The following is a 93390-nucleotide window of genomic DNA, read 5'->3' as shown; positions in this document are numbered from 1 at the left end:
GGTCAGTTGCTGGTACTGCGCGGTACCTACAACCTGTCCAAGCGCACTGCGGCCTATGCCTCGCTGGGCTATATGAAGAACAGCGGCAATGCGGCTTTTGGAGCGAGCAGCGCTCAAGCTGGTGGAACACCAATGCCGGGTGTGAACCAGACTGGCTTTGGCATGGGCCTGCGCCACATGTTCTGAGGTCGGTGCACAAATAGAGCGAGTGCGGGTAGCCTGGTGGCCTGCACCCGCTTTTCAAAAGAGGCGGCAGTCCCCCTGGCGGGGCTCGTTCACCAAGATAGACCGGACATGTCTATCTGCCTAAGGGCCGTCCAGGTCGGCATGAGAAGAAGCTGACAACAATGTCACCGCGCTGTCCCGCTTTTGTTGGGGTCGGATTCCTAAGATCCACACATCTCCTCCTTACCTTTCTCAAGGCCTGGGAGATTGTGTTTCACCGACTTTCTTAGGAGCTACCAAAATGTCTCAACGTCGTCTCTCCCTCGCATCCGTATTTGCAAGCGCAGCAGCAGTAGCTGTACTGGCCATGCCGGGGATGGCTTCGGCAGCCTACGAACACCCAGCCAATAACGAGCAAGGCGTGACTATTCATCCGGAACATTTCGTGAGCCAAAAGACACGTGATCAAGTCAGGGCCGAAACTGCAGATGCGATGAAAAGCGGCCGCCTGTCGTACGGAGAAAGCAACTACCCCAACTTTGCCCCCCCTGCAGGTCCCGGTAAAACACGCGAAGAAGTGATTAATGAATTGCTGCGCGAATCTCCAGCAGCGCGGGAAGCTCGTTTGCAGTCCATCGCTCGCTGAGGCCTATGGAGGCCTTATTGGGGCGCCGGTCTTCCTTGACCAGCATTGCGCTATGCGATGACCGGCATGCGTGATCTGACCACCGGCAGCAACTGCCCCATTGCTGCTAGCCGAGTTGCGATGATCAATGCTTGGATTGCCGGCATCACCCAGTCCAAGCCTCTATTCGCTTCCTTCAATTGCTCATCACCCCACCGGCGACGCCCCTGAGCCACTCTTGAAGACCAAGTTCCAAGCGGCCATACATGGAACTTCTCACGTCACACGCGTGCGGCACCTTCTCTCAGGAAGAGTCCTTGCTAGTCAACTGCGGCAAGACTGACTTTATAGCGACGACACTGCCCATCTTCAGGCACCCATACTCGATCAGCGACACCCCGATCTTGAGCGAGAGTTCGCACTTCCTCTCGCGTAACTGGGCAATGATCCAGAGCTTCAAGATGATTCACCACTAGCTCGCCAGGCCAGCAACTTGCAGCTTCCATTACATCTTTGGCATCCATAAGGATTTCTCCTCCCAGATCGAAGCGTGCTCCGCCTGCAGGCAGGATGGCGATATCGGGTCTCAGCCTATGCAGGCAGTCACGTACTGCTGGAGTAAGCAAAGTGTCGCCGGCCACATAGACACTAGGTTCGCCAGGCAATTCCAGCAGGTAGCCGTGACCATGCTCCATGAATCGCCCGACCCACCCTTTCCCATGTACACAGAGGATTGGGGTAATGTGGCCACCGAGACTCCACAACTGGCGCTCCTGAGCGCTCAACAACTCTGCATTGAGTCCCCGCTGGCAAAGGTACTCCGCATCACGCGGCATGCAGAACACAGGGATCTGTCTCTCACGTAGAAAGCGCTTACCGATGCGATCCAGGTGATCGAAGTGTCCGCGCTGGCAATGGGTAATAAGCGCATGTGTAACTCGTTCAAGCACGGCCTCTGAATTCGCAGGAAGTTCGACGATTGGATTGCGCTGCCGTCCACGTCCCAGATAACGCAATCCGGGCAGACTTCCAAGAGGGGCGAGCATTGGGTCGACAAGCAGACCAATGGCCCTGCCTTGGGCCTCAAACTCTAGAACGATAGTGGCATTGCGTAACTGGGTGATCTGCATGAAAAACTCGGAGCTGGAGGAAATGCCTCATTCTTCCGATATGCCTCTGCATGGAAAATGGCAAGACTAGTCAGTTAATTACCAATTCATGCCAGATTCCACATCTCAAATGGAACCATTCCGCCTTGCATTGCTGCTGTATCCCGAATGCATGCCGGCTGGCCTATTTTCTGTAGCGGATATGGTGCGAGCCGCCAACCTGCGCGCAAGGCGTATGGTGTGCGACGTGATCTGGGCAGGAGTAGATACAACGCCAGTCACAACTTGGCAAGGACCGTCGATAGCCCCTAAGACCTGCCTACACGCTGTGCGCGTGGACGCAGTGGTGGTACCAGGCCTGTGGCTATCGTCTGCAAATGACCTGCGAGCCCCATTGCAGAAACTGGCTCCGGTGATCCGAGCATTGCGGGAATTGCCCAAGGAAACCCAGGTGTGGAGCTATTGCGCAGGAGTTCTGCCAGTTGCTGCAAGCGGGAGGTTGCGTGGGCAACGTGCAACGGCAACGTGGTGGCTGCGGGAATCATTGCAAGCCAGCTTTCCACGCGTTGAATGGAGCTTTGATGAGCCAATGATCATCAGCGAAGGCTCGTTGACGGCTGCCGGCGCTCACGGATATCTGCCGCTCGTGCAGCACATGTTGACCAAGAGGCTAGACCCCACTGAGCTTCGAGATCTACAAAATCTACTAATGCTGCCACGCCCTGCAGTGTTGCATGCCGCATTTGCCAATCTGGAACTCATTGCTCTGACTGATGAGTCTCTACGTCATGCACAGATGATTGTGCAGCGCAGCCCCGCAGGCGAGTTGCGCTTGCCTGCGCTTGCTGCCCAATTGCATATCTCTGCACGAACATTGGCTCGGCGAGTGCATGAGCATACGGGTCTGGCTGCAGCTCAGTGGATGCGACGCATCAAACTGCGCCAAGTGGCCGAAGCGCTATGTGAAACCCAACAGCCGCTCAAACGCATTGTCGACGACCTTGGCTTCGCCAGCGAGGCGAGCCTCATCCGGGCATTCAGACAAGCTACCGGCATGACGCCTGTGGCGTATCGTACGGTCCATGCCTGAATCTCCACTCCGATTGAACTGGCCACGGCCGACCAGTCCGCTGGCTGTGACCGACTGAGTTCGACCACTGACGCGCAACTTGAATTGCGACTCAGCGATCCACATGCGTTTGTGTCACGCATGTGGATCGCTTAGGAAACCTTTGCATAACTCCCCGCATGCGTGCCAATTGCGGCAGCATCCCGGCCCATGCAGCAATCTGATCTGGGCCAGAACCTTTTCACCAAGAGCCGCTCACGCTCCTCATCCACGAAGCATGGACAGATGATTGCAGCAGCCGGTTTCAGCAACACTTCGGGTATCCAGTCGCCTTTCAATGCCAATTTGCCGAGTTGCAGATCTCGACTCCTCGCCTAGCAAACCTGCAAGTGATACCGCGCAACCTCAAACAGGCACGGCAGCGCCTTTTGTCGTAACCTTTGTCGTCATGAAGCTTTACCGTTCGTTTGCGTGACCGCCCCGGCAGTTATGCAACGGCTGCATTGCATCCAGATACTTCTCGAACGTCATGAAGTCGGCCTATTGGCACTCCTGACGAAGATCACCAGCACTGGTGCCTCTGGCATCTCCTACGATGTGTTGTTTGCAGCCGATGGATTTATGCCCGTCTCCTGCCCACCAGGAACTTGATGCAGAGGATTCATCGATGCTGGCTCGACCCCAGTCAACCTGGTCATGTTCGCTCAGCCGCACCAGCATCGCCAGATGCAGCTTCTGCCAGACACCGCTCGCAAGTCATACTCCCACCGTAGCCCAAAACTTGGGGGATATCCTCCAAAGAAACGCCTGTTTGCTGCACAAACAGGATGCCGTCGAGAACGGCTTCATTGCACACAGAGAGCTTACATATACCGCTTTTGGCACAGGTGCGAAGGCTGGTATTAGGGCTGCAGCCATCGCCACAGTTCTTTGTTAACGGATTGTCTTGCCATGAAGGCATGAAGGCATGAAGCATCAGCGCTTCAAGTTGGCATCGAAGAGGATGGCGTTATCGTCTCTACCCTGTCCCCTGAGAGACGATTTTTCCCACCCCCTAGGGTTTGCTGTCTTTGCGTGGCAGCATTCGGCTTCTAGGCTTCTAGATTGCCAAGACTCCTCTTTCTACTGAGCAAGCAGAACATGGCCTTCATCAATTACGTGACACAGATCCAGTTTGACTTTGGCGCCGTGCAAATGCTGCGCCAGGAATGCGAGCGTGTGGGTATCAGCAAGCCGCTGATCGTGACCGACCCCGGCGTCAAGGCTGCAGGGATTTTGCAAAAATCCATAGATGCACTGGGTGGCCTGCCCCATGCCGTATTTGACCAGACTCCTTCCAACCCCACTGAAGCGGCAGTACGCGCTGCGGCTGAAATCTACAAAACCCAGAACTGCGATGGATTGATCGCCGTGGGCGGTGGCAGTGCCATTGACTGTGCCAAAGGCGTGGCAATTGCGGCTACGCATGAAGGCCCGCTCTCGTACTACGCGACGATTGAAGGCGGCTCGCCTCGTATTACGGAGCGAGTTGCTCCGCTGATTGCCGTACCCACCACCAGCGGCACGGGCAGCGAGGTAGCGCGTGGTGCGATCATCATCGTGGACGACCATCGCAAACTGGGTTTTCACAACTGGCATCTGGTGCCCAAGGCTGCCATCTGCGACCCCGAGCTCACCTTCGGCCTCCCCCCCATTCTGACGGCAGCAACCGGCATGGATGCCATAGCCCATTGCATGGAAACCTTTATGGCCTCGGCCTTCAATCCACCAGCCGACGGCATCGGCCTGGACGGGCTGACCCGGGGCTGGGCACATATCGAGCGGGCCATGCTCAATGGCAACGATGCAGAAGCCCGCCGCCAATTGATGAGCGCAAGCATGCAAGGGGCCATGGCTTTTCAAAAAGGGCTGGGCTGCGTGCATAGCCTCAGTCACAGCCTGGGCGGCATCAACCCACGCCTGCACCACGGCACGCTCAACGCCATGTTTTTGCCCGCAGTCGTGCGTTTCAATGCCGAAGCCGAAAGCGTTCAGCGCGAGGACCGTCTCAACCGCATGGCGCATGCCATGGGTCTCAGCAGCGGAAGCGATATCCCCGACGCGATCCGAGATATGAATGCCCGCCTGAATCTGCCATCGGGTCTGGCTGCCATGGGCGTGGAGCGTGCACAGTTTGATGCAATCATCAGCGGTGCGCTCAAGGACCACTGCCACGCCACCAATCCACGACTGGCTTCCGCACAGGACTATGAGCAGATGCTCAGCACCTCGCTCTGACAGACTGCACACAAGCGCTCAAGCCTCAACGACAGGGCCCTGCTTGAGCGCTTCACGCACATCGTCCATCAATTGCCTCGCCATGCCGCTGAGCACCTCGAGCTCATCGTCGGACATGTTGCGAGGCTCGTCATCAAGTATGGCTAGGCAGCCCAGCACATTGCCTTTTTTGTCCACCAGAGGCACACCCGCGTAAAAGCGCAGCTTGAGGCTATGCACCACCGAGTCGCTTGCAAATCGGGGGTCTCGCGCCAAGTCCCCGACCACAATGGCCTCTTCTTCATACACGACATACGAGCACACCGTGCCATCACGAGGGAAGCCTTGTTGAGCTCCCTCTTGCGCTGACAGCGGCAGCAGACTTCCCGGCGCAAAGACACGTTCAGCATCCACCCAGGAAACTTGAGCCCACTTGGTGTTGAAAGCGTTCACGGCCTTCTTGGCCGTGTCGCGATACAGCGCTGTCAATGCTGGTGCCAGCACTCCGCTTTCATGCAGCATCTTGACGCGCTGCTCATCGTCATCGGGAATCGGAGCTGCAATCACACACTCGCCGGGATCTCCAACCTGCATGGCCTCTACCCACAGATGCAACTCCCGCAGACTGGTCACGCAGGCCTGCGCTCCTGTCTGTCGGGCAAACTCGGGGTCAGCTGCCACGGCTGGAGCATTCCACAGGCACAGCACCACTCGTGCGCCCGGCCAATGGCGGCGAATGCGCCGCACAATGCGTCTCGCCATGCTTTGTGGCTGGTGGTTGAAAATCGACAGCACCAATAGATCCGATTGCTTCACGGCCTGAACCCACTCGCGATCCGCCAACAAGCCATTGGCATCAAACTGCAAGGACTTCGAGTCCGGGGCAAGTGCCCATCCGGAGCAGCTAACCTCATGACCATGCAAGCTCTCTGCGTGGGCCACCATGGCTGCGCCCAGGGCATCCACCTCCCAACGCACACCCGCGCAATGAATGCGCAGACATCGACGCTGATCACCTTCACCGGGAGCCGCCCGGGCATGCTCGCCACGGCTTCTGAATGCATATTGGTCCTGCAACTCCTCAAGCAAGGCTGCCATGCCATTGGACAGTCGCAAGCGATGTTCGGCCGTCGCCGACTCCAGATGCTGCTGGGTTGCAATACGCAGAGCAGGAATTGCAACCTCATCATAAAACCCGCTGACAGCATTGGCTCTGTCATCCTGGTTGGGCTTCGAGAGCAGGCGCTCCTCCACGGACTGTACGGCCATGCTGATGGCATCATCAGCGTCATCGGCCAGCAGACGCTGGTACAGCCGTTGCTGCGGCCCGAGAACAGGCTCGCTGCCCAGCAATACCTCCATGAATTTGAGCGAGGGAATGTAGCGCCCCAGCACCAGCAGGCACACAGTCAAAGGTGTGGAAAGAATCAGGCCGATCGGCCCCCAAAGCGCTGTCCAGAAGGTTGCGGCAACAATGATTGACAAGGTCGACAAACCTGTACTTGCGCCATATAGCCATGGCTCGATCACATTGTTGCTGATCAGCTCCAGCAGCAGAATCAGGCCCAGAGTCATCAAAAACATATCCCAGCTGGGATCGACTGCAAAGGCCAGCGCCAGCGGAAATACCGCAGACATCATCGGACCCACATAGGGCACAAAACGCATGATGGCACCCAGAACGCCCCAGAGAATCGCCCCTGGCACACCAATGAGCAACAAGCCCATGGCGAGTGGCACGCCATAGCTGACATTGACGATGAACTGCATGCGCAGATACTTGCCAATGCGCTGCGAGGCCTCATCCAGCGCATCGGTGGCCACATTGAGGTTGCCTCCCACCAGCCTAAGCAACCGATCCCTCAGCTCGTCCCTGTCAAGCAGAATCAAAATGACAAACAGCAAGACGATTCCTGCGGTCGTCACCGGCTCGGCAATACGCCCCAGCCACTGCAGCATCCGCGTGGTGGGTTTGGACTCGGGAGGTTGAACCTCCACTTTCTGCACCCGCGCCCTGGCGTTATCCACGCTGGCAATCTCTTTCTCAACGGTGTTGTAGGTTTTGAAAACGCCATCCCAGGCGCTGGGCATGTTTGCGCTCTTGCGCAAACTGCGCAATTTGTCACGGATTGTCGATTGATAGGTCGGCAAGTCAGCGCTGATTTGCTGCACCTGACTACCCAGATACATGCCCAGCCCTCCGAGCGCTGCCAGGGCAAAGGCCACCACCACGATAGCCGAAGCCATTCGCGGCAGTCCCCAGCGCTTGAGCCGGCTGACAGCCGGGTCGAGCAAGAAGCCGAACAGCATTGCCAGGGCCAGAGGAATCAGCATGTCTCGCCCGAAGTACAGAGCAAGGATCACGATGGAAGCAATCATCAATCCGATGAGCAGGCGCAATGCCGGCAGCATTTCTGCCAAATGCACAAGCCCGGGAGCCACATTGCCCCTGGCACGTCTGTCCATGCCCTCCCACAAACCAGGCGCAGGCTGCCGGCCCTCTTCGGCCGAACCCGTCTCTCGCGAGAGAGTCTCGATTTCGACCGGCGCCCCCGCATAGGGCTTGGTGGGCGCAACCGCTCCAAAGTTGACCTCGGGGGAGGGAGACGACTCATCGGACGGAGACTTCTCGTTTCGGTTCTCGGACATGGACATCGTTGGTGGACTACGGTCTGTGATTTTCGGAGTCAAAGTGTGCTCATCTGGAATTGCAGCTGGCTCTGCCTCCTTCTGCTGTCAGGCTTTGTCTCAATTTGCAAGAAAGCTACAGCGCCTCGACCCGGCTCGGATCGGGTGCATGCAGCCACTGCGCAAACTCCTCGGCCAGTTGCTGACTGGCCGACGTCGCCACATTCCAGGCCTTGGCACGCGCATCATGGTCGATGCCGTAACTCAGAAAGTCATGCCGGTCCGGCAACTTGCCATTGGGCAGGCGGGCCACCCATGCAGGGTCGGGTGCCAGTACCACCATCGAGTCCAGGTACGAGCTGGAGCCATGGCGCCATTTCAGCCCCTTGTCCAACCAGCCTGGAATCACCGCTTTCTGGAAATGAGGATATAGCACCACCCCATCGCCGTGACGAGAGGCCAAATAATCCAGATGCATGTGATAGTCGGTAATGCCACCATCCCAATAGGCGCCCTTGGGAGCATCTGAAATGTCTTGCACGGCATCCAGCACGAAAGGGATGGAGCAACTGGCTCGCAAGGCATCCATGAAATTACTCTCCGTCAGCCGGGCCTGCGCAGACCGAATGTCCGCAACACCAAAGGGAAGAGCATGCACGGCATCGTTTGCAGAAGAGGAAAAGATCACACGCTCCAGCAGGCAGCCCAATGCCGACCGATGCAATGCATTGCCGGCAAACGCGGCCGCATAGCCCAGTGGAGTGCGCCAGGACGATGCACGTGACAGCAGACCACGCCCGCGGGCGGCGATCACATGCAGCCTATAGCGAGGATTCGCCAGAACTTCACTCACACGCCCGCCGTAAAAGTCCTGTAGTGACTGAGCAAACCGCTCACTGACCAGCGAAGACGGCGTGCGCTTCTGCCCTTCGGGGGGATCAAAGCGCTGTGCAATATAGTCACGCTCCAGTCGCTCAAATGCGTCCACTGGTGCGTCCAGGCAAGCCGTCGCCATGCGCCAGGCACCGATGGAAGCGCCAATCAGATCTACCGGCTGTGCGCTGGCCTGCAACCACTGCCCAAAGATGAAGCGATCCAGAGGTCCGAGAATCAAGCCCTTGGGACCACCTGCCGCCGCCGGTATGACTCTGACCATATCCGGCTGCAAGCCCCGCCGCTCTATAGACTGCCGCGCCTTTGGTCCGGCATAGATTCGCAATGCTCTTGTGGATGACGTCATGTGGGCATTGTGCTTTCAAGCCCCGTTGCTCGCGATCAGCTCGGCGACTTCACCAGTTGAGCGAGACCGAGGTACCGCCACCGGGTCGGGCTGAGATGCTCAGTTTCGCCCCCATGACAAGCGCTCTGCGGCGCATATTGACCCACCCCATGCCAGCAGATGCTACGCCCGGGATTTGCCTGCCATCAGCCGGTCTGACGGGCCCCGCATCCTCAATGCTCAGGCGAGCATGCACAAAGGAGGCATCTGAAAAACTTGAAGCACTTTTCCACCGTTCGTCGGCAGCCAGCGTGATCCAGAGTTCAAGCGCGTCAGTGTGCTGCAGCACATTGCTCACAGCCTCCTTCACCACTGCCATGATTTCCTCGGCCATGGCGCCGCATGGCAGGCTGCCGGTATCGCCAGACATCTCCGGGTCCCAAACATCCCAGTGCAGACTCATGCCTCGATGATCCAGCACGGGTTGCAGCCTGTGCCTGAAACGTGCCAGAAGGACACCCAATGGTTCATTTCGGCTATCCATGGAATCAACAATCAGCCGTAGATCGAGCAGGCATTGTTCTGCGTTGCTGCGAATCGCCGGGTTCGTGCCGAGATCGGTCAGGCTGATCAGCTGCACCAGCTGGCTGCCGACATCATCATGCAATGCCTCCGCTATGCGCCTACGCTCCAGCTGTACCTCTCTCGATGGACGTACGCTTTTACGTCTGCGCCACAGCACGCTGCGATATGCAAGAGGCAACAACCAGGCGACAGCCGCCATGCAGCCCCCCGCACCTAGCGCCGCAGTCCACCAGGCAGCTGAATTGAACACCGCTCCAGTCTGCAAAAGCAAGGGCAGCCACAGCAGCAGCTGAACACTCCACAGTAGCAGCTGCCAGACGTAGGACATGGTGAATGCGTTCACAGACGCTGGCGCCTAGAACCAGCCACGCAAGTAGGCGAAACGCACGGCTTGTGCTCGGGTGCGCACCTGGAGTTTGCGATAGATGTTCTTGATGTGCGTGTTGACCGTCATGGTGCTGATCTCCAACTGCGTGCCGATCTCTGCACTGGTATTGCCGCTGGCAACCATACGCAAGACCTCGCATTCGCGGCTGGAGAGCCTGTCGGACATATCAGAGCCCGGAATGGCTCCGGTGGCCGGCCGCTTGTCATACCGCTGCAACAGCCGCCTGGCGAGACTGGGGGTAATGGATGCACCGCCATTGACGACCTGCAGCACCGCTTGAGGATAGTTGCCAAACCAGGAGTTCTTGACCAGATAGCCGGTTGCACCCAACTCAAAAGCGTGCAGCACCTGCTCTTCCGTCTCCACCACCGAAACCACAATGACCTCGGCCTGCGGGCGCTGGCTTTTCATCACCTCAATCAACTCAAGGCCATCGTCAGCCCCCAGCTTCAGATCCAGCAACATGACATCAAACTCATGTTGACGAATGGCTTTTCTTGCATCCTTGAGGTTGTCCGCCTGCGCGACCACCATGGTGCGCCGATCATTCATGATTTCCTGCGCGATCACCATGCGTAGATGCGCATCATCGTCCACCAACAGCACTCTGACGGGCTTGTCGGGCTGCCCCACCATGTGATCGGGCCACATGGAAGGACTCCCCAGCTCCACAGCCATGGGTCGAAGCATCAAGGCATCACCAGAGTTGTTTGCACTGTTCGGGTCCATTTCTCTCTCCTGGCCAGAGTTGCTTGCCGGGGACTCAGGATGGTGCTCAAGACACCATATAGAAAAAAACTCCCCAGCGCGTCATTAGATAGTTTTTAGCAATTAAAACTGCAACTCAGCGTAAGAAAAAATGCAATTTGAGTAATCACGGTTTTCTGACGACCCTGTTCAAAACCGCCAATTCCTCATCACAATCGCCCAGGCGACCTAAAACTGAACATCCAGAGAGCCTGCCGCGTGCCAGTCGATAGATGCCTGACGCAGCACCATGTCGATGTCCATGCCCAGCGCCAGTCCAGTTTCAGCAGGGAATGTCACTGCCAGCTGGCGCTCACCCCAGTTAAGCGCGCGAGTCGATGCTCGCCAGACGGCCAGATGCAGCACCCCCGTCAAAGGCTCGAATACAGGCTGCTCCATCGGCGCATGCATGAACTGAAAGGCATCGCTGATCAGCTCTGGAAAATTCCACTGCCGCGCCAGATGGGCCGTAATCTGCCCTGAGCAATAGCCCATCAGCTGCATCTCCACCTGGGGGCGCTTGGGATGCATGGGCTCCAACAGCTCGGAAAGTCTGAAGAAAGTGTCTGGGTCGGCAGCCTGCAGCAACAGCTCTCCCAGGCCATGCAGCAGTCCCAACGTATATGCCTGCGAGGCGTTGGCCTGAACCGACATTGCAAGCGCGCGCGCCATACGTGCCGTGTCCAGGCTGTAGCGCCAGAAATTCGCCAGACTCCAGCCTGCCGAGACATGAGATGCACTGACTGGGGCCGCCTTTTGCACCAATTGTCGCAACTGAACCGGCGCCAGCAGCACCAGTGCTTCGGGAATGCTGTGAACGCGTTGCCCCAGCAGATGCGCTGGCCCATTGGCCGCTGCCAGCAGACGAGCGGTCAAGACCGGATCGGTGGAAAACAATTGCACCAGACTGCGCATGCCGGGCTCTGGCTTGCGCAGTTCACTCGACAGCAGCGCAACGACGCGCGGCTGGCTTGGCAGCAATACATGCTGCTCCAGCAGAGTTGCCAGACTCAATGGTTTGACGCGGCTCATCTGGGTCAAAGGCGATAGCAAGGCTGTCGCCACCACGAAACGAACAGGAGTGGGCTCATAGGAATGTCAGAGCTTTTCATCTCTATTCAATTGCACAGGCTGGCCCATGACCAACTGGCTGGCAAGCTTGCGTGTCAGGGGTTGTAACACGGAAAAGTGATCAGCCCCCTGAACCGAGACGCAATGCAGCTGATTCGATTTTCGTGCGGCGCACATATTGTCAAGGCTGTTGATATTGCCGGGGCTCTTGCTGCCCTCGATGATCCACGTCGGACTCTTTATGGCATGCAGCCAGTAGACAGGCGAACGCAAGCGCTTTTCATCCGCCGAGATCAAACCCCATTTCACAGGCCAGCCATAGCCGCTGACCTCGTCCACAGGGCCAAACGCGAACACCCCCTGAACTGGCAACCCTGCCGTCGCCGTCAGCAAAGCCAGCGTGGCTCCGGTGCTGTGCCCACCGAGATAGATGCGTGCCGGGTCGACATAAGGCAGCTGTGCGGCCTGCAGGATGGCTGCAGCCACATCCTGCACTTCCCCCCAGAAATACTCACGCTGGCCGGGATTGTCATTGCCGCCGCGCAATGTTGGAAACAGCATTGCCATGCCAGCCTTGCGAAAAGCACTGGCGCTTTGGTCATTGGCGGCTGGCCCTTCGCTCCAGAAATCGTCCAGGCTATTGGTGTCTCCTCCCGTCAGCCAGACCATCAAAGGCAGCTTCTTCCCATCCCTGGGGTCCGGAGTGACAAAGGCATTGAGTTTCAGGTCCCCGCTCTGATAGCTCATGGAAACAAACAGCTGGGAAGGCGGTGTAGGCATCGGCTGGATGGGCTTATGTGCCCCCGGCAACAAGGCTGTCGCAATCTGTGTTGTCTTGCCCAAGCGAGCCTGCATCAGGTTCTGCAGAGCGATTTCACCAGAAGCGATCTGTTGCTCAACCACCTGCTCGATCTGCGCCTGCTCCGCGCGCTGGCTCTCGTGCAGCTTGCGAGCGGCAGCGTGACGCACTTTGGCCGTCTCATGCTCTGCCATAGCAGCACGCGTGATGCAGCGCCGTTGTTGATCTATGTTGATGCCCTCTTCCTGGGCCTTGTCGACCTGGGCAAGATTGAGCTTGACAGTATGACAAAAGTCATTGCTCTCTGGCGCCAGGGCTGGTGGCCAGACCAAGGCTGCAGGCTGCTGGGCATGGGCCTTGTTTTTGATTTTGTCCAACGATATCCAGCCGCGCGATGCCATCTTGGCGCCGATAAAGACCACCAAAATTGCCACCCCTATGGCCGGCAGTATCACCCGCCCCCTCGCTTTGCGCATTGATGTGCTCCCACAAAAAGGCCGCCTGTAATATGAATTAAGTGGCGGCCTGATAGGAGATTATTTCTTTAATCCCTGCAACTTCGCAAAGGCTGATGCCATGGCGTTTTGCTCTGTGGGCTGATTGCCACGCTGGGGTTGTGCATAGCCACCACGGTTGCCGCCGCCATAGCTGTTGCCGCGGCCTGCGCCTTCAAAGCGGTTGTCGCGCGGGCCGTCTCGGCGCGCAGGCGCCGCATCGAGCTTCATGGTCAGACTGATGCGCTTGCGGTCCACATCGACTTCCAGCACCTTGACCTTGACGATCTGCCCAGTCTTGACCACCTCACGGGCATCTTCGATGAACTTGTGACTCATCTGACTCACGTGTACAAGCCCGTCCTGATGCACGCCCAGATCCACGAACGCGCCGAACTGGGCCACGTTGCTGACCGTGCCTTCCAGCGTCATTCCTTCCTTCAGGTCCTTGATGTCTTCCACACCATCATTGAAGCGGGCGACGACAAAGTCGGGACGCGGGTCGCGGCCGGGCTTCTCCAGCTCGCCAAGAATGTCCTTGATGGTCACAGCACCAAATTTTTCATTGGCAAACTGTTCAGGCTTCAAAGACTTGAGCACCTCGCCACGACCCATGATCTGGTCCACGGGCTTGCCGGTAGAGACAATGATCTGCTCCACCACAGGATAGGTTTCGGGGTGAACGCCTGTCATATCGAGCGGATTGTCCCCACCACGAATGCGCAGAAAGCCTGCGGCCTGCTCGAAAGTCTTAGCCCCCAGACCGGCCACCTCCATCAGTTGCTTGCGGTTCTTGAACGAGCCATTGGCATCGCGCCAGCGCACCACCGACTTGGCGACCGAACCCGACAGGCCTGATACGCGCGTCAGCAGCGGAGCCGAAGCGGTGTTCAAGTCCACTCCCACGGAGTTCACGCAATCCTCGACCACGGCATCCAGCTGGCGCGCCAGCTCGCTCTGGTTCACATCGTGCTGGTACTGGCCCACACCAATGCTCTTGGGGTCGATCTTGACCAGCTCGGCCAGCGGATCCTGCAGGCGGCGGGCAATCGATGCCGCACCACGCAGGCTCACGTCGATATCGGGCATTTCCTGCGCCGCAAACTCACTGGCCGAATAGACCGAAGCCCCGGCCTCGCTCACCACCACCTTCTCGATCTTCTTGTCGGCCTTGGTGGCTATCTTGATGAGATCCGCCGCCAGCTTGTCGGTTTCGCGGCTGGCTGTGCCGTTGCCGATGGCAATCAGATTGATATCGTGCTTTTCCACCAGACGGGCGAGCGCGGCCAGCGAGCCATCCCAGTCGCGGCGCGGCTCATGCGGGTAGATGGTTGTGGTGTCCACCAGCTTGCCCGTGCTGTCCACCACGGCCACCTTGACGCCGGTGCGAATGCCGGGATCCAGGCCGATCACGGCCCGCTGGCCGGCGGGTGCCGCCAGCAGCAGGTCACGCAGATTGTCGCCAAACACCTTGATCGCCACCTTCTCGGCGTCTTCGCGCAGGCGGCTGAACAGGTCGCGCTCGGTGGACAGGCTCAGCTTCACGCGCCATGTCCAGGCAACGCATTTACGAATCAGATCGTCAGCGGCGCGCTTGGCATGGCTCCAACCCAGGTGCAGCGCAATCTTGCCCTCAGCAAGGCTGGGTTGGCCCGGTTCAGGCTCGACTGGTTGCACCAGCTTGGCTTCGAGAACCTCCAGTGCACGGCCGCGGAACACGGCCAGCGCACGGTGCGAGGGCACGCGGCCAATGGGCTCGTCGTATTCGAAATAGTCGCGAAACTTGGCGACCTCGGGGTCGCTTTCGTTCTTGCTCTCGACCTTCTTGGACTTGAGCAGGCCTTCATCCCACAGCCATTCGCGCAGCTTCTGCACCAGCGCCGGGTCCTCGGCCCAGCGCTCGGACAGGATGTCGCGTACGCCGTCCAGCACTGCAAAAGTGGTGCTGAAGTCGGGGCCGGGCTTGCCGTCGTCCAGCGTCGTCGCAGGCTTGCAGAAAGCCTCGGCTTCCTTGTGCGGGTCCAGCGTGGGGTCGGCAAACAGCTTGTCGGCCAGCGGCTCGATGCCGAACTCCTTGGCAATCTGACCCTTGGTGCGGCGCTTTTGCTTGAAGGGCAGGTAAATGTCCTCCAGCTCCTGCTTGGTCGGTGCACTGGCAATCGCCAGGCGCAGCGCATCGGTCAGCTTGCCCTGCTCGTCAATGGCCTTGAGCACCGTTTCGCGGCGGTCGTCCAGCTCACGCAAATAGGTCAGGCGCTCGTCCAGCGTGCGCAGCTGCGTATCGTCCAGACCGCCCGTGGCCTCCTTGCGGTAGCGGGCCACAAACGGAACCGTGGCGCCACCATCGAGCAACTCCACTGCCGCGCTCACCTGCTGCGGCTTGACATTCAGTTCTTGAGCAATCTGACCAATGATTTTTTGCATTCGATATTCGCCCCACGGCGTTCAACACAGGAAGCCGATGAGTTTGCCATAGGCATGCCGCCAGACCGCCCTAGATATCTGGCAGAAGTGCAAGCAAACCTTAAAAACTATGCTTTCCATAGCTGCTTTCCATTGATGAGAAAGCGTGGAAGGCCAATTTCATTAGAATTATTGCGACATGACCGATACCTTCCAGGACGATTTTTTTGCCGATGAGCTGCCTCCCTCCGGAGACGGCGCCGGCAAAGCACCGCCTGAAGAAGCGCCGCAGGCCGATGGCCCAGGTGAACGCAAACCCAGACGCGGCGCGATTGCCCTGGCCCCGGCAGCCGCGCAGTACCAGGAGCTGGCCGCACAACTGCCACCCCTGCTGCGCATGGGCGTCTCGACCTGGTCCTATCCGGGCTGGGAGGGCTTGGTCTGGGACGGAGCCTATGACAGCAGCGTGCTGGCCAAAAAAGGCCTGACGGCCTATCACCGGCACCCGTTGCTGCGCACCGTCTGCGTCGACCGCACCTTCTGGAGGCCGCTGACGGCCAGCCAATATGCCGCCTTTGCCGCTCAGGTCGATGCCGACTTCCGCTTTGTCGTCAAATGCCCGGCTGGCATTACCGATGCCCAGGTACGCAGCGAGGAAGGTAAGCCGCGCGAAGCCAACCCCGCGTTTCTGGACCCTGGCCTGGCCATAGAGCATTTCGTGGAACCCACTCTCGAAGGTCTGGGCAGCAAACTGGGCGTTCTGGTCTTTCAGCTCAGCCCCCTACCCTGGAATCTGCTCAGCCGCCCTGCCCTGTTGATGGACAAGCTGGGCCTGCTGCTGGCCACCGTGAAACAGGCGCTGCAAGCACATCCGCAGGTCGTCGTTGCCGTCGAGGTGAGAGACCCTGAACTGCTGACCTCGGCACTGGCCCAGACACTCAAGCTCCATGACGCGACCTACTGCTTAGGGCTGCACGGCAAGATGCCTCCCATCGAAGAGCAGTTGCCCACGTTGCGTGCCTTGTGGCCCGGGCCGCTGGTGTGCCGCTGGAATCTGAATCGCCTCTTTGGCGCTTATGGCTATGCCGATGCCCAGAAGAAGCACCAGCCGTTCAACGAGATCCTCAGCGAAGACCTGCATACCAGGGAGCGGCTGGCCCGCACGATTGCCGGCATCACCGGTGCCGGTCAACCCGCTTTTGTGACCATCAGCAACGATGCCGAGGGATGTGCCCCACGCTCGATAGCGCTGCTGGCGCAGGCACTTGCGAGTCTTGCAGACCCTAGCCCGGACAAGCATCCGCGCTCGCCGTCCTGAATTGATACTAAAAATACCATCAAACGTTTACCAGAAAAGCGCTGATAGCTATCAAAATAAACAAAGCCCGACAGCATCGAGTCTGTCGGGCTTTGTTTTGATAAGGAGCCGAATCAGCCTTGCAGCGCCGCCAGCGGGTGAGAATGCGCAGGCCAGGGGCTGTCAAAGAACGCCTGCCACTCGGCATCGCTCACCTCTTCGATGCTGGCAGGATTCCAGCGCGGGCTGTGGTCCTTGTCCACCGCCAATGCGCGGATGCCCTCCACGGTTTCGCTCCGACCCGGGCGCAGATAAAAGCAGTGGCGCACCATATCGCGCTCCATGCGCAGATCTTCAGCCAGAGTCATCTGGCGTGCGCGACGGATTTGCTCCAGCACCACATGCAGCATCAGCGGAGAGCGCTTGCGCAGCGTAGCAGCTTCGGCCTGGGCCCAGTCGCTGCCGGCCTGCAAGGCCTTGACAATGGCCGCCACCGTGGGCTGGGAGAAGCAGGTGTCGATTTCAGCACGGTGCGTCACCACCTTGGGTTCGGCGCTCACAAAGCGGGAGCGCACCACGGCATTGAGCGCCTCCACATTGGCAAAATCCGTGGTCGCCAGGGTCTCCCACAGCTCTGCCTGCTGTTCGGCGGGAATGCAGCCATCGGCCAAACCAAAAGCCAGGGCATCGCCCGCACCGATGGTATCGCCGGTCAAGGCCAGCCATTCGCCCACGGCACCGGGGCAGCGCGAGAGGAAGTAGCCTCCCCCCACATCGGGGAACAGGCCAATGGCCGTCTCGGGCATGGCCATCTTGGTGCGTTCGGTCACGATGCGCAGCGAGCCGCCCTGGCTGATACCCATGCCGCCGCCCATGACGATGCCATCCATGAAAGCGATATAGGGTTTGCCAAAGCTGTGGATCAGATGGTTGAGCGCATATTCCTCGGTGAAGAAATCTTCGAGTTGAGGATTGCCACTGCTGCCGGCCGAATGCAGAAAGCGGATGTCACCACCCGCGCAAAACGCCCCGAACACCCCTTCCTTGTTGCTGCCACGAATGGCCACGCCCAGAATCGAGTCGTCTTTTTGCCAGGCCAGCAAAGTGCCCAGCAGATCGCGCACCATGCCCAGAGACAGCGCGTTGAGCGCCTTGGGACGGTTGAGCGTAATCATGCCCAGCTTGCCACGGACTTCGGCAATCACATCGGACATATCGGCGCTCGGGGTGGGGGTCATTGTCTTGCTCCTTGAATCAATTCCATGCTGGTCGCCAATCGGTCGCCAGGCCATGCGCACCGATTATGCGGGTGCACTCCGCGCAAGCAGGGACAAGGACGTGACAAATACCGCCAGCATCTGCAGCCACAAAGCCCGAACGGTCTGCAATGCTGACTAATATGGGAGCCGTGCCAGGCTGCAGCTTCACCAGTTTCTGCGGCCCATCTTCTGCCTCATGAACGATCTGCCACCACCGCCCGAAACCCCTCGCGAAGAACCGCATCTGGAGCCCAAACAGCTTTCCGCGCCGCTGCGCTATCTGCTCATTGCTTTTGCGCTGGTTTGCGTGATATTGGGGCTGATAGGCGCCGTGGTTCCCGGCATGCCCACCACGGTATTCATACTGATGGCCGCCTGGGCGGCGGTGCGCAGCTCGCCCAGGCTGCACCGCTGGCTCTATGCGCACCGTGTGTTCGGCCCACTGCTGCACAACTGGGACACCGGTGGCAAGGTCAGCCGCCGCGCCAAATGGACGGCAACCGTCAGCATGGGCGCCAGCAGCCTGCTGATTCTGTATTTTTCGTACAAGCCATGGCTCACTGCGATGACGTTGAGCATCATGGCCTGCGTGCTGCTCTGGTTGTGGCTCAGGCCCGAGCCGTAGAGGCAGGGCCGGCTCCAAGCAACGATGCCGGCAGCCCCGGGGCTTTCTTTGAAGCAGAGAGCAGAAATAGAAAAAGGCCCGTGATTTTCATCACAGGCCTTTTCAATTTGGTCGGAATGGCGGGATTCGAACTCGCGACCCCTTGCACCCCATGCAAGTGCGCTACCAGGCTGCGCTACATTCCGTGTCGATGACGCTATTGTAACCGATTTTTGACCATCTTTTGGGAAGGCCGCAACTCGAGCAGTTGCTCGGTTATCAACCACGACGGTCATCTAACGCTGCAGGTTTCATAGCGAACCTCGCAGCGGCATTGAAAAAGGCCTGTGATTTGCATCACAGGCCTTTTCAATTTGGTCGGAATGGCGGGATTCGAACTCGCGACCCCTTGCACCCCATGCAAGTGCGCTACCAGGCTGCGCTACATTCCGTGTCGATAGGATGAATTATATGGAGGAAAAACACCCTCCCCTGGGAAAACGCGCACTTTTTTCAAAAAAGTACCAAACAGGTGCTGAAAGCCGCAGGCCTGAGATCAACGCACGCCCGGCCACATAAGCGCTGCGCGCGCGCAGCACACTCCGGCAAATCGCAAGCCCTGCTCAGGGCTTGACCAAGACTGCCCAAGAGAACGACAAGAGTGGGCGCTTCAGCGATTCCAAGCAGGCATCCATCGCCGAGCCACACCTGTTCCATACGCTGACACTGTCATCGCCGGACCTCCTGATCAAACCAGGCTCACCAGGAATGACTGTTATTCCTTGATCACGGAACCATCAGCACTCACTCTCATTCGACGGGCCTCCCCCAGCCGCTTTGCACGGCAATATCGATAGCACCAATACAGTGCATACAAGAGATTTCCCTGAGTCCTTGAGGTAAAAAAACCACTGTCATATCGCTGAAAAGATGATTTCATCGGCATCCGCGGAACTGCAGAGCAAGCTGTATACAAACCCCCGCTATATTTCAAAACGTAAATCCAATATCTAACTCGAGAGGACACTCATGAAGACCGCTTTTATCGCCATGGCTGCAGCCCTGGCCTGCTCCGGCGCCGCTTTTGCCCAGAGCAATGTGCAACTGACGGGCCTGGCCGATATGTATGCCGGCTCCGTCAAGATGGCCGGCCAGGACCGCAAGGGCGTTGTCGGCTCCGGCGGCATGACCACTTCCTGGTGGGGCCTGAAGGGTACGGAAGACCTGGGCGGCGGCCTGAAGGTCGATTTCAACCTCACCGCTTTCATGCGCATGGACACGGGTGAACCCGGCCGCTTCCCTGGCGACACCTTTTTCTCGCGCGATGCCAATATCGGCCTGAACGGCAACTTCGGCCGCATCGGCCTGGGCCGCGACAAGGCGCCTAACTTCCTGCCCACCATTCTGACCAACCCCTTCGGCGACTCGTTCACCATCTCGCCTCTGGTGCTGCATGCGAACACGCCCACCTTCGGAGTCTGGGACAGCTCCCGTCTGACCACGCCCGCCGACACCGGCTGGAGCAATATGCTGGTCTACACGACACCTAACTTCGGCGGTCTGACTGCCAATGTCTACTACCAGTTCGGCGAGCAAACAACTCCTGGCAACAAGAGCAAGAAGAACGTCGGCGTGAACGCTCTGTATTTCAGCGGTCCTCTGAGCCTGACGGCCTTCTACGAGCGCGACCAGATCACCAACCCCGGCAGCGGCACAGTCATGCCCACCAAGAGCGACTGGATGGTCGGCGGCAGCTACAACTTCAACGTTGTGAAGCTCTACGCCACCTACGGCCAGGCCAAGGTCAAGGATCTGGATACTAAGAGCAAGACCTACTCGCTGGGTCTGGACATTCCGGTCTCCGGCACCCCCGGCACTGTGAAGGCAGCCGTAGCCCGCACCAAGTACGAAGCAGCCACCGACGCCACACGCACCACCGCAACCCTGGGTTACGACCACTTCCTGTCCAAGCGCACCGATGTCTACACCGCTCTGATGTACGACCGCGTGACTGATGCCAACCCCAAGACCGGCACCAGCCTGATCGCCGGTATCCGTCACCGTTTCTAAGCACTGGACTCGAGCGGGCCTCTGGCTCGCCATCCATAAAAAAGCGAGGCCTGAGCCTCGCTTTTTTATTTCCGAGCCTATGACCGGCGGCCTGTTCACTTGGGCGCGGATGTCTCCAACAGCTTCAGCCGACGCTGCAACTGCGCCTGCTGTTCCGCATCGCCGCTCTGCTGCGCTGCCTTGAGCTGCAGCAGCAACCAGGCCATCAAAGGCCTGCGCCAGCCTTGCTCGGAAGCGGTATCGACGCCTTGCTGGAGCAGGGCTGGGCCGGCAGCTCCACCACGCAGCAGCACGCCCGCCGCTACCAGTCTCGATAGCGGATCCTTGATCTCGGCCACAGCTACCGCACCTGAGGCGCCGCCGAGCAGTTGCCGCGCCACGGCACGCTGTGCCTCTGGCAATAGCTCTGTATCACCCGCTTGCGGCCGGGCCTGCAGGTAACGGGCATAGGCTTGTTCTTGCTGGCCCGCATCCTGCGCCAGCGCCTCATAGGCCGGACAGGCATTCCAGTCCAAGCTGGCCACTTGCGCTGCGCAGCGCATCAACTCCAGTTTGGCGGCCTGTGCGGGTTGGCCGGTGCTGGCCACGGCATCACGTGCCTTCTGCCACTGCAGCGCCTCCACACGCTGCTGTCCCTGCAAATAGGCCTGGGTGGCTTTCTGCGCCGCAGCTTCGGCGCTCAACGCCCAATCCGGTGCCGGAGGGTGGCTGCCGCAGGCTGAAATCGCTATGACAAATATAGCAGCCATCGCCTTCCCATAATGGCCTAGAGTTTGTTTTTGCTTGATTTTTTGCTTCATGGCAGCTTCAACTCCGGCTTGTGGGAAAACGGCCATTTGCGCTGCAGATCGTTGAGCACGGACTCCAGTCGGAGCAGATTGCTTTCCACCTCGGCGCGCAGCGCGCCCAGATCGGTCGAGGCCTCGCGGGCATTGCCGCCCACCACCTGCATATCGGCCAGCACGGCGTCAACCTTGGCCATGCTTTTGCGCGTATCGGCCAGCAAACCATTGAGCTGCTCCATGGTGGCCTTGACCTGGGGCATGACGCCATTCGCATCAAAGACCTGGCTGTCGGCGCGCGCCACCATCCGATCCATGCGTCCGAGCAGGGAATTGGCATGCTCCAGCATCTGGCCCACCTTCTTCGCTTCCTCATCGCTGCCCAGCACCGCGCCCAGAACTCCGCCCTGGCCCTGCATGCGCTCGGCCAGCTTGCGCACTTCGGCCAACGATCCGCCCAATGCCGAATCTGTGGCGGTCAGAGCTGCCACATTGGCCAGCACCTCCTTGGCGGAACTGATGATCTGAGGCAGCTCTGCCGTAGCATCACCGCTGAGCACGGGCCGCACAGAGTCCGGCGGTAGCGGTGCATCGCCCAGCATGCCGGTATAAGCCTTGATGGTAGTGCCGCCCACCAGTCCCTTGACCAAGGTGAACACGCTGGACTGGCGCAGCCAGTGGGCATCCTTTTCGGTCACATCGACCAGAATGCGGACCGAGCCGTCCTCGGCCAGCTCTATCTTGCGCACGCGGCCTATGGGAAAGCCCGAGAACGTCATATCCATACCCACGACCACGCCTTCGGAGTCATCGGCCGTCAGCACCAGACGCTGCGTGGGCTCGAACACTCCACGCGCGTAGAGCAGATAAGCGGCAGCACTCAGAATCAAGATCAGGGTCAGCGCCAGCAGCGCGGCTGCCTTGGCGCGCAGGTGCGCGACGGGTTTGAGGCTGAGCAACTCCTCGTCAATCAGTTGCTCCTCAGCCATACGCGTTTCGCTCATGGCTCCATCCTTTTCAGTAATAGTTGCCCATGAGCGAGATCACCTCGATCAGGAGCAACACGGCAAACATGCGTGCAAAGCCACCCAGCTCCGCCCCGCCCTGCCTGTGTCGCGCAACAGGCGTGTACATGGCAGAGGCCAGCGGCATGACGGCCACCGTGAGACTGAAAAACCAGGTCTTGAGCACGAACACCAGCGTCAGCGACGGTGTGAAGATCTGGCCAAAGATGCGTGTGTACGCACCAAACCCGGCCAGGCTGAAGCCATAGACGCTCAGATACACGGTGACCAAGGCAACGATGCAGCTGAGTGCGGCCAGCGTGATTGCGGCAAACACGCCCGCCGCCGCACGCGGCACCAGCGCCGCACGGACGGGGTCAATGCCTTGCGTCTTCCACTTCGCGAGCTGGCCCTGCATACGCATCTGCACCACCTGCACGCCGGCTGGAATGGTGCAGCGCATGGCCACAAACAGTGCAGCCGTCAGCGGTATCAGCTCGATCACCATCACCCGCACCACCAGATCCAGCGCATAGCGCGACAGGCCGTAACTTTGTGCGGTGACAATGACGATGCGCGCAATTACCGCACACAGCAGGGCCGCCAGCGCGGTAAAGCCTGTGAGTATGGGGGCGGTCTGCGCAAACATCTGCTGGGCCAGCATGGCCCGCCCGCGCTTCTGGTAGCTCGACGGCGAGCTGACCAGCACCAGCAGCACGGCTGTCAGATAAATGCTGCGCCACCACGCCAGGGCCTGCGCGCCCAGCGCGGCCCAGATCCGCCCCGGCAGCTTGATGGTGGTTTCACTCCAACTCATGCAGGAATGATAGCGTCCACTTCAGGGTGCAGGCGCAGCCACCACTGTTGCAGTCTGTCAGACATGGCGCTTTGCTGCAGCGCTGCCCTGCAGGCCTTCAGGCAAGGGCTCATCGGCCTGGGCATGCAAGGCCTCGATGATGTGGCAGAAGCTGTCCGAGCCGTCGCACTGGCTGCGCAGCTGCATCAACTCGTGCTCCAGCGCCTGCAGCTCGGCCAGCCGCTCGCGCACATGACCTAGATGGGCGTCCAGGGTCTTGTTGGCAGCCACGCAATCGGCCTTGCGTGCACCATCAAGCGCCAATAGGGTTCGGACCTCGTCGAGCGACATATCCATGGCCCGGCACAGCCGGATAAAACGCAGACGGTGCACATCGACATCGGTATAGAGCCGGTACTGGTTGTCCTCGCGCACGCCGGGCGAGAGCAGTTGCTCCTTCTCGTAGTAGCGGATATTGGCTGCAGCAATACCGGAACGCTTCGCTGCCTCGCCAATGCGCCAGCGCGGAATATCGTGCGAATTGAGTGACATGCTTGACCTTGAAGTGACTTTATTGTTTTCAATACTGCCATGAAGCAAGAAAGCCTGTCTACCCACGCCCATGGCGGCGGCCGCAATGGTCATTCACATGATCACGATCATGAGCATGCCCATGCGCCCGCCACGTCCAAACCCGTCGCCGCCACCGCTGCATCGAGCTGCGGCACGGGCTGCTGCGCACCGTTTTCCATCAGCGAGCCGGCCAAGAGCCAGGGTCATGATGAAGGCGACGGTCATGACCATGCTCACGACCATGGCGTGCTGCCGGGCTGGCCGCGCATCTACGCTGCTCTGGCGGCGGCTCTGGCGGCCGAGGCCTGCCACTGGTTTGGCGGCGACGGCGCCAACTCCACGCTCCAATACCTGGGCATGGCGCTGGCCGTGCTGGGGATAGCGTTGTCAGGTCTGGGCGTCTACAAGGCCGGTCTCAAGGATCTGCTGCGGTTCAAGCTCGGCATTCATGCTCTGATGGCAGTGGCAGTCACGGGCGCCTTCATCATTGGCCAATGGCCCGAAGCCGCCATGGTTATGGCGCTCTATGCCGCTGCCGAGCGCATCGAAGACCAGGCCATGGACAAGGCCCGTCTGGCCATCCGCAATCTGCTGCAACTCGCGCCCGAAACTGCCGATGTACTGCAGTCCGACGGCAGCACTGTGCGCATGGCCGCCAGCGAGGTGCCCCTGGGCGCCGTGCTGCGCGTGACGCCCGGCGCTCGCGTGCCGCTGGACGGACTGGTCACCGAGGGCGAAAGCTCGGTCAACCAGGCCCCCATCACGGGCGAGAGCGCGCTGGCGCACAAAGGCCCGGGCGACGAGCTGTATGCAGGCTCCATCAACCAGGACGGCGAGCTGCACCTGCGCGTGACCGCGCCGGCCAGCGACAGCCTGATTGCTCGCATCGTCCATGCCGTGGAGCAGGCGCAATCTTCCAAGGCCCCCACCCAGCGCTTTGTCGACCGCTTCGCCGAGATCTACACCCCCATCGTGCTGGTGCTGGCGATTGCCCTGGGCCTGCTCGCCCCCTGGCTGCTGGACTGGAGCTGGCATCAGGCCGCTTACCAGGCCTTGGCCCTGCTGGTCATCGCCTGCCCCTGCGCCCTGGTACTGTCCACCCCCGTCACTGTGGTCAGCGCGCTCACGGCTGCGGCCAAGCGCGGCATTCTCATCAAAGGCGGCAGCGCGCTGGAGTCGGCCCGCCAGCTCAAGGCCATTGCACTTGACAAAACCGGCACACTGACTACAGGCTCGCCCAGGCTGGTGGACTGGCAGAGCTGGAATGCGGCGAGCAGCGATGACGCCGCTGCCCGTGCCTATGCGCTGGCATCGCGCTCCGACCACCCGGTATCGCGCGCGATTGCCCAGGGACTGGAGACCCAGGTCGGCAAGGACTTTGCCGAAGCACAGCAATTGCAGGCCCTGCCCGGCCGCGGTGTGCAGGCCCAGATCGGTGCTGAACACTGGACGCTGGCCAATCTGCGCTGGGTGGGCGAGCAAGGCTGGGACAGCGCCGAACTCAAGGCTGCGCTAATGCTGCAGGAGCAACAGGGCCGCACCGTCACCCTGCTGGCCAACGAGCAGGGCGTGCAGGCGCTGTTTGCCGTGGCCGACCCGCTGCGTCCCCAAGCCAAGGCAGCCGTGGCCCAGCTGCAGGCGCTAGGTGTCAAGCCCATTGTGCTCAGCGGCGACAACAGCGCCACCGTGCGCACGGTGGCCGCTGAAGCGGGCATCAGCGATGCGCGCGGCAATATGCTGCCCGAGGACAAGCTCAAGACCCTGAGCGAGTTGCAGCGCGACATCGGCCCCACGGCCATGACAGGCGACGGTATCAACGACGCGCCGGCACTGGCCCAGGCCGATATAGGCTTTGCCATGGGCGGCATGCATGCCACCGACATGGCCATGGAGACCGCCGATGTGGTGCTCATGAACGACGACCTGCGCCGCATCCCCGAGGTGGTTGATCTCTCGCAGCGCGCACACAGCGTGCTCTGGCAGAACATCAGCCTGGCCCTGGGCATCAAGCTGGCCTTCTTCGTTCTGGCCGTCAGCGGCAATGCCAGCATGTGGCTGGCCGTGCTGGCCGATATGGGTGTGAGCCTGCTGGTGGTCGCCAATGGCCTGCGCCTGCGCCATTGGGGTAACAGGCCTGAGAATGCATGAAATTCGACTTTAGCCCTTGATGGGCAAGCGCAAGCAGCTATCTAATTTACGATTTACTGCACCGGGCGGGGAACTAAACCCCGCCCTTCGCTATCATTCAGCCCATGCGTCGCTTTTTCTCCTTATTCCTGGTTTTGCTGCTGGCCCTGCGCGGCCTGGCAGGCGATGCCATGGCCATGGAGCAGAACACCGACCAGGCCCATCACATGGGACATGCACTGGTGCAGACGCAAAGCCTGGATGAAGTGGCCGCCATGGCAGCCGCTGTGCACCACGCGCATGCAAACCTCGCGACCGACGCACAGCCGCATCACGATATGGCCGCGTCCCACAAGGCAGGCCCTGCAGGGGCCGTCAGCTGTAGCGCCAAGGTCGCCGACAGCGACTGCCACCAGCATGAAGGCCATTGCACGGCCTGCGGCATCTGCCACTCGACGCTGGCCAACCCCGAATTGCTGACGCTTCACTCCAGCCTCCCACTGGCCGCCCAGCCGGCCCATGGTGCAGCGCGCTTTGCCAGCGCCGCACCTGCCGAACTCGTCAAACCACCGATTTCTGCGCTCTGACGCCCTAGGTGCGTCCGCATTTTGATGGCAGCCACCGTGCTAGCTGTCTAGTTTCGAGCCGTCAAACGCTCATAACTGCGGACCTTCTCCCGGTTTTAGACGACAGGAATCCCCTATGCGCCAAGCGCATCCTCTTTCTTTGACAGCCATGGCTTTGCTCATTGCCGGCGTCAGCCCGCCAGTCCTGGCCCAGACGCCCGAGCCGGCTCCCCCGGCCGCCCGATCCCCAGCCAACGGCAACAGCGTTTTCGATCCCGACGCTCCCACGCTGGCGCTGCAGCACCAGCCGCTTGCCGCCAGCGCGGCCATCGTCGCCCAGCCCGGTGACTGGAAGGCCGCCAATGCCGCGGTAAGCGAGTTCCCGCGCGGCCATGGCGATGTGCTCAGGTGGGAAAAACCCCAGGGCAATGCCTCCGGCCCAGCCCCGGACAGTGGTACTTCCGCACATCAGCACCATCACGGAGGCCAGCCATGAAGCGCCTTGCATTCAAAGCCGCGCCCTTGCTCGCCGCACTGGCGCTGGCCGGCTGCGCCAGCATCTCGCCTGACGGACTTCGCGGCGACGTGGCCAGACATACCGAAGGCAGGCTGCCCGCGGGCGCACAACTGCCGTCGCCGGACGCGCAAGCCCTGCAGGATGCGCAGACCCAGATTGCCGACTGGCTCAAAACCCCTGTCGATGCCGACACCGCCGTGCGCATCGCCCTGCTCAACAACCCCGGTCTGCAGGCCCAGCTGGCGCAGCTCGGCATTGCCGACGCGCAGCGCGTGCAGGTCCTGACCCTGCCCAACCCCAGCTTTACCTTCGGCCGCTTTCGCAACGGCCACGAGCGCGAGATCGAGCGCCAGCTCAGCTTTGGCCTGGTGCAGCTCATCACCCTGCCCTGGCGCAGCCGCTGGCAGGGCTGGCAGATGGAGCAGGCCACTCTGACGGCCGCCCAGCAGGTGCTGCTGATGGCCTCCGACACACGGCGCGCGTGGCTGCGCGCCGTGGCCGCCGAGCAGGCTCTGGCCGCCAACGAGCGCATGCATGAGGCCGCAGCCCTGGGCGGCGAGCTGGCCCGCCGCATGGCCCAGGTCGGCAACTTCAGCAAGATGGACCAGGCCAGAGAGCTGGCCCAACAGCAGCAGGCCGCCGCCCAACTGGCACGCGCGCGCCTGAACGCCCAGCTGGAACGCGAGCAGCTGGCCCGCCGCATGGGCCTGTGGGGGCAGCAACTGGCCTACAAGCTGCCCGCCCAGCTGCCCGCCCTGCCAAAAGCAGCCGAATTGCGCAGCGGCGATGACGCAGAGGCCACGGCACTGCGCCAGCGGCTGGATCTGGGCGCGCTGCGCCGCGACCTGGATGTAACCGCCGGCCGCCAAGGCTGGGCCACGGTGGGCACCATCTTTGGCGATATCGGCGCCAGCTACAGCAACAACACCAGCACCGAACGAGCCACCGGTCACAGCGACAAGACCCAGGGCTGGGAGTTCGACGTGCCCCTGCCGCTGTTTGACTGGGGCTTTGCCGCACGCGGCATGGCGCGCAACCAGGTGCTGCGCAGCGCATCGCTGCTGCGCGACAACGCCATACGCGCGCGCAGCGAGGCCCGCAGCAACTGGCTGGCCTACCGCACGGCTTATGACCTGGCTCAGCAGCAGCAGGCAGAGGTGCTGCCCTTGGCCAAGCTGATGCAGGAAGAAACCATCTACCGCTACAACGGCATGTTCATGAGTGTGTGGCAGCTATTGGCCCAGGCCCGCAGCACCACGCAAGCGGTGGTGACCGCCACCGAGGCCCAGCGCGACTTCTGGCTGGCCGAGACCGATCTACGCCTGACCCTGACCGGCACATCGCCAGGAACCTCCCCCACCGTCAACACTACCGCAGCGCCCGCTGCACAAGCCGAAGCAGGTCACTGATATGCAACGCCGATCCTTTTTCACTGGCGCGGCCACTGCAGTGGCCGCCGCCACAACTTCAATGGCCGTAAGCCGGGTTGCCATGGCGGCCCTGCCCGAACCCGTCATGCAAGGCAGCGCCGACACGGCTGCGCCTCTGACGCCGCCCAACGGTCGCCCCTACCAACCCGTGGTCACGCTCAACGGCTGGACCACGCCCTGGCGCATGAATGCGGGCGTCAAAGAGTTCCACCTCGTGGCTGAGCCCGTGGTGCGCGAGGTGGCGCCCGGATTTTTCGTCAATATGTGGGGCTACAACGGCCAGTCGCCGGGCCCCACGATCGAAGTAGTGGAAGGCGACAAGGTGCGCATCTTCGTCACCAACCGCCTGCCCGAGAGCACCACCATCCACTGGCATGGCCAGCGTCTGCCCAATGGCATGGACGGTGTGGGCGGTCTGAACCAGCCCCACATCCCGCCGGGCAAGACCTTCGTCTATGAGTTCGAGGCGCGCCGCCCCGGCACCTTCATGTACCACCCGCATTCGGACGAGATGGTGCAGATGGCCATGGGCATGATGGGCTTGTGGATCACCCACCCCAAGACAGCCCACCCGCTGATCGACAAGGTGCAGCGCGACTATGCCTTCCTGCTCAGCGCCTATGCGGTCGAGCCCGGCACCATGACGCCGCGCATCAACGAGATGACGGACTTCAATATCTGGACCTTCAACAGCCGCGCCTTCCCCGCCATCAGCCCGCTGGTGGCTCGTCAGGGCGACAAGGTGCGCATCCGCGTGGGCAATCTGACCATGACCAACCACCCTATCCATATCCACGGCCATGAGTTCGAGGTTACGGGCACCGATGGCGGCCCCGTGCCAAAGTCCGCCCGCTGGCCCGAAGTGACGACGGATGTGGCCGTGGGCCAGATGCGCCAGGTGGAATTCATTGCAGACGAACCCGGCGACTGGGCTTTCCACTGCCACAAGAGCCACCACACCATGGGCGCCATGGGTCACGACGTACCCACCATGATCGGCGTGGACCACCGCGGCCTGGTGGGCAAGATCCAGAAGATCGTGCCCGACTACATGCTGATGGGCGAGCGCGGCATGGGCGATATGGGCGCCATGGAAATGCCTCTGCCCGACAACACCTTCCCCATGATGACCGGCCAAGGCCCTTACGGCCCCATCGAGATGGGCGGCATGTTCACCAGCTTCAAGGTTCGCAAAAACCTGGGTGCCAGCGACTATGGCGATCCTGGCTGGTACCAGCAGCCCAAGGGCACACGGGCCTATGAATGGCAGGGCGCGCCTTTCGATGCCAAGGCCCCCCGCCAGACCACGCCCGGCACCGCTCCCGGTGCCGCCACCGTACGCAAACCCGAAACCGGCCCCGTCACGGGTACTCACACCCAGCACTGATGCCAGGAGACTCCCATGAAGACTATTCATTTCATAGCTGCCTGCGCCTTGGCAGCATGCACCAGCGCTAGTTTTGCGCATGGAAACAACGCCCATGCCAGCGGTCCCGTGATCAAGGAGCAAAAGCCCTGGGGCATTGCAGCCGAGGCCAGGGAGGCCCAGCGCACCATCACCATCCAGATGACGGACGACATGCGCTTCAGCCCCAGCCATTTCAGCGTGAAAAAGGGCGAAACCCTGCGCCTGCGCGTGGTCAACAAAGGCCTTCTCATGCACGAGATGGTGCTGGGCACCCGGGCATCGCTTGATGAGCACGCGCAGATGATGCTCAAGTACCCTGGCATGGAGCATGCCGAACCCTATATGGCCCATGTCGCCGCAGGCCAGACCGAAGACATGGTCTGGAGCTTCAACCGCGCAGGCGATTTCGACTTCGCCTGCCTGATCGCCGGCCACTACCAGGCAGGCATGACGGGGCGCTTCACCGTCACCGAATAACGCAAGAAAGGAATTCCCGATGACAAGCACCAACCGCCGCCACGTCCTGCATATGCTGGCCACCGCTGTCGGCATGGCTGCGCTGCCAGCAATGGCGGCTGCTCCCGCCAAGATTGCCATGGAGGTCTGGAAAGACCCGAACTGCGGCTGTTGCAAGGACTGGATTGCCCTGATGGAGCAGGCTGGCTTCGCCGTCAAGGTGCACGACGTGGGCAACAGCGCCGTACGCGCCAAACTGGGCCTGCCTACTCGCCTGGGTTCCTGCCATACCGCCCTGGTGGGCGGTTATCTGGTCGAAGGACATGTGCCTGCCTCCGATGTGCACAAGCTGCTGAAGCAGAAACCCAAGGCGCTGGGCATCACCGTACCAGGCATGCCCATTGGTAGTCCCGGCATGGATGGCCCCGAGTACGGTGGCCGCAAAGACCCCTACGACGTGCTGCTGGTCACCCAAAGCCTGATGCGCAGCGATGTGTCCACCTCGGTCTTCACCAGCTATCGCGGCTGACCCCCTCAACTCAGGAGAACATGATGAGAAACCTCTTTCACACCACTTTGGCAGCCCTGAGCCTCGGCATTGCACTGGCCGCTCCGGCTTCCGCACAGGATCACTCGGCGCACGCAGGCCATGGGGCGATGGCCGGTGCTTCGACAGCCGCATCGACCGGCCAGAGCAATGTGATGACCGCCGGTGAAATCACCCGTGTGGATGCTCGCACAGGCAAGTTGACGATTCGCCATGAAGAAATCAAGAACCTGGACATGCCTCCCATGACCATGGTGTTTGCGCTGTCTGACTCCGCTCAGTCGACCTCTTTCAAGGCCGGTGACAAGGTTCTGTTCCATGCCGAGGACAAGGATGGCTCGCTGATCATCACCCGCATCCAGCCAGCGTCCTGATGCAGTCTCGCCGTTGAGACGATGACGATGCCATGCAAGCATGGCATCGTCATCCCGTCACAGCCCCGTGGGCGGTACTGCTGCATGAGCTGCCGTGCGCTCCAGCAAATCCCCAGGCACATCGCGACCGCTCTGCACCAGCAGATCATGGGCATTGCGACCCTGTGCATCTCTGCGCCGAAGATCGACCCCTGTCGACCAGAACCAGCGCACAGCCTCCCAGGCGCCATGGTCCACGGCAATCAGATACGGGGTTCGGCCTTTGTCATCCCCTGTCTTGTCGAGATCGGCCCCCGCTTGCCGCAGCGCTTGCAGCATCTCTGTGCGCCCGTTGAAGGCCGCCCAGGCGGTGGCGGTCATGCCCGTTGTCAGGCTCACCTGATCCAGCGGACTGCCTTGCTCCACCAACCATTGGGCCGCAGCATCGTTGCCGCAATTGAGGGCAGTGATCAGCGCATTGAGGCCAGTGCTCTTTTGCACATAGGCGATATCATCACCGTCCTTCAGGCGCAGCTCCAGCGCAGCGATATCGCCCTGTTCAGCGGCCTTGAGCAGTTTCATGCTCATCTCAGTACATCCATTTCCTGATTAGCGCCCGCCCAAAGCGCTTTGCCAGCAGCACTTCGGCCTGCTCATCGCCATCATCCCGCCCCTGGGCCACGACGTGACTGTGGCATAGCGACATCAAGGCCAGCGCGTCCAGATAGTCGCCCGCATCGTCAAACATACGGGTTAGCAAGGGACTGCTGTCATGGTCCAGATACCAGACAGAGCCATCGCGACGGTCAAAGCACCAGAGGTTGCCATTGCCCAGATAGTCCCCGAACACCACCAGCTCATTCAACTGCGCCATCAAGGCCTGTGCCTGTTGCGGCGCACTCATTTCCACAATGTCGACTATGCCCGGGAACACGACCTGCACCGGACCGATGGCGTCCATGTCTGCATCCGGCGCCATGAGAACAAAGCGCGGACTCAGCAAGCGCTCGGCCCAGTCCAGTACACCGAGTTGCAAAAGATAGTCACGCAAGGACTGGGGAAGACTGCAACCCAGGCGCCATTCGCACAGGCGCAGCTCGGCCCGGCTGAATGGCTTGGCTTGAGCGGGCTCTTCATCCATCCAGAAATGGGCTTGCAAGCCTTGATGCCAATAGGCCAGCCGCTGATCGGACGACGCATCGGCGGGCGGCCAATACGGCTCAGGCACGTCGGCCTCATCCCACACATCATGGTTTTCTACAAAGCGCTGGCTGCGCCCAAACTCGGCCTGCAAAAAACGAGACCATGCCACCGCGTCCGCAGAGGAAGGCCAGTGCATCCGGGCGAGTACCGCCGCCGGCATCCAGGGCTTATGGCCCATGCGCGGCACTTCATTCGCATCACGCACCACAAAGCGCAAGGCAGGCTGTTTCAGCAGATCTGCTGGCGGAGACTGATTTGGCGCCTCAAGCTGGGCAGCGGTATCGGCAGGCAGATCCACCCAGTCGCTCAGCGTCAGTTCTGGCAATGCCTGCACCAGCGCAGGCAGGTCTTTGAAGATTTTCATGCAGGCATTCCGTGCATTTCGTGTTTTCTGTGCATTTCGTGCGCAAGGCTTAGACTGCGCGTCCTATGTTGACGCTAGAACAGTTTCACTCCGGGCTGGCCAATGGCTCACTGGCCCGCGCACACCATATCAGGCTTAGCGATGGCCTGACCGAGTTCCCCGCCGCGCTTTATCAGCTGGCCGAGACGCTGGAGATCCTCGATCTGTCCGGCAACCAGCTCACCACCCTGCCCGATGATCTGACGCGCTTTGCGCGGTTGCGCATTCTGTTTGCCTCGAGCAACCTGTTCAGCGAACTGCCCCGTGTGCTGGGCCGCATGCCGCAACTCGAAATGGTGGGCTTCAAGGCCTGCCGTATCGCGCATGTGCCCGAGGACAGCCTGCCGGCGCGCCTGCGCTGGCTGATTCTCACGGACAACCACGTGCACCAGTTGCCCGAATCCATGGGCCGGTGCACGCGCCTGCAAAAGCTCATGCTGTCATGCAACCAGCTGAGGCAGCTGCCCCAGAGCCTGGAGCATTGCCAGGCGCTGGAGTTGCTGCGCATTGCAAGCAACCGTTTCGGAGATGCTCCTGAAGTCATCTTCCGGCTTCCCCAACTGGCATGGCTGGCGCTGGCAGGTAATCCAATGACTCAAAAACAGGAGCTGGATACGCTTTCAGAGCATGGGATTGAGCCCATTTTCTATCAAAATTTGCAGATTGCCAGCAAGCTGGGTGAAGGCGCCAGCGGCCATATCTACCGCGCCAGCCTCAATGGACAGGAGCTGGCACTCAAGGTTTTCAAGGCCGCCCGGACCAGCGACGGTACGCCGCAATCCGAACTGGCAGCAGGCATTGCGGCAGGACAGCACCCTCATCTGCTGACGCCGCTGGCGCAGGTTCTGGGCGCTCCTGACGGGCAAATGGCCACGGCCCTGCCCCTGCTGGATTCAGCCATGCAGCCGCTAGCCGGGCCGCCAAGCTTCGACAGCTGCACACGTGATGTCTATGACCCCGAACTTCGCCTGCAAGCCGACCAGGCCCAGCAGTTGCTGCAAGGCATACGCTCCGCCATCACCCATCTGCACGGCCGTGGCCTGCTGCATGGAGATCTGTACGCCCACAATATCCTGTGCGATCTGCAGACCGGGCAGGCCGTGCTCAGCGACTTTGGCGCCGCTGCGCTTTTGCAGAGCCTGCCCGAAACGCAGCAAGCGCAGCTGCAGCAGATCGAGCTGCGTGCGCTGCGCCATCTGGAGCATGAAGTTCAGGCCCTTGTCGGTTGAGCCTTATTGCAAGAATGCGGGCTTGGCATAGCCCGCAAACTTGCTGTCCACCACGCCCTTGAATTCGGCGGATTTGTAGGCAGCAGCCAAGTCCTTGGCCCATTGCGCATCCTTGTCCTTGGTCTTGACAGCCACGATGTTCAGATAATGCTCAGGGGTCTTTTCCAACAGCACCGAATCCGACAGTTTCAGGCCCGAGGAAATCGCGAAGTTGCCGTTGATGATGGCGTACTGCGCATCATCCAACGCACGCGGCAGATGAGCTGCATCCAGGGGCACGAGCTTGATCTTCTTGGGATTGGAGGCCAGATCCAGCTCGGACACGCGCAGCGGGTTCACGCCCTCCTTGAGCTTGACCAGTCCCGCCTGCTGCAGCAGCAGAATGCCCCGAGCCAGATTGCTGGCGTCATTGGGCAGGGCGATGCGATCTCCCTCCTTCAGCTCGGCCAGGCTCTTGCGCTGCTTGCTGTAGACGCCCATGGGCGCGATCGGCCCCTGCACCAGGGCTGTCAGATCCAGCTTGCGATCGCCCTTGAACTGATTGAAATACACCTCGTGCTGGAAGAAATTGGCATCCAGCGAACCGTCGGCCAGGGCCAGATTGGGCTGGACATAGTCGTTGAACTCCACCAGGCGAACCTTGTAGCCCTTCTTCTGCAGGATGGGAACAATGCCGTACTGCAGTTGGTCGATGTTGGAGCCGGCCGTGCCGCCGATGACCAGTTGCTTTTTGCCGGCGTCCTGGGCCGCCGCCGGCAGGGCGCCCATGGCCAGAGCGGCTCCCGCCAGCAAGCTTGTGGTCAGAAGACGGCGGCGGTGGTGCGCTACGGAAAAAAGAGTGGTCATGCTTTGCTCCTCGTTGATGTACTGTGTTTTGATACCAAAGGTCTGACTCTGCATCCATGCAGAGGCCTTTGCAGTATCCAGACCGGGAGAGCAAATTCCAACCAATAAAAACCCATGCTCTTATTTGCTTTTCATCTATAACCAACCAATCCACGAGCATGAAAAAAGGGCCGCATCGCGGCCCTTGGCGTCTTCAGTCAAGCCTGATCACTTCAGGAAAGCAGGCTTGGAGTAGCCGGGGAACTGACTGTCCACCACGGCCTTGAACTCGGGCGAGCGGTAGGCTGCGGATAGATCCTTGGCCCACTGGCTGTTTTCATTGCCGGTCTTCACGGCCACCACGTTCAGGTACACATCGGGAGTCTTTTCCAGCACCACGGCTTCACTCAGCTTCAGACCCGAGGAGACGGCAAAGTTGCCATTGACAACCACATAGTCAGCGTCTTCCAGCACGCGGGGCAGCTGGGCTGCCTCCAGCGCCACAAACTTGAGCTTGTGAGGGTTGGCAGCCAGGTCCAACTCGGAGATACGGGCCGGGTTCACCCCTTCCTTGACCTTGACTAGACCGGCCTGCTGCAACACCAGCAATGCACGGGCCAGGTTGCTGGGGTCATTGGGCAGAGCCACCTTGGCGCCGCTCTTGATATCGGCCAGAGACTTGTGCTTTTTGCTGTACACGCCCATGGGGGCCACCGGGCCCTGAGCAATCGCGCTCAGCGCCAGCTTGCGATCGGTGGTGAACTGATCGAAATAGGCACGGTGCTGGAAGAAGTTGGCATCCAGCGAGCCGTCGGACAGCGCCAAGTTTGGCTGAACATAGTCGTTGAACTCGACCAGTTTGATCAGGTAACCCTTTTTCTGCAGCTGAGGCACTATGCCTTTTTGCAGCAGGTCATAGTTGGAGCCGGCGGTGGCACCGATCAGCAGGTTCTTCTTGGCTGGATCCTGGGCCAGAGCAGGCACACCGGCAGTCGCCAGCAATGCGACTGCGGCAGTAGCCAGAACGGCACGGCGGCTGGCGGCAAAGGAAAAATGGGCGGGCATGGATCACTCCTTGAATTTGATGCGCGTGAGCAGCACGGTTCTCATTTGTTTACCGGACTGCAACAATGTGAGTAAGTATGAACCTTACACGGGCAAACCCTAAAGAATAAAAAACCATCTGTTTATTTACAAAAACACATAAGAGATGCAAGGAGTACTGGCATGAGCGCTTTTTCAACCGTTGATGATCTGCTCGCACACGAAGGCCATATCGGCCGTGTGCAGGGCATTTCCGTCGGCCATTTCAGCGACTCGCGTCGTCCCACGGGCTGCACCGCCGTGCTGTGCCCTCAGGGTGCCGTGGGCGGTGTGGATGTGCGCGGCGCTGCCCCTGGCACGCGCGAGACCGATTTGCTGCACCCCAGCAATCTGGTGCAGGAGGTCCACGGCATCATGCTGGCAGGGGGCAGCGCCTGGGGGCTGGACGCAGCCACAGGGGCCGTGCGCTGGCTGGAAGAACAAGGCGCGGGCCTGAATATCGGCGTGGGCCGCATTCCGCTGGTGCCCGCCGCCGTGCTGTTTGACGTGATGATGGGCGATATGCGCATACGCCCCGATGCCGCAGCCGGCTATGCAGCCAGCCGCAATGCGGGGCCGGACTCCGGCACCAAGCGACCCGCAGAGGGCAGCGTGGGCGCAGGCAGCGGCGCCGTGGTGGGCAAAGTCTTCGGCCATGAACGTGCCATGAAGGGCGGCATAGGCACGGCCAGCTTTACCGTCGATGGAGTCACCGTGGGAGCCATCATTGCCTGCAATGCGCTGGGCGATGTATTCAATCCCTTCAACGGCGAGTTGCTGGCCGGGGCACGCACGGCAGACGGCCTGCAATTGCGCGGCACCCGCGATGCCTTGCTGGCGGGCGAGGAGCCCAGGCCGGTTCTGGCCGGCAGCAACACCACGATTGGCGTCGTGGCGACCGACGCCATCATCAGCAAGGCCCAGGCCCACCGTCTGGCCGTGGTAGCCCATGACGGCCTGGCACGTGCCATCAACCCCGTGCATACCATGAGCGACGGCGACAGCCTGTTCGCCCTGGGCACGGCGTGCAGCGGCAAGTCGCTGGGAATGATGACGCTGAGCACATTGGCCGCCGAAGCTGTGGCTGTAGCCACCGCGCGCGCTGTCTTGCTCGCCCAATCGGTGTGGATCGAAGGCCAGACAACACTGCCTAGCTATCAGGATCTAAGTGCAAGAAGCTAGGCAATAGCCTCAAGTCGCCGCAACTGTCCCTGCGTCAGCAACTTGTCGCGCATGCGCCGCGTCATGGACTGGGTGCTCCCGTCTTCGGCCGTAAACAGAAACAGGCTTTGCTGCGGACTGACCCAGGTCAACTTGGTACGCAGTTGCTGGCGCTCGTTGCACAACTCCACCCAAGTGCCCAAAGGCCATTCGGCAACATCCGCAGGTCTGCCCTGGCCCATGGCGGCTTGCACGGGCATCGGGCTGGAAGCCACGGCTTCAGCCTCGAGCACGGCGGCACCGACCGTCTTCTGCTGCTTTGTCTTGAAGGCAGGTCCGGAAGAATAGTGTGCCGCCTGGGTTTGCGTTTCTCGCGCTACCGTCACCACAGGCACATCTTCGACTCTGTCGGTCAGTACTGGCAAGGTGATATCCAGCCCTGCGCGCACGGTTTCTAAGGCACCATCCAGACCCGTCAGCACACTGGGCAACTCAGCGAGCACATCCGCCCTGGCAAACTCGTCGGAGCCAGACTGTCCCGCGGCCTCGGCCGCATCCAGTACCCGCTGCTGAAGGCTTCCCAACCGGGCCGCCAGTGCGGCGATTTCGACATCCGTGCGGCCCACGCTGCGCAAGCCTCGCGCCAGACGGCGCTGCAACTTGGGCGCCATGGCCACCAGCCGCGTCACATCCTGAGCGGCTTGAGGCGACACGCTCCAAAGCAGGCTGGGCACCAGTGCCAGATAACCGCCCGGGTCACGCTCCTGCCCTGGTTCGGCCCGCTGCTGTGCCTGGGCAATCACACCAGCCCAAGGGCCGGTCACAAAATCCAGAATATCCTCAGGCACACCCTTGGCACTGGGCAAGCTGCGAATCATCTGCGCCAGTTGCAGGGCATCGGGCTTGATCTGCTCGATGGCGCCCGCAATCTGATGATCGACCAACCCCAGCGCCGAACTCATCAGCCCTTGCCGCGTGGAATGCTCGACTTCGGTATGCGGGTTCAGAGCCGCAATGCGGCTCATACGACCTTCCGGTGGCCACTGCTCGCGCACAAATTGCAGCACTTGGGCAAACACATGCGCATTTGCCTGCCCTGCACCTGCCAACTGGTTCGCCGCAGCTTCTGCCACGGTGATGAAGTGAGCAAATCCCAGTGCAGATTCGCTAGCAAACCAGAGGCTACGAGCCGTCAGCTCGTCCAGCAACTGCCGTGCGGGGTGCAAGCGATCTTCAAAGAAAACACCGTCTTGCACCACCAACTGGCTCAACATGGGTTCAAGCCGCAACAAGACCCGCTGCACCGGCGGCAGCAGGCGGCCGTCGCTGGTCATATGGCTCATCATGCGCTGCAGCGTGCGGATCTGAATCAGAGCACTGGGAGCCTGGCTGGGCTGTGGTGCGTGCAATCCCCTCAGAGCACTGTGTCCCCAGGGTTGCTGCGAAGTCTGCAGCGCATTGGCCGAATACGAAGTCCAGCCCGGCTCCAGCCCAGAATCTTGCACAGGCGCGATAGAGGCCGGCTCTGTCGCCGGCCAACCCGCCAGCATGGAGTCCGTCAGCGACTGGGGCACGGTGCAGCGCGAATCATCAATCCAGCGCAGATCTGAGGCCAACTCCTGCAATAGCCGCAAGGTCAGCAGGCATTGGGGCCGGGTGTCGCCGTCCGCGCCATAGCGGGCAGGCTGCACGCCATGCTGGCGCAGCAAATTGGCAGCACGGGAATATTCAGAAGCCAGAATCGAGCCCAGCTGCTGCGACATGAATTCATGCCAGCAATCGGCCACTTCCGTGGCGGGCTGAACAGCCGTCAACGACTGGCTCAAAGCGCGTACATAGTTCTCCAGCCGCAGCGGATTGCACTCTGGCCGAGCGGATTCAAGTCCCTGAGCGCCGCTCATCAACGCATCCAGATCGGCCAGCGCAAGCTCGACCTGGGGCTCGACCATCTGCACCAGCTTGTGCTCGGCCTTTAGTTGACGGCTGGCCGACTCGGCCATGGCCGCCAATGGCAAAAGCCGGCCAGTGACGGTATCCAGCGTCTGTGCAGAAAAGGAAAAAGGTTGGCGCGCTGACAGTACCAGCGCCTCCAGCAAGTTCTGCGGGAAGCTGCTGATCACCGAAGCCCGGTGCTGCTGCAGGTTATGCAGCGCAGCGCCGAGCACATCGCGCCTTGCAGAGTGGAAACCCGTCGAGAGCGATTGCTCCAACGCATATTCGGTGCGCTGCAACAATCGCAGCGCGAATGCATCAGCGCCACGCACCACCTGGACAAGGCAGGTGCGCAGCACGGAAACGGATGCATGTGCGAGGCTCATAGCCCCTAAGAATACCCGCTCCAGCTGATGCCGGAGACATTTTGATGCTTACTTCAACGCCTTGTAACGCATACGCTTGGGCGCAGCACCTTCTTCACCCAGTCGTTTCTTCTTATCGGCTTCGTACTCCTGGTAGTTGCCGTCAAAGAATACCCACTGGGAATCGCCTTCGGCGGCCAGGATATGGGTGGCAATACGGTCCAGGAACCAGCGGTCATGCGAGATGACCATCACGGTACCGGCATATTCCAGCAGCGCGTCTTCCAGCGCACGCAGGGTTTCCACGTCCAAGTCATTGGAGGGCTCGTCCAACAGCAGCACGTTGCCGCCTTGAATCAGCGTCTTGGCCAGGTGCAGGCGACCGCGCTCACCACCGGAGAGGTTGCCGACCTTCTTTTGCTGGTCTTGGCCGTTGAAGTTGAAGCGGCCCGCGTAAGCGCGCGACGCCATCGTGAACTTGCCCACGGTGATCATGTCCAAACCGCCGGAGATGTCTTCCCACACGGTCTTTTCATTGGCCAGTTCATCACGGTGCTGGTCCACAAAGGCCATCTTCACAGTCTGGCCGATGTCCACCGTACCTGAATCAGGCTGCTCCTTACCCGCGATCAGCTTGAACAGAGTCGACTTACCGGCACCATTCGGTCCGATGATGCCGACGATGGCACCAGCGGGAATGTTCATCGAAAGGTTGTCGATCAGCATGCGGTCGCCAAAGGACTTGGAGACATTGGTGAACTCGATGACCTTGGAGCCCAGTCGCTCGGCCACAGGAATGAAAATTTCCTGTGTTTCATTGCGCTGCTGGTATTCGTAATCGCTCAGCTCTTCAAAGCGCGCAATACGGGCCTTGGACTTGGCCTGACGGCCCTTGGCATTCTGGCGCACCCACTCCAGTTCCTTCTTCAAGGCCTTGGCACGGGCTTCTTCGCCCTTTTGCTCGGCTTCCAGGCGGTTACCCTTCTGGATCAGCCAATCGGAGTAGTTACCCTTGTAAGGGATACCGTGGCCACGGTCCAGTTCCAGAATCCATTCCGCAGCATTGTCCAGGAAGTAGCGATCGTGGGTAATGGCCACCACGGTGCCGCTGAAGCGGTGGAGGAACTGCTCCAGCCAGTCCACGGACTCGGCGTCCAAGTGGTTGGTCGGCTCGTCCAGCAGCAGCATGTCAGGCTTGGACAGCAGCAGCTTGCACAGGGCAACGCGGCGCTTCTCACCACCGGAGAGCTGACCCACGATAGCGTCCCATGCCGGCAGACGCAGTGCATCCGCGGCGATTTCCAGCTGATGCTCGGAGTCCGTGCCCGCAGCAGCGATGATGGCTTCCAGCTCACCTTGCTCGGCAGCCAGGGCGTCAAAGTCCGCATCCTCTTCTGCGTAAGCTGCGTAAACCTCTTCCAGGCGGGCCTTGGCATTGTTCACCTCGGCCATAGCTTCTTCCACAGCCTGGCGCACGGTGTGCTCGGGATTGAGCTGAGGCTCCTGGGGCAGGTAGCCGATGGACAGACCCTGCATGGGGATGGCTTCGCCCTCATACTCCTTGTCCACACCGGCCATGATCTTCAACAGCGAAGACTTACCCGAGCCGTTCAGACCCAGCACGCCGATCTTGGCGCCGGGGAAGAAACTCAGGGAAATGCCTTTCAAGATCTGGCGCTTGGGCGGCACCGTCTTGGTCAGCTGATTCATCGAAAAAACGTATTGAGCCATGTCCGAATTGCTTTGAGTTACTTGGATTTATGCAAAAAAGTGTGCCGCTTTACACGGCAATCAAACCATGATTATCGGTGCATGCGACAATACCCCTCGCAACAGGCGTCCAGTTGCCTGCTGCAGCAGCACTTCAGCTGGGGACAAAGGAAGCGTTTCCAAGCTCCCAACACGCAAACTATATCTGCCTACAACTGGCCAGGCACCCCACGGGTGCCATGACAGGCTGATACCCCGCGCCCAGGATTGGCGCAATTGATCACAATGACATTTGAAGAACTGAATCTGGCACCCGCCATTCTGAAGGCCGTACAAGAACAGGGTTATGAAAACCCGACTCCCATTCAGGCACAGGCAATTCCTCTGGTTCTTGCCGGGCACGACCTGCTGGCTGGCGCTCAGACCGGAACCGGCAAGACAGCCGCCTTCACGCTGCCCATGCTGCAGCGCCTGGCAAGCGGCACAGCGCCCAAGAACAAGTTTGGCGGCAAGGGCATCCGCACGCTGGTGCTGACCCCTACCCGCGAACTGGCGGCCCAGGTGGAAGAAAACCTGCGCAGCTACGCCAAATATCTGGACATTACCTCCACCGTGATTTTTGGCGGTGTCGGTATGAAGCCACAGATCGCCCGCATCGAAAAAGGCGTTGACGTTCTGGTAGCCACACCTGGCCGTCTGCTGGACCTGGCCGGTCAGGGCTTCATGGACCTGTCCACCGTCGAGATGCTGATCCTGGACGAGGCCGACCGCATGCTGGACATGGGCTTCATCCATGACGTCAAGAAGGTTCTGGCCTTGGTGCCCAAGGATAAGCAAAGCCTGCTGTTCTCTGCCACCTTCAGCGATGAAATTCGCGAGCTGGCCAATGGTCTGCTGCGCAACCCCCAATCCATCCAGGTCACGCCGCGCAACACCACCGTGCAGCGTATCAAGCAGGTCATCCACCCCGTGGGGCGCGGCAAGAAAAAGCAGGTGCTGCTGCACATCATCCAGGAAAACAACTGGAGTCAGGTGCTGGTGTTCACACGCACCAAGTTTGGCGCCAACAATGTGGCCGAGTATCTGACCAAGAACGGCGTTTCCGCCATGGCTTTGCACGGCAACAAGAGCCAGAGCGCCCGCACCCAGGCCCTGGAAGGCTTCAAGACAGGCGAGCTGCGCGCGCTGGTGGCAACAGATATCGCGGCACGCGGCATCGACATTGACGAACTGCCCAACGTGGTGAACTACGAGATACCCAATATCTCGGAAGACTATGTACACCGTATCGGCCGTACCGGCCGCGCCGGCCGCGAAGGCAACGCAGTCAGCCTGGTCTGCATGGACGAAGAAGGCTTCATGATGGATATCGAACGCTTTACCAAGCAGGAGATTCCGGTTCAGCCCATCGAAGGCTTTGGCCCTGAAGAAGGCGAAATCGCCGAGCCCATCGCCATGGGCCGACAGACCCTGTGGGGTGGCGCAGGCAAGCCTCCCAGCCGCGATGTGATGCAGGCAGCTGCCAAGGCGGCCCGCCAGGAAATGATGGAGCGCATCCGCTCCAACAAGACGCCCACCGGCGGCCGCGGTGGCCGTCGCCCTGCTTCAGCAGATGCCCAGCAAGGCGAAGCAGAGGGTGAAGCACAGCAACGCCCCGCACGACAGCACAAGCCCCGCAGCAACAACCGCGTCAACAATCAGCGCGGCCAAGGCCAGCAGGCTGTGGAACGCGGCGAACGCAACTCAGATCGCGGCACCGAACGCAGCAATTCCTTCGGCCAGAGCGACCGTACTCCACGCCCCCAGGGCAACAGCGATCAACAGCGGGCCCCAAAACGCGGCGGCGCCCGCCAGTTCGGTGATCGTGAGCGCGGCAACCGCTACGACGACCAGCCCCCCCGTGCCGATGCGCACCTGGGTACGCAGCAAGGCCACGCCCGCCACAACGGCGCGCGCGGCAGCAACGGTGGTGGCCAACCTGATCCAATGCGCACCAGCGTGGACAGCATGGCTGACCGTGGTCGCCGTGGCGGCTTTGGCGGCGGTCGTGGTGGCTTTGGCGGAGGCAATCGCGGTGGTAACCGCGGAGGCTTTGGTGGCGGTTACGGCCGCTAATCCACAGCGTCTATGGTTGAAGGTGTGAGTCACCTTCAACCCAACCTCCTGAAGGGCTGCAATTTCCAATATTGCAGCCCTTCTGTTTTTTCCAGCTGCAGCATCGCTGCGCGCTGACAGCCGACAGCAAGCCAGCCGACCTAATATGGGTTCCAGATGTGCGAAGCTTGAGCTTTCGCTCTTGGCATGTTGTTTTTATCTGCGTTGAACTTATGACATTTCTTACCAAGCCTGTTTTCTCTCATGCCAAGCGCACGCGGTCCGTCTGGACCCAAAGCATGCTCAAGCTGACGACAGTGGGCTCGGCAGTGCTGTTGACGGCCTGTGCCAATGTGCAACTGCCACCCTGGGCTGGCATGTCAGGCCCTGCAGCAGCCCCAGCACCCTCCGCAACAAGTTCTCCGGCCGCTCCTTCGGTGATCAGCCAGGCGGTGGCTCCTACGCCACAGCTGACAGCCCTGCCCTATAACCCGGCCATCGAGTCTCTCTTTGCCGATCCCACCACTCTTTATGACACACCGGGTCTGAGTAGCGGGCGACAGCAGTTCAGCACGCAGACAGAAATTTCTGCATGGCTGCAATCAGTGAGCAGCAAGGCCGGCAACGGCTTGCAACTGTCCGCCGTCACTATCGGCACCTCTCAAAGAGGACTTCCGATTCAAGCGCTTATTGCGATTCAGGGCCAAAGCACCCAGGCAACAGCCATCAACAGCAGCGGCAAACCCACCGTGCTCTTGGTCGGCGGCCAGCGTGGCGACGAACCAGCCAGCACTGAGGCCCTGCTGGTCGTTGCACGCGAACTGAGCCAAGGCGGCCTGCTGGCGCCCTTGCTGCAGCAGACCAACATCATCATCGTACCCCGAGCCAATCCTGATGCGGCAGGCTCGGCCAGCCACGTCACAGCAGACGGCACAGACCTCGTTCACGATCATCTGCTGTTGAGCACTCCGGAAGCACAGGCCCTCGCCCGCCTGACCCGCAACTACCGTCCGGCTGCGGTGATTGATCTACGTGAATTTGCAGCAGCTGGCATGTTGCTGCAGAAATTTCAGGCCGTGCAACGCTACGACGTACTGCTGCAACCCGCTGCCACGGCCAATGCACACGAATTTGTCAACAAGGCTGCGCGAGAGTGGTTCAGCCAACCCATACGCAACGCTCTCAAGCAGGCAGAGCTCAGCAATGAATGGTTTTTTCAGCCCAGTGCTCAGCCTGAGGACAAATCAATGTCCATGGCCGGTTTGACTGCCGACACTCTTGCCAACACCAGCAGTCTCAAAAACTCTGTCGCTGTGCTGATAGCCAGCCGCGGCTCCGATCTGGGGCGCCTGCACATTCAGCGCCGAGTGCACAGCCTGGTCACTGCGGCAACTGCAGCACTGCGAGCCACGGCCGAGAAATCAAAAAACCTCAAGCAAGTCGAATCCTTTGTGTCCCGCGATATTTCCGCTCTCGCTTGCCGCAACACCCTGACCATCCAGTCCAAACAAACACCTGAGCAGCGCACCATCCGGATGCTGCAGGCCGAATCTGGACAGGAAATCGAAGCCCGTGTGGACTGGAATTCATCACTGAACATAAAGCCCGAACAAAGCCGTCCGCGCCCATGCGGTTACTGGCTGTCGGCTGACTCAGGACGAGCCGTCGACCGTTTGCGCCTGCAGGGAGTGCAAGTCATGCAGATTGCAGAATCTGGCCAGATGCTGGCAGAAAACTACACCCCATCGCGTACCGGCAGCAACACCCCTGTCCTGACGCGTGGAGCCATTGAAGCCCCCATGGGCAGCTACTACATCACTCTCAATCAGGCAAAAGCGCATTTGGCAACTGCAGCCCTCGAGCCTGATACCCCCTTCAGCTATGTAAGCAAAAGTCTGATTACGGCACCCACGGACATTGCACGCGTCGTCGCTGCACCATCGGTCGTTTTCGAAGAAGAGATGGAATGAAAATATAGGGGGCAAGATCGCAGAGTCTTAGAAACACTCTGCGGCACACTGCTGATGCAGAAACAAAAAGCCCATTCATGCAATTGCATGAATGGGCTTTTTTTCACTTGGCCTGCCCGACAGGGATCGAACCTGTGACCCACAGCTTAGAAGGCTGTTGCTCTATCCAACTGAGCTACGGGCAGATGCTTGATTCCACTAGGTTTTCTGGATCTAGCCTCAACCTAGATTTGCGGAGCGCTCCGCATCGGTCATTTCTCGTTTGATATGACCGGTCGTTATTATGCACTGGATAACAACCCTCTCCGCCTTTGCCCCATGCTCGCCTCAGTCCTCATCTGCCTTGTTGTCGGGGCCTCAGACGGCGCCCCCTAACAGCCCGATGTGGCGAACTGGGGGCAATACGAGTTGGCTGAGCAAGAGGCAGCGGCGCGCAAGATAGGACTTTGGCACGATTCACAGGCAGTCGCACCATAGGATTGGCGCAAACCTCACGAGGTGCTCGGCTTACCCTAGATCCGTAGTTGATCCAGCGCCGTCACGTCAGGAAGCGCGTACGTCCGCACCCAGGGCTTCTGCCAGGGCAACTGCTTGATCAATAGTAATGATCGCCCCCTTCAGCTGTACGTTCTCAGGCTCTACTGCGCTCAGATCGCTGCCGCGCAGGTCACAGCCACTCAAATCGGCACTATGGAGCCAAGCACCAGACAAGTCTATGTCGCGCAGAGACCCCCCCTGACAGCGAGCACCGGTCAGGTCCGCTTCTCGGAGGCGTGTTCCTGTAAAGGCAGCGCTGCGCAGATCGGCACCTGGCAGGCCCACAAATGCCCAGTCACCACCCTGCACCTGCATATGGCCAAACTTGCAGCTATCGAACATGCTGCCGACCAGCTTGCAGTCTTTGAAGCTACTGTCGAAGAAATCGCAGCCAATGAAAGTGCAGTTCACAAAGGCGCAATCCTGGTGTTTTGAGGCGTTGAAGCGCGCGCGCCGAAAGGTGCAATCCTCGAACACCATGCCCTGGCTGTGCGACTCGCTGATATCGAGATCAAGGAATAGCGTGCGTTCATGGCGCTGATCACGAAGCTCCTTTTCGTACCAGTCCACGCCGGCAAGTGTGGTATCGGTTGCGGGTGCAGACTCCCCATATTTGCGTTCAGCCAATCGTTTTGCTCCTTTGCTATTTAGCAAATTGTCTCTTCTGTGGCGAAATGGGCTACAAAAATGTTGATCTGACGGGGGCTCAAAATCCCCCGCCGCAAGGCGTGCCGGCTCGACTCCGGTTCGGAGCACCAAAGATGCAATGCTATAACTTTTGAAGACATTCCGGGAACTGTTCCGGCATGTGTTCCGGTTTTAGCAAGTGAAGAGACTGCACAATGATTTCGTTGCGTCGGCTTTTAGATTTGGAGGTCTATGCTTTCAGCCACTCTCCTCTGCCTTGTCGTGGGCATCGCAGCCGGTCAACACCAGCAAGGCGCCGATGCTGGTGCGCAGCTGCGATGGGATCTTGCTCATGGCGTGCCCCCTACGGCAGCCTTGGCCTTATCACGCAGTTCCTGGCGAGCCTGCTCATGCATGTAATCACGGTGCCATCTCCAAATCAGATAGGCCGCCTGCAGCGCCACATCGGCGATGGTTGCCACCACTGCCCAATCACTGAGAGGAAGTCCGCCCAGTCGCGCTGCGCCCGCTGATGCGGCTCCTGGCGTGGTTTGCACGGCCGCGATGGCAATGTCCTGTTTTTGCTCGGCACTCAGATGCTGGTGAATGCCCTGCAGCGCCAGCATTGATGCGAGAGCTTTTTTCATGCCCCGGAGTGTTCCGGGGGCTAGCTCGGCGGTCGAACCCTAGAGGGGTGCTGGAAATAGCCGCTAACGGCCAATTGCGGTCGCTGGATTTGCGCTGCTAAGCGTCGCCTCTCACACAGGAAGAAGACCGGATCGTCCTATCTGCTGACGTATGGTGCAGTCTACAAAGCGGAGGTCGCAGTGCTCCACATCTTTCGAGGCCCCCACTTTAGAGTTAAGGAAAGCTCAACGATGCTAGGTAGCTAGCCACAATATTCCGTCTCTCTTTCAGATCGCGAAGCTTTTTCTCCAACTGCGCCAGTTCTTCGGTGAGAACGGAACGGATTTCGTCGCAAGGCTCAAAGGTGGCAGGGCCATCAACCATGCAGGGCAACAAAATGCGGATTGCATTCAATTTCAACCCAGATTCATTGAGCTGGCGAATACGCATCACGGCCAAAAGCTCTACGTCTCCATACTCTCGATAGTGCGCATCGGTGCGGGCAGGTCGCAGGAGTCCTTGCTGCTCGTAGTAGCGCAACATGCGCTCACTGACACCGCTTCGTCGAGCCAGCTCTCCAATCCGCATTCGATCCTCTTTTCAAAAACACCTTGACCTTGACAGCACTGTCAAAGTTTAACCTCCGAGCTTCACCAGCAACGGAGTTCAAGATGGCAGATATTAGCAACCCACCCTCCAATGACGCGACCGTGCAGCGCAATGGGCGTCCTGCAACTGCGGAGGCATTGGGTCCATTGGCTTTCGCAGGCTATGCCCACTTCACCGCCCTGCAAGTAAGAGGCGGTAAAGTGCGGGGCTTGGATGTTCATCTTCAGCGCTTGCATGCAGCTTCACTGGCCATGTTCGGCTGTGCCTTGAGCGATGAGGCGGTCAAAAGCTATCTGGCGTCTGCACTGAAGACGAGAAACGACGGCGACTTTTCCTTGACTGCAACCGTCTATTCGTCTGCGGGGGAGTTCACGCCTCCCGGCAATGATGCGCCGCTGCACATGCTGGTGCGAACGTCGCCACCATCCGATGGCCCTCAGGGGCCGTTGGTGCTGGATATCGTGAACTACGAGAGAGTCGTGCCCGAAATCAAGCATGTTGGGGAAATTGCAAAAACATGGTTTCAGCGCAAGGCCGTTGAACATGGGTTTGATGACACTGTGTTCATCGACAACCAAGGGCGGCTGAGTGAGGCGAGCATCTGGAATCTGGTCTTCTGGGATGGCAAGAGCGTTGTGTGGCCGAAGGCAAAAATGCTGCGTGGAACGACGATGGCCATCGTGATGCGCCAACTGGAGCGGTTGGGTGTACCGCAGCGTTTTCAGCACATCACTATTGACTCGTTGACTACGCTTCAGGGAGCAGCGGTCATGAATTCGTGGACGCCAGCTGTCGAAGTGCGCCACATTGGCTCTGTCAATCTGCCGTCAGCACCTGATTTCCTGACATTGTTGCATCGCGCTTTTGAATCAGAACCGTTGACAGCGGTTTGATTCTGGAAGCTGTCATTGCCAAGCAGTAAGCGAACGACTGCAACGGGTCGGTCAGCGGCAGTCGCAGGTCGGCCGAAAGCAGCCATCTAGATTTGACCCGAAGTCCAAGTGCTATTCAAATGTGAGGAGACGTAGCAGCCAACGAGTACCGTCGCACGGGACGAGCGCAAATTTCAGGACTATTTCTCCCCCTTCTGCTGAATCATGCATACGACAAGTCGCGGTCCACGCCCGCCTCGCTACTGGTTTCGACGCGCATCCGGTGTATTCATATTGGTAGTCGCAATATTTGGAATGAATCTGTTCGAATTGGTCTTTGAAGGTCGAAGTCTCGATGAGACGGCAGTAAGTCACATTGCATTCCAACAATGGCCAGTGTTTGTAATCGGGGGGGCATTGGCCGCTTTGCTTGCCGCGATTGGGTTGCGCAGCATGATCCTCCATCGGGGAAGGATGCCTGCGTTAAACGCGAATGAATCGCCAGGTTTGTCCAAGCTTCCGATCGCATGGTCCCTGACGCGATGGCTGCTTGTACTGATCTACGGCTGCGGACTTCTTGCGTTCTCGATGGTTGGCGCCATGGGCATCGGGCTAGTCCCTGCTGCCTTTTGTTTGTGCATGGCGGGATATGCGGCGATTGCGAATACTCGGACATCAGTAGTGATTGCACTCATTATCCTTGCCACGCTAGTTGGACTAACGTGGGGCGTTCTGGTGCTCACAAACGCGGCTGCATATGCCCGATGATCAATGAGTTGACTGGGCTATGTACGTCTGTCTCATCAGAAATAGTATGGCCGCAAAGGGCGGCAGCGAACTACGGCATTGGGTCGTTCCCAGCCCTCCTCACTGATCCAGCGATCCGCTATAGCCCCAGCTGACGCCGCCAGAGATACCGACCGACGCCGATACCCTGCTCCAGGCGCTGGCCACGCGCTGCGCCGAAGTCGTGATGCCAATCTTGGCCGCCTCCAGGCGCACGGCATTGCTCTGGATTGCCACATCGGCATTGAGCTTGGCCGTCTGAAGGCTGATGTTGGAGCCCGCCTCGTATTGCTTGATGTCCGCTTCCCAACGGCGCATGAAGCTCGCGGCCTTGGCCTCGATGGCACTGGCGCTCACCTTGTAGCCGTCCACCAGGATGGCCGACTGCTTGGCCGCTGCATCCATCTTGGCCACCTCGGCCGACAGGCGCGCCTTCCAGCCATCCCACTCCAGGCCCTTGGCGGCAATCTTGGCCTGGGTCTGGGCAATCGCCACCCAGGCGCGCTAGGCCTGGGCGCTGACAAAGGCGCTATCGGCCTGCACCTGGGATTTATAGGCATCCTGCTTGATGGCCTCGCCCTGGGTGCGCGCCTTGTAGAGCTCCACCTTGGAAGTCTCGGCGTTGAGGGTCGCCACAAAGGCGCGGATCGCTTCGCCGCCGGCCTGAATGCGGGTCTGCTCCAGACTGACCGTCTGAGTCCATGGAAAGTTTGGGCATTGTCATGCCCGGTACGGCCCCACTTTTATGGTCCGCAACCATGTCGCGCGAAGGCCCGACACAAGCCCACCCACATTCCAGTACCTTCTCTTCACGGGCTGGGTGAGGCTGAAGGCTCTGCATCTTCGACTTCGAGGAGGAAGAATGCCAGTCCGCGGCTAGGCTCCCCCGACACGAGGCGAGAAATGCTGACAGTGGCTTTTATCCGGCTGGGTCGAGTTGAGGAAGGAAACCCGTCCAACAGATGGTAGCGACGCTCGAACGATTGCAACGGCCAGAGCCACCTCTTTGTCATCGACGGAAACATGCGCTCCACCTCCTTCATGTCGATTCCGCCCTGACCGGCCTCCCTGCGCATCTGCGCGATCAGCCCCGGCGCGAGGAGATCGGCTAGCGCGTCGGCGGAGATAGAGACGAATGTCACCGGCACCCAGCTCCGATTGAAGACCCGGACGAGCCGTGCCATCGCATCACCCTCCACCGGCTCGACGCGAACTGTCAGGGCTGTCAGTGGTGGAGACTCCTGTAGGCGACCTAAGATACGGAAGATCTCCAAGGGGTCGCGGAACTTCTTTCGACCGATCATCCAGTCTCCAAGGCGCCAATGCGCCTCGTACTGCGACAATCGCAAAACCAGCCACACACCGACCAAGACCATGGGCCAGCGGTTGCCCGCCCAGTCCAATGCTGTGAGCGATAGCGCCGCAACCAGCGGGCTGCTGATGAAAGTCCAGATCTGCGGCCACAGGCGCGCCCGGAACCCGCCCCACCTCTTGGCGAACTTGCTGCGCCAATACAGCAGCGAATATTTCCTAGGTCGGACCACCCACCGGGTGGCGCTCCAGTCGAAAGTCACCCCTCCGGGGTCTTCCCATGTGTATCGGTTCATGACGGAGTGGGCCTCGAAGTAGTCACCAAGTGCATCGGTGAACAGGCCCTCGATCGCCCCACGACTCATCGGCGTGGATTCCGGAAAGCTGACCTCCTGAACGTGGCCCACAGAAGGGCTTCCAACCCACAGCGCATTGCCCCAGCGAACATAAGCCACATAGATAGCATCGCCGCGCACGAGAGCGAAGAGTTTGCCATCACCCATGCCGAAGCCCTCGATGTAGTAAAGCGCCGCGAGCAGGACTGGATCAATCATCCGGTGGCGGAGGTACTCGACGACCCCGACCCGAGACGCCTTGACCCACTCGACGAGCATCCAATGCTCCTTCGCCAGAGAGGTGGGCCCCGATTCGGGGACATCTTCCATCATGAATGCCATGTATGCGAGACTCAAAAATTGAAGAAAGACCGAGAGACAGGCAGCACGCTGGTCGCCGCCCCACCAGGCATCCCGCCTTGAGATCCAAGCCCACCACAGGGTGGTTTACCGACCGAAAACCTTAAGGTGCGGTTCTTCTGCGGACGCCAATTCAGCTTGAGACAACAAATCAAACGCTGTTGTCGCTCGGATAATCAAGAATTAACCGTAGCCATGATAGTGACCATTTGATGCTCCGGGATGCGCGCCGAGCGCTACGACCGCAAAGGCTGGTAAACCGCCCTACAGCAGACTCGCCTGCAAATCGTTCTGAGCTGCAGGTTGCTCTGCATTCGCCGCCTGCCTTCGCAAAGCCGCACACTCATCCTCAAGCTGCTTAATCCGCGCCGCCTGCTCCCGGCGCACCGCCACCTGCTGCAGCGCCTGGTCTTGTGCCAGCATCCCCACATCGTGCTGTAACTGCAGCGAGCCAAACTGCTGGGCATTCCCGCTGGTGCGCAGGCCGATGATGCGCAGCTCACGGGGCCACGCGCGCAGTTGCTGGTCACCCACCTCAATAACGTCTGCCCATCATCAAGGTCAGAGAAATAGACAGGTCTCGGGGCAAGGTACCCCTTCACCATCTCAAACACCCCACTGACCACGCGGCGCAAAGTGCCCTCAACCTCAATCATTCGGCTCACATGGTCGTCGACCACATGAAACGAGATCCTCATGCTGAAGACGATTGTTGATTCCCTACTTGTCATCGTTGGCGCCCTGCTTCTCGCAGCATGGTTGTCTGCGCCTGATGCCCAAGCCGATGAACCCCAAACCGTTACTCAAAGCCTGCGCGATGAGTTCGCCTGCCCGGGCATGCATGCGGAGTGGCTGGATGAGAAAACCGTGCAGTGCCTCAAAGAAAGGCCCTGACGAATCTCAAGGTCGGTCGTCAACCATCTTGTCCCGCTGTATTACCAATGCGCGGACCATCATTTGATCGACAGTTTGCAAGTACTGATCATTGGCCACGGCGTTGTTGCATAAATCGCTGTGCCGCAGGCCGTAGGCTTGCGTCATGAGCCAGTTCAGCAAACCTCGTTATCGCACCACCAACTGGCCCAGCTACAACGCAGCCTTGAAGTCACGAGGCTCGTTGACCATCTGGCTCGACAAGCGCATGCAATGGTTTGCCGCGGCCAGCGGCAAACGCGGGCGAAGCCCGAAGTTCTCGCATGCAGCCATTCAGTTTTGCCTGACTATGAAGAATCTGTTCGGCTTGGCACTGCGCCAAGCCATGGGCATGGTGGAGTCCCTTTTGCATTTGTCAGGACTGCATTGGCCCACGCCGGACTTCAGCACAGTTTGCCGCCGCCAGCGTAGCTTGCAGGTCCAAGTTCCATATCACTCCAACCAAGCAGGGCTGCATTTGCTCGTGGACTCGACGGGTATCAAGTTCTTGGGTGAAGGCGAGTGGAAATGCAAAAAGCACGGCGCTGAACGCCGTCGTCAATGGCGCAAGCTGCACATCGGCATTGATGCGCAGACATTGCAAATACGGGCAATTTGCGTAACGAGCAATGAAGTAAGTGATGCGGTTGTCGTCGCGGACCTACTGGAGCAAGTCCCTCTCAACGAAGCCGTGCTCAGTTTGACCGGTGGTGGGGCCTATGACACACAGCCCGTGCATGAGGCGTGATTCAACGGGGCGCAGTCCCCATCATTCCTCCGAGAAAGAACGCCCGGATACGCAAAGGCGATGCCTTCGCGTATCGCAATGCGGCGCTCGCCGTATGCAAACGTTTGGGTCGAAGGATATGGAAAGTGTGGAGTGGCTATCACCGGCGAAACCTGGTGCAGAGCAAGATGAACTGCATCAAACGACTGGGCGAGCGGGTCATGTCCAGAACCTTTGAGCGCCAGATCAATGAGCTGCATATCCGTGCTGCCATTCTCAATCGATTCACAGAGCTGGGCCGCCCTCAGACGGTCACCGTGGCATAGCTGCGTCTGGGGTCAGGGGCAACTCAGCTTCAATCAGATTTATGCAACAGCGCCAATGCAGGGCCTCAGCAGCATGTAGCAGGGAGCTATTTGTGTCGAACCGAACGTGAATTTCAGAATTCCGAGCCCAATTTCAAGCTACATTAGCAGCCTTCGGAGCGTAGCGCAGCCTGGTAGCGCATCTGCTTTGGGAGCAGAGGGTCGCGAGTTCGAATCCCGCCGCTCCGACCAAATGACAAGGGGTTAGATCAAAAGGTCTAACCCCTTTTGTCTGTCTGCACTTCACGGCCTCACGAGGCTTGAACGCGCCCACATCCATTTGTGGCTTGGATTGACTGAATCCATACCCGCCCTCCTCTGCCTAGTCGTGGGCATCTCAGACGGCAACACCCGAACAGCCTCCGCAATCAAGGCATGACGATTCATGGTTCATGCCACGGAGGAACCCGCGACAGCCGCTAAGAGTACGAAGCCTGCGATGTTCACAATTGAATCTCTCTTACTGTTTTCCCGATATATCAGACCCTGGTCTGCAGCGAGGGCACTCACCTTCCTTCCAGCACGGGCAGCTAAAGCTTGAAGGTCTTAGAGTCGATATGTTTTCCGCCATTGCTGAAACGGAATTTCTACAGAAATCCAAGGGATAACACCTACCAACCTTTTACGCGAGAAGATCAGAATTGACTCGCTCACCAGAAGCTCCATCCAGAGAGAGATCACGACTGAAGTTCATTTACACCCTCTTCTATCGGAAAGTTTCAGTGAGTGAAGGGCCTACCTAGTAGGCCCTTTCTGTTTTGTCACAGACATAGGTGCCGCCACCGAGTGATATGCCCCTTCAGCAATCTGCATGATCGTCGAACATGCTCGGTGGCCGCGAACTGGGAATAAAAAAGCTGTCGAGGCAGAACCAGCGTTCGACTGGCAGGAGGCAAACGAAAAGCCCTGGCTGTTTAGGCCAGGGCTTAAGAATTGGCGCCAGGGGTTAAGCCATCTTTCGGTGCTACAACCAGAACCCAGCGATGTGCATCTTGCCTTTGAAATATGACAGCCAGATGGCAAAAATTCGAGCGCTTCAGATCACCTTTGACTAGAACAAGGTACTGCACATCTCAGCTTCATATTCGATATTGACGTTCTACCAACCCATGGAGCGTCAGATGAAAACAAGTATCCGACCTGCACCAACCATCCTTGCCTGGTTAAGCGTGTTGAACTGCATCTCACCAGCGATTGCCCAAAGTGAGAATCCATTCTTGGGCAGATGGATCGTGACATGGGAGAACAAGGAAGGTCGACCACTACAAGCAGACGTGGTCATCACCGAAACTGGTGGAACGTGGCAAACGCTGATTCGGCGCAAGTTGGACCCTTGCGTAGGGACAGCAGCCCCTATTGAAGTCAAAAGCGTGTCACACAAAGAAATGCGTTTTACAGCTCGTCATTCTGAAGTTCTCACTGGCTGCAAAGACACGAATGTCAAATTGCAGCTGCAGCCCGACGGCACTATTACCGGGACTCGCGGACAAGATGAAATGAAATTTAGCAAGAACTAACCCGGTCAACTTAGAACAAAGCCCGCAGGCAAGCCTAGCGGGCTTTTTGTTTGGTCACGCCTCCGACTGGCAACTGGCAACTGGCAACTGGCAACTGGCAACTGGCAACTGGCAACTGGCAACTGGCAACCAAGGCTAACTCCTCAGTTTCGCGAAGCAATACCACTTAGTCAGTCAGAGCTGCCTGACGTCCTAGATACGGCTGTACTCCCAAGCGGCACTTAAGCCGAAGGAGCATTCCTGCTGCCAAAGGGTGGTTCTTTGTAGTACATGGATATCAAACAACACGCGACGAAACTGCATGAGCACATGCTTACAGCGCCAGTTGGACCTGTCTCGCGCTCCCGTCCGGAATAAATTGCTCTTCATCACGACCTCTCTGCGATAACGGCTGATACCTCCCTTCGGCGTTGGCGCATCGCTGCTTCTTCCAGCGGTCCTGAGCCCAGCGGGCCGTACTTCTCCAGCGACTCCTCAACCCGCTGTAGCTCTTGGGGCACATTCAAATTCACGTCTCTGCGCATCAGCCCCTCTCCTTCTTAAGTCTTGCGTTACTCTCAGTTACTTGCAAACGATTCTCAATTGCGTTTATCATTCATCTCATGGTGCAGTGAATCGCTGTACCGTCTCTTCATCGTGGGGCGCTGACAAGCAGGGGCTTGCAGCGTTTTAGCTAGCCAGCGGCCCTCTCCTATTAGCCAAGCCTTTTTCCACGATCGTGCCATTTAACGCCCCAGCAACCGCTGGATGGTTGCGTTTGGCGCATCCAGCTCTCCCATCTTTTTGATTGCACACATGCGGCGTTCAAGCGGTTCAGCGTCAGTGCACTCCTTATCCTTAAAGTCCTGCACCACCAGGTCGAGATACCGCGCCAGCTCATGCTCGATACGAGCGCCGCGCGAGCTGCGCCAGCCAGACAGTATTTAGAGGTAGTCGCAAACCGTTATCTGGCGAAGAGACTACGCATAAGGCCCTGCCATGTGCCACAGCCTGCTGTGGGTTCTCAGCAAGGTTCTCAACGTGATGGCCTTGAGCACGCAACACCGCAGCTGCGGCATGAAATGCCGGGTAGTTGAACTCAGGCAAGCCGATGTAGATGCGCTTCAGCGCCATGCGCCCCCCTGTTCTCTACAACCACCAGGTTGCCGTAGCTGTCGACCATGCAGACGGTGCTGCGGCCCAACTGCACCGGATTGCAGCAACGGTTTTCCATCCAGCGCTTGATCAGGTAGCGTCCGCCCATCTCTCGGTCATAGGTTGCCCACTCCAGCCTTGCGATGCCTGATGTGGTGGGCGGCTTGCGCTGGCCAGCCAGGGGGACGACCTTGCCAAAGAATGCGGGGCTCGACGCCTGGATCACTTGACGACCCTCACTTCCAGGCCCAGCAGCGCCTTCATCAGATGGCGCTTGAGCGTGAATTCAGTGGTCAGCACGCCCTTCATGTCCTCGATGACCTCCACGTCTTTCTCCACGTAGAAGAAATCTTCGTCATAGCGAATGACAGGCTTCGTGCAATTGAAGTCTTGGAGCTTGACCGACTTCACCAGCACGTAGGCCCCTTGGCAGTGCAGGTCAGCGATCAGACCCAAGGCCTTCAGCTGGCACAGTTGGACCCAGCGGCGAAGGCTCACGGAAAGAAGTGCAACGCGTGAGAGCAGAGCACGGCTGATTCGATGTCCGCGAAAGCATCCTAACCAGGCAGCCGCGCACTGCGCAGAAGAACACATGCGAGATGAATAAGCCGGATGCCCCGGTCCAGCAACTGCCACGCACAGACAAGCATGGAACCCGTACGAAAGTCAGCACTGGCCGATGGCTTGAGAAGTCCCCCGCCCTCTTACACCAGATGACGCATGCCACATGCACGCATCTACGCAAACAGCGCCAGCCCCAGAGCAACGTCAGGGCACAAATCAGAGCGCCTTGATTCAGGGCGTTGCGGTTTGCCTGCTCATGGCACTTGCTAAGGCTTGATAAGTCTGGAGACCGCAGCTGCGCCAGGTCCTCGATCCTGAGCCAAGTGCTGAATCAGACTGTCCCGATCAGCGGCTGTGCGCTGTTGTGACAAAAATCTCTTGCCAGATAGGTTTTCTATGTCCACCTCAAAGCCGATGAGCCGCGCCGCCACAGCCCCCAAGAACTCGGGATCCGCTTGAGTTGGTGACCAAGCTTCTTCCCTCAACGCCTCTTGGGAATGAGTTAAGGCATCCAGGTGCTCACGCATCCACAACACATCATCGATAAATCGAATGCGGCCCTGCGCTTGAACAGCCATGTAGTTCCAGCTCGGGGCATTTCGCCCGCTTCGCTGCCCGTTGATATACCACCTGGGCGAGATATAGGCATTCGGGCTTTGGAAGATCGCAGTCACTGTCTTGATGCTGTGACCCTTTGAAAACAAGTGATGACTCTTGCTCACATGCCCTTTGAGCCGTCCCAACGAACCCGCCTTCATCAACAGCAGTGGCAGCAGATTGATCTCCACCTCGCCAGCACCTTCCGCAATCAATGTCGCGAGCGGGTAGTCATGCATGACCTGCTGCAACTCACTGATTTCAGAAATGGCAAAAAGCGGCTGTATGTACATACGATGTGGCTTTCATCAAGTGCAGCGATCAGTGTCAAGCATTCACAGGCATCCGAAAGTCGCCTCTGCGCCAGTCTGAGTGGCAGCAGTTGTTAAAACCAAAGCCTTGCTTGCAGGGCTTCAGTTTGAGTAAAGTGAGTCCATGACACGCATCAACACCACCGAGATATGGGAGCGGCACGGCTACAAAGTCGAACGCATAGAGCAAGCCATAGGCGCGCCCCAGCGCAATGTGTATGGGCCTGACGGTGTGCTGCTGATCGAGGATGCCGAGTACACCCAGGAGACGGAAGCGCTGCGCGACCTCGGCTTCATCGATTAACCCATGCCCGACCTGAGCGGTTTTTCTTTTACCAGCCACCCTTGAGGTGGCTTTTTTGTGCCCGGAGATTTTGAAATTCGAGCTTTTAGTCTGCATGCGGCATGCGCATGCCTTTCCCCGCAGGGCCAAGCGGGCCATTCGGACACATCCGGGGTTTCAAAATAGAACCTTGCATACAGCGCTGCAGTTTGTTTCAATCTCACCTTTATAGCTGCGAAGGAGGCGGCTCGATTTGAAGTCACTGAAGAAGCACAAGACCAGTTTGGCAGCGGTAGCTGCTGCCTTTGTATTAGGAGCATGCGGTCAAAAAGTGGAGGTTCCGCCTGCACATGTTGGCAAGATCATGACCAAAGATGGCTATCAGGAAAGCTTGATCCCCACCTCCAAATTTCGCCTGGGTCAGTGCTGGGCATACTGTGATCGCTTGGTTTTGCTGGATGTATCAGACAAGGCCTATCAGGAGAGCATGAACATCTTCATACCTGAAGATAAGCTGAATCTGGAAGTGACCATCCGTGCAACTTTAAGCATTAATCCAAAGAAAACGGCTGAGCTGTTCAATGCTGTAGCGCCAACAGAGGTGACGGGAGATATTTCCACCATTGCAAACGAGCAGGTGTATCGCACATATGCCAGCCAAATCATTCAAGCCGAGGTACGCGAATACCTGAGCAAGCTCTCCATCAGTGAAATTGCTTCGAGTAATGAAAAGATCAACTCAGATTTGCGGGTACAACTTGGCAAGGCCATTGAGTCGTTGACCCCATTCTCTGTTCGCTTTGTGGGCATTACCAATCTGAAGTACCCAAAAATCATCACCGATGCTCAGGAGTCAGCCGCAGAGCGCCGCGAAGCGATCCAAAAAGAAGAAGCTCAGTTGGCGATTTCCAAGGCGCAGTTAGAGCGTGAACTGCAAGAAGCCCGCCTGCAGCGAGCGATTGACAAGGAAAAGGCGGAAACGGAAGCCATGTCTCAATCGGTGCTGGCCCAATCCGTAGACAGTCGCGTTCTTCAATTGCGCAAGCTGGAAAATGATCGTGCCTGGATCGAAAAATGGAATGGTCAATTACCCACTACAACATTGGGTGATGCGGTTCCCATGGTGAGCATTGGCAAATGACCCTGCTCTTTAACCTTCTGCCTTTCGTGATCGCGGCAATAGGTCTTGGCTTGAGCTGGAGACTGAAGAAGGTTTGGATCCTTCTGGCAACGGTAGTGACCTTGTTTGTGTACTTCCAGGCACAGCCTGCATACCTGCCCAAAGGTACTGCAACTCGCTCGGAGCTTCCTTCATTCCCTGAGTCCGAGGCAAAAATTGAAGACCGCCTCAGCAAGCCTGTTTCTGGCGACGATCGGGACCAGCGCATGCGAGATGCGGTAAAGAAGGGCTTGGATTTCAAGCAGCACCACTGATCCTATTGCTGGCTCAGCAAAAGCGCCTCGCATGAGGCGCTTTTTTTTTCCGCCGATCGAGGATAGGTTCCCAACTTGGAAATGAAAAATATAAGCAGCTAACCAGCATGCTGTATGCATGCGCCCTCCCCCGCAAGGCTAAACGGGGACTACTCAATCAGGATCTTGCCTGGGCTGCCGTCGATTAGGAGCACGGCGCGGCTTCCGCACCGTGGTGACAGTGGTCGCACCAGATGGAGCTCCCCCTTTGGTGTAGGCGAAACGCGACTTGATGGCCCAAGCTCCACCATGCAGAATTCGACGCCATCTACCTGTTACGCCGGGCCCGGGATCCCCTCCCCCTCCCTTTCTGACCATTCCCAGGCATGCCCGAAAGGGCACCGGCTCTTTGTTCAAGCCCGCAGCAAGTGCTCGCGGGCTTTTTCTTTACCCACAGATTCCATGCATTCATCACCCAACACACCCTGGCGACAAAACTGCTGATCGCTGCGCAATGGGCCCTCACCGGCTTCGGCCTCTTCTGCCTAGTCGACGGCCCTCACGCCCGATGCATGACCCATGTGAGTGCGCTCACCTCAATTCTGAAAACTGCTCGCGCCTTCTATCTAGTTAGGCGCCTCGAAGGAAAGCATGAAAACGATTGTCGAACGCCTGACCCTGATCGTTGGCATCTGCACGGTACTGGCCTGGCTGGCAGGCACTCCAGCACAGGCTGATGAGCCATCTTCCCGTAAAGACACTGCGCGATGGGCTCGCCTGCACGGACATGTAAGCATGGGTGCTTGGATGACAAGCCCTTACATTGCCTCAAGGAAAGGCTTTGACAGGCAGCAAGGGATCAGGGACTGCCTTTGAACATCTTGTCCCGATGCGCGACCAATGTGCGGTTCATCACTTGATCGACTGCATACAAATACTGGTCATTCGCCAGTTGTCCACGACCGTTTGGAGCGAGCCAAGTGCGCCCTCGCTGAGAAACGGAAGAAGTGTAGAAATATTCGTCCAGCGTAATTCCTGTGTACGTTGCGTTGACCGCAAGGCGATGTGACGCGAAGTCCAGATAGAGACAGAAGTCACGAGGCTCTCTCCAGCAGTCGGAGACGGCCCCGGTCAAGCTATCGGCAGCAGCCTTCTGCACATCTTTGGCAATTGAGCTGGTGTCTTTCGCACTCGCTTTGTCAGACAGGGTGGCAAAACAGATGGACGCCAGTAGGAACGCAATGGCTTTTGTTTTCATGACATGACACACAAACAGCATTTCCGATAACCAAATTTGCTATCCGAAGTCAATTTTGTGCCTGCCTGCATCCCGAAATATTGCAGTGCAGCAAGAAAACCACCGAACCCGCACTCAGCGGGTTCTTCACTTATGGAGTCCCGATGTTCAAGAGCATGATCATTTACCGTATGACCGAAAGCTAGCAACGCGATCTGCGGGTGCTGGGCCACATACGCCGGCTATGACGCTAGCTGTGACTGGCTACGCTGTATTACACGCGGTCCCTGGATCCTTCAGGATCATGTTCCTGCGCTCATTCACGGTGTCAACAATGGCACTCGGTGGTTCAAGCGATCTGCAAGATACAGCACTCCTTCGTTACCCACGCGCAGACGCGCCTGCCGCAGATGCAAGCGCATAGGCGCTTGCTCAGGCTGCCTAACCCAGGTCTCGGGTGGTAACACGGTCACAAAGCGGCCCGTACCGGCGTCAAGCCTGGCCAAGTGCCTCTCAACAGCGGCCTCGTACACATAGACTTGGCTTTCCGGGCCCAACGCCAAGCTGGTGATATATCCGAGCGAGCTGTTTGTGGATGGGCGGTCAGTTTGCAGAACGCCCAATGTGCCATTGCCGGCCAGCACAGCTGCCGCAGGCGTGCGTGGATTGGCAGGCGGGCCATTCCACGCATCCAGACGAAGCAGGCGCATATTCGCGTTGTCAGCAACGTAGATACGCCCTTGTTCATCTGCGGCCAGGTCTGCCATGTAGCCGCCCCCTTCATTGCCACCCCATTGAGAGCTTGCCTCCTTGGGTCGTAAGCCACATCAAGCTGCCCGGTTCCGGGTTCCAGACGATAGACCTTGCGTGAGCGGTGCAAGCCAGCAATGAACCATAAGGCACCATCTGGCGTACGTAGCAACGACTCCGGCTTGGCCAGCGACTGGGCATTGCCTTCTCTACCATCACCAGCTACGCGGCGAGTGCGTCCGGCCGCCAAGTCCACTGCACGGATAACGTGATTGCCTGTGTCAGCCACATACAGAGTGTCGTCAGGTGCAAAGGCGATGCCGTCGGGCGATTGAACATTCGCATCGAGATGCTTGGCCTCCATCACTCTCACGCACACCCGCGCCGACTACAGTAACCCAGCTGCCGTCCAGCTCGCGCCGCGATACCCGATCGCCGCCGTACTGCTGCAGCACCCACAGCCACCCTTGGGCATATGGCAAAGCCTGAGATGGGCTGACTTTGTCGTTTAACACCTCCAAGGCACGAATCTGTATGGTTGAGTGAGCTGCCTGCGCATCGAACTCGCCGCGCGCGTCGCCGCCGCCAGTCCGCCATAGAGCCCAGCCTACAGCGACCAGCCCAAACACCAAGCTCAACATCACTGACCACTTGCGCATCGCGATTCTTCCTCCACCCGCCCCTGCGCTGCGTATTCTCTGGCATGCGTTGCAGGTAGCCCATGAGTCGGTCGATGTCAGCCAGCAGCTCACAACCCAGGAGCGCGCAGCGGATCGGGCAAAGTGGCCACGAAATACCTTTAAAAGAAGCCTCAGAGGGATTGACAGAAAGCCATCGCAGACTCCCCAGTGACTGGTCTAACCACCGCAGAGCACCTCACCATTTCAACCGAGGCCCACCGCTGAGCGGGCTTCTCTCACTCAGGGAGAGAACATGCACGTACAGATTGATTCCGAAGGTTAAGCAACATCGTGCACAACGCCCCAGACGACGGCCTGCGGTTTCAACGATGCACAGACCGGACCGCCATCTCCCATCGTCCCCTGAACGCAGGCCTGAATGACACCTCCAGAGGAGAGAGCAGTGTCAAGGACTGTCGGGGGAATAGACGCAAGCTTCAGCTTGGCACGACGTGTCCAGGGCGAGCCAGGCTGGCCCGCAAGGGTGCCGGAATTGAGATAGACGAAGCGGTCAGAAGACGGGCCCTGCGCGAACTCCCCCAAGAAGTTGACTGCGCCCGTCGAGAGGGGCAAACCCAGACGAAACGAAAACTCGAACCGAAGAGGCTCGTGCCGACCATCCATTGGATCGAGCAAGTCCGATCTACCGCATTGCACTGCAAACCGAACATCAGGCGGAGTATTCACCACCAGTATTCGCATACGAACGGACTGTGCAGAGTTTGCTTTGCTCATGAGAGTACCCTGTTGCTAACACTGGATTTCAGCGGTCACCGAAAGCTATCCGCTGGAAAGAATAGGAAGCCTGTTCCCCCCTTCGGACAACGGCGTCAAAGCGATCTACAGGTGCTGGAGCACGGTTCCCACGGCAAACGCCAAGGAAATCCACTCCGTCTTAGACATGCAGATCGGCCACCAGTCGATCCAAAGAAATCAGTATTCAGGAGCGGCAGTAGCTGCCGACATGGCCCCTGCTATCGTTGAAGCAGGCATTCTGTCCAATCACCACAAACTGAGCAATCACTCAGCACCAGCCCGCCGCTGCGGGCTTTTCTCATTCTGGAAGCCACCAATATGCAAGACAAAGCAGAACAAGCGGCATGGCATCCCGGCCCGGACAAAGGCCGCGCACAACATGCAGAGAAGTTGGAAAATAATTCGACAGAAGCGACGAATAGCCGAATCGAATCAAAAACCTGCACAGATACCAATGTTGGTAATGTCAGCTGCAAAAAACACAGCCTTTGCAAGTTGATGTTCTTGGCTCTGGCGCTGGTGCACTCAGCGAATACCTGAAAGACTGCGATAAGTATTCGATCATTTCAGGCATTGACGGATGGTCAAGGAGCCGCGTTCCGTGAATGCAGCGAACTATTACGCCCAGTTGATGCTGCTTTAGAGGGGCTTGGATGACGAACAATGACTCATCGCCCGAGGCGATCCGAATCAGGGGCCTATTTATGCAACAAAGCCCAATAAATCAGAGCTCACTTTCCAATGCCGGTTTATGTAAAAAATCTCTTAATGATAGAGCCAACAATCCCAATCCATCACCCACAATTAAGTTGTCTACATAGTATCGCCAATGAAATAAATTTCTGTAGGTAGGAGATTTAGGCCTCACATCATAAACAATATATGCATCACCATCATCATCATATTCTGAACCAATTGCAATTAATCCATTAGGTAGCAATGAGCGATGATCATAAACTGACTCCTGCAATAATTTGGTTGCAGTCACAACTCTATCTGTAGAAGACAAGGTAGCCATAACAGCCACCCTAGTTATTTTATTATATATTGCTATAAAATTATCTAATTCATCCAGTGGGCTACATGCTTGATCGCCGACCAGATGAATAAAATCCAAATACTCATCTGGCAAGCGAATCAACAACGCCTTTTCTACATCAGCAATTCTCTTCTTTATAAAGAGTGGATCAACAATTAAACCCGGCTCATCTGTTTCCCATTTTACCAAGTCTTCTTTTTGTATCTTCATACTAAAAATCCTCACCACGCCACATTGAGCCACCGCCTACATGGCGGTTCCCCATTATTAGCAACACCCGTCTCACTATTCTTGATTCGCATGACATGTGCTCACATGAACTTCGCGACATCAGTTGGTGTTGCGCGCCTGGAGGATAAGCTAGGCGGCGCGATCACTAGCTTCAACCTCGAGATCCGCATCCATTGCGCTGACTGCGGCCAGAAGCTCCAATTTCCAAGACTTGAGCCAGACATGGACAGGGAAGGGGCACACTGCTCACTGGATGGCCTGGAGGCAGGGATTGCCACCAGCCCGAAGGATTGCGCCCCAATCCGTCAAGACGGCTGCGACAAAGCCTCCGGAGTCAAATACACGCCTTGTCTGCTCATGCCGAAGAAGGCGGCGCGCATTAAGCTGGAAATCACTGGAGTACCCGTGGAACGCCTGCAGGGCATCAGCTAGCAAGACGCCATTGCTGAGGGCATCGAGCGCACGGAAGACTTTTTCGGATGCCTGTGCTGACTAGTTCAGGCCGCTTGAGCCTGGGAACCCATCAATGAAGACGGTGTATCGAAGGTGACTCGTTGGTTTACCCGGTGATGGGGCCAATAATCCGCGACAGCGTAGTGCTGCGTGCTCCGGTTATCCCATATCGCAATGCCGCCAGCTTCCCACTGGTGATGCACCATGAACTCTGGTCTCTGTAGCCAGCCAAGCAGAAAGTGAAGGACTCCACGAGCTTCATGGCGGTCGACTCCAATGATGTTTCGGGTGAAGTCGGCATTCACGAATATGCATTTACGGCCAGAGTCAGGATTCACTCGAACCACAGGATGTGTGACAGGCTTGCCCGCCTGGATTGCAGCGATGAGCGCTTCATCTCCCTTTTTTCCAAGGTATTCACGAAAGCCTGATTGCTCCCAGGTGTGCACGGCACTCAACCGCTCCAAGTACTGTTGCATGCCGGGCGATAGCCATTCATAGGCTTTGCTGGTGCTGCTCCAGCAAGTGTTTCCTCCTGCTGGAGGAGTCACTGTGATCTGTATCGCTGTTCCCAATGGGGGGTTGAGTTTCCAGCTGAGGTCTGTATGCCAGTTGTCGATGGCAGGCGGTCGGTCGCGGTCGGACACGATCATTTCCATCTCGGGAACATTCGCGTTGCGGTCGAAATAGGAGCCGTTTGAGATCGGTCCAAATACCTGTCCCAATGCGATGTGTTGCTCTGGTGTGATTGTTTGCGGCTTAAAGAAGATGACCTCAAAGTCGAACAACGCCTGGCGAAGTTCAGCCTTAACTTCATCAGTCAGAGGCTTCGTGAGGTCAACGCCTTCGATCCAAGCCGCGAAGTTCGGCATTCTGGGGACCGGCTGTATGTGCTTGTAGCGGCTAGCAATATCGATCAACTCCATGGGTGTGGTATTAGCCATGTTCAATGCCTTTCAGGGATAGCAGGGGTAGTAAGGGAACTGCTTATTGCCAGTGCAGCAGGCGTTTTTCAAGCCAGGTCATGAAGCGCACGATGCCAACCCCTAGCAATGCGAGTACCAGCAGGAGAGCCATAACGCCATTGATATCGAAGGTGGAGCCGAGATAGGCCAAGGTTTGGCCCAGGCCCTTTTCGCTTGCGATGATTTCGGTACCGACAACTCCGAGCAGGGCATAGATCAACCCAAGCCTGAGGCCTGAAAAGATCACGGGGACCGCACCAGGCAAAGTGACCTCGAAGAACGTTGTGCCGGCTTTCGCCCCCAACGTCTTGCATAGCGTCAAGTGGTCTTGGCTTACCCCGCGGATGCCGGCCACAGTCGCAGAGAGAACGATGAAGAAGGTAAGCGAGCAGCCAACGGCAATCTTGCTACCTATTCCAAGGCCGAACCACAGAATGAACAGCGGTGCCAGAGCAATGCGTGGCATCACATTGAGCGCGTTGAAGTAGGGGTCGGCGAACTTCTCGATCGCAGGCCAACGAACAAAAATGAGTCCAACGGCGAATGCAGCTAGGCTGCCCAGCACAAAAGACGCTGCTACAGCTGTCAGAGTCCAGCCTAGGTCGCTCCAAAACTTTGCTGTTCTTACGTTTTCCCAAAGGTAGGCAAGTACTCCACGTGGTTGTCCAAAAAATGTCGGATCAACCCATTTGCGCGAAGCGGCGATCTCGGCAAATCCCAGCATTAAGGCTATGAAAACGATGTGCCAGAGCACCCATTGCAATCGATTAGCCTTCATGGTGTACCCATCCCGATTCAAGCTGCGACCACAGAGTCGCAAAGAGTTCGTGGAAACGTGGCGACTTTTGCAATTCACGAATTGAACGAGGTCGCGGTAGGTCAATCGGCACGTCTGCAATGATGCGTCCTGGCTGGGACGACATCACGATCACGCGATCGGAAACGGCGACAGCCTCTGCCAAATCGTGAGTTACGAACAAAGCCGTTTGTCGGTGCTGATGACAGAGACGCAGAAGCAAATCTTGAAGCTGCAACTTGGTTTGCGCATCAAGTGCTCCAAATGGTTCATCCATCAAGAGCAGCGGTGCATCCAATGCAAATGTCCGTGCGAGCGCAGTACGCTGACGCATGCCGTGTGAAAGCGCTTTCGGCAACGCATTGGCATGCTCTGCAAGCCCTACCTCGGCGAGCATTTTTCGTGCACGTTCAATGCTTTGATCCTTGGTTTGCCCTCTGATCTTCGCGCCAAAGGCGGCGTTATCCAAGGCGGAGCACCACGGCAAGAGGCTATCGCGCGCGAGCATGTAGCCGATTTGGGGATTACCGCATCGTGGAGGGCTACCCATCACTTTGATGAATCCGGAACCCGTGTGTTCGAGCAGGCCCGCACACAGATTTAGCAAGGTTGTCTTGCCGCAGCCACTTGGGCCAACGAGAGAGACAAATTCGCCTTCGGCAATATTCAGAGAGATGTCCGCCAGAACCGGCTTGTTGCCGCCGAAGCTCAAATGCAGGCCATCTACGGCAACCGCAGGCCCTCTGGAGGCAAGAGCGTTGGGAATGGGCATATCCGCCTCCGCTCACTGCACCAGCAGCGTAGAGGTGTCCACCACCTTGCTGATCTGGCCTGTACGTTGCATATACCTCGCTGTATCCTGGAGGGCCTTGGGGTCTACAGGAAATTGCAAAGAGGGCAAAGAGTTATGCAGCGAGACCTCAAGAATCTGGTCTCCATTCGGAACATTGATCTTGAAGGTGTCTTGCGCAATCTTGAGCAGCGCCGCAAAGTTTGCGGGGTTCTGCGCAAACTCACTCGCTTCAATCATGGCCCTTCGATACCCCTCTATCGCCTTAGAATTCTTCTGAAGAAATTCATCGCGCACGACTTGCAGCATCGAGGCTCCGTTGGTCTCCAGGACATCACTGGGACCTTGCCCCTTGCGAGGATCAACCACCATCCGGCATACCTTCGACACTTCGCAAAAGCCATCCATCGGTGTGAAAAGCATCAGCCCATCAATCTGCTTCTGCGAGATCGCAGGAAAGGCGGTGTTGGGCGAGCCGACCGCAACAATCGTGACGTCCTGAGCAGACATGCCTGCACCCTTGAGCAGGCTCACCAACTGGAACTCGGCTGCGCTGCCTCTTGCTGTAACACCGATTTTCTTGCCTTTGAAATCCTGCATGATCGCCGGATATCCTTTGGCCGCATTGGGCGTATCCAAGCCAGCTCCCGCCATGAGGAAGAATGTGGGCCCGCGAGCTCCGCTGCCAATCACTTTGACTGCAGCTCCCTTGTTCACGGCCTGGACAAGAACCTCCGGAGGCGTAAATGCGACGTCGAGATCTCCCGCCAGCAGTGTCTGCATCGCTAACGGGGCCTGCGGAATGCTGCGCAATTCGCACGTGATGGCATGCTTTGCGCAGAGTCCATTCGCATTGGCGACACGAACCAGAAAGTTGCCCAAGCCTGGATAGTCCTGTATGCGCAAGACGGTGGACTGAGCCATAGCCGAAGTGGATAGCGCCGATACAGAAGCTATAGCGAGAGCGATCAATTTTTTTCGAATCATGGGAATCCGTTCCGTTGGAGAGAGCGTTACGACAATCGGTATGCAAACGGATTAAAAAATCGACCAGTCAATTGAATTGCGCCTCAGGTGACAATGTTCGGATGAACACCAAGCTCGACTTCCCTAGGCGTCTATCGGGTGACCGTTACCGCGTGGATTGGCTTGCGAACTTCCCTGAGCCCTCTATGCAGCGGCTTCGTGCCATTGGCATCAAGAGAACGTTTCACGACGGCCAACTCGTTCAGAAAAGAGGTGACTCTGCACATCACGTGCTGGTTGTGTTGTCAGGACGTCTGCGCTCTGTGGGCTACACCGCAGGAGGGGCCGAGCAATTTACGCGCTGGATGGAACCAGGCGAAATCAGCGGTTTTAGTTCGGTGTTGGGAAATGCGCCTGTGCCTGTAGACCTTGTCGCAGCCGGAGACGTCGAACTTCTAATCTTGCCAAGTCAGCCCTTGCTCGAGGTTTTGGCAAGCGATGCTCTGGCATCTTTGGCAGTGGCACGTGCACTAAGTCTGCGCGTGAACGAATTGTTCGACATGATCTTTATCAGGGCGGAGGAGACACTCAATGCGAGAGTCTGGGCGACATTGCAACGCATAGCAGCGGAAAACGGAAAGCCTGTTCACGGCAATGTCGTGCTTCTCATCTCTCAAGGTGATCTCGCGCATGCCGTTGGAGCGTCTCGCCAAAAAGTCAACGTCGAACTGCGCAAACTTCAAGCACAACAGAAAATTCGCCTAGGTTATCGCTGGATTGAAATTTTCTGCGGCACACAACCCTGAGCAAGTCCATCATCCGCAGGCTTCATTTAAGCCCGTGCTCTTCATGAAAGTTCAGCATGAATTGCAGAGTGGGCTTCCGAAGGAAAATCGGGCTGGCAGCACGCCATAGCTCGGTGATATACGAGGATGGGGACAAACAGTAGACTTGGCGCATAGGTATCAGATCACCGGGTCAACATCTCTCAGTTCATGGCATCCCGGCGTAACCAATTCGGCGAAAAGCAACCGATGCCTCATAGGGTATGAACGGCAACTTCAATTGTTGAATGCCGTCGATCCTGAATAGCCGCTTCATCCTCGGATCCGGCCGCTCGACTGTGCGGCTCGCCGTTTACCGACTCGAACGACCGCTTCTGCGTGCCGCGACAGACTCATGTTGAGCAATTGTTGTCCAGGGACCTATGCCCGTTTTGCAGCGTTTTTAACAAGCTGAGGTCCTGAGGGGCTCTATTCTTTATACCTGTCATACAAGCAAAAGGCCCGCAGCATGATGACTGCGAGCCTTTTCTTCGCTCCTGCTTGCCTTGTCAGGGCACCAAGCTGGTAGCCAGTTCTACCACTGCACCTTCACGCCAATGGAGGCCTGCACCCCGCTCTTGACCCGGCTGTCGCCGCCATTGGCCCACAGCTTGCCCAACTCACCATAAACGCTGGTGCGCGGGTTGATCTGCAGGCTCGCACCGGCAGCCATCTCGGTCGCGGTGTAGCCGCCCTTGGCCTTGATGTCGGTGGTGCCGCCTGGCGCCGCAAAGCTGGCGATGTCGGTGGTGTTGCTCGCCTTGTAGACGTTGATGCGGCCATAGGGCTGCAGCACACCGGCGCCGGTCGCAAAGTTGCCCTTGATGCGGGCGCCCAGACGCACGGTCCAGTCATCGTCAGCCTTGTTCTTGACCGTGGCCAGGCTCAGCGCTGTGTCGTCGATGCTCAGTTTGCGGTAGATGATCTGCGCCTGGGGCTCGATCTTCCAGTGGCTGCTCAGCTCGAAGGCCTTGCCCATTTCCAGAGAAGCCAGCCAGCCGCTGCCCTTGGTGCGGGCCTGTGCTGTGTCGCCGACAGTGCGCAGGTCGCTGCGGTAGTCAGCGCCTTGCAGCACGGCATCGGCATACAGGCCAGACTGATCTTGCCAGGTGCCGTACACACCCAGGTAGCGGGTGCGCAGGTTGTTGAAGCCGACGTATTTGCGATCCACGCCGCTGGCAAAGCCCTTGACGCTCATGTCGCCTTCAAGCTGGCCCACATAGATGCCGGCCTTGATGCTCTGGTCGGCATACAGATCCAGACCTGCCTGGAAGCCGGTCAGGTGACCGCTGCTCTCGGGGCTGACGGTGCCTTGCTGGCTGATCTTGGGATCGGTGCGCAGAATACGGCCCCAGACTCGGCGGCTGGCGCCTGTGTCGGAGCTGGTCGTGGCTTGCGTGCCTTCATCACCCATGCGCTTGCGCAGATCGCCCAACATGGCCATGTCGGCCTGGCGCAGCTGTGCCGGCAGGGCCGACAACAGCGGCACTTCAGCACGGTAGGCCGTGGTCGATGTTGCGGTCGCGGTCGAATGCAGGGCTGCCCCCTGGGCGGTTTGTGTCATGCGGTACTCATAGGCACCGGCATCCACATGACCGCCAGCCAGGGTGAAGCTGCCCGGCTGCAGGCTGGCTCCGTTCTCCGTACCGATGACCCCGATACCGTTGCCCGTAGTCTGGGCACCCAGACCGCCGGCATTGGTGATGTGCACCGTGGTGCTACCGCTGGCCACGGCCGAGGCACCGGACAGCAGCAGCTTGTCGGTGGCGCTGCCGTCCGCACCCAGCACGGTGGACAGGCCCAGGTTGCCGTTGTTGCCCACATAGGCGCCGGTAACCTTGAGCACCGTGCCAGGGGTTGCACCACTGTTGCTGCTGAGCTTGACGGTGCCGCTGTTGTTCAGGCTGGCCAGGGTCTGGTTGTAGCCCGCCAGATCCAGCACAGCGCCGCTGGCTACAGTGTGGGCAGAGGTGCTGCTGAAGGTGCTGGCAGCGCCTGCCTGCAAGGTACCTGCTGCCACCAGCGTACCGCCGGTATAGGAGTTGGTGCCTGTGAGCGTTTCAGTGCCAGTGCCCTGTTTGATAAAGCCACCAGTGCCGGTCATGGAGCCACCAAAGGTTCCATCTGTCGCCCCGCCTGCAGCCAGCGTGTTCACGCCCAGTTTGACGGTGCCGTTACCAACCAAGGTGCCGAAGGTTTGGGAACCGTTACCAGCCGACAGATCGAACGTTGTGCCACTTGCCAAGTTCACAATGCCGTTAAGCGCCAAGCTAGCTCCAGCGCCTAGGGCAAGCGTCCCACCATTGACAGTGGTTTGGCCAGCATAAGTATTTACTCCATTCAGAGTCAGCGTGCTAACGCCATCCTTGGTCAAGCTCCCGGAGCCAGAGATACTTCCGTCAAGCGTCAAAGCATTGGAGCCTGCAACTGTGAGGCCTGCATTCAGCACCATCTGGTTTGCCAATGTGACCGCTTGGTTTGAATCCAACGTTGCAGTGCCGTTCACCGTCAAGGCACCAGAGCCAAGAGCTGCGTTGTTGCCAACAATGGTGCTTCCGCCTGCAAGAATTGTTCCCCCGGTATAGGCGTTATTACCGTTCAGAGTCAGATTTGAAGAGCCAGCCTTGGTCAAGCTTCCACTGCCACTGACCGTGCCATTAAGGGTCAAGGCGTTGGAGCCCATCACAGTCAAGCCACCGTTGAGCACCACATCGTTGCCCAAGCTGACCGAGGTGTTACTGTCCAGCGCCGTTCCATTGGCGGCTGTCAGGACGCCGATGCCGAGGGCCGCGTTATTGCCGACCACCAGTTTGCCGCCATTGAGGGCGGTGCCACCGGTGTAACCGTTGGCGGCGTTGAGCACGAGCGTACCGGCGTCATACTTGCCCAGCGTGCCGCTGCCGTTGAGGGCCACCCCAATCGTCGCCGTCGCGCCCGGATCGACCCGCACCGTCGCATTGCCCAACGAACCATTGACCAGATTCAGCGCCCCCGCCGTGCCGTTCTGCAGGCTGTAGCCATCAGTGACGAATTGCAGACCGGTGATGTTCTGCGTGCCGTTGACGGTCACCGTGCCCGCCGTGCCCTGGAACACCGCGAAGCTGTTGGCCCAGGTCTGGTTCAACGTGCCGTCGACGTTGGTCCAGTTGGTGTTGCTGCCGCCCCAGGTGCCGCTGCCGCCGTCGATCAAGCCGTTGGGCGCCAATTGGCTGCCGTCCCAGAACTGCACAGTGACGCCCGGTGTGGTGACCAGCAGGTTGATCTGGTTGCCGATGTTGGTTTGCAGTTGCAGGTCACCTGCCGACACCCCGCCAGGCACGGTGCCGATCAGCAGGCCGTTGTCGGTGAGGCCGCCGGTGTAGTCGATGATCCGGTACACACCCGTGCCGAAGCCGCCGATGTCACCGACATTGAGCGTGCCGTCGAGGGTCAGGTTGCCGCCGACGTTCAGCAGCGCACTGCCGCCGCCGGACACCGGTGCCCCGAGGCCGACGTCGAGATTGGAGCCAGCGTCGAGCACCAGTGAACCGACCGACAACGCATTGCCGGTGGCCAGCGCCAGGTGACCGCCACTGCCGACATTGACCGCGCCGCTCAGGCTGCCGCTGCCGCCGAGCGTACCGCCGTTGCTGACCAGCACGTTGCCGCTGTCGAGCGATCCGTTGACCCGCAGCGTGCCAGCATTGACGTTGGTGTCGCCGATGAGGGTGTTGAGGCCGGTCAGAGTCAGGGTGCCGCTGCCGAGCTTGGTCAACCCGCCGTTGCCGCTGAGGACACCGGCGAAGGTGCTGCTGAGGTTGCTGCCGCCGATGCTCAGGGTGTTGCCGCTGCCGACGATGGCCGTGCCGTTGCCGGTGAGGCTGCCGACACCCGCCGACGCCCCCAGGTTGAGCGTGGTGCCGGTGCCCAGATTGACGCCGGCGTTGTTACCCAGTGCGCCGCTGCTCAAGGTCGTCAGGCTGCCGCCCTGCACATCGAAGGTGCCGCTGAAGGTGTTGTTGCCGGTGAGGGTCAGATCCGCCAGGCCGTTCTTGGTCAGCGTGCCCGCTCCGGCGACCACTCCGCCCAGCGTCAGGTCGTTGCTGCCCGCCAGGCTCAGATTGGCGTTGACGTTGACGTCGTTGCCCAGCACCAGCGGCGAACTGTTGTCGAGGGTCGATGCGCCCGCGACGGTCACGGCGCCGGAGCCCAGGACCGCCGAGGTGCCGAGGGTCACGGTGCCGGCGTTCAGCGTGGTGCCGCCCGAATAGGCGTTGATGCCGTTGAGGGTCAGATTGGCCGCGCCGTTTTTCACCAGCGCCCCGGTGCCGCTGACGACACCGCCGAGGGTCAGGTTGTTGCTGCCGGCGTTGGTCAGGTTGGCGTTGAGCACCACGTTGTTACCCAGGCTCTGTGCGCCGTTGCTGTCCAGCGTCGAGGCTCCGGCGACGGTGAGGTTACCCAGACCCAGGGCCGTGTTGCTGCCGACCGTCAGCGTACCGGCATTGAGGGTGACGCCACCGAGGAAACCGTTGCCGCCGTTGAGGGTCAGGTTGCTCGCGCCATTCTTGGTCAGGCTGCCGGCGCCGTTGATGTTGCCGGCGAGGGTCAGCGCATTGCTGCCGACAATCGCGAGGTTGCCGGCGAGGTTGATGCCGTTGCCGGCCGTCACGGCAGTACTGGCATCCAGGGTGGTGCCATTGGCGGCGTTCAGCGTCGCTGAACCCAGCGCCGTGTTGGAGGCGAGTATCAGCCCACCGGCATTCAGCGCCACCGGGCCGAGGAAGGCGTTGTTGCCGCCCAGCGTCAGGTTTGCCGCGCCGTTCTTGATCAAGCCACCTGTGCCGCCGATCACACCGTTCAGGGTCAGTGCGTTGCTGCCGACCACGGTAAGGTTGCCGTTGAGCGTGACCGCGTTGTTCAGGGTGACGGCGGTGTTGCTGTCCAGTTGTGTTCCGGCGTTAGCCGTCAGCGCGCCACTGCCCAGCGCCGTGTTGCTGCCGACCACCAACCGGCCGCCATCCAGTTGGGTGCCACCGGTGTAAGTGTTGGCGCCGTTGAGCACCAGGGTGCCGGTGTCGAGTTTGTTGAGAATGCCGCTGCCGTTGATGTTGGCGCCGATGGTCGCGGTCACGCCGGGATCGACCCGTATGGCCGTGGTGCCGCCCGTGCCGTTGACCGCCGTCAGTTGCCCCGCCGCACCGTTGACCAGGTTGTAACCATCGGTCATGAATTGCAGGCCGGTGAACAGTTGCGTGCCCACCACCGTCACCGTGCCCGCCGTGCCCTGGAACACGGCGAAATCATCCGCCCAGGTCTGGTTCAAAGTGCCGTTGGCGTTGGTCCAGTTGCTGCCCGCCGCCGTCCAGTTGCCCGTGCCGCCATCCACCGAGCCGTTCGGAATGGTCTGACTGCCATCCCAGTAACGCAGGTTAACGTTCGGCGCCGACACCTGAATGTTGATCTGATTGGCCACGCCGGTTTGCACCAGCAGGTCACCGAGGCCATAGCCCACCGGTACGCTGGCGACATCCAGCCCCAGGTTGGTCAGGCTGCCGGTGTAGTTGAACAGGCGATACACGCCGACCCCGAATCCACCGGCGTCAGTGACATTGAGATTGCCGTCGAGGGTCAGGTTGCCGCCGATGTCCATCAGCGAAGTGGTGGATGGCGCGCCGAGCTGTACATTGACGTTGCTGCCGGCATTGAGCACCAGCGAGCTGGCACTCAGTTGGCTGCCCGACGCCAGCGCCAGCACACCGCCGTTGTTGACGTTCACGGTGCCGAGCAGCGAACCGTTACCAGTCAGGCTGCCACCGTTGTTGACGTTGACCTGACTGCTGGCCAGCGACCCACTGAGGTTCAGGGTGCCGCCGTTGACCGCCGTATTACCGGTGAGGCCGTTGATGCCGGTGAGGTTCAGGGTGCCGGTGCCGACTTTGGTAAGACCGCCGCTGCCACTGATATCGCCGTCGAAGGTGCTGGTGCTGCTGACCCCACCCACCGTCAGCGTGGTGCCGACGCCGGTCTGCACACTGCCGCTGCCGGTCAGCGCGGCCAGGCTGGCGTTGCTGCCGAGGTTGAGCCCGGCACCGGCGCTGATGTTGACACCCGAGGTGTTGCCCAGCGCGTTGCCGGTGAGCGTGGTGACGCTGCCGGAGACGATGTTCAGCGCCCCGGTGAAGGTGTTGTTTCCGGCCAGGGTCAGATCCGACAGGCCGTTCTTGATCAGGCTGCCGGCGCCGTCAATCACCCCGGCGACGACCAGATCGTTATTGCCGGCGAAGGTCAGCCCGGCGTTGAGGTGGAGGTTGTTCGCCACGTTCATCGCCGAGCTGTTATCCAGCGTCGCCGCGCCCCCCACGGTCAGATCACCGGAACCCAGTGAACTGGAGTTACCCAAGATTAGCGTACCGGCATTGAGCGTGGTGCCGCCCTGGAAGGTGTTGATGCCATTGAGCGTCAGATCCGCCGCGCCGTTCTTCACCAGCGCCCCGGTACCGCTGATCACGCCGCCGAGGCCGAGATTCTGCGTACCGCCGACGGTCAAGGCGGCGTTGAGGGCGACGTTGTTGTTCAGGTTGATCAGTGGCGAACTGCTGTCCAGTGTCGCCGCGCCACCCACCGTCAATGCCCCGGACCCCAGCGCCGAGCTGCTGCCGACGGTGAGTGTGCCAGCGTTCAGCGTGGTGCCACCGGCATAGGTATTGCTGCCGTTGAGGGTCAGATTGGCGGCACCGTTCTTGACCAGACTGCCGGCACCGGCGACCAGCCCGGTCAGGGCCAGGTCAGCCGTGCCGCCAACGTTCAACGCACCGGCGAGGTTGACGGCATTGCCGAGGGTGCCCGCGGTATTGGTATCCAGCGTGGTGTTGGCCGCCGCATTCAGTGAGCCGCTGCCCAGCGCCGTGTTGCTGCCGACGATCAACTTGCCGGCGTTCAACGTGGTGTTGCCGAAGTAAGTATTGGCGCCGTTGAGGGTCAGGTCGGCGGCGCCGTTCTTGATCAGCCCGCCGACGCCGGACACCGTACCGGTGAGGGTCAGCGCATTGCTGCCGGCGACGGTCAGGTTGCCGCCCAGGTTGACGTTGTTGGTGAGGCTGGTGGCCGTGCTGGCGTCCAGCGTGGTGCCGGCCGCCGCGTTCAGGTTGCCGGCGCCCAGCGCGGTGGCGGAGCCGACGATCAGCGTGCCGGCGTTGAGCGAGGTGGAGCCGGTGTAGGTGTTGTTGCCGGTCAGGGTCAGGCTGGAGGTGCCGGTCTTGATCAGCCCGCCGGCACCGTCGATGACGCCGCCCAGGGTGAGCGCGTTGCTGCCGCCGGCCGAGAGGTTGGCGTTGAGGGTGATGGCGTTGCCCAAGGTGACCGCGCCGTTGCTGTTGAGGGTGCTCGCCCCGCCAACGGTCAGGGCGCCGCTGCCCAGTGCCGCCCCGTTGCCGACAGTCAGGCTGCCGGCGTTGAGGGTGGTGCCGCCGCTGTAGGTGTTGCTGCCGTTGAGGGTCAGGTTGGCCGTGCCGTTCTTGATCAGCCGGCTGGCGCCGCTGACCACGCCGCCCAGAGTCAGCCCGTTGCTGCCGCCGATGCTCAGGTCGGCGTTGAGCACCACGTTGTTGGCCAGGGCCACGCTGGCGCTGCTGTCCAGGGTCGCGGCGCCGGTGACCGTCAGATCGCCGCTGCCCAGCGCCCCGGCGTTGCCGACGGTCAGGGTGCCGGCGCTCAGGGTGGTGCCGGCCAGGAAGGTGTTGGCGCCGTTGAGAATCAGGTTGGCGGCGCCGTTCTTGGTCAGCCCGCCGCTGCCGCCGACCACCCCGCCGAGGGTCAGGTTGGCGCTGCCGCCGATGTTCAGGTTGCCGCCCAGGGTGACCGCGTTGCCCAACGACACCGTCGTGTTGGCGTCGAGCGTGGTGCCCGCCGCCGTGCTCAGGCCGCCGCTGCCCAGCGCCGTGTTGGCGCCGACGATCAGCGTGCCGGCGTTGAGCAAGGTACCGCCGGCAAACCCGTTGCTGCCGCCCAGGGTCAGGGCGGCGGTGCCGTTCTTGACCAGCCCGCCGGCACCGTTGACCACGCCGTTGAGGGCCAGGCCCTGGGTGCCGCCGATGACCAGGTTCGCCGCCAGGTTGACGGCGTTGGCCAGGCTCACTGCGGTGGTTGCGTCCAGCGTGGTGCCGGCCGCCGTGTTCAGTGCGCCGGTGCCCAGGGCGGTGTTGCTGCCCACGAACAATGTGCCGGCGTTGAGGGCGGTCGCGCCGCTCTGGGTGTTGTTGCCGGTCAGGGTCAGGCTGGCCGCGCCGCTCTTGGTGAGGCCGCCCGTGCCGGAGAGCACGCCGCCCAGGGTCAGGTTGTTGCTGCCCAGCACGGTGAGGCTGCCGGTCAGGCCGACGTTGTTGTTCAGGGTGACGTTGGCGGTGCTGTCCAGGCTGGTGCCGGCGGCCGCGTTCAGGGCGCCGCTGCCCAAGGCGTTGTTGTTGCCGACCCGCAACGTGCCGGCGCTCAGGGTGGTGGTGCCGCTGTAGCCGGTGTTGACGCCGCTGAGGGTAAGGCTGCCGCTGCCAGTCTTGGTCAGGCCGCTGGCGCCGGCGAGCGCGCCGCTCAGGGTCAGCGCCCCGGCGCCGCTGGCGGTCAGGGCGCCGTTGAGGGTGATGGCGTTGGACAGGTTGACGGTGCCGGGCGCGGTCAGGGTCGCCGCGCCGCCAATGGTGACGGTGCCGCTGCTGAACGCCTGATCGTTGCCCACCTGCACGCTGCCGGCGTTGATCGTGGTGTTGCCGGTGAAGGTGTTCGCCGCCCCCAGACTCAGTTGGCCGGCGCCGGCCTTGGTCAGGCCGCCGGCGCCGGACAGCACGCCGGTCAGGCTCAGGTCGTTGGCGCCCTGCACCGTCAGGCCGCCGGCGCCCAGGGTGATCAGGTTGCCCAGGCTCAGGCCGGCGCTGCTGGCCTGGAGGATCCCGCCGTTTGAGGTCAGCACGCCGCTGCCGAACGCCGCGTTGTTGTTGAACTGCACCACCCCGCCGTTGAGGGTCGAGCTGCCGCTGACCACCGGCCCCTGCAAGGTCCAGGTGCCGCTGTTGACGGTGAGGTTGTTGAAGTTGACGTACGTGGCACTGGACACCGTGCCGCTGCCGCTGGCGCCGCCGCCCGCGCCGAGGGTGTTCTGCAGCACCAGGGCGTTGGTGCCGCCGGCGCCGCCGTCGATCTGCCCGGTCGGGGCGAACGTCAGGTTGACCCCGATCAGCCCGCCAAGGCCGACGGTGACCTGCACGCCATCGCCGACGTTGACGCTGGAGCCGGTCACGGCGGTGAAGGTGTTGGTGCTGTTCACCCCCATCGACACGCTGCCGGTGATGCTGCCGGTGTTGGTGAACGTGTTGCCGGCGGCGGACGTCTCGAACGCCACCCGGCCCTGCACGCTGCCGTTGTTGGTCATGTTCACCGTCGAGCCACCGTACACGCCAACCACCGGGGTGTCGGCCAGGCTGATGCCGCCCACCGACAGGCCTGTGGAGGTGATGGTGCCGTTGTTGGTGATGCTGGTGGTGCCGGCCGCGGCGTTGTTCACGCCGATGCCCAGGCCGTCGATGCTGGTCAGGTTGAGCCCGAGCACCATGCCGGTGCCGCGGATGATGCCGCTGGCGTTGTTTAGGACGTTGACCGTGCTCGCCGCGCCGGTGCCGATGAACGCGCCGCCGCTGAGCACCGACACCAGCCCCAGCAGCGCAGGGTCCAGGGTGCCGGAGTTGTTCAGGGTGATGTTGACCCCGGTTAGGTCCAGCACCCGACCGCCCAGGGTGGCGTTCATCTGCGCGCCGGCGTTGACGTTGACCGTCAGGCCGTTGGCGGCGCTGGCGTAGTTGTTGAGAAACAGCGGCAGGCTCGGCACACCAGTGCAGGTGACCGTGCTTCCAGCAACAGAGCAAGTTGCCCACGCAGCGGGGCTAAGAGCTGCCCCGCACAACATAGCAGCAGCAAGCGCCACTCTCCGAATCGGGCTCGCACGCCCACCGAAGCATGATGAACCTGTTACCAAAGAGACCGCCCTCGAACTCTTGACCGAGGCCGTGCCCGAGTGAGCTGTTTCAGGCGCTGCGACCCAAGCACCCAAAGACTGATTCCAGATGGATCGGTAGCATTTATTCATGTTCACCCTTTAATGTGATTCAGGGCAATGCTGCTGTCCTAAGGTGCCCCGTCCTTACCGCTGTCCGACAAACAATTTAATTGATGTAACAAAAACAAACAATCACTGAAATCGATTATTGGAATATTCACTAGATGCCGATTTATGCATAGCAATAATATATTAACGAAAAACAGAACTTAAAAGAGGCGCTCTTTAGCTAAGACCCTCAGTTGATTGGCATCAATTACTGCAGAATCGATGTGTTAATCGGTGAACCTTAAAACCTTCTGGCAACGCGAAATTGCTTTCATTTTTTCGCTAGCAACAAGGCAGGGGGGGGGTCATGCTGGACTGCTCTGATCTCTCCTACCAAAGACTGCGCCGATGCCAAATGAAGCCGCTTTTTTTCGTTGACTTAAGCGAATCGCGCTAGGAATCAAAGTGAGAAGATCTGTGTATTATTGAATCCACACAAATCCAATTCATTGCACTTGTGTGGGTTGCTGTAATTTTTTCGGATACAGCGTCGCCGATACTTTCTTTTTAAAGCCAAAGGCTTTGCTGCCTTGACATAAACGCTCATACTTTTTCATGTATGTGCCGATGTGTCATACATGACCTATTCAACGTATACCTAGAAAGAGGTAGTTTGTGACATCTACAACGCGCCACCGTATGCATAGCGCAATAAGCTTGGCTTTGACAGTGTTCATGAGTTGCAGCACGCTAGCCCAGGCCGCGCCATCGCCTGCCAAGGACTCGGAGTCACCCGTTGCGAACCTGGGTTCTATCAACATCTCCGCTGCCGAGGTACAGCAACTATTACGGGCCATGCCCGAGGGCGAGCGTGCCAAAGTCAAGAGCAACCGTGAAGGCTTGGAAAACTGGTTACGCCAACGCCTTGCCGGCGAAGCACTGCTGCGCGATGCACAGCGAAAGAAGTGGGCCGAGCGTCCAGAGGTCAAGTCACGCATTGATGCAGCCGTCAAAGAGACCACGGCTCGCATCGTCACCGGCAGCTACCTGGAGTCATTGGTCAAGCTGCCCGCAGGCTTTCCCAGCGATGCGGAACTGCGTGCCGCCTATGAACGCAACCGATCACAACTCAATGTTGCTCCAACCTATCGGGTCGCACAGATTTTCTTGCCCGTTGCGCTCGATGCGGATGGAGCGACGATCGCAACGGTGCGCAGCAAAGCAGCAGAGTTGACCAAGCAATCACGCGCAGGTGACTTTGCAGCACTTGCCAAGGAGCACTCCCAGGATGCTCGAAGTGCCAGCAAAGGCGGAGAGGTTGGCAATTTGCCCTTGGCCCAGCTTCTGCCGGAGACTCGTGAGATCGTTTCCAGCATGCAGCCCAACCAGATCAGCGAGCCCGTGCGCTCTGCTTCCGGTTTCCATGTGCTCAAGCTCCTCGCCAGCCAACCTGCACGTCCGGCGACCTTGGAGGAAGTCAAGCCCACCTTGCAGGCAGCCTTGCGCGAGCAACGTCAGCAGGAGCTTGTAAATGAATATCTGAGCAAGCTCGCACCTTCTTCCGAGGTGAAAATTGACAACGCTGCTCTGGAGGCAGCGCTGCAAAGGGTCAACTGACAGCAGTTTTACTCCCCGTTTTGCTGCCCATGGCCAGATGAAGCACTCCGGCCATCTCACCGCACAGTGTTGGCAAAAAAAGAGAGACCGCCGAAAACACCGGCCACCGCACAAGCCTAGATCTCCAGCTCCACGATGGCGGGCGTGAACTGGTAGCACCAGGCATGACCCATGCCGGGCAGCCGGTGCTTGGCGTCGTATTCACGGCCCTTGGCGGGCTTGAGGCAGCCGTGCTGCAACAGTACCTTGCACACGGCCTTGCCCAAGCAACACTGCCCGGCGTAAAGATTCGCCATCTCGTCTCAGGCGACAGGCTGCAAATTGCCTTCACCTGGGAGGGTCAGAAGTGCCGCGAGTTGCTCCCTGCCTGTGCCATCAACAAGAGCAGCATTCAGCGCGCTGCCTCTTTGCGTGACGAAATCCGCCGCAAGCGAAGGCGGCTTCTCCTATGCCGACTACTTCCCGAACAGCCCAAGAGCCGCATCGCCGTCACAAAGGAACCCGCTCATGGAAACGCTGCTGCAAAAGCAGCTGGACACCTTTGACCGCCAGGTCAAGAACGGGCAAATGTCCCCGTCCACCTACAACGGCTACGCTAAGGCCATTACAGGCGAGCGCATGCGCCGTTGGCATCGGCTGCAGATTGGTAAGGTACTGCCCAGCCTGCTGCGTGACTGGGTTTCGGAAATGGACTGCACCAGCAAGGCCATCCGGAACATGCTCACCCCGCTGCGCAGCTTGTTTGAGGACGCCGTGAATGACGAATTGATCGACTTCAATCCTTTCTAGCGCATCGCCCTATCCAAGCTCGTTCGGCAAACGGCAAAGGCCAGCGACTATGTGGTGACGCCGTTCAGCGCGGCTGAGCGCGAGGCCATCCTCAAAGCCTGCCGCCCCGATGAACAGCCCATGCTCCAGTTCTGGTTTGAGACGGGCCTGCGCCCAGGCGAGCTGCAGGCGTTGCAATGGAGCCACATAGATTGGAAGCGAGCCATTGTCCGAATAGAGCTCAATCAGGTCGCTGGCGTGATCAAGGGGCCCAAGACGGCCGCCGGTATCCGTGATGTGGAGCTGTCCGCCGAGGCACTCCCTGCGCTGCGCGCCCAGCGTCCTATTTCCGAGCTCAAGGGAGAGCGCATCTGGCTCAACCCTCGGACAAGCGAGCCATGGAGCACCGACGCCCAGATCCGCAAGACACTCTGCAACCAGTCTGCAAACGTGCCGAGGTGGAGTATCGCAACCTATACCAAGTCCGTCACACCTATGCCTCGGCCTTGCTGACGGCCGGAGCCAATCCATCGTACGTGGCCAGCCAGTTGGGGCATGAGGATGTGGAGATGGTCTTCCGCACCTACGGCAAATTCATCAGGGACGACTACTAGAAGCCCAAGCCTGATTTTCGCATTGTGAAAGAAAAAAATGATCGGTGCGAAATCGGTGCGATTTGATGGACACCACAGCACACCAAAGTGCAAAGAAAAACCGCCACACACTAGGCTTTCCAGTGTGTGGCGGTGTCTTGAATGGTGGGCTGGCGTCAATTGAATCATCTCTTGAAACCCGCATGGAATAAAGATTCTTGAGAATCAATTTTTCTGCTGTACCCCACTTTGTACCCCCTCCCTGGTTTTGGTACCCCTCTTTGAGCCAACCCCATCCAAAGCACCCGAGCTTCACTTAACCCCCTTAGGGAAGCCACGCAACAGCCCGACAACGCGGCTCGAATTACCCGCTCCAAAGGGACCGGGGAAGGACCCGCCCTCCTTGCCAATGACCTCGGTCAATCGCAAGACGGAAAACAGCGCCTATCAATTCCATGAAGGAATCATTTGTACAACGTGCCGCGCGCATGTCTTTCGGGATATGACCCAAAATCTTGGGAACACTGGGAACAAGCCAAAAATAAAGACCTAAGTCATTGTCACTATTTAAGAAAATTGTTCCCAATATCACTTTGGGAACAGCCGTTTTTCTTGGGAACACTGGGAACAAATCAGTCAAGATCTACTGATTTGAAGAGCAAAAGCTAATCAAAATACTCTTCACTTGAGACAAAGCGGCTGAAGCCTTTGCTTTTCTGGTGCCGACTTCAATCAGTCACAGAATCCCGCAAAGCACACAATTAATTCCATCGCAGAATAAACCTTCCCTCCCCCCCCTTCCGGCGCTCGGCAGCTTTTCCTTCGGCACTCAACCCGCATGGTCATACCTTCATAGCAGCCTACCAACGCACCGGCCGCCCCGAGACAGCGCCTGTGGGCAACCACTACCACTTACAAACAGGCAACCCCATATAAAAAGCCCAAGGCTGCTACACCTTGGGCTTGCTCATACCTAAATGCACTCCAGCAGGACGTAGTCAGTCCAACCTTGCCACCTGTGCCGGTGAGAACTGATCAATCCGCAGATTGAAACTTACGGCGTTGAGGCCAGAAGCAGCCGGTCAGAAGATCTCACTATCCATGTCCGAGCTTTATATCGTGCCGGAACTGATAGGCATTGACGCCGCGTCGGAGAACCAGTGCAGCGACCAACACTTTGGCTGGTTGACCAGTTCAACCAGCAAGGCCTTAAAGGCCATCTCGTACAGCCTTTAGCTGTTGTTCAAGACCCACCCGACCAGTCGCACTCAGACATGAAAGCTCAGGCTGTGCGCTCGCGTCACTCGAAGCGATCACGCTCTTCTTTGATTTCTTCCCTTTGAATCTCTCTATCGAGTTGTTCGATCTCAGTCTCTATCCATTGAGTGATCCGGAAATCAAGTCCAGCGGCAAGCCATCGTCGCAGCATATCTCGCTGTTGCTTCAAATACAGGCTCGTAGGGCCACACCATGAACCAGAATGGAATGAAGCGCTTATCCCGGAGCATACGCCGTCGATATGCCCATACCGGGTCAACAATTGCCGTGTCAGCTCGCCACCGTCTTTTTTGTCCAGTGTAGGAGATGTCGCATGTGCGATCAGTGCTGCTCGCCCATTAGGATCAGACTCGATCCAGTTCAAAATACTAGACACAGGCAAGTCCGCAATGGGTGGGAGATACCCCTCTTTTTCAGAGAAGTGGATGCCACCCTTCAGCCAATTGCACAAGTCGCCTCGCCATTTTGGCAAGGCAGCCTCAAACTGTCTTGCGGTGACCTGCCAGGCACCTTCGGGATCGATACTAACCAGCTCCTTGCTCAGCTCCTCAATACTATGGTGATAGGACAAGCTGTATTCCTCACGCATGGCCGTGAGGATCGAGTCAAGCAAGGGAGCTGCAAACGCTGCGTTCGACTTCAACAGCCTTGAGCAAACGCGCTTCCAATTGAACCCGGAAATCCGCCTTGGAGCTCCTAGAGAATGAATCGCCTGAACTGCGACAGTGAAGGCGAAGTCACCCCCGTAGGGCAATGGTCGATCAGAAGAAATGGCGTCTATTAAGCCGATCAACAGTTCCCACGCCTCCGGCGTCTCGCGATCTCGAATCAAACGAAACAAGCGCTCTGCTTGCTCTGCAGGAACAAAATCCAATGCACTGCCATACTGCAATGCGCCAAATAGTGCAGGCTCTATCCATTTCGCCTCAAGTGCGTCGAGACAGCGGTTGAAAGCGTTTTCGCTGTATTCAGATCGGAGAGTCACCTCGGCGCCCAGGCTAGCCGTATCGCGGCTGCTCAACATCTCCAGAAGCCACGACTCAAACTGCTCCGCAGACTGAGCTTTCACGCCAGTCAAATAGCCGTGCAGGCATGTACTACTGCCTGATTTTTGCGCAACACTGGTGAGTAAAGGGAGCAGGACTCGCTTCTTGTCGTTTGCGGCCAGTTGCTCCCCGAATTTCCAAAGCGCCGGCGTATGCACCTCTGGAGCCAGAAGGTGAGAAATCTCAAGGAGGCGATGTGGGCTCGCTGCAATTCGTCGCGCAAGTGCTGTTACCAACGCTCTTGCATGTGAAGGTGGCTTAGCGCGCCGATCACGATACTCCTCTTCCCATTCATGCCAATCTACATCCAGTACGTACCGCTGGAATCGGCTGGTCAGGTCGCGGCGTGCATATTGCCTGGCAAGGCGTCTGATTCGAATCGCCACCTCATGAGGCAGCTTGTCCTCTCGATATTCTTTCCAATGCCAAAAAAACTTGTTCAGCTGGCTTGGAGCCATCGCGCTGTCAGAAGCCAGCTTCTCCAGAATCTGGAGTGCTAGCTGAGTGCACGGAGGAGTGCGAAGCTGATGCTCGACCGCTTTGAGCAGCGCCGAGCAGACTTGCGGCCGCAGAGCAGCAGGCCAAGTCGCAGTCTCATCGATCAAGGTTTGGAAGTACAAAAGGTATGCCTGCCACCAGTCGCCGTAAGTTGCGGGAATCCAAAGCTTGGCTCGCTCTTGAAGTCCCTGATACTCCGGCCCCACAGTACGGAAGCCAATGCCACGCCTATCCAAGGCCGAGTCCAGTACGTTTAGCCCCAGCAAACGCTCAGCATCGGAACTCGCTCTAAGAAGCGCAAGTAAGGCAGGCAGCCTCTGCTCAGGACTGGCCTCAGTCGCAGCAGCCTCTGGACCAATACGAAACAGGCCTACCAGTGTGCCGGTAGAGTTGTTGGAAAAGTCGGCATTCTCATTTATGGCAAGCCGAGCCAACAAGCGTAAGGCCCGCACGGTGAGCAGAGGCCAAACAGCGATCTTCTCGAGTGCCCAGACGATGTTCTGTCGATCTGACTTGAACTCCATAAGTTCAGAGTCAGACCATTTGCCGATCGTGTCCTCAAGCAAGCGCAGAACAGCAGCGGAGTTGGCCTCAGCGAGAGTCGAGAGGAATCGCGACCCAGCTGAAGAAGTAAGCATGTCCCGACTGGAAAAGACGCCATCAGGCCTCAGTATCTCGTCGACAACGAATGCTGTGTCCTTGCCCCCCGCGAATCTGAACTTATTCAAAAACCAAGCATGGAGCGATGCAGGCATGGATTCGAAAGTGGCGACAAAATCGAACCCGCGCCCATATCGTGTCCAGAACTGCTTCCAAAGGAAAATATGAAGCGCCTTGGGAACGAAGAATAGAGTCCTGCTGCCTTGCAGGACGCGTCGAGCCCTTAGGCTCTGGACAATCTCTTGGAAGCGGGCCCAACCGATCGTTGGATCAACCTTCTGGATCAACTGAGCGATGTAGGTGGCCTCATCTGCTACTGGATCTTCAAATCCGAAACGACTGAACAAGGCAAGGTGATGAGCCACACAATCGACTTGCCGTGAAGCGGCATCCTCTTGCACGCCGTATCCGTGCAAAAACCGGGACCAAAGGGGTACCGTCGCTGGCGACCGCAGCAAGTCAGAGGGATTCGCATGAAGATTTTCTGCAACGGCGTGTGCGACTCGTGGCGATCCCTCACAAATTGAGACCCAGCGATCAATGCCTTGGGACTCTCCAACCCGGCCTATCAGGATGCTCCTGATGATGTCGTCCGGAAGGCGGGGAGCCTGTAGACGGAGAATTTCATCGTCGTGGCTTTCATCGCGCCCATGATCGAGAGTGACCAGCTTCAATGCGCCACAGCGAGTCTTTAGATGCCGCCAGATTTCGACCATCTCAGCTTCGCCTAGGTCATCGAGCACGAGCACCAGTGGCGTCGTCCAGCCAATACGCAGCAGTTGCCTAAACAGCGCCGTCTGGCCGAACTTGGAGCCGTGACATAGGTAGAGAACAGAGGGAGCAATGTGCGAAACTCTAAGAGCTTCCAATACTAGGCGCGTTTTGCCCAGGCCAGGCTCGCCCAATACACGAATGTGTTTGGCGTCACCTTCGATACCTGCCCGAATCTGATCGATAAGATCAGATTGAGCATGCGCCGGCAAGAATGAATTCGCCATATGGGCATCGCGGTCCCATTCGTCGAGTACCCAAGCCTCCTGAATGGAGTCATAGGTCAACAATGCCGCAACGCCCGGGTATCGCTCTGCAAAGGTCGAGAGCTGGCCTGCACCCAGCACATCGACTAAGTCGCGGTAATCCGAAACGCCCACAGATTCAAGCACGCTCACGATACGCTCGCAGGCGTCATTGCGTTGTTTCGGAGTGAGATCATGGCCCGTACAGACGATGACATAGCGCCCCCTTCGCTCAGTAAGGCGCGCCACTTCCGGGAACAGTTTCCCTTCGCTGTTAATCAGTTCGTCTCGGACGGAGCTCTCTGTCCAAGGCTTGAAGGTTGTTCCGGACTTCAGCTGAATTCCTGTTAAACCAGCAGCAAAGAAGCAATCAGCAGGGACTTGTGCATCTGATGGCGCATCCACTTCGGCATCAATACCGCCGTCAGCGACGGTCAACCGGCTTGAAATCGTGACAACCGCTGGATTGAGTTTTGCGTAGGTTGACTCGGCTTTTAAGAGCCCCGTTAGCAGATCCACGGCACGCTCGGCAGTGAGTCCAGTAATCGTTTCAACAGGAACTCTAATCAATTGGCTCATGTAGAGAAACTTATGGGGAATGGTCTTGGCATTCTCGAATATTTTGCGAAGCAATTGATTTCAGCATCGCTGCACGATCAGACTCACGCAGTCTTGCCAAGCTCATAGATCGCGCGCGCAGAGGGCAGGAGTTAGTTACTCCTGGAAATTAGCAGGTCTGCACGATGCAGGAGGTGACAGGCAGATTCGTGGAAAATTTCCACCACTCGCCTAAACCCAAGGAGAGGCCTCAATCGCAGGAGGATTCAACTGGTCGATTCAACGCAACAAAGCTCCCGATGGCCAGAGCAAACACTCTGACCACCTCCATCTCATCGCGCAATGCAGCCCAAGAAGAACCAGCTCCCGCACCAACCTCAGCACTGGCCTAAATCTCCAGCTCCATGATGGCGGGCGTGAACTGGTAGCACCAGGCGTGGCCCACGCCGGGCAGGCGGTGCTTGGCATCGTATTCACGGCCCTTGGCGGGTTTGAGGCAGCCGTGCTGCAGCAGCACCTTGCACACGGCCTTGTAGTCGAAGCCTCGGCAGATCTCGGTGCGGAACACTTCGGGCAGCACAAAGTACTCCACCCGCGTTTCCTCGCCGTCGATGGCGGTCATGGCTTCGTAGATGTCCTTGTCTTCCTTGGATGTGCCCGGCGTGTAGCCGGTCTTCAGGATCTTGAGCGGCTTGCCGTCCTCATCGATCAGGCGCCTGAAACCTGCGCGCTGCAGCGTCTTGGCGTTGTGATCATCGGTCGCACGATGCCACCACGTAAAGCGCCCTTCTCCGTGTGCCTCCAGAAATCCGCGCACCTGCCACAGCATGGCTGTGACTTCACCATTGCCTGCACCGCCACGAGCCAACAGCCACGCCTCAAAGCAGGCCTTGGTCGCACGTTCGCTCTCGCCCTGCTCCCAGCCGGTCAGACCCGCTTCTGTCGCCAGCTCGCCGGCCACGCCCACCAGTGCAAAGCGTGCCGCCACACGGGCCACCTGCCCGCTGGCCTTGCCGGGCGTCCAGCTGGCCGCCAGGGCGCCGGATTGCTGGCGTACACGCTTAGACAACGTGTCTGCATGTTCTGTTGCCCACTGCAAAAACGCGTGACCCACCGCACCATGGCAGAGCTGCGCCTCGCGTGCGAGGTGCGAAGAGAATGCAGCCCCGTCAGCCAGGCCGTGCAGTTGCTCGAAAGCGCCCATGCCCTTACCTGCATCTGCAGGAATATCAGCCATGCGAACTTCTTGCCCAGCACGCGTGCGCTTACCGCCTTCGGCCATATGGTCGGCCAGGCCCAGCTCGCCGGCGCTCAAAAACAGCAAGCGCCAGGTCAGGCGCGTGCGGGCTGCACCGTTGCGTGTGGCCCGTGCCTTGCTCTGCTCGTTAGCCAGCATGTAAGCGCACTCGCCTGCTACCTTGCCCTCCACCTGGGCCAGCTCATCCAGAATCAACAGGCAGTCGCAGTGCTGGGCTGCAATGGCTTCCAGTGCGTTGTCGGTGGTGCGCCAGCGCTGCATGTAGTTCTGGCCGCCGTACACGCTGGCCGCCAGCCGCAGTGCCGTGGTCTTGCCGCAAGAGCTATCGCCCCGCAGATGGAAGCCACCGCTCTCCATGCCCGCAGGGCGCAGCAGCGGCCCAGCAAACGCACAGGCCACGGCAAACACCAGACGGCTGTTGCCTGCACACAGGCGGCCTATGCGGTCCGTCCAGTCCTGCGCATCGCGCCGAATGCGGAAGGTGTTCTCCATCTGGTTGTCGGACTGGAACACGATGCGCTCGGCATCGTCGCCAATGGTTTCATGCGGCAGCACAAAGGCCCGGCCATGCCAGCCAATGCGGTCGGTGCAGCTCGCAAACGCTTCGGGCTTGCGCGTCTGGATGTACTCGGTCAGCCGGTTGCGTGCCGTGGGCGCTGTCGCAATGCGCAGGCCCATGTTCAGCAGCGCTGCGCGGTACTCGCCGCCATCGCTGCTCAGCATGCGTGCAGGCATGGCCCATTGCTTGGGCACGCCCAGCGGGTCGGCAAAGGTCAGCAGATAGCCCCACCCCGCGCCCTCCTGATTGCGCGTCAGCGCCTCCACCTGCAAGGGCGAGCACAGCCACAGCGGGCGTGCCGGGTTGCCGTCCTTGTCGCGGCCGTGGAACCACACCCCGCTGTCGTCCAGCGAGAAGGGCTCTTCCCTCGCAGGCTCGTCGTCATGATCCGGTGCCGCTTTGCGTTTGCTGCCACGACCGCCGCCACCCCTGCCGGAACCACCGCCACCAGAAGCGGGCTTTGCCGCAGCGCCGGCATTGCCTGCCTCATCACTGCCCGCACCATCGCCGCCAGCCTTTGCATGCACAGCGCTCACAGCATCTTGTACGCAGGCCTGCACGGCTTCAAGGCCAAAGGCCTGGTGCATATCGTTGAAGTCGCTGCCGCCTTCCGGCAATGCAGACGGAAACACGGCCACACCGTTGACGGCAGCGGCTGCCGCTTCGGCTTTGATGCGGCCCGCATTGCGCCCCGTGCGGGCCTCTGTCGCAGCATCGTCATCGCCGCACACCACCAGCAAGGCATGCGGCTGCATTGCGCGCAAGGCCTTGGCCACATGCTGCAGATTGCCCGCATCAAAGGCCACAGCCACCGGCCAGCCCTTGGCCATGTGCAGGCTGGCTGCCGTGGCATAGCCCTCGGCCACCAGCACCACGGCCGAGCCCTGCAGGCTGCCCAGCATGTGCCACAGGCCCGACTTGCGACCGCCCTTCAGGAAAAGCTTGTCCACTCCTTCTACGGGCCGCTGCGGCGCAATGCGCTGCACGTTCCACAAGCGCCCTGCCCCATCGCATACCGGCACCAGCAGCCAGCCGTCGGGCGTGTAGCGCACGCCAAAACCTTGCACACCTTTTCTGAGCAGATAGGCACTTTGCCCGGTGGTACTTGCCGCATCCCAGATGGCCTGTGCCTCATGCGCTGCAGCTTCCTGCTCGGCCTCGATGCGCAGTGCCTCGGCCTGCTGCCGCTGCAGGCGCTCCTGGTCCTGCTGCTGGCGTTGGGCAGCACTCAGGGGCTGCACCGCCTGCCCTTGCTCCCGCGCATTGCGAGGCAGCTTGAAGCCATGCTGCTTGGCCAGGAACAACAACGTAGACACGCCCACCCCGCCACCGGCCTTGATGCTGCGCCATGTGCTGCGCACCGCACCGGCATCGAAGCTGCCGCCGCTGGCGGCACTCCAGTCGCTGAACAACTGCAGGCCCAGGTCGTCTGGGTACTCGCTCTTGATGGCCATGCCCACCCTCGCCCACTCGTCGCGGGGCAGGTTGGACGGCACAAAGCTCAAGGCATTGCGCAGCAGCTCGGGGGTGATCGTGGTCTGGGTCATTGGATACGCGGCCTCATGTCTTCGGGCCTGAACAGCTGAAAATCCGAACGCAGCACGCCTGGCTGCCAGGGCTCGGACATGGCCAGCATCTGTTTGCTGACCTGCGAATACACCGTCACCACGCCCTGCACGCTCAGGCTGGCGCGCAAACGCGTGCCGTGCGGCGAGGTAAAGGCACTGCTGAGAATCGGCTTGTCTCTGGCCTTGGCGATGAACAGCTCCAGCAGATCGGGCCTCAGCCTCTGCAGATCTGCGGCAGGCAGCTCGGCCAACAGGCTGCCGCTGGCGATCTCCAGCACCTGCACCGTGCCCGGCCAATACAGCAGCCCCTGCTCAGGTGCATGGCGCGTGCGCTGCACTGCCATCAGCAAATAGCCCTTGCGCATGGCCTCTTCATTCAAGGCCCTGGCCCCCCAGCGCAGGCGCTGCGCAGCGTGCTCGCGGGCCTCGGCCTGCGCCTTGGCCATGGCGTCGTTGATGGTTGCAGCGGGGGCTGTGGGTGCTGCACTACCTTGGTTGTGGCTCATGTTCTGCATGCCGTACCTCACGCGACCTGATGGCCTTGAATACGCGCCTGCACCCAAGTCAGCACCGCTGTCTCGGGCCACGCCACCATGCGCGATGTGATGCGCACGCAGGCCGGGAACTTGCCCTCCTTCATCAGCTTGTAGATGGTGCTTTTCTTGCAGCCGGTCGCAGCTTCCACATCGGACAGACGCAGCAGACGATCGCGGGGCACTACGGGGCGGGCGGAATGAACAACATGCATGGGTGAACTCCTTCAACAGACGCCAACGCATCCGACGTGGTGCGCTTGTGGCTTGAGAGAAAGTCTTTCCCTCGCACCGTCCTGCCGTCGCCCTGCGTATGTCCGCCCGCTGCCGCGCAGGGCGAAGGATGTGCGCCAACCGCTGCACCACGGCAGGGCCACCGCAGGACAAGCGCAGGACATCCGAAAGACAGCACCGCCCTAGCCATGGCGCTTGCTCCCCCAAACACTCGATATGTCCTGCACATTGCGGACGGCCTTTTGTTCTGCCTCGCCCGTGGGCGTGTAGCCATGTCTTGCCAGCAGCTCTGCCAGCGTCTGCCGGCGCACGCCCGTCAACTTCTCCAGCCGCGTAATGGCCCCGCGTGCCCTGCCCTCGGCAATCTCCTGCCGCAACCACCCTGCCAGCAACGCCACATGGTCTGCATGCCAGGGCTCGCGCTCCTGCTCGGGCTGCTGCGCAAACTGCTGGCGGTACTGCAGCAAAGCGGCCATGTCTTTGACATCCTTGGCCGCCTGCGCAGTCGCAGCACCGGCCAACGCGTTGCCCGCCGTAATGCCGCAGGCCTTGAGCCACGCCGCGATATGCCCGCTGGGCGGCATGTCCTGCTCAACAAGCCAAGCGGCAAAGTCCGCCGCTGCAACCAGATAAAAGGTGTGCTCTTCGTAAGTCACCTTGGGCGGGGGCGCATACATCGACTGGCCCTCATAGCCGTAACCGTCGCCCACCAGGGGGATGGGCCTGAACAGCTCGCGGTCGTCGTATTCGGTCACGGCCACGCGCTGCACCTCTGGCACGCTGGGCAGCGTGCCCGCCTCGCAGGCGTCATACAGCGCATCCAGCAAATCGTTCTTTGCCTTGAGGCTCGCCGCATCTGGCCCCTTGCCGGGCCGCTGCATGGCCGCCAGTTGCTCCAGATCCATGCGTTGCGGCCAGCCCTGCTCGCGCTCTTGCGGCGTGAAGCTGTTGCCGATGCGCCAATCGGCCATGGCATCGCGCCACTTCAAATTCACTGCCATTGCATCCTCCGTCAGATACGGCCCCGGCTGTCTGCGCGCCAGCAAGGCAGCCGGGGCTCTGCCTTTGAACCGGGTCAGGCCCGGCTTTCTGAAACGCCTGAATGACTGTATTTATATACAGTTATTCATGGACTTCCAATCAATGCGCCGCAGTGCCTTCGCGCAGCATGGTTGTGGCATCGCCGGCCACGTGCAGCAGGCCGCTGAGCACGTTCATCTGGTTGGCCTGGACAAACAGCAGATCCGGCAAATCCTTGCTGTTCTGAAAGCAGCCGGAGCGCGACTCGTCGCCATCGGCTGCCACCATGCAGGCCAAGCTTTCGAGCACGGCCGCCAGCTCGCCGCTGTACATGCTGGAGAACTCGGGCACGCCCTCGGCCAGCCAGCGCAGCTCTTGCGGCGTCAGGCTACGGCGGGCGTGCTGCCACAGCATGCGCAGCACAGCGCCGGGCGAAAACACGGGGAGGCGGGAAGCCGGAGATTGAGACGGCGGCAGCACGGGCACGCCGGCAGAGCCGATAGAGGCAGGCGCGCGCAACTGCGCGGCAGCGCCGGGCTGCCGTTCACATTGGGGGCTGGTCATGGCTCAACCCTCCTGTGCAATCAGCACGCGCAAGGCCGCCAGGGCCTGCACGGTCTTGCGGGCAGCGCCGGGCACATTGGCCGCGGGCTGTCGCAGGTAGTGCAACGCCATGGCCAGTGCGTTGTGCGCATCGGCGTGGAGCTGAATGGGGTTTGAAGAAGGAGAAGGCACAACCGCAGTTGCGGCAGGCAAAGACAGGCATGCAGCACCAGAAGACTGGGCGCTGGCCAATGGGTGAGAAACGGTGTTCATGGTTCCGTGCTCCTTGCTGAGACTTGAACCACCTGCAACGTGTTTTCAAGCACGAAACAGGTGGACGGGATGTTGAAAACACGTAGCAAGACGTGCGGGCAGCCTTACGGTGAGCCCCATCCCGCCCGTAACCGTAAGGATGCGGGCGAGCGCCCACAGCCTAAGTGTTCAGACGTGACAAAGCCTCGCTATCGGGGAGGCTGCACCGCTTACTACAGGTGTTTTCAAGCACCGGCCCCGGGACAGGGGGCTGGGATCAATTATGGCGCAATCAGAGAGGCCGCATCAAATGCGGCTTGTCTGGGTGGCCTTGTGGGGTTTCGAATTACTTGCTGCGGCGTGCTGCTTACGGCCAGAAGCTGACTTTCATGACTTTTGATCGAGTGGCAGCTTCGTGTCTCAAAGGAGGCGTTACTCAAAGCCAGCCACGAAGAGCGATGCCGATTCGGCCATCGCCACCAACAATTTCTCAGCAGCCACAAAGGTCGTGGGGCAACTCTGCCGCATATAATTTCCGAACTATGACCCGTCGTCTGGCCATGTTCTTCGTGATGCTGAGCATCTTTTGGCAAGCCCTTGCTGTGGCTGGCCAGATGCCTGTCT

Annotated in this window: 80 protein-coding genes, 4 tRNA genes and 5 pseudogenes (1 of these 89 running past the window's edge); 37 read left to right on the top strand and 52 right to left on the bottom strand. The window is 59.4% G+C overall.

What is annotated here, in order from left to right:
* Together DFO48_RS19240 and DFO48_RS19235 are read left to right on the top strand one after the other, a co-directional pair.
* Window positions 1-186, top strand: a pseudogene (locus tag DFO48_RS19240) (porin); the annotation flags it as partial.
* Window positions 187-466: 280 nt separating this feature from the next.
* Entirely contained in the window at window positions 467-811 is a 345-nt protein-coding gene (locus DFO48_RS19235; RefSeq protein WP_114864466.1) for a DUF4148 domain-containing protein, read from the top strand.
* Window positions 812-1110: 299 nt separating this feature from the next.
* Here DFO48_RS19235 and DFO48_RS19230 read toward each other — a convergent pair whose 3' ends face one another.
* Window positions 1111-1920 (bottom strand): MBL fold metallo-hydrolase, encoded by an 810-nt coding sequence (locus tag DFO48_RS19230; RefSeq protein ID WP_114864465.1) that lies wholly within the window; start codon window positions 1918-1920, stop codon window positions 1111-1113.
* A gap of 373 nt (window positions 1921-2293) precedes the next feature.
* Here DFO48_RS19230 and DFO48_RS19225 point away from each other — a divergent pair, with 373 nt between their 5' ends.
* On the top strand, window positions 2294-2989 hold the full coding sequence (locus tag DFO48_RS19225) for a helix-turn-helix domain-containing protein (protein ID WP_233506468.1): 696 nt from the start codon (window positions 2294-2296) through the stop codon (window positions 2987-2989).
* Window positions 2990-3234: 245 nt separating this feature from the next.
* Here DFO48_RS19225 and DFO48_RS25505 read toward each other — a convergent pair.
* Window positions 3235-3921 (bottom strand): annotated as a pseudogene (locus DFO48_RS25505) (IS5/IS1182 family transposase); the annotation flags it as partial.
* 187 nt (window positions 3922-4108) lie between these two features.
* On the opposite strand from DFO48_RS25505, the gene DFO48_RS19215 reads away from it, so the two are divergent.
* A complete protein-coding gene (locus DFO48_RS19215) occupies window positions 4109-5245 on the top strand; it encodes an iron-containing alcohol dehydrogenase (protein WP_114864462.1) in 1137 nt (378 codons plus the stop codon).
* 18 nt (window positions 5246-5263) lie between these two features.
* On the opposite strand, the gene DFO48_RS19210 is transcribed toward DFO48_RS19215, so the two are convergent.
* From DFO48_RS19210 to DFO48_RS19180, 7 genes are all read right to left on the bottom strand, one after another.
* On the bottom strand, window positions 5264-7690 hold the full coding sequence (locus DFO48_RS19210) for an AI-2E family transporter (protein ID WP_114864485.1): 2427 nt from the start codon (window positions 7688-7690) through the stop codon (window positions 5264-5266).
* Between the two features lie 298 nt (window positions 7691-7988).
* Window positions 7989-9008 (bottom strand): patatin-like phospholipase family protein, encoded by a 1020-nt coding sequence (locus DFO48_RS19205; RefSeq protein WP_114864461.1) that lies wholly within the window; start codon window positions 9006-9008, stop codon window positions 7989-7991.
* Window positions 9009-9141: 133 nt separating this feature from the next.
* Window positions 9142-9855: a sensor histidine kinase gene (locus DFO48_RS19200; RefSeq protein WP_233506467.1), complete on the bottom strand. Its 714-nt coding sequence runs from the start codon at window positions 9853-9855 to the stop codon at window positions 9142-9144.
* A 156-nt stretch (window positions 9856-10011) separates the two neighbouring features.
* The gene (locus DFO48_RS19195) at window positions 10012-10773 is read right to left on the bottom strand and encodes a response regulator transcription factor (RefSeq protein WP_003077190.1); all 762 of its coding nucleotides are present in this window, start codon (window positions 10771-10773) and stop codon (window positions 10012-10014) included.
* Between the two features lie 207 nt (window positions 10774-10980).
* On the bottom strand, window positions 10981-11823 hold the full coding sequence (locus DFO48_RS19190) for an HDOD domain-containing protein (RefSeq protein WP_034349177.1): 843 nt from the start codon (window positions 11821-11823) through the stop codon (window positions 10981-10983).
* A 66-nt stretch (window positions 11824-11889) separates the two neighbouring features.
* Window positions 11890-13038, bottom strand: a complete 1149-nt coding sequence (locus DFO48_RS19185) for a S9 family peptidase (protein ID WP_233506466.1) — start codon at window positions 13036-13038, stop codon at window positions 11890-11892.
* A gap of 159 nt (window positions 13039-13197) precedes the next feature.
* Window positions 13198-15579, bottom strand: coding sequence for a Tex family protein (locus tag DFO48_RS19180; protein ID WP_003077181.1), 2382 nt, complete (start codon window positions 15577-15579; stop codon window positions 13198-13200).
* 178 nt (window positions 15580-15757) lie between these two features.
* Here DFO48_RS19180 and DFO48_RS19175 point away from each other — a divergent pair, with 178 nt between their 5' ends.
* The gene (locus DFO48_RS19175; RefSeq protein ID WP_003077180.1) at window positions 15758-16876 is read left to right on the top strand and encodes a DUF72 domain-containing protein; all 1119 of its coding nucleotides are present in this window, start codon (window positions 15758-15760) and stop codon (window positions 16874-16876) included.
* Between the two features lie 113 nt (window positions 16877-16989).
* On the opposite strand, the gene DFO48_RS19170 is transcribed toward DFO48_RS19175, so the two are convergent.
* The gene (locus tag DFO48_RS19170; RefSeq protein ID WP_114864459.1) at window positions 16990-18093 is read right to left on the bottom strand and encodes an enoyl-CoA hydratase/isomerase family protein; all 1104 of its coding nucleotides are present in this window, start codon (window positions 18091-18093) and stop codon (window positions 16990-16992) included.
* Window positions 18094-18310: 217 nt separating this feature from the next.
* Between DFO48_RS19170 and DFO48_RS19165 the strand changes: the two genes are divergently transcribed.
* Window positions 18311-18739, top strand: a complete 429-nt coding sequence (locus DFO48_RS19165; protein WP_003077176.1) for a YbaN family protein — start codon at window positions 18311-18313, stop codon at window positions 18737-18739.
* A gap of 108 nt (window positions 18740-18847) precedes the next feature.
* Here the strand turns inward: DFO48_RS19165 and DFO48_RS19160 are convergent.
* Window positions 18848-18924: transfer RNA gene (locus DFO48_RS19160), tRNA-Pro, on the bottom strand.
* A 169-nt stretch (window positions 18925-19093) separates the two neighbouring features.
* Window positions 19094-19170: transfer RNA gene (locus DFO48_RS19155), tRNA-Pro, on the bottom strand.
* A 577-nt stretch (window positions 19171-19747) separates the two neighbouring features.
* On the opposite strand from DFO48_RS19155, the gene DFO48_RS19150 reads away from it, so the two are divergent.
* Entirely contained in the window at window positions 19748-20788 is a 1041-nt protein-coding gene (locus tag DFO48_RS19150) for a porin (RefSeq protein WP_003077175.1), read from the top strand.
* Window positions 20789-20883: 95 nt separating this feature from the next.
* Here the strand turns inward: DFO48_RS19150 and DFO48_RS19145 are convergent, their stop codons facing one another.
* The 4 genes from DFO48_RS19145 to DFO48_RS19130 are packed head-to-tail and all read right to left on the bottom strand — an operon-like array spanning window position 20884 to window position 23922.
* A complete protein-coding gene (locus DFO48_RS19145) occupies window positions 20884-21588 on the bottom strand; it encodes a hypothetical protein (RefSeq protein WP_034349176.1) in 705 nt (234 codons plus the stop codon).
* The gene (locus tag DFO48_RS19140) at window positions 21585-22574 is read right to left on the bottom strand and encodes an MlaD family protein (RefSeq protein ID WP_003077171.1); all 990 of its coding nucleotides are present in this window, start codon (window positions 22572-22574) and stop codon (window positions 21585-21587) included. The genes DFO48_RS19145 and DFO48_RS19140 overlap by 4 nt, the downstream gene beginning before the upstream one ends.
* 13 nt (window positions 22575-22587) lie before the next feature.
* A complete protein-coding gene (locus DFO48_RS19135; RefSeq protein WP_003077169.1) occupies window positions 22588-23391 on the bottom strand; it encodes an ABC transporter permease in 804 nt (267 codons plus the stop codon).
* Window positions 23392-23448: 57 nt separating this feature from the next.
* Complete coding sequence (locus tag DFO48_RS19130) at window positions 23449-23922, bottom strand: Cd(II)/Pb(II)-responsive transcriptional regulator (RefSeq protein ID WP_003077167.1); 474 nt, start codon at window positions 23920-23922, stop codon at window positions 23449-23451.
* 39 nt (window positions 23923-23961) lie between these two features.
* Between DFO48_RS19130 and DFO48_RS19125 the strand changes: the two genes are divergently transcribed.
* The 8 genes from DFO48_RS19125 (at window position 23962) to DFO48_RS19090 (ending at window position 31368) form a co-directional block, all read left to right on the top strand.
* Window positions 23962-26091: a cation-translocating P-type ATPase gene (locus DFO48_RS19125; protein ID WP_114864458.1), complete on the top strand. Its 2130-nt coding sequence runs from the start codon at window positions 23962-23964 to the stop codon at window positions 26089-26091.
* 104 nt (window positions 26092-26195) lie between these two features.
* Window positions 26196-26657, top strand: coding sequence for a hypothetical protein (locus tag DFO48_RS19120; protein WP_003077164.1), 462 nt, complete (start codon window positions 26196-26198; stop codon window positions 26655-26657).
* A 115-nt stretch (window positions 26658-26772) separates the two neighbouring features.
* Window positions 26773-27132: a hypothetical protein gene (locus DFO48_RS19115; protein ID WP_114864457.1), complete on the top strand. Its 360-nt coding sequence runs from the start codon at window positions 26773-26775 to the stop codon at window positions 27130-27132.
* Window positions 27129-28562 carry a TolC family protein gene (locus tag DFO48_RS19110; RefSeq protein ID WP_114864456.1) on the top strand — a complete coding sequence of 478 codons (1434 nt, stop codon included), beginning with the start codon at window positions 27129-27131 and terminating at the stop codon, window positions 28560-28562. The genes DFO48_RS19115 and DFO48_RS19110 overlap by 4 nt, the downstream gene beginning before the upstream one ends.
* A 1-nt stretch (window position 28563) precedes the next feature.
* Complete coding sequence (locus tag DFO48_RS19105) at window positions 28564-29970, top strand: multicopper oxidase family protein (RefSeq protein WP_114864455.1); 1407 nt, start codon at window positions 28564-28566, stop codon at window positions 29968-29970.
* A 15-nt stretch (window positions 29971-29985) separates the two neighbouring features.
* On the top strand, window positions 29986-30468 hold the full coding sequence (locus DFO48_RS19100) for a plastocyanin/azurin family copper-binding protein (protein ID WP_003077158.1): 483 nt from the start codon (window positions 29986-29988) through the stop codon (window positions 30466-30468).
* Window positions 30469-30487: 19 nt separating this feature from the next.
* On the top strand, window positions 30488-30976 hold the full coding sequence (locus DFO48_RS19095; protein WP_114864454.1) for a DUF411 domain-containing protein: 489 nt from the start codon (window positions 30488-30490) through the stop codon (window positions 30974-30976).
* 23 nt (window positions 30977-30999) lie between these two features.
* Entirely contained in the window at window positions 31000-31368 is a 369-nt protein-coding gene (locus tag DFO48_RS19090; RefSeq protein WP_003077155.1) for a copper-binding protein, read from the top strand.
* 57 nt (window positions 31369-31425) lie between these two features.
* Here the strand turns inward: DFO48_RS19090 and DFO48_RS19085 are convergent, their stop codons facing one another.
* A complete protein-coding gene (locus DFO48_RS19085) occupies window positions 31426-31935 on the bottom strand; it encodes an ankyrin repeat domain-containing protein (RefSeq protein ID WP_003077153.1) in 510 nt (169 codons plus the stop codon).
* A gap of 1 nt (window position 31936) precedes the next feature.
* Complete coding sequence (locus DFO48_RS19080) at window positions 31937-32914, bottom strand: SMI1/KNR4 family protein (protein ID WP_114864453.1); 978 nt, start codon at window positions 32912-32914, stop codon at window positions 31937-31939.
* Window positions 32915-32979: 65 nt separating this feature from the next.
* Between DFO48_RS19080 and DFO48_RS19075 the strand changes: the two genes are divergently transcribed.
* Window positions 32980-34182, top strand: a complete 1203-nt coding sequence (locus tag DFO48_RS19075; RefSeq protein WP_114864452.1) for a leucine-rich repeat-containing protein kinase family protein — start codon at window positions 32980-32982, stop codon at window positions 34180-34182.
* Window positions 34183-34185: 3 nt separating this feature from the next.
* On the opposite strand, the gene DFO48_RS19070 is transcribed toward DFO48_RS19075, so the two are convergent.
* Complete coding sequence (locus DFO48_RS19070; protein WP_114864484.1) at window positions 34186-35028, bottom strand: MetQ/NlpA family ABC transporter substrate-binding protein; 843 nt, start codon at window positions 35026-35028, stop codon at window positions 34186-34188.
* A 207-nt stretch (window positions 35029-35235) separates the two neighbouring features.
* Entirely contained in the window at window positions 35236-36072 is an 837-nt protein-coding gene (locus DFO48_RS19065; RefSeq protein WP_114864451.1) for a MetQ/NlpA family ABC transporter substrate-binding protein, read from the bottom strand.
* A 162-nt stretch (window positions 36073-36234) separates the two neighbouring features.
* Here DFO48_RS19065 and DFO48_RS19060 point away from each other — a divergent pair, with 162 nt between their 5' ends.
* Entirely contained in the window at window positions 36235-37272 is a 1038-nt protein-coding gene (locus DFO48_RS19060; protein ID WP_114864450.1) for a P1 family peptidase, read from the top strand.
* Here DFO48_RS19060 and DFO48_RS19055 read toward each other — a convergent pair.
* A complete protein-coding gene (locus DFO48_RS19055) occupies window positions 37269-39569 on the bottom strand; it encodes a DUF1631 family protein (protein ID WP_114864449.1) in 2301 nt (766 codons plus the stop codon). The two genes, DFO48_RS19060 and DFO48_RS19055, sit on opposite strands and share 4 nt — an antisense overlap.
* Before the next feature lie 48 nt (window positions 39570-39617).
* Window positions 39618-41279, bottom strand: coding sequence for an energy-dependent translational throttle protein EttA (ettA, locus tag DFO48_RS19050; RefSeq protein WP_003063408.1), 1662 nt, complete (start codon window positions 41277-41279; stop codon window positions 39618-39620).
* A gap of 264 nt (window positions 41280-41543) precedes the next feature.
* On the opposite strand from ettA, the gene DFO48_RS19045 reads away from it, so the two are divergent.
* On the top strand, window positions 41544-43373 hold the full coding sequence (locus DFO48_RS19045; RefSeq protein ID WP_114864448.1) for a DEAD/DEAH box helicase: 1830 nt from the start codon (window positions 41544-41546) through the stop codon (window positions 43371-43373).
* 278 nt (window positions 43374-43651) lie between these two features.
* Window positions 43652-45322: a M14 family zinc carboxypeptidase gene (locus DFO48_RS19040; RefSeq protein WP_233506464.1), complete on the top strand. Its 1671-nt coding sequence runs from the start codon at window positions 43652-43654 to the stop codon at window positions 45320-45322.
* Between the two features lie 108 nt (window positions 45323-45430).
* On the opposite strand, the gene DFO48_RS19035 is transcribed toward DFO48_RS19040, so the two are convergent.
* The 4 genes from DFO48_RS19035 to DFO48_RS19015 form a co-directional block, all read right to left on the bottom strand.
* Window positions 45431-45507: transfer RNA gene (locus tag DFO48_RS19035), tRNA-Arg, on the bottom strand.
* 358 nt (window positions 45508-45865) lie between these two features.
* Window positions 45866-46486, bottom strand: coding sequence for a pentapeptide repeat-containing protein (locus DFO48_RS19025; RefSeq protein ID WP_003077133.1), 621 nt, complete (start codon window positions 46484-46486; stop codon window positions 45866-45868).
* Window positions 46487-46836: 350 nt separating this feature from the next.
* A complete protein-coding gene (locus DFO48_RS19020) occupies window positions 46837-47133 on the bottom strand; it encodes a hypothetical protein (protein WP_233506463.1) in 297 nt (98 codons plus the stop codon).
* A gap of 214 nt (window positions 47134-47347) precedes the next feature.
* On the bottom strand, window positions 47348-47701 hold the full coding sequence (locus tag DFO48_RS19015) for a MerR family transcriptional regulator (RefSeq protein WP_114864445.1): 354 nt from the start codon (window positions 47699-47701) through the stop codon (window positions 47348-47350).
* A gap of 83 nt (window positions 47702-47784) precedes the next feature.
* Between DFO48_RS19015 and DFO48_RS19010 the strand changes: the two genes are divergently transcribed.
* Complete coding sequence (locus tag DFO48_RS19010) at window positions 47785-48615, top strand: aminotransferase class IV family protein (protein ID WP_114864483.1); 831 nt, start codon at window positions 47785-47787, stop codon at window positions 48613-48615.
* 294 nt (window positions 48616-48909) lie between these two features.
* Window positions 48910-49362, top strand: a complete 453-nt coding sequence (locus tag DFO48_RS19005) for a hypothetical protein (protein ID WP_114864444.1) — start codon at window positions 48910-48912, stop codon at window positions 49360-49362.
* 99 nt (window positions 49363-49461) lie between these two features.
* Here DFO48_RS19005 and DFO48_RS19000 read toward each other — a convergent pair whose 3' ends face one another.
* From DFO48_RS19000 to DFO48_RS18990, 4 genes are all read right to left on the bottom strand, one after another.
* Window positions 49462-49875: a hypothetical protein gene (locus tag DFO48_RS19000; protein ID WP_114864443.1), complete on the bottom strand. Its 414-nt coding sequence runs from the start codon at window positions 49873-49875 to the stop codon at window positions 49462-49464.
* A gap of 9 nt (window positions 49876-49884) precedes the next feature.
* On the bottom strand, window positions 49885-50016 hold the full coding sequence (locus tag DFO48_RS25815) for a hypothetical protein (RefSeq protein ID WP_255413107.1): 132 nt from the start codon (window positions 50014-50016) through the stop codon (window positions 49885-49887).
* A gap of 173 nt (window positions 50017-50189) precedes the next feature.
* A complete protein-coding gene (locus tag DFO48_RS18995; protein ID WP_114864442.1) occupies window positions 50190-51368 on the bottom strand; it encodes a hypothetical protein in 1179 nt (392 codons plus the stop codon).
* Window positions 51369-51650: 282 nt separating this feature from the next.
* Window positions 51651-51920 (bottom strand): hypothetical protein, encoded by a 270-nt coding sequence (locus DFO48_RS18990; protein WP_003077123.1) that lies wholly within the window; start codon window positions 51918-51920, stop codon window positions 51651-51653.
* A gap of 162 nt (window positions 51921-52082) precedes the next feature.
* On the opposite strand from DFO48_RS18990, the gene DFO48_RS18985 reads away from it, so the two are divergent.
* The 4 genes and pseudogenes from DFO48_RS18985 (at window position 52083) to DFO48_RS25220 (ending at window position 54907) form a co-directional block, all read left to right on the top strand.
* Window positions 52083-52280 carry a hypothetical protein gene (locus tag DFO48_RS18985; RefSeq protein WP_003077122.1) on the top strand — a complete coding sequence of 66 codons (198 nt, stop codon included), beginning with the start codon at window positions 52083-52085 and terminating at the stop codon, window positions 52278-52280.
* A 145-nt stretch (window positions 52281-52425) separates the two neighbouring features.
* A pseudogene (locus DFO48_RS18980) lies at window positions 52426-53351 on the top strand (IS5 family transposase).
* Window positions 53352-53505: 154 nt separating this feature from the next.
* Window positions 53506-53582 (top strand) — tRNA-Pro (locus tag DFO48_RS18975).
* Window positions 53583-54511: 929 nt separating this feature from the next.
* Window positions 54512-54907 carry a hypothetical protein gene (locus tag DFO48_RS25220; protein ID WP_147282761.1) on the top strand — a complete coding sequence of 132 codons (396 nt, stop codon included), beginning with the start codon at window positions 54512-54514 and terminating at the stop codon, window positions 54905-54907.
* 1078 nt (window positions 54908-55985) lie between these two features.
* On the opposite strand, the gene DFO48_RS18965 is transcribed toward DFO48_RS25220, so the two are convergent.
* The 3 genes from DFO48_RS18965 to DFO48_RS18955 all read right to left on the bottom strand — a co-directional run bounded on the left by DFO48_RS18965 (window position 55986) and on the right by DFO48_RS18955 (window position 57495).
* A complete protein-coding gene (locus DFO48_RS18965; RefSeq protein WP_003077119.1) occupies window positions 55986-56267 on the bottom strand; it encodes a hypothetical protein in 282 nt (93 codons plus the stop codon).
* Window positions 56264-56539, bottom strand: coding sequence for a DUF1064 domain-containing protein (locus DFO48_RS25810; RefSeq protein ID WP_114864441.1), 276 nt, complete (start codon window positions 56537-56539; stop codon window positions 56264-56266). Before DFO48_RS25810 ends, DFO48_RS18965 begins: the two co-directional genes overlap by 4 nt.
* Before the next feature lie 332 nt (window positions 56540-56871).
* The gene (locus DFO48_RS18955) at window positions 56872-57495 is read right to left on the bottom strand and encodes an FMN-binding negative transcriptional regulator (protein ID WP_114864440.1); all 624 of its coding nucleotides are present in this window, start codon (window positions 57493-57495) and stop codon (window positions 56872-56874) included.
* A 142-nt stretch (window positions 57496-57637) separates the two neighbouring features.
* Between DFO48_RS18955 and DFO48_RS18950 the strand changes: the two genes are divergently transcribed.
* The 3 genes from DFO48_RS18950 (at window position 57638) to DFO48_RS18940 (ending at window position 59230) form a co-directional block, all read left to right on the top strand.
* Window positions 57638-57817, top strand: a complete 180-nt coding sequence (locus DFO48_RS18950) for a hypothetical protein (protein ID WP_003077114.1) — start codon at window positions 57638-57640, stop codon at window positions 57815-57817.
* Between the two features lie 232 nt (window positions 57818-58049).
* Entirely contained in the window at window positions 58050-58937 is an 888-nt protein-coding gene (locus DFO48_RS18945) for an SPFH domain-containing protein (protein WP_233506459.1), read from the top strand.
* Window positions 58934-59230 carry a hypothetical protein gene (locus DFO48_RS18940; protein ID WP_114864438.1) on the top strand — a complete coding sequence of 99 codons (297 nt, stop codon included), beginning with the start codon at window positions 58934-58936 and terminating at the stop codon, window positions 59228-59230. Before DFO48_RS18945 ends, DFO48_RS18940 begins: the two co-directional genes overlap by 4 nt.
* Before the next feature lie 838 nt (window positions 59231-60068).
* Here DFO48_RS18940 and DFO48_RS18935 read toward each other — a convergent pair.
* The 4 genes and pseudogenes from DFO48_RS18935 to DFO48_RS25705 all read right to left on the bottom strand — a co-directional run bounded on the left by DFO48_RS18935 (window position 60069) and on the right by DFO48_RS25705 (window position 62578).
* Window positions 60069-60467, bottom strand: coding sequence for a hypothetical protein (locus tag DFO48_RS18935; RefSeq protein ID WP_233506458.1), 399 nt, complete (start codon window positions 60465-60467; stop codon window positions 60069-60071).
* Window positions 60468-60766: 299 nt separating this feature from the next.
* Window positions 60767-61213, bottom strand: coding sequence for a hypothetical protein (locus DFO48_RS25710; protein WP_003077107.1), 447 nt, complete (start codon window positions 61211-61213; stop codon window positions 60767-60769).
* A gap of 254 nt (window positions 61214-61467) precedes the next feature.
* Window positions 61468-61560 (bottom strand): annotated as a pseudogene (locus tag DFO48_RS25900) (hypothetical protein); the annotation flags it as partial.
* Window positions 61561-62155: 595 nt separating this feature from the next.
* On the bottom strand, window positions 62156-62578 hold the full coding sequence (locus tag DFO48_RS25705; protein ID WP_114864435.1) for a DUF5990 family protein: 423 nt from the start codon (window positions 62576-62578) through the stop codon (window positions 62156-62158).
* A gap of 372 nt (window positions 62579-62950) precedes the next feature.
* On the opposite strand from DFO48_RS25705, the gene DFO48_RS25215 reads away from it, so the two are divergent.
* Window positions 62951-63172: a hypothetical protein gene (locus DFO48_RS25215; RefSeq protein ID WP_147282760.1), complete on the top strand. Its 222-nt coding sequence runs from the start codon at window positions 62951-62953 to the stop codon at window positions 63170-63172.
* A 184-nt stretch (window positions 63173-63356) separates the two neighbouring features.
* On the opposite strand, the gene DFO48_RS18920 is transcribed toward DFO48_RS25215, so the two are convergent.
* The gene (locus DFO48_RS18920; RefSeq protein ID WP_114864434.1) at window positions 63357-63881 is read right to left on the bottom strand and encodes an SMI1/KNR4 family protein; all 525 of its coding nucleotides are present in this window, start codon (window positions 63879-63881) and stop codon (window positions 63357-63359) included.
* Between the two features lie 105 nt (window positions 63882-63986).
* Here DFO48_RS18920 and DFO48_RS25500 point away from each other — a divergent pair, with 105 nt between their 5' ends.
* Window positions 63987-64334, top strand: a complete 348-nt coding sequence (locus DFO48_RS25500; protein WP_003077100.1) for a hypothetical protein — start codon at window positions 63987-63989, stop codon at window positions 64332-64334.
* 65 nt (window positions 64335-64399) lie between these two features.
* Here the strand turns inward: DFO48_RS25500 and DFO48_RS18910 are convergent, their stop codons facing one another.
* From DFO48_RS18910 to DFO48_RS18895, 4 genes are read right to left on the bottom strand one after another with little or no spacing between them, the layout of a single operon-like run.
* Entirely contained in the window at window positions 64400-65299 is a 900-nt protein-coding gene (locus DFO48_RS18910) for a TauD/TfdA family dioxygenase (protein WP_114864433.1), read from the bottom strand.
* Between the two features lie 43 nt (window positions 65300-65342).
* The gene (locus DFO48_RS18905; RefSeq protein ID WP_003077096.1) at window positions 65343-66098 is read right to left on the bottom strand and encodes an ABC transporter permease; all 756 of its coding nucleotides are present in this window, start codon (window positions 66096-66098) and stop codon (window positions 65343-65345) included.
* Window positions 66088-66888 carry an ABC transporter ATP-binding protein gene (locus DFO48_RS18900; protein WP_003077094.1) on the bottom strand — a complete coding sequence of 267 codons (801 nt, stop codon included), beginning with the start codon at window positions 66886-66888 and terminating at the stop codon, window positions 66088-66090. The genes DFO48_RS18905 and DFO48_RS18900 overlap by 11 nt, the downstream gene beginning before the upstream one ends.
* A gap of 12 nt (window positions 66889-66900) precedes the next feature.
* Window positions 66901-67893 (bottom strand): ABC transporter substrate-binding protein, encoded by a 993-nt coding sequence (locus tag DFO48_RS18895; protein ID WP_003077092.1) that lies wholly within the window; start codon window positions 67891-67893, stop codon window positions 66901-66903.
* Between the two features lie 101 nt (window positions 67894-67994).
* Between DFO48_RS18895 and DFO48_RS18890 the strand changes: the two genes are divergently transcribed.
* Window positions 67995-68678, top strand: coding sequence for a Crp/Fnr family transcriptional regulator (locus DFO48_RS18890; RefSeq protein ID WP_003077090.1), 684 nt, complete (start codon window positions 67995-67997; stop codon window positions 68676-68678).
* A 553-nt stretch (window positions 68679-69231) separates the two neighbouring features.
* Here the strand turns inward: DFO48_RS18890 and DFO48_RS18885 are convergent.
* A complete protein-coding gene (locus DFO48_RS18885) occupies window positions 69232-78549 on the bottom strand; it encodes an autotransporter-associated beta strand repeat-containing protein (protein WP_233506457.1) in 9318 nt (3105 codons plus the stop codon).
* 135 nt (window positions 78550-78684) lie between these two features.
* A pseudogene (locus tag DFO48_RS25895) lies at window positions 78685-78807 on the bottom strand (ESPR domain-containing protein); the annotation flags it as partial.
* A 693-nt stretch (window positions 78808-79500) separates the two neighbouring features.
* Here DFO48_RS25895 and DFO48_RS18880 point away from each other — a divergent pair.
* The gene (locus DFO48_RS18880; protein ID WP_080569871.1) at window positions 79501-80382 is read left to right on the top strand and encodes a peptidylprolyl isomerase; all 882 of its coding nucleotides are present in this window, start codon (window positions 79501-79503) and stop codon (window positions 80380-80382) included.
* A gap of 116 nt (window positions 80383-80498) precedes the next feature.
* Here DFO48_RS18880 and DFO48_RS25495 read toward each other — a convergent pair whose 3' ends face one another.
* Complete coding sequence (locus DFO48_RS25495; RefSeq protein ID WP_162097106.1) at window positions 80499-80678, bottom strand: hypothetical protein; 180 nt, start codon at window positions 80676-80678, stop codon at window positions 80499-80501.
* Here DFO48_RS25495 and DFO48_RS25700 point away from each other — a divergent pair.
* From DFO48_RS25700 to DFO48_RS25805, 4 genes are read left to right on the top strand one after another with little or no spacing between them, the layout of a single operon-like run.
* Complete coding sequence (locus DFO48_RS25700; protein WP_233506456.1) at window positions 80613-80927, top strand: Arm DNA-binding domain-containing protein; 315 nt, start codon at window positions 80613-80615, stop codon at window positions 80925-80927. The two genes, DFO48_RS25495 and DFO48_RS25700, sit on opposite strands and share 66 nt — an antisense overlap.
* Window positions 80890-81171 carry a hypothetical protein gene (locus DFO48_RS25695; protein WP_233506455.1) on the top strand — a complete coding sequence of 94 codons (282 nt, stop codon included), beginning with the start codon at window positions 80890-80892 and terminating at the stop codon, window positions 81169-81171. Before DFO48_RS25700 ends, DFO48_RS25695 begins: the two co-directional genes overlap by 38 nt.
* 51 nt (window positions 81172-81222) lie before the next feature.
* Window positions 81223-81663: a tyrosine-type recombinase/integrase gene (locus DFO48_RS25690; RefSeq protein ID WP_236597867.1), complete on the top strand. Its 441-nt coding sequence runs from the start codon at window positions 81223-81225 to the stop codon at window positions 81661-81663.
* Entirely contained in the window at window positions 81609-81764 is a 156-nt protein-coding gene (locus DFO48_RS25805) for a tyrosine-type recombinase/integrase (protein WP_255413105.1), read from the top strand. The genes DFO48_RS25690 and DFO48_RS25805 overlap by 55 nt, the downstream gene beginning before the upstream one ends.
* A gap of 1279 nt (window positions 81765-83043) precedes the next feature.
* Here DFO48_RS25805 and DFO48_RS18870 read toward each other — a convergent pair.
* The 7 genes from DFO48_RS18870 to DFO48_RS18840 form a co-directional block, all read right to left on the bottom strand.
* Complete coding sequence (locus DFO48_RS18870; RefSeq protein ID WP_147282759.1) at window positions 83044-86820, bottom strand: hypothetical protein; 3777 nt, start codon at window positions 86818-86820, stop codon at window positions 83044-83046.
* A gap of 367 nt (window positions 86821-87187) precedes the next feature.
* On the bottom strand, window positions 87188-90163 hold the full coding sequence (locus tag DFO48_RS18865) for a DUF927 domain-containing protein (RefSeq protein ID WP_114864430.1): 2976 nt from the start codon (window positions 90161-90163) through the stop codon (window positions 87188-87190).
* Window positions 90160-90690 (bottom strand): hypothetical protein, encoded by a 531-nt coding sequence (locus DFO48_RS18860; protein ID WP_147282758.1) that lies wholly within the window; start codon window positions 90688-90690, stop codon window positions 90160-90162. The genes DFO48_RS18865 and DFO48_RS18860 overlap by 4 nt, the downstream gene beginning before the upstream one ends.
* A gap of 17 nt (window positions 90691-90707) precedes the next feature.
* A complete protein-coding gene (locus DFO48_RS18855) occupies window positions 90708-90932 on the bottom strand; it encodes an AlpA family transcriptional regulator (RefSeq protein WP_114864428.1) in 225 nt (74 codons plus the stop codon).
* 201 nt (window positions 90933-91133) lie between these two features.
* Window positions 91134-91952 carry a hypothetical protein gene (locus DFO48_RS18850; protein WP_147282757.1) on the bottom strand — a complete coding sequence of 273 codons (819 nt, stop codon included), beginning with the start codon at window positions 91950-91952 and terminating at the stop codon, window positions 91134-91136.
* Window positions 91953-92091: 139 nt separating this feature from the next.
* Window positions 92092-92535: a hypothetical protein gene (locus tag DFO48_RS18845; protein WP_114864426.1), complete on the bottom strand. Its 444-nt coding sequence runs from the start codon at window positions 92533-92535 to the stop codon at window positions 92092-92094.
* Between the two features lie 3 nt (window positions 92536-92538).
* A complete protein-coding gene (locus tag DFO48_RS18840; RefSeq protein ID WP_114864425.1) occupies window positions 92539-92787 on the bottom strand; it encodes a hypothetical protein in 249 nt (82 codons plus the stop codon).
* Window positions 92788-93308: 521 nt separating this feature from the next.
* On the opposite strand from DFO48_RS18840, the gene DFO48_RS25325 reads away from it, so the two are divergent.
* A protein-coding gene (locus tag DFO48_RS25325) for a hypothetical protein (RefSeq protein WP_158545682.1) crosses the window boundary here: on the top strand, window positions 93309-93390 show its beginning. The gene runs 272 nt beyond the window's last position; 82 of the gene's 354 nt are visible here — the first part of the coding sequence; its start codon is at window positions 93309-93311; the stop codon falls past the right edge of the window.

Origin of the sequence: Comamonas sp. AG1104 (assembly GCF_003350425.1) — a bacterium.
GTDB classification, from domain to species: Bacteria; Pseudomonadota; Gammaproteobacteria; order Burkholderiales; family Burkholderiaceae_C; genus Comamonas; species Comamonas testosteroni.
The sequence above is the reverse complement of the archived record's forward strand: the minus strand, read 5'-3'. Positions and strand labels throughout refer to the sequence as shown.

Excerpts from the sequence above, each read along its gene's own strand:
- DFO48_RS19235 (WP_114864466.1), top strand. The coding sequence starts at position 467 with ATGTCTCAACGTCGTCTCTCCCTCGCATCCGTATTTGCAAGCGCAGCA.
- DFO48_RS19230 (WP_114864465.1), bottom strand. The coding sequence starts at position 1,920 with ATGCAGATCACCCAGTTACGCAATGCCACTATCGTTCTAGAGTTTGAG.
- DFO48_RS19215 (WP_114864462.1), top strand. The coding sequence starts at position 4,109 with ATGGCCTTCATCAATTACGTGACACAGATCCAGTTTGACTTTGGCGCC.
- DFO48_RS19210 (WP_114864485.1), bottom strand. The coding sequence starts at position 7,690 with ATGGACAGACGTGCCAGGGGCAATGTGGCTCCCGGGCTTGTGCATTTG.
- DFO48_RS19205 (WP_114864461.1), bottom strand. The coding sequence starts at position 9,008 with ATGGTCAGAGTCATACCGGCGGCGGCAGGTGGTCCCAAGGGCTTGATT.
- DFO48_RS19200 (WP_233506467.1), bottom strand. The coding sequence starts at position 9,855 with ATGGCGGCTGTCGCCTGGTTGTTGCCTCTTGCATATCGCAGCGTGCTG.
- DFO48_RS19195 (WP_003077190.1), bottom strand. The coding sequence starts at position 10,773 with ATGGACCCGAACAGTGCAAACAACTCTGGTGATGCCTTGATGCTTCGA.
- DFO48_RS19190 (WP_034349177.1), bottom strand. The coding sequence starts at position 11,823 with ATGAGCCGCGTCAAACCATTGAGTCTGGCAACTCTGCTGGAGCAGCAT.
- DFO48_RS19180 (WP_003077181.1), bottom strand. The coding sequence starts at position 15,579 with ATGCAAAAAATCATTGGTCAGATTGCTCAAGAACTGAATGTCAAGCCG.
- DFO48_RS19175 (WP_003077180.1), top strand. The coding sequence starts at position 15,758 with ATGACCGATACCTTCCAGGACGATTTTTTTGCCGATGAGCTGCCTCCC.
- DFO48_RS19170 (WP_114864459.1), bottom strand. The coding sequence starts at position 18,093 with ATGACCCCCACCCCGAGCGCCGATATGTCCGATGTGATTGCCGAAGTC.
- DFO48_RS19165 (WP_003077176.1), top strand. The coding sequence starts at position 18,311 with ATGAACGATCTGCCACCACCGCCCGAAACCCCTCGCGAAGAACCGCAT.
- DFO48_RS19150 (WP_003077175.1), top strand. The coding sequence starts at position 19,748 with ATGAAGACCGCTTTTATCGCCATGGCTGCAGCCCTGGCCTGCTCCGGC.
- DFO48_RS19145 (WP_034349176.1), bottom strand. The coding sequence starts at position 21,588 with ATGAAGCAAAAAATCAAGCAAAAACAAACTCTAGGCCATTATGGGAAG.
- DFO48_RS19140 (WP_003077171.1), bottom strand. The coding sequence starts at position 22,574 with ATGAGCGAAACGCGTATGGCTGAGGAGCAACTGATTGACGAGGAGTTG.
- DFO48_RS19135 (WP_003077169.1), bottom strand. The coding sequence starts at position 23,391 with ATGAGTTGGAGTGAAACCACCATCAAGCTGCCGGGGCGGATCTGGGCC.
- DFO48_RS19130 (WP_003077167.1), bottom strand. The coding sequence starts at position 23,922 with ATGTCACTCAATTCGCACGATATTCCGCGCTGGCGCATTGGCGAGGCA.
- DFO48_RS19125 (WP_114864458.1), top strand. The coding sequence starts at position 23,962 with ATGAAGCAAGAAAGCCTGTCTACCCACGCCCATGGCGGCGGCCGCAAT.
- DFO48_RS19120 (WP_003077164.1), top strand. The coding sequence starts at position 26,196 with ATGCGTCGCTTTTTCTCCTTATTCCTGGTTTTGCTGCTGGCCCTGCGC.
- DFO48_RS19115 (WP_114864457.1), top strand. The coding sequence starts at position 26,773 with ATGCGCCAAGCGCATCCTCTTTCTTTGACAGCCATGGCTTTGCTCATT.
- DFO48_RS19110 (WP_114864456.1), top strand. The coding sequence starts at position 27,129 with ATGAAGCGCCTTGCATTCAAAGCCGCGCCCTTGCTCGCCGCACTGGCG.
- DFO48_RS19105 (WP_114864455.1), top strand. The coding sequence starts at position 28,564 with ATGCAACGCCGATCCTTTTTCACTGGCGCGGCCACTGCAGTGGCCGCC.
- DFO48_RS19100 (WP_003077158.1), top strand. The coding sequence starts at position 29,986 with ATGAAGACTATTCATTTCATAGCTGCCTGCGCCTTGGCAGCATGCACC.
- DFO48_RS19095 (WP_114864454.1), top strand. The coding sequence starts at position 30,488 with ATGACAAGCACCAACCGCCGCCACGTCCTGCATATGCTGGCCACCGCT.
- DFO48_RS19090 (WP_003077155.1), top strand. The coding sequence starts at position 31,000 with ATGAGAAACCTCTTTCACACCACTTTGGCAGCCCTGAGCCTCGGCATT.
- DFO48_RS19085 (WP_003077153.1), bottom strand. The coding sequence starts at position 31,935 with ATGAGCATGAAACTGCTCAAGGCCGCTGAACAGGGCGATATCGCTGCG.
- DFO48_RS19080 (WP_114864453.1), bottom strand. The coding sequence starts at position 32,914 with ATGAAAATCTTCAAAGACCTGCCTGCGCTGGTGCAGGCATTGCCAGAA.
- DFO48_RS19075 (WP_114864452.1), top strand. The coding sequence starts at position 32,980 with ATGTTGACGCTAGAACAGTTTCACTCCGGGCTGGCCAATGGCTCACTG.
- DFO48_RS19070 (WP_114864484.1), bottom strand. The coding sequence starts at position 35,028 with ATGACCACTCTTTTTTCCGTAGCGCACCACCGCCGCCGTCTTCTGACC.
- DFO48_RS19065 (WP_114864451.1), bottom strand. The coding sequence starts at position 36,072 with ATGCCCGCCCATTTTTCCTTTGCCGCCAGCCGCCGTGCCGTTCTGGCT.
- DFO48_RS19060 (WP_114864450.1), top strand. The coding sequence starts at position 36,235 with ATGAGCGCTTTTTCAACCGTTGATGATCTGCTCGCACACGAAGGCCAT.
- DFO48_RS19055 (WP_114864449.1), bottom strand. The coding sequence starts at position 39,569 with ATGAGCCTCGCACATGCATCCGTTTCCGTGCTGCGCACCTGCCTTGTC.
- ettA (WP_003063408.1), bottom strand. The coding sequence starts at position 41,279 with ATGGCTCAATACGTTTTTTCGATGAATCAGCTGACCAAGACGGTGCCG.
- DFO48_RS19045 (WP_114864448.1), top strand. The coding sequence starts at position 41,544 with ATGACATTTGAAGAACTGAATCTGGCACCCGCCATTCTGAAGGCCGTA.
- DFO48_RS19040 (WP_233506464.1), top strand. The coding sequence starts at position 43,652 with ATGCTCAAGCTGACGACAGTGGGCTCGGCAGTGCTGTTGACGGCCTGT.
- DFO48_RS19020 (WP_233506463.1), bottom strand. The coding sequence starts at position 47,133 with ATGAAAAAAGCTCTCGCATCAATGCTGGCGCTGCAGGGCATTCACCAG.
- DFO48_RS19015 (WP_114864445.1), bottom strand. The coding sequence starts at position 47,701 with ATGCGGATTGGAGAGCTGGCTCGACGAAGCGGTGTCAGTGAGCGCATG.
- DFO48_RS19010 (WP_114864483.1), top strand. The coding sequence starts at position 47,785 with ATGGCAGATATTAGCAACCCACCCTCCAATGACGCGACCGTGCAGCGC.
- DFO48_RS19005 (WP_114864444.1), top strand. The coding sequence starts at position 48,910 with ATGAATCTGTTCGAATTGGTCTTTGAAGGTCGAAGTCTCGATGAGACG.
- DFO48_RS18995 (WP_114864442.1), bottom strand. The coding sequence starts at position 51,368 with ATGGCATTCATGATGGAAGATGTCCCCGAATCGGGGCCCACCTCTCTG.
- DFO48_RS18985 (WP_003077122.1), top strand. The coding sequence starts at position 52,083 with ATGCTGAAGACGATTGTTGATTCCCTACTTGTCATCGTTGGCGCCCTG.
- DFO48_RS25220 (WP_147282761.1), top strand. The coding sequence starts at position 54,512 with ATGAAAACAAGTATCCGACCTGCACCAACCATCCTTGCCTGGTTAAGC.
- DFO48_RS18955 (WP_114864440.1), bottom strand. The coding sequence starts at position 57,495 with ATGTACATACAGCCGCTTTTTGCCATTTCTGAAATCAGTGAGTTGCAG.
- DFO48_RS18950 (WP_003077114.1), top strand. The coding sequence starts at position 57,638 with ATGACACGCATCAACACCACCGAGATATGGGAGCGGCACGGCTACAAA.
- DFO48_RS18940 (WP_114864438.1), top strand. The coding sequence starts at position 58,934 with ATGACCCTGCTCTTTAACCTTCTGCCTTTCGTGATCGCGGCAATAGGT.
- DFO48_RS18935 (WP_233506458.1), bottom strand. The coding sequence starts at position 60,467 with ATGAAAACAAAAGCCATTGCGTTCCTACTGGCGTCCATCTGTTTTGCC.
- DFO48_RS25710 (WP_003077107.1), bottom strand. The coding sequence starts at position 61,213 with ATGGCAGACCTGGCCGCAGATGAACAAGGGCGTATCTACGTTGCTGAC.
- DFO48_RS25705 (WP_114864435.1), bottom strand. The coding sequence starts at position 62,578 with ATGCGAATACTGGTGGTGAATACTCCGCCTGATGTTCGGTTTGCAGTG.
- DFO48_RS25215 (WP_147282760.1), top strand. The coding sequence starts at position 62,951 with ATGCAAGACAAAGCAGAACAAGCGGCATGGCATCCCGGCCCGGACAAA.
- DFO48_RS18920 (WP_114864434.1), bottom strand. The coding sequence starts at position 63,881 with ATGAAGATACAAAAAGAAGACTTGGTAAAATGGGAAACAGATGAGCCG.
- DFO48_RS25500 (WP_003077100.1), top strand. The coding sequence starts at position 63,987 with ATGAACTTCGCGACATCAGTTGGTGTTGCGCGCCTGGAGGATAAGCTA.
- DFO48_RS18910 (WP_114864433.1), bottom strand. The coding sequence starts at position 65,299 with ATGGCTAATACCACACCCATGGAGTTGATCGATATTGCTAGCCGCTAC.
- DFO48_RS18905 (WP_003077096.1), bottom strand. The coding sequence starts at position 66,098 with ATGAAGGCTAATCGATTGCAATGGGTGCTCTGGCACATCGTTTTCATA.
- DFO48_RS18900 (WP_003077094.1), bottom strand. The coding sequence starts at position 66,888 with ATGCCCATTCCCAACGCTCTTGCCTCCAGAGGGCCTGCGGTTGCCGTA.
- DFO48_RS18895 (WP_003077092.1), bottom strand. The coding sequence starts at position 67,893 with ATGATTCGAAAAAAATTGATCGCTCTCGCTATAGCTTCTGTATCGGCG.
- DFO48_RS18890 (WP_003077090.1), top strand. The coding sequence starts at position 67,995 with ATGAACACCAAGCTCGACTTCCCTAGGCGTCTATCGGGTGACCGTTAC.
- DFO48_RS18880 (WP_080569871.1), top strand. The coding sequence starts at position 79,501 with ATGAGTTGCAGCACGCTAGCCCAGGCCGCGCCATCGCCTGCCAAGGAC.
- DFO48_RS25495 (WP_162097106.1), bottom strand. The coding sequence starts at position 80,678 with ATGGCGAATCTTTACGCCGGGCAGTGTTGCTTGGGCAAGGCCGTGTGC.
- DFO48_RS25695 (WP_233506455.1), top strand. The coding sequence starts at position 80,890 with ATGGAAACGCTGCTGCAAAAGCAGCTGGACACCTTTGACCGCCAGGTC.
- DFO48_RS18870 (WP_147282759.1), bottom strand. The coding sequence starts at position 86,820 with ATGAGCCAATTGATTAGAGTTCCTGTTGAAACGATTACTGGACTCACT.
- DFO48_RS18865 (WP_114864430.1), bottom strand. The coding sequence starts at position 90,163 with ATGACCCAGACCACGATCACCCCCGAGCTGCTGCGCAATGCCTTGAGC.
- DFO48_RS18860 (WP_147282758.1), bottom strand. The coding sequence starts at position 90,690 with ATGAGCCACAACCAAGGTAGTGCAGCACCCACAGCCCCCGCTGCAACC.
- DFO48_RS18855 (WP_114864428.1), bottom strand. The coding sequence starts at position 90,932 with ATGCATGTTGTTCATTCCGCCCGCCCCGTAGTGCCCCGCGATCGTCTG.
- DFO48_RS18850 (WP_147282757.1), bottom strand. The coding sequence starts at position 91,952 with ATGGCAGTGAATTTGAAGTGGCGCGATGCCATGGCCGATTGGCGCATC.
- DFO48_RS18845 (WP_114864426.1), bottom strand. The coding sequence starts at position 92,535 with ATGACCAGCCCCCAATGTGAACGGCAGCCCGGCGCTGCCGCGCAGTTG.
- DFO48_RS18840 (WP_114864425.1), bottom strand. The coding sequence starts at position 92,787 with ATGAACACCGTTTCTCACCCATTGGCCAGCGCCCAGTCTTCTGGTGCT.